Consider the following 112,137-nt stretch of genomic DNA (forward strand, 5'->3'; position numbering starts at 1 on the left):
GATGCATTCTTTATCGGCGCTTTGGTGGAAGGGGTGGGGCGATGTCTCCCACGGTCTGTACTGCTGTGAACAGTCAGAATCGGGCATTTAGTCCCACCCCCCCTTCAAGTCTAACCATACAAGCGGGTTTACCCGCGAAGAGGCCGGAGCAGGTTTACAAATCAACCACGGGCCTTGGCGATGATCTCGATGTAATCCGCCGCATTGCGCTGGTCGGCAATCTGCTCGACAAAAGTCTTGCCATGCTCGTCCTTGCCATCCAGGTCAAACCCGGCCTCGACGAAGAAACCGACAAAACGCTCGAAATCGTCAATGCGCAGGCCTCGGTAGGCCTTGACCAGCTTGTGCAGCGACGGCGAGGTCACGCCATCGGCCGGCTCGAACTGAAGGAACGTCTTGATGTAGTCGTCGCTGATCTCGTCACCGATTACCTGTTTCTTGTCTTTACGCATTGCCGACTCCAACTGGACCATCACGAAATTTCGAAGGCCGGCAGTGTACCCCCCGCAGGCCGGGCGCCTCAACGCGTACGTACGGTACCGGTGTGCAGGTCGGCCCAGATGTGGCCGTTGCCATAAGTGAGAAACTGTACATACAGCGTTTCATTGCGCAGCAGATCCATGATCACGCGGTAGTCGCTGACCGGATAATTCAGGCTCAGGGTGCGGGTTTTCTCGTCGTACACGGGTTTCTTCAGGCTCTTGGCTGCTTCACCATCGAAGGTCAGCAGTACCTGGGCGATGGTCGCGCCCTTGCTCAGCGGCTTGCCTTTGAGGCGCACCTGCAACGAAGAAGTGATCGGGATCGGCTGCTGGTCGGATTGGCGCTGGGCCCCCACTACCACCGAGTAGTCGGTCACTTGCAGCAATTGCTGGCCGGTCGGCGCTTCCTGGCGCAGGGACTGGTCGTCAGGCGGCAGGAACTGGCTGTGCAGCGGTGCGGCGGCGAGTGGCAGGCTGACTGCCAGTAGCAGGGGAAGAATCGCACGCATGTGAGGCTCCTTTTATGAAGGAGCACTCTAGCACGGCCTGCACAGCCTCTTGTAGGAACGCAGGCCTGACATCAATCGAACTGCGCGAGCATCCAGGCCTGGTATTCGGCCACACCGGCTTCACCTTCACGCGGCGCCCAATGCGCATGCTCACCCTCGCCCACCGGCCGGTAGGGCCCGGCCTTGCACTCGAACAGGATGCTGTCCCGCTCCAGCACCACCAGCCCATGGTAGATACCGGGAGCCAGGTCCACACCCAGGCAATCGCCGCCGGCCCGCAGTACCCGCCTGTCGGTCACCACACCGTGCTCGTCGAAGAGCAACAGGCCCAGACGGCCCTTGAGCACGATCAGCGTTTCGGCTTTGCCATCGCTGAGATGACGGTGCGGTGGGATGTAGGTGCTTGGCTGCAGCCCTACCGCCATGCGATGGCAAGGCTCTTCCATCTCATGGAAATTATGGTGCTGCCGCCCGCGCGGGTTGGCGGCAGCCTGTGCGGCCAGCTCGGCGAACAGCGATTGGTCGATGAACGCAGGCTGGCGCATGATCACAACCCCTTGACGGCAAAGATGCCGTTGGCGTTGCGCCAGTAGCCTTTGTAGTCCATGCCGTAACCGAAGATGTAGCGATCGACGCAGGGCAGGCCCACGTAGTTGGCTTTGAGCTCCGGGCTGGCCTTTCGGTCATGGTCCTTGTCGATCAGTACCGCCGTGTGCACCGAGCGCGCGCCGGCATGCTTGCAGAACTCGATGATCGCGCTGAGGGTGTGGCCTTCGTCGAGGATGTCGTCGACGATCAGCACGTCACGGTCGATGAACGACACTTCCGGCTTGGCCTTCCAGAACAGCTCGCCGCCACTGGTCTGGTTGCGGTAACGGGTGGCGTGCAGGTAGCTGGCTTCCAGCGGGAACTGCAGGTGGGTCAGCAGTTTGCCAGAGAAGATCAGGCCGCCATTCATCACGCAGAACACCACCGGGTTCTTGTCATGCAGGTCCTTGCAGATCTGCTCGCCGACTTTGGCAATGGCCGCTTCGACTTCGGCTTCGGTGTACAGGCAGTCAGCTTCACGCATGACTTGACGGATATGCTCGAGATCGGCGGACATGGCGCTCTCCGGGGGGCATTTTGGAAAAGCGGGCAAAGGTACGCATCCGCTCGTCACAGATCAAGCATTTATGGACTAACGTCCAAATGATCAGACGACAGCACAGGCTGAATAGATTAATCTAGCGCGGTTTTTTTGCCCGCCTTTCGGAGCCCCCTATGCCCACTCGTGAGATCCGCCATCCGCTGATCCGCCACAAGCTCGGCCTGATGCGCCGTGCCGATATCAGCACCAAGAATTTTCGCGAACTTGCCCAGGAAGTCGGCGCGCTCCTGACCTACGAAGCCACCCAGGACCTGCCGCTCGAAACCTACGAGATCGACGGCTGGTGCGGCAAGGTGCAAGTTGAAAAGATCGCCGGCAAGAAGATTACCGTGGTGCCGATCCTGCGTGCTGGCATCGGCATGCTCGACGGCGTGCTCAGCCTGATCCCGGGTGCCAAGGTCAGCGCAGTCGGCGTTGCCCGCAACGAGGAAACCCTCGAAGCCCACACCTACCTGGAAAAGCTCGCGCCGGACATCAACCAGCGCCTGGCCCTGATCATCGACCCGATGCTGGCCACCGGCGGTTCGATGGTCGCCACCATCGACCTGCTGAAGAAGGCCGGCTGCAAAGAGATCCGCGCCATGGTCCTGGTCGCCGCGCCAGAAGGCATTGAAGCGGTGGAAAAAGCCCACCCGGATGTGCAGATCTACACCGCCTCGGTCGATCAGCGCCTGAACGAACATGGTTATATCGTGCCGGGTCTGGGCGATGCCGGTGACAAGATCTTCGGCACCAAGCAAAAGGACGCCTGACCATGCAGGACGGCTTCAACGACCCGCTCTGGCGCCAGGTCGTTTCGGGCGCGCAGATGCTCTTCGTGGCATTCGGCGCGCTGGTGCTGATGCCGCTGATCACCGGCCTCGACCCGAACGTCGCGCTGTTCACCGCCGGCATCGGCACCCTGCTGTTCCAGTTGGTCACCGGCCGCCAGGTACCGGTGTTCCTGGCCTCAAGCTTTGCCTTTATCACCCCGATCATCCTCGCCAAGGGCCAGTTCGGCCTGGCCGAGACCATGGGCGGCGTGATGGCTGCAGGCTTCGTGTACACCTTCATGGGCCTGATGGTGAAAATCAAGGGTACCGGTTTCATCGACCGCATGCTGCCGCCGGTGGTGATCGGCCCGGTGATTATCTCCATCGGCCTGGCCATGGCGCCGATCGCAGCCAACATGGCGATGGGCAAGGCCGGTGACGGCAGCGTGCTGTTGCCGTACAAGACCGCCATGATGATCTCGATGCCGGCCCTGCTGACCACACTGATTGTCGCCGTGTTCGGCAAAGGCATATTCCGCCTGGTGCCGATCATTGCCGGCGTGCTGGTAGGCTTTGCCCTGTCGTTCGCCTTTGGGGTGGTCGACACTGCCAGGATCGCCGCCGCACCGTGGCTGGAGCTGCCCAACTTCACCGCACCAGCGTTCAACTGGCAGGCCATCCTGTTCATCGTTCCGGTCGCCCTGGCACCGGCGATCGAGCACATTGGCGGGGTGATCGCTGTCGGCAGTGTGACCGGCCGTGACTACCTGAAGAAGCCCGGCCTGCACCGCACCTTGCTGGGTGACGGCCTGGCCACAACTGCAGCCGGCCTGTTCGGCGGCCCGCCCAACACCACCTATGCCGAAGTGACCGGCGCGGTGATGCTGACCAAGAACTACAACCCGAAGATCATGACCTGGGCGGCGGTCTTCGCCATTACCCTGGCCTTCATCGGCAAGTTCGGCGCGCTGCTGCAGAGCATCCCGGTACCGGTGATGGGCGGCATCCTGTGCCTGCTGTTCGGTTCGATCGCGGCGGTTGGCATGAACACCATGATCCGCCACAAGATCGACCTGGCCGAAGCGCGCAACCTGGTGATCGTGTCGGTAACCCTGGTGTTCGGTATCGGCGGCGTGCTGATCGGCAGCGGTGACGGCCCGGATGACTGGGGCCTGAAGGGCATCGCCCTGTGCGCCATCGTGGCTATCGCCCTGAACCTGATCTTGCCTGGCAATGATGGCTGGAAGCACAAGAAGCTGGATGATCAGTTGCCTTGATCCGGCTTTAGCCTGACCCGGCCACTTCGCGGGTAAACCCGCTCCCACAGGTACCCCGCTGCCCTCAGGCCTTGTGCAAAACCTGTGGGAGCGGGTTTACCCGCGAAGAGGCCAGAACAAGCAACCTTGGACTCAGGCTTTTTCGCACATCCCCGCCAGCGCTTTCACCCACTGCGGGTGATCATTCAGGCACGGCACCAGCACCAGCTCCCGCCCGCCGGCCTCGACAAACTGCTCGCTCCCGCGCATGCCGATCTCTTCCAGCGTCTCGATGCAATCAGCCACGAACGCCGGGCACATTACCAGCAGCTTCTTCACCCCGGCCTTGGCAAGCTCGTCCAGCCGAGCCTCGGTATAGGGTTCGATCCACTTGGCTCGCCCCAGCCGCGACTGGAACGACACAGACCATTTGCCATCGGGTATGCCCATTTTCTGTGCAAAGGCCCTGGCCGTGGCCAGGCACTGCCCGCGGTAGCACACCGCACGCATGTCGGCACTGGCATCCTTGCAGCAATCGGCAGCCTGGAAGTCATGCTTGCCGGTAGGATCCAGCTTCTTCAGGTGCCGTTCCGGCAAGCCGTGGAAGCTCAGCAGCAGGTGATCGTAATCCTGCTCCAGGTACGGCCGGGCACTGGCGGCCAGTGCCTCGATATAGTCCGGGTGTTCGTAGAACGGCTGCAGCACGCGCATCTGCAACGGCAGCTTGCGTTCGTTGACCGTCTGCTTGGCCAGCTCCACAACAGTGGTCACCGTGCTGTCAGCAAACTGTGGATACAGCGGCGCCAGGGTCACCTTGCGCACACCCTGGGCCACCAGCCGCTCCAGCACCTCGGACAAGGCCGGCTGGCCATAGCGCATGGCAATCTCCACCGGGCCATGGGGCCAGTGCTCGACCATCGCCGCCTGCAGGCGGCGGGTCAGCACCACCAGCGGCGAGCCTTCCTCCCACCAGATGGAGCCATAGGCGTGCGCCGACTGCTCCGGGCGCTTGATCAGGATCAGCGACACCAGCAGACGCCGCACCGGCCAAGGCAGGTCGATCACGTACGGGTCCATGAGGAACTGGTTGAGGTAGCGGCGTACATCGGCCACCGAGGTGGAGGCCGGGGAACCCAAGTTGACCAGCAGCAGAGCGTGATCGGTCATGCAGCGTCCTATGTCAGAGGCGGCTGGACAGGTTGTCCAGGGCCGATTGCAAATCGTTGAAGCGGAAGGTGAAGCCTGCCGCCAGCAAGCGTACCGGGCGGGCGCGCTGGCCACCAAGCAGCAAGGTCGACAGCTCACCTAGCCCGGCCTTGAGCAGCAGTGCCGGCACCGGCAGCAACGCCGGCCGGTGCAGGGTGCGGCCCAGGCGCCTGGCGAACTCGCGGTTGCGCACCGGCTCAGGGGCGCAGGCATTATAGGGACCGCTGGCATCCTTGTGCTGCAACAGAAAATCAATCAGGGCGATCTGGTCGTCTATATGGATCCAGGGCATCCATTGCCGCCCGTCACCCAAAGGCCCGCCCAGTCCCAGTTTGAAGGGCACGCGCAGGCGCGACAAAAAGCCGCCATCACTGGCCAGCACCAACCCGGTACGCACCAACACCACACGAATACCCTGAGCCTGGGAACGCAGGGCCGTCTCTTCCCAGGCAATGCACAACTGACTGGCGAAATCTTCGCGCACCGGTGGTGAAGCCTCGGTCAGCTCGCGCTCGCCACCGTCTCCGTACCAGCCCACCGCTGAGCCGGAGATCAGCACTTCCGGACGCTGTTCACGGGCGCCCAGCCAGGCCAGCAACTGCTCGGTAAGGGTAATGCGACTGGCCCACAACAGGTTGCGCCGGGCAGCCGTCCAGGGCCGGTCGGCAATCGGTGCGCCGGCCAGGTTGATCACCGCGTCCAGCTGATCGTCCGCCTCCAGTTGCTCCAGGCGGGCGATGCCACGCACGCCGGCTCCGCAGATTCTCGGCACCTGCTCAGGTCGCCGGCTCCACACCGTCAGGCGATGACCCTGGCCGAGCCAGTACTGGCACAGGTGCTTGCCTATCAACCCGGTGCCGCCTGTCAGCAATATATGCATGGCTGTGTCCTCGCAGAATGCGGCGGTGGTCTATTTTTAACATCAAGGCACTTTTTTGACCCGACGCTCTCGGATAAACATAGGCCAACCTGCCCTCCAGTGCGGAATAACCTTATACAAAATTTGCGCATTGTACAGGTCTGCCTGACAGCGTAGTCTGCTTACAGCAAGGTTTGAAGAGGCCATCATGACAGTACCTATCGCCATCATTGGGGCCGGTATCGCCGGTCTGTCAGCCGCCCAGGCGTTGCAGAAGGCCGGGCAATCCGTGCATTTGTTCGACAAAGGCCACGGCAGTGGCGGACGCATGGCCAGCAAGCGCAGCGATGTCGGCGCGCTGGACCTTGGTGCACAGTACTTCACCGCCCGTGACCGGCGCTTCGTCGAGCAGGTACAGCAGTGGGTTGCCGCCGGTTGGGCCGAACAATGGAAGCCGCAGTTGTACAACTACCGCGATGGTGAACTCAGCCCCTCTCCCGACGAGCAGACGCGCTGGGTGGGCGTGCCACGCATGAGTGCAATCACCCGTGGCCTGCTCAAGGACATGACGGTCAACTTTGGCTGCCGCATCGCCGAGGTGTTCCGCGGCAAACAGTACTGGCACCTGCAGGACACCGAAGGCTGCAGCCACGGCCCCTACAGCCGCGTAGTGATCGCCGTGCCGGCACCGCAGGCCACACCACTGCTGGCTTCTACCCCCAAGCTCGCCGCCGTGGCCGCCGGCGTGCAGATGGAGCCCACCTGGGCCGTCGCCCTGGCCTTCGAGACCCCGTTGGACACCCCGATGCAAGGCTGTTTCGTGCAGGCCAACCCGCTCGACTGGCTGGCGCGCAACCGCAGCAAGCCCGGACGTGCCGAGAAATTCGACACATGGGTACTGCACGCCACCCCGGACTGGAGCCGGCAACACATCGACCTGCCCAAGGAAAAGGTAATCGAACAGCTGTGGGGCGAATTCGCCGAACTGGTCGGCTGCGTGGTGCCGGCACCTAATTTCGCGTTGGCCCACCGGTGGCTGTATGCACGCCCAAGCAGCAACCATGAGTGGGGCGCGCTGGCCGATGCAGACCAAGGCTTGTACGCCTGCGGCGACTGGTGCCTGTCAGGACGTGTCGAGGGCGCCTGGCTCAGTGGCCAGGAAGCCGCGCGGCGGCTGCTCGAACATCTCGAGTGATTTAGAGCTGTACAAAAAAACTGGTTTGCATAACTTCTGGGCTGTGCTGGAATAACCTGTACAAATTTTTTGTCACGTACAGGTTTAATGGAGGCAGCCCATGCACGACTCATCCGCCTACAGCAAGCCGCGTATCGCCATCAGCGCCTGCCTGACCGGGCACAGCGTGCGCTATAACGGCGGCCACAAGGCTTCCGACCTGTGCCGCAAGCAGCTCGAGGAACATTTCGACTGGTTGCCGGTGTGCCCAGAGGTGGCGATCGGCCTGGGCGTACCGCGCGACCCGATCCGCCTGGTCGGCAACCCCGAGCAACCGGAAGTGGTCGGTACCCGCAACCCCGGCATGGACCTGACCGGCCCGCTGCGCAGCTACGGGGAACAAATGGCTGTTGAACTCGACGATATCTGCGGCTACATCTTCATGCAGAAATCGCCTTCCTGTGGTCTGGAGCGGGTGAAGGTATATCAGGACAACGGCCACCCGGCCTTCCATGGCGGGCGGGGGGTGTATGCCCAGGCGTTCTGCGCACGGCGCCCGGACCTGCCGGTGGAAGAAGAAGGCCGCCTGCATGACCCAGTGCTGCGCGAGAACTTCATCAGCCGTGTGTACGCCTACGCCGACTGGCAGCAGCTGCTGGCCGAGGGCCTGAGCCGTGGCGCCCTGGTGCGTTTCCACTCGCGCTACAAGTACCTGCTGATGGCCAACAACCCGCAGGCCTACCGCAGCCTGGGGCGCCTGCTCGGCAGCATGAGCAAGGACGATGACCCGCAAAGCATCGGCCCACGCTACTTCAGCCAGCTGATGCAGGCTCTGCGCCGCTGTGCCAGCCGTGGCACTCATTGCAACGTGCTGCAACATCTGAGCGGCTACTTCAAGGACATCCTCACACGACAGGACAAAGCCGAGCTGCAGGCCATCATCGGCCAGTACCAGCAAGGCGTGGTGCCGCTGGTAGTGCCGCTGACCCTGCTCAAGCACCATTTGCGCAAGCATCCCGATCCGTATCTACAGCAGCAGGCCTACCTTCAGCCGCACCCCGAGAGCCTGGGCCTGCGCAATGCCGTCTGAGATCCTGTTGCCCATCGGCGAACTGGCTCGCCGCACGGGTGTCAATCCCGTCACCCTGCGAGCCTGGGAGCGCCGCTACGGCCTGCTCAAGCCCCAGCGTACTGCCAAGGGCCATCGCCTGTATCCGCTGGAGCAGGTCGAACGAGTAGAAGCGATCCTCGCCTGGCTGCAGCGCGGCGCCTCAGTCGGCCAGGTACGCGAGCTGCTCGACAAACCGACCAGCACGCCGCCGAAAAGTGACTGGCAAGCTCGGCAGTTCCAACTGATCGAGGCCATTGCCACGCTGTCGCAGCGCGCCCTCGACCAGCAGCTCAACCAAGCCATGGCCCTTTACCCGGCCGTCACCCTGTGCGAGCAATTGCTGTTACCGCTGCTCGACCTCCTCGACCTGCGCTGGCGCAATTACTTCAACGCACGGCTGGAACAGGTGTTTTTCCACAGCTGGCTGCGCAGCAAGCTGGGTGCCCGGGTGTACCACGACAACCAGTTGCTGCAAGGCCCTGCCATCTTGCTGGCCGAAGACAGCGAACACACCTTCAGCCCCGGTTTTTGGTTGTGCGCCTGGCTGTTCACCAGCAACGGCTTACCGGTAGAAGTGCTGGAGCACGCCATTGCCGGCCCGCACCTGCAACGCGCCGTCACCATGCTCAAGCCGCGCGCCGTGCTGCTGCACCTGGGGCCACGCATCGATGACAAGGCGCTGCAACGCACCCTGTCCAACCTGCCCGTACCGACCCTTGCCGGCGGGCCGATGCTGGCGCTGCACGAAGCCCGGCTGCGCGCCCTCAGGCTGCCCAACCTTGCCCTGTTCGATACCCCACAGGCGGCATTGCGTTTGCTGCAAGCCCATGACCGCCAGCCTGGAGAGATGACCGCACCATGCACCTGACCTGGCTGCGCAGCGACCTGCGCATCGATGACAACACCGCGCTGAGCGCCGCCAGCGAGCGCGGCCCGACCCTCGCCCTGTGGCTGGTCAGCCCCGGGCAATGGCTGGCCCACGACGATGCCGCCTGCAAAGTCGACTTCTGGCTGCGCAACCTGCACGACCTGCGCCAGTCGCTGGAACGCCTGAACATCCCCCTGCTGATCCGCAAGATCGACACCTGGGACCAGGCGCCACAAGCCGTGCTCGATGTCTGCCGCCAACATCAGGTGCAAAGCGTGCACTGGAACGAGGAGTACGGCATAAACGAGCAACGCCGCGATGACGCCACCTGGGCACTGCTGAAAAAGTCGGCCATCCCGGCCCACAGCCACCTCGACCAGCTGTTGTTCCGCCCGGGCACCATCCTTACCCGCAGCGGCAACTATTTCCAGGTGTTCAGCCAGTTCAAGAAGAGCTGCCTGGAGCACCTGCACCGCAGCCTTCCCGCCTTGGCCCACCGGGTAAAGCGCCAGGCACCGCTGCAGATCAGCAGCGACCCGATCCCCCAGCACGTGGACGGCTTCGAAAAACCCGCGCAGGCCCTGCGCGACCACTGGCCGGCCGGTGAAGCCGAGGCACAAGCGCGGCTGGCCCGCTTTCTCGACGAAACCATCGACGGCTACCAACAACTGCGCGACTTGCCAGCCGAGCCCGGCACCAGCCAGCTCTCCACCTACCTGGCCGCTGGCGTGATCTCGCCTCGCCAGTGCCTGCACGGTGCCCTGGCCAGCAACCGCGGTGAGTTCGACAGCGGCAGCATCGGCGTGCAAACCTGGATCAACGAGCTGCTGTGGCGCGAATTCTACAAACACATCCTGACCGGTTATCCACAGGTCTCGCGTCACCGCGCCTTCCGCGCCGAGACCGAAGCCCTGCCTTGGCGCGACGCGCCAGCAGACCTCGAAGCCTGGGAACAGGGCCGTACCGGCTTCCCGATCATCGACGCCGCCATGCGCCAACTGCTGCACACCGGATGGATGCATAACCGCCTGCGCATGATCGTGGCCATGTTCCTCAGCAAGAACCTGCTGATCGACTGGCGCAAGGGCGAGCGGCATTTCATGCGCCATCTGATAGACGGCGACCTGGCCGCCAACAACGGCGGTTGGCAGTGGAGCGCGTCCACTGGCACCGACGCCGTGCCCTATTTCCGCATCTTCAACCCGGTTTCGCAGTCGCAGCGTTTTGACCCGCAAGGGCGTTTCATTCGGCACTGGCTACCGGAATTGCAGGGGCTGGATGAAAAAAACATTCACCTCCCCGTAAAGTCAGCCGATCTTTTTGCTAGATATTTCTATCACAGTCCAATTGTCGATCTTGACAGCAGTCGCCAGCGCGCATTGGGAGCATTCAAGAACCTCCCGCGCCGGCAGGATCAGAGGGCAACATCGTGAACAACGCACGCAGTATCTGGGTGACGGGTGCAGCCAATGGACTGGGCCTTGCGTTAGTGGAAAAATTGCTCGGGCAAGGACACCAGGTAGCTGCAAGCGGCAAGCATGGCGAGGCACTGGAGGCCTTGCGCGCACGCTATGGCAGCCAGCTGTTGCGCTTGCCCTGGCAGTTGCACGAAGAACAGCAGGCGGCCCAGGCCAGCCAGCAGATCTGTCATGCCTGGTGCACGCTGGACGGCTTGATCATCAACGCAGGTACCAGCGATTACCTGGCGGATGATGTGGCGGACAACGAGCTGTTCGAGGCGATCGTCACAGGCAACCAGTTGGCCGCCGAGCATTGCCTGGCCAGTGCGCTGCCTTTGCTGGCGAAGGGTGACTCGCCGCAGGTGATGGCGGTTTTCAACCGGTATTCGGCCTTGCAGTTATATGCGCCGACGCAGGTGACTGCGGGCTGGAACAACCTGCCGCAATGGATGCGTGAGCAGCGTCAGGCGCTGAAGGGTCAGGGGATTGAACTGACGGTAGTGGGGCCACAGTCGTTGAAGACACCTGTGACACCGGCACAGGCGATACCGGAGGCGTGGACACCGCATAATGCTGCAGATGAGCTGCTGCGGCGGTGGCCGCAGAGGGAACCGGAGCTGGTGCTGGAGGCTTTGGACCTCAACGGCCTGTGGCCGTTGACGCGCTAGAGTCTGGCATCGGCACTGCCTTCTTCGCGGGTAAACCCGCTCCCACAGGTACACCACTGCACTCAAGATACAGTCCACCCTGTGGGAGCGGGTTTACCCGCGAAGAGGCCGGCACAGGAGCGCTCAGAGCGCCATGCGGTAATGCAGGCTGTAGCTCTCCACGCCATCGTTGGGCTGTTTGATGCCCGCGTTGGAATAGTGAATCGCCCGCACGCCAATCTCATGCCCACCGGCAAAGCGAAAGCCAAAGCCGATGCGGTCCTCGAACTGGAATGCCGAGCCTAGCTCGTTGTCTTCCAGCTCGGTGCTGGAGAACGCTGCCACACCAATCCCCGCCTCTATGTAAGGCTTCACCGACTCCCCGGCAAACTCATAGACGAATACCGGCGCGAACGACAGGCTGTGGTTGCTCGCGGTCTTGTCGCCATCCCAATAGGTGTAGGCCCCATCCCAGTACCCCGTCAGGCGCCCGGCGCTGGTCTGCCACCAGCTCGTCTGCCAATTCGACTGCAGCCCCAACCGGTAGACCATGGTCGAGTCACCGGTCTGTCCAACCGAAAACGAAACGTCGGCAGCCTGCGCCGACAGTGAGTGCCCCAAGGTAAAGGCGGCAGCCGCCGCCAAGCCGAGCAGCTTCTTCATGAGCAACATCCTTCTTTGCTGTTATCAGTGTCCGCCTCATGTAAGGCAAGGCGGTAGAAAGCGGCAGCGGTACGATAGTTCAGCTGCTTTTCACACTTTTTTCACAATGGAAAGCTTTGCACACTGCCAGATTTAAGCCACAGCAAAGGTAGGATTTTTCTGAGAGATTGCGGATCGGCGCTGGTCCAGAAGCGGGTCTCCTGGGCCGGCCCATCGGCCAGCAGGTCATCCGCGCCCAGCAACCGCTGCAGTTGGCGCGCCACCGCGGCACCGGTGTCAATGATGGCCACGTCGGCTGGCACCATGCCGGCCAGCAACGGGCGCAGGAAGGGGTAATGGGTGCAGCCGAGAATCAGCGTGTCGCAGCCAGCAGCCAGCAACGGCTGAACATAACCTTGCAGCAACTGGTGCAGCGCCGGGCTGGCCAGGTCGCCGGTCTCGATCAGCTCGACCAGCCCCGGGCAAGGTTGGGTGATGACCTGTACGTCGCTGGCAAAGCGGTCGAGCAAGGCGGCGAACTTGGCGCTCTGCAGGGTACCGGTGGTGGCCAGCACACCGACCACGCCCGAGCGCGTGGCGGCGGCCGCGGGCTTCACCGCTGGCTCCATGCCCACCAGCGGCCAGGCCGGATACAGCTCGCGCAGGTCGGCCACCGCCGCCACCGTGGCGGTATTGCAGGCCAGTACCATGGCCTTGGCGCCCTGTTCATGAAAGAACGCAGCAATGCGCCGGAGACGCTCACGGATATAGTCCGGCGACTTCTCGCCGTAGGGTATGTGGCCGCAATCGCCCACGTACAGCAGCGTCTCGTTGGGCAGCAGGCGCTGGATCTCGGCGAGTACCGACAAGCCGCCAACCCCGGAGTCCATCACGCCGACCGGCGCCGATCGCTCAGCCATCGCGCTTGCCACAGACCGCACAAGCCGGGTCGCGCTTGACCCGCAATTCGCGGATACGAGTGCCGAGCGCATCGATCAACAGCAGGCGACCGACCAGCGGCTCGCCGAACCCGGCCAGCAGCTTCATCGCCTCCAGCGCCTGCAGGCTGCCCACCAGGCCCACCAGCGGACCGATCACGCCAGCTTCGCTGCAGGTCAGTTCGGCCTCACTGCCATGGCCGTACAGGCAATGGTAGCAAGGGCTGTAGTCACGCCGTGGGTCGAACACCGACAACTGCCCTTCCAGGCGGATCGCCGCACCGCTGACCAGCGGCTTGCCAGCCGCGACGCAGGCAGCGTTGACCGCCTCGCGGGTACCGAAGTTGTCGGAGCAGTCCAGCACCAGGTCGACCGCCGCTACGGCGGCCGCCAGCGAGTCCTCGTCCAGAGCCTGGCGATGGGCAACCAGGCTGATTTCCGGGTTGATCGCCTGCAAGCGCTGCAGGGCGGAATCGACCTTGCTCATGCCGACGCTGGCACTGTCGTGGATCACCTGGCGTTGCAGGTTGGTCAGGTCGACAGTGTCGAAGTCCGCCAGGTGCAGTTCACCCACCCCGGCGGCGGCCAGGTACAGGGCGACTGGCGAGCCAAGACCACCGAGCCCGACAATCAACGCCTTGCTCTGCTTGAGCCGCAACTGGCCGTCAATGTCGATCTGGGCCAGCAATACCTGCCGGCTATAACGCAGCAGTTCCTGATCACTCAGCATGGCATACGCCCCAGGGTAATGCGTTCATGGCCGCCCAGGTCCGTGCGGCTGGCGACCTCGATGAAGCCTTGTTCAGCCAGCAAGGCGCGTACTGCCGCTGCCTGATCGTAGCCATGTTCCAGCAGCAACCAGCCACCCGGCACCAGGTGCGCGGGGGCCTGGGCGGCGATTACGCGCAGGTCGTCCAGGCCATCGGCGCCTGCCACCAGCGCGCTGCTGGGCTCGAAGCGCACATCACCGGCGACCAGGTGCGGGTCTGCTGCGGCAATGTAAGGCGGGTTGCTGACAATCAGATCGAAACATTCGCCGGCCAGGCTATCGAACCAGTGGCTGAGCCGTACCTGGGCGTTCGACAGGCCAAGCCGCTGGCGGTTGCGTTCGGCCAGGGCGGCGGCCTCCTCCACCCGATCCACAGCAGTTACCTGCCAGGCCGGGCGCTCGCTAGCCAGGGCCAAGGCAATCGCGCCGGTGCCGGTGCCCAGGTCAAGGACCTTGGCCGGTGTGGCAGGTTGCAGCTCAAGGGCGGCTTCGACCAGCAGCTCGGTATCCGGCCGCGGGATCAGGGTATGCGGCGCCACTTCCAGGTCGATCTTCCAGAAACCCTGCAGCCCGAGAATGTAGGCGACCGGTTCGCCGCCACGGCGGCGCTGCAGGTAACCGGCATAGGTCTCGGCGTCTTCGCTGCTGACGATTCGCTCGGGCCAGGTGTGCAGATAGCTGCGCGACTTGCCGATGGCCGCGGCCAACAGCAGCTCGGCATCCAGCCGCTCGGTGGGCGATTCTGGCAAGTGTGCGTTGCGCAGCAGGCTGGCGATGATGGTCATCAGTCCCCCAGGGCGGCCAGTTGATCGGCCTGGTATTCGGCCAGCAGCGGCTCGATCACCGCCTCCACGCCGCCGGCGAGGATGTCGTCCAGCGAGTACAAGGTCAGGTTGATACGGTGGTCGGTGACCCGGCCCTGTGGATAATTGTAGGTACGGATGCGTTCGGAACGGTCGCCAGAGCCGACCAGCAGCTTGCGCTCGGTGGCGATGGCGTTCTGCGCGGCGCTGGTCTGCATGTCGTTGAGCTTGGCCGACAGCCAGGACATGGCGCGGGCACGGTTCTTGTGCTGCGACCGCTCCTCCTGGCACTCGACGACGATACCGGTGGGCAAGTGGGTGATACGAATCGCCGAGTCGGTCTTGTTGACGTGCTGGCCACCGGCACCGGATGCACGATAGGTGTCCACGCGCAGGTCGGCCGGGTTGATCTCGATGGCCGCCTGTTCGTCCGGCTCGGGCAGTACCGCCACGGTGCATGCGGAGGTGTGGATACGGCCTTGGGATTCGGTCTCGGGCACGCGCTGTACGCGGTGCGCGCCGGACTCGAACTTGAGCTTGCCGTACACGCTCTCACCCTCGACGCGGGCGATGATTTCCTTGTAACCGCCGTGCTCGCCTTCGTTCTCGGAGAGGATTTCCAGGCGCCAGCCACGCTTTTCGGCATAACGCGAATACATGCGGAACAGGTCGCCCGAGAAAATCGCAGCCTCGTCACCGCCAGTGCCGGCGCGAATTTCGAGGAACACGTTGCGGCCGTCGTTGGGGTCCTTGGGCAACAGCATGCGTTGCAGCTGCGACTCCAGCGTCAGCAGTTGTTCCTTGGCTTCACGCACTTCTTCCACGGCCATTTCGCGCAGGTCCGGGTCACTGTCCTTGAGCAGCGCCTGGGCACCTTCGAGGTCGTCCTGGACTTTGCGCCACTCTTTATAAGCAGCGTAGACCGGCTCGACTTCGGCGTACTCGCGGGAATAGGCGCGAAAGCGCGTCTGGTCGGAAATGACCTCGGCATCACCGAGCAGTGCGGTGAGTTCTTCGAAGCGGTCCTGGAGGATTTCCAGTTTGTTCAGCAGCGACGCTTTCATTGCGGGGATTTGTCCGTCGAGCCCTCGTTGAGGGCAAAGAGTTCCTGGGCCATGGCCAGCGCATCGAGGCGGCCCTCGGCCGAGAGCCTTTTCAGTTGCACGCTGGGTGCGTGCAGGAGTTTGTTGGTCAGCCCCCGGGCCAGTTGGGCCAGTACGTCTTCGGGGTTGCCACCGTTGGCCAGCAAGCGCTGAGCCTTTTGCAGTTCTTCGTCGCGCAGGCGCTCGCTTTGCTGGCGATATGCCTTGAGCACGTCCACCGCGGCCAGCTCGCGCAGGCGCAGCATGAAGTCTTCAGCCCCCACCGACACCAGCTCTTCGGCGGCCTGGGCCGCTCCCTGGCGACTCTTGAGGTTCTCCGCCACCACGTCGTGCAGGTCATCGACAGTGTACAGGTAGACGTCGTCCAGTTCGCCGACTTCGGTTTCGATATCGCGCGGTACGGCGATGTCGACCATGAATATAGGCTTGTGCCGACGCTGCTTCAGCGCGCTCTCGACCGCCCCCTTACCGAGGATCGGCAACTGGCTGGCGGTGGAGCTGATGACGATGTCGCTGTTGGCCAGTTCCTGAGGGATGTCGGCCAGCAATACCGCGTGCGCACCGAACTGCTCGGCCAGGATGCTGGCCCGTTCCAGGGTACGGTTGGCCACGACGATGCGGCGCACGCCCTGCTCATGCAGGTGGCGAGCGACCAGGGTGATGGTTTCGCCGGCACCTATCAGCAGGGCCTGGCTGCGGCCCAGGTCGCTGAAGATCTGCTTGGCCAGGCTGACCGCGGCAAACGCCACAGACACCGGGTTTTCGCCAATGGCAGTGTCGGTGCGCACCTGCTTGGCGGCGCTGAAGGTGGCCTGGAACAGGCGGCCAAGCAACGGGCCAACCGTGCCGGCCTCACGCGCCACGGCGTAGGCGGACTTCATCTGGCCGAGGATCTGCGGCTCGCCGAGCACCAGCGAGTCCAGGCCCGAGGCCACCCGCATCATGTGCTTCACCGCCTCGTGCTCTTCGTGCACGTAGGCGCTGGCGCGCAGCTCGTCGAGGCTGAGGCGGTGGTAGTCGGCGAGCCATTGCAGCACGGCATCGGCGGACAGGTGGTCCTGCTCGATATAGAGCTCGCTACGGTTGCAGGTCGACAGAATCGCCGCTTCGCGGCTGGATGTCAGTCGGCAGAGCTGCTGCAGGGCGTCTACCAGCTGCTCTGGGGTAAACGCCACGCGCTCGCGTACGTCTACCGAGGCAGTCTTATGGTTGATACCAAGTGCAAGAAAGGCCATGCAAGGTCGCTGGTTGTGACGAGAAGCCGATAATTGTCCTCTTTCGCAGGTTTCAGGACAACCACCGTTGGTGTTCGCCTTGACACTTTCTGCGCCTGTAAAATCGAGCGCCGCCCGCGCGGCGCTTCGCGGGACAAGCCCGCTCCCACATTTGTTGCAACGTGCCGAACCTGTCAGGCCATGGTTGCCCGCCTTGTTGGCTCGACTCTATTTCGAGGTGGACACATCCGCAGCCCCACCTGTCTGAAGACATGCACCAAGGCTGACAACGCCTCTCCAACAGACATGGCCACGTTGCAACAAATGTGGGAGCGGGCTTGTCCCGCGAAGCGCCGCGCGGGCGGCGCTCGATCTCCGCACCACCATACCAATCAAGCCATACACCCGGCACAACCAACCTGTCCGGAACCCTTCCCCCCCCTCAAAGGTCGCAGTTAACCAGCCACAGCACAGGTGGGTTTGCCCCCGCGCTTGTGTCATCATGCTCCGACCGCCGGTGAGTCCTCTTAAAACCTTTTATGAACAAACCATACGCATTCCTGCTTGCCTTCGCCCTGCTCCAGGGTTGCCAGAGCCTGGCCCCGCAAAAGGCCGAGCCTCCCGTCGCCGAGGCCGGCAAACCCGAGGCGGAAAAGCCCGTGGTGTATGGCTCGTTCAAGCAGGACACTCTCTATAGCCTGCTGGTGGCGGAGCTGGCCGGCCAACGCAACCGGTTCGACATCGCCCTGGCCAACTACACCGACCAGGCCGCGAAAACCCAGGACCCGGGGGTTTCCGAGCGCGCCTACCGCATTGCCGAATACCTCGGCGCCGACGAACCGGCGCTGGACAACGCTCTGGTCTGGGCCCGCAACGACCCGCAGAACCTCGACGCCCAGCGCGCCGCAGCCATCCAGCTGGCCCGCGCCGGCCGCTATGACGACTCCATGGCCTACATGGAAAAGGTCCTGCAGGGCCAGGGCGATACCCATTTCGATTTCCTCGCCCTGTCCGCCGCCGAAACCGACCAAGGCACCCGCGACGGCCTGCTGCAAAGCTTCGAGCGCCTGCTGGTGAAGTACCCGGATAACAGCCAGCTGGTGTTCGGCAAGGCCCTGCTGCTGAACCAGGACGGCAAGGCCGAAGAAGCTTTGGAGCTGCTCGAAGCGCACCCGCCGCAAAACGGCGAAGTCGCCCCTATCCTGCTGCGCGCGCGCCTGCTGCAGGCCCTGGACCGTGGCCCGGAGGCCCTGCCACTGCTGCGCGGGGCGATTCGCGACAACCCGGACGACAAGCGCCTGCGCCTGACCTATGCCCGCACCCTGGTCGAACAGGACCGCATCGCCGATGCCAAGGGCGAGTTCCTCAGCCTGGTCCAGCAATACCCAGAGGACGACGAGCTGCGCTATTCGCTGGCCCTGGTGTGCCTGGAAAACAAGGACTGGGATGAAGCCGAGAGCTATCTGCAGGAGCTGATCGAACGCGACAGCAACGTCGACGCCGCACACCTGAACCTGGGCCGCATCCGTGAGGAACGCCACGACCCCGCAGGCGCCCTGCGTGAATACGCTCTGGTCGGCCCGGGCCCCGACTACCTGCCGGCGCAACTGCGCCAGGCCGATATCCTGATCGCCAACGGCCGTGGTACCGAGGCCTCACGCCTGCTCGCCGATGCCCGCGAAGCCCAGCCGGACTATGCCATCCAGCTGTTCCTGATCGAATCGGAAAGCTACAGCAACAACAACAAGGACGCCCAGGCCAGCCAGGTACTGCAACAAGCCATCCAGCGTTACCCGGACGACCTCAACCTGCTGTACACCCGCGCCATGCTGGCCGAAAAGCGTGACGACCTGACGCAGATGGAAAAAGACCTGCGCGCCATCATCGCCCGCGAGCCGGAAAACGCCATGGCCCTGAACGCCCTGGGCTACACCCTGGCCGACCGCACCACCCGCTACAGCGAAGCCAAGGCACTGATCGACAAGGCCCACCAGCTGACCCCGGACGACCCGGCGGTGCTCGATAGCCTGGGTTGGGTCAACTACCGCCTGGGCAACCTCGACGAGGCTGAAACCTACCTGCGCAAGGCCTTTGCCAGCTTCCCCGACCACGAAGTAGCTGCGCACCTGGGTGAAGTTCTATGGGCCAACGGCAAGCGCCGCGAGGCCCGTCAGGTCTGGGCCAAGGGCTTCGAAGCCCAGGCCGACAGCCCCATCCTGCGCAAGACCATCCTGCGCCTGACCGGATCCGAGACTCTTTAACGCCATGTTCCTGCGCCATTGCATTACCTTCACCCTGATCGCCCTGCTGGCCGGCTGTGCCGGCTTCGGTAGCCGCGAGGCCCTACAGGGCCACGGCGACCCGCAGCAGTGGCGCGCCCATAAAGAGCAGTTGAGCAGCCTCGATGGCTGGCAGATCAACGGCAAGGTCGGCATCCGTGCCCCGCGCGACTCCGGCAGCGGCACGCTGTTCTGGCTGCAACGCCAGGACTATTACGACATTCGCCTGGCCGGCCCACTGGGCCGTGGCGCCGCACGCCTGACCGGCCGCCCCGGCGGCGTGGTACTGGAAGTGGCCAACCAGGGCCGCTACGAGGCCCCCAGCCCGGAAGCCCTGCTCGAAGAACAACTGGGCTGGCAGTTGCCGGTCTCGCACCTGGTCTGGTGGGTACGCGGCCTGCCCGCCCCCGACAGCAAGAGCAAGCTGACCCTGGACGGCGACAGCCGCCTGGCCAGCCTCGACCAGGATGGCTGGCAGGTGCAGTACCTGAGCTACACGGAACAGAACGGCTACTGGCTGCCCGAGCGCCTGAAGCTGCACGGCAAGGACCTCGACGTGACCCTGGTGGTCAAGGACTGGCAGCCGCGCCAGCTGGGGCACTGATACATGCATACCCTCACTCTGCCCGCTCCGGCCAAGCTCAACCTGTGGCTGCACATCATCGGCCGCCGCGCCGACGGCTATCACGAGCTGGAAACCGTGTTCCAGTTTCTCGATCACGGCGACGAACTGAGCTTTGCCGTGCGTGACGACGGCGTGATCCGCCTGCATACCGAGATCGAGGCAGTGCCGCACGACAGCAACCTGATCGTGCGCGCCGCGCGCAAGCTGCAGGAACAATCCGGCACTACGTTGGGCGCCGACATCTGGCTGAGCAAGGTGCTGCCCATGGGCGGCGGCATCGGCGGCGGCAGCTCGGATGCCGCCACTACCCTGTTGGCCCTCGCCCACCTGTGGCAACTGGACTGGGACGAAGATCGCCTGGCCGCCCTTGGCCTGAGCCTGGGCGCCGACGTACCGGTATTCGTGCGCGGCCACGCGGCATTCGCCCAGGGTGTGGGTGAACAACTGACCCCGGTCGACCCGGAAGAGCCGTGGTATGTCGTGCTGGTGCCGCAAGTGTCTGTCAGCACAGTAGAAATTTTTTCACATCCACAGTTGACACGTGATTCTCTCCCCCTTAAGATGCGCCCCGTTCCCGAGGGAAACAGTCGAAATGACTGCCAACCGGTGGTAGAGCAGAGTTACCCGGAAGTTCGCAATGCGTTGAATTCACTGGGTAAATTCACTGAGGCTCGACTAACCGGTACTGGAAGTTGTGTGTTTGGGGCCTTCCCAAGCAAAGCCGAAGCTGATAAAGTTCTGGCCCTTCTTTCAGCGACCCAAACAGGGTTTGTGGCGAAAGGAAGCAACGTTTCGATGTTGCATCGCAAGCTGCAAAGTCTGATCAAGAAGTCGAGCGCATAAGCGTTCGCAGCAACAGATACAGGGGCGTCGCCAAGCGGTAAGGCAGCAGGTTTTGATCCTGCCATGCGTTGGTTCGAATCCAGCCGCCCCTGCCATTTTCCTTATACTCATCCAGGTTACCCTCAGCCTCCAGGTACTGCGCGTGTCCAAGATGATGGTCTTTACGGGGAATGCCAACCCCGATCTGGCTCGGCGTGTAGTACGTCAGCTGCATATCCCTCTCGGTGACGTCTCTGTCGGTAAGTTTTCCGACGGCGAGATCAGTGCCGAGATCAATGAAAACGTTCGCGGTAAAGACGTCTTCATTATTCAGCCGACCTGTGCCCCGACCAACGATAACCTGATGGAACTGGTAGTGATGGCCGACGCCTTCCGCCGCTCCTCAGCATCCCGAATCACCGCCGTGATTCCTTACTTCGGATACGCCCGCCAGGACCGCCGTCCGCGTTCGGCACGTGTAGCCATCAGCGCCAAAGTCGTCGCTGACATGCTCACTGTCGTTGGTATCGACCGTGTACTCACCGTCGACCTGCACGCTGACCAGATCCAGGGTTTCTTCGATATCCCGGTCGACAACATCTACGGCTCGCCCGTACTGGTCGACGATATCGAAGACCAGCGTTTCGAGAACCTGATGATCGTCTCCCCGGACATTGGTGGTGTCGTGCGCGCACGTGCCGTCGCCAAGTCCCTGGGCGTCGACCTGGGTATCATCGACAAGCGCCGCGAGAAGGCTAACCACTCCGAGGTCATGCACATCATCGGCGACGTCGAAGGGCGCACCTGCATCCTGGTAGACGACATGGTCGACACCGCCGGCACCCTGTGCCACGCGGCCAAAGCCCTGAAAGAACACGGCGCGGCCAAGGTTTACGCCTACTGCACGCACCCTGTCCTGTCGGGCCGCGCGATCGAGAACATCGAGAAGTCGGTACTGGACGAGCTGGTGGTGACCAACACCGTTCCGCTGTCCGCCGCTGCTCAAGCCTGTGACCGTATCCGCCAGCTGGATATCGCACCGGTTGTCGCTGAAGCGGTCCGCCGCATCAGCAACGAAGAATCGATCAGTGCGATGTTCCGCTAAGCGGAACACACGCTGACGAAAAGCGCCCCGCCCCAACACTGGTTGTTGGGGCGGGGCTTTTTTGCCATCCCCGTTGGCGCTGGTCGCAAACGCCCTCGGGGGGCTATTTTGGAGAAACAAAATGACCGAATTCACTCTGAACGCCCAAGCGCGTACTGACCTGGGGAAAGGTGCGAGCCGCCGCCTGCGTCACTCCGCCAACATCCCAGCCGTTGTCTACGGTGGTAACCAGGACGCCCAGTCCCTGACCATCCTGGCCAAGGAAATCACCAAGCTGTTCGAAAACGAGGCTGCCTTCAGCCACGTTCTGGAACTGAACGTCGACGGCGCCAAGCAAAACGTCGTGGTCAAGGCCCTGCAGCGTCACCCGGCCAAAGGCTTCATCATGCACGCCGACTTCGTTCGCGTCGTTGCTGGCCAGAAACTGACCGCCAAGGTACCGGTTCACTTCGTCAACGAAGAAGCCCCGGTCAAGAAAGGCGGCGAGATCTCCCACGTAGAAGCCGAGATCGAAGTTTCCTGCGAAGCCAAAGACCTGCCTGAGTTCATCGAAGTTGACCTGGCCAACGCTGAAATCGGCACCATCATCCACCTGTCGGACCTGAAAGCTCCTAAAGGCGTAGAGTTCGTAGCTCTGGCCCACGGTGATGACAAAGCTGTTGCCAACGTTCACGCTCCACGCGTTGCTCCAGAAGCAGAAGGCGCTGCCGAGTAATCCACTCGCGCGCCGGCGTTGATCGGGTTACAGTGCCGCGCGCCCTGTAACCCACCAACTCCAAGGAAGAGCCCCTGACGTGACCGCCATCCAGTTGATCGTCGGCCTGGGTAACCCCGGCCCCGAATACGAACAGACCCGGCATAACGCAGGGGCTCTTTTCGTTGAGCGCATTGCCAGCGCCCAGCGCGTCTCGTTGACCGCTGACCGCAAATATTTCGGCCTGACGGCTAAATTCAGCCATCAGGGCAACGACGTTCGTCTGCTCATCCCCACCACCTACATGAACCGTAGCGGCCAGTCCGTGGCGGCCTTGGCCAATTTCTTCCGCATCAAGCCGGAAGCGATCCTGGTGGCGCATGACGAACTCGACCTGCCCCCGGGCGTCGCCAAGCTCAAGCGCGGCGGTGGCCATGGTGGGCACAACGGCCTGCGCGACATCATCGCGCAGCTCGGCAACCAGAACGACTTCCACCGCCTGCGGCTTGGCATCGGCCACCCGGGCGACGCCAAACTGGTCTCCAACTTCGTCCTGGGCCGCGCGCCGCGCGCCGAGCAGGAGAAGCTCGACGCCAGCATCGATTTTGCCCTCGGCGTGCTGCCGGACGTGCTTGCCGGCGACTTCGCCAAGGCGATGCGCGAGCTGCACAGCCAGAAGGCCTGATTTCCTTTAGAGAGGGGAATACCCATGGGTTTCAATTGCGGCATCGTCGGCCTGCCCAACGTCGGCAAGTCCACCCTGTTCAACGCCCTGACCAAGTCTGGCATCGCGGCGGAGAACTTCCCCTTCTGCACCATCGAGCCAAACAGCGGCATCGTGCCGATGCCCGATGCGCGCCTGAATGCGCTGGCTGAAATCGTCAAGCCAAACCGCATCCTGCCGACCACCATGGAATTCGTCGACATTGCCGGCCTGGTGGCTGGTGCCTCGAAAGGCGAAGGCCTGGGCAACAAGTTCCTCGCCAACATCCGCGAGACCGACGCCATTGCCCACGTGGTGCGCTGCTTCGAAGACGAGAACGTGATCCACGTTTCCAACAGCGTCGACCCCAAGCGTGACATCGAGATCATCGATCTCGAGCTGATCTTCGCCGACCTCGACAGCTGCGAGAAGCAACTGCAGAAGGTTGCCCGCAACGCCAAGGGCGGCGACAAGGACGCCCTGGCGCAGAAGGCAATCCTCGAGCAACTGATCCCGCACTTCACCGAAGGCAAGCCAGCGCGCAGCCTGATGAAGAACATGAGCGCCGAAGACAAGGCGATCATTCGCGGCTTCCACCTGCTGACCAGCAAGCCGGTGATGTACATCGCCAACGTGGCCGAAGACGGTTTTGACAACAACCCGCACCTGGACGTGGTCAAGGCCATCGCCGAGGAAGAAGGCGCGGTAGTGGTGCCGGTGTGCAACAAGATCGAAGCGGAAATCGCCGAGCTTGAAGATGGCGAGGAGAAGGACATGTTCCTCGAGGCCCTGGGCCTGGAAGAGCCTGGCCTGAACCGCGTGATCCGTGCCGGCTACGAGCTGCTGAACCTGCAGACCTACTTCACTGCCGGCGTGCAGGAAGTACGTGCCTGGACCGTACGCGTCGGTGCCACCGCACCACAAGCCGCTGGCGTGATCCACACCGACTTTGAAAAAGGCTTCATTCGCGCTGAAGTGGTGGCCTATGACGATTTCATCCAGTTCAAGGGTGAGAGCGGTGCCAAGGAAGCCGGTAAATGGCGTTTGGAAGGCAAGGATTACATCGTCAAAGATGGCGATGTGATGCACTTCCGCTTCAACGTCTAAGCGCCAGCCTGCAGTACCCACAAACCCCTTGAGGCCAACGCCTCAAGGGGTTTTGTTTTTTCTGGCATTTGGCAATCGGCGCGTGCACCCTGTGGGAGCGGCCTGCCGTGCGGCTGATCAATCCAAGGAGGAACGATGAAAGAACACCAGTACGAGGTTCAGGTTACCTGGACCGGCAACAAGGGCGATGGTACCTCCAGCTACACCGCCTACAGCCGAGACTTCAGCGTAGAAGCACCAGGGAAAACGCCCTTCGCAGGCTCGGCAGACCCGGCCTTTCGCGGTAACCCGCAACGCTGGAACCCGGAAGACCTGCTGGTGGCATCGCTGTCGGCGTGTCACAAGCTCTGGTACCTGCACCTGTGCGCAGTGAACCAGGTGAAGGTGCTTGCATACGTCGACAAGCCCTTGGGGCGCATGGTGGAAGGCGACCCCCAGGGCAAAGGCCGCTTTACCCATGTGCAGCTTCGCCCGCAGGTGACTATCAGTGTCGATTCGGATCGCGAGGTTGCCCTGCGTTTGCATGAGGATGCACACCATGAGTGCTTCATTGCCAACTCGGTGAATTTCCCGGTTGAGTGCGCGGCGGTAGTGACGGTCGCGTAGATGGCTTGAGATTGTCGGGGCTGCTTTGCAGCCCATCGCGACACAAGGCCGCTCCCACAAGTACAGTGCCAATCCATCAGTGAGCGGTATTCCTGTGGGAGCGGCCTTGTGTCGCGATGGGCCGCAAAGCGGCCCCGAAATTCAGCATCTAAGCTGTGATTCAGCACCCTCCCCTGGACGCACGCCCCATGCCCGAAAAAACCCGCCTCGACTGGCAACGCTGGCTCCCCGGTCTGGTCACCCTGCTCCACTATCAACCCGCCTGGCTGCCCAGGGACATCGCCGCCGGCCTGGTGCTCACCACCATGCTGGTGCCGGTGGGCATCGCCTATGCCGAAGCGTCTGGTGTACCCGGCATCTACGGCCTGTACGCGACCATCATCCCGTTGCTGGCCTATGCCCTGTTCGGCCCCAGCCGCATCCTGGTGCTGGGCCCGGACTCGGCGCTGGCCGCACCGATCCTGGCGGTAGTGGTGCAGTACGCCGCCAGCGACCCGCAGCGGGCTATCGCCATCGCCAGCATGATGGCCCTGGTTGCCGGGGCGTTCTGCGTGATCGCCGGTTTGCTGCGCCTGGGTTTCATTACCGAATTGCTGTCCAAGCCGATCCGCTATGGCTACATGAACGGCATCGCCCTCACGGTGCTGATCAGCCAGTTGCCCAAGCTATTCGGTATCAAAGTCGATAGCCAGGGCCCCTTGCGCGACCTTTGGCAATTGGCCGAAGCACTGCTTGCCGGCCAAGGGCACTGGCCAAGCTTCGTGGTCGGCGGCGGCAGCCTGGCGCTGATCCTGCTGCTCAAGCCGTTCAAGCGCTTGCCGGGCATTCTCATTGCGGTGGTACTGGCCACGCTGGCGGTGAGCCTGCTAGGGCTCGACCAGCAGGGTGTGAAAGTGCTCGGCCAGCTGCCCCAAGGCCTGCCAACCTTCGTGTTTCCCTGGGTCACCGACATCGATCTGGTCGAGGTGGTACTGGGTGGTGTTGCCGTGGCGCTGGTGTCATTCGCCGATACCAGCGTGTTGTCGCGCTCCTATGCCGCGCGCATGAAGATGCCGGTCAACCCGAACCAGGAAATGTTCGGCCTGGGCGTGGCCAACCTGGCCTCCGGGTTGTTCCAGGGCATCCCCATCAGCAGCAGCTCGTCACGTACCCCCGTGGCCGAAGCGGCCGGCTCGCAGACCCAGCTCACCGGCATCATCGGTGCGCTGGCGGTAACCCTGTTGCTGCTGGTGGCGCCCAACCTGATGCAATACCTGCCCAACAGTGCCCTGGCGGCGGTGGTGATTGCCGCAGCGCTGGGCCTGTTCGAGTTCGCCGACCTCAAGCGGATCTTCCGCATGCAGCAATGGGAGTTCTGGCTGTCGTTCACCTGCTTCGTCGGTGTGGCGGTATTCGGGGCAATTCCCGGTATCGGCATTGCCGTGGCGATATCAGTGATCGAATTCCTGTGGGACGGCTGGCGGCCGCATCATGCGGTGCTGGGACGGGTGGATGGCACCCGCGGTTACCATGATGTGCAGCGTTATCCACAGGCCCGACGCATTCCGGGGCTGGTGCTGCTGCGTTGGGACGCGCCGCTGTTCTTTGCCAATGCCGAGCAGTTCCAGAGCACGGTGATGGCGGCGGTGGATGCATCGCCTACCCCGGTACAACGGCTGGTGATTGCGGCAGAGCCGGTGACCAGCATCGATATCACCTCGGCGGACATGCTGGCCGAGCTGGACCGGGCGTTGGAGGCGCGGGGGGTGGAGTTGCAGTTTGCCGAGATGAAGGACCCGGTAAAGGACAAGATGCGGCAGTTCGAGTTGTTCGAGCATATGGGAGAGACGGCGTTTCATCCCACTGTGGGTGCGGCGGTGGATGCCTACCTGGAAGAGAGTGGGGTTGACTGGAAGCCTTAGGTTTTCCTGGGCTGGCCTATTCGCGGGTAAACCCGCTCCCACAAGGATTGCGTGATCCCATGGGCAACGCCATACCTGTGGGAGCGGGTTCACCCGCGAAGAAGCCCACGCCGCATCCGCCGCCGGTCGATCCAGATCAGCATGGCGCTGGCGTACACCGACACCGCCAGAAACAGCGCCATGCGCACGGCAAAGGCGCGGTACACATCCTGCCCCCCGGCGCTGTCCTGCACCGACTGCCCCAGCAGGATCAACATGGTCGTCAGGCAACTCACCCAGTACGCCGGGCTTTGCCTGGTATCCACCGCACGGTAGAGCCTGCGCCCCTGCCAAAGCACGAATAGCAGCACCCACAGGAAAAACATCCACAGGTGCACGAACAGGCTCAACGCTCCCCACATCAACATCGCCAACAAACCGGCAAGCAAGGTCGAGCCGATCAGCTCGCGGCTGGCATGACGCGCACGGGTCTCGCCGGCCTGCTGCCCCAGGCTCACTGCCTTCATGATCAGCGGCATGTACTGGTCCGGGGCGATCAACGCCAGCAAAAAGGCCGGCATCACGATCAGCGTGGCACGCAAAGCGACCCAGCTCACCTGGTCACTGTCGAGCAATGGCGGCGCCGGTTGCGCCGGCGCATCGGCCGGTTCGGGAAACAGCACATGCGCCGCCGCCGTGCCCAGCACCGCCAGCAGCATGCCTTTGGCCAGCGCTTCGACCACCGACAGCGCCAGAGTGAAATCGCTGGTGCCAGCGGCAGCGATCATGGTCAGGCCGATCACCAGCAGGTTGGCCAGCAGGCCGTTGCCGCCCTTCAGCGCATAGCGCAAGGTCAGGAAAACCCCCATCCCCACCAGCAACACCCCACTCACCGGGGCATGGCGCAGCAGCGGAATCAGCAGCAGCCCGCTGCCGCAACTTATCAGCACCAGCACCGCCAGGGCCGGTGCCGCACGCAGGGGCAAGGGCTGGCTGCGCATGGCCAGCAACAGCACCGCGAACACTGGTGCCAGGATCGGTACCGGCAGGCCGGTGCCAAAACTCACCGCCAGGCACAGCGCCACACCCCAGGCCAAGCGCAGGGCACGCAGGCGACGCAGCTCAATAGGCATAAGACAGCCAGCTCATCAGCCACATGAACAACCGGCCCAGCAGGTTCAATGGGTTGCCCTCGCTGGGCAGCGCCATGACTTCGGCCTGGCCGCCGACCCGCAAACCGGTCTTGTCCTGCAACTGGTCACGCTCCAGTTCGACGATCACCGGGAAGCGCTGCGCCGAGCGCAGCCACTCGCGGCTGTTCTGCACGGTCGGCAACGTACCCGGCGGGGTACTCTGGCCCACGCTCACGCCGTAGCCGATGCTGCGAATGCGCCCCTTCAACACCGTGCCGGGCAGCGCATCGAGCACTACCAGCACCGGGGTTTCAGGGCGCAGCCGACCGAGGTTGTTCTCGGTCATGTCAGCGCTTATCCACACGTCATGGATGGCGATCAATGTCATCATCGGGCTGCCGGCACCGACATAGTGGCCAACGTCGGTACGCAGGTCGGTGATCAGCCCGTTCGCGTCGGCGCGTACCACGGTGCGCGCCAGGTCCAGGCGGGCTTTTTCCACATTGGCCGCCGCGCTGCGCAGTTGGGCGTTGTCGTCCTGCGCCCCGCCCTGCTGCTCACGGGCCCGCTCCACTTCGGCACGGGCTGCCGCCACCTGGCTGATGGCCTGGTCGCGAGTGGCCTGGGCACCCTCCAGGCGGCGCACCGAGACCGTGCCCGGGTCCTCATCGATCAGGCGCTTGAGCCGCTCGGCGTCCTGCCGCGCCTTGCGCTCGTTGGCCTGGGCCGCCACCAGCGCCGCCTGGGCCGAGTCGATGCCAGCGGTGTGGGCGCCGATCTGTCGGCGTACCGTGTCCAGATCGGCTTCGGCGCGGGCCAGCGCGATGCGGTACTGCTCCTGGTCCAGCTCGAACAGCACATCACCCTTGCTTACCTCCTGGTTGTTGCCCACCGCCACACGCTTTACCTGCCCGGCCACCTCGGCACTCACCGGCACCACGTAGGCCTGCAGGCGGGCCTGCTGGGTGTAGGGCGTGAAGCGGTCCGCCAGCAGGTACCACAGCAGGCTCACGGCAATCAGCAGCAGCACCCAGCGCATGCCGCGATCGGGGGCTGGCGGGGGTGGCGTTGGCGTGGCATCGCTCATTTCGTTTCACCTTGTGCATGTGCGCTGGGGGCTGGCTCGTCGAGCAGTTCGCCCCAGTCGGTGCGTTGCTGCATCTGCTGGCGGGTGGCCGGGTCGATCGGTGCGCGGCTGGCGTCCCAACCGCCACCCAGGGCCTTGTACAGCGTCACCAGGCTGCTGACGGCATTGCCGCGGCTGACCAGGTAACCGTCCTGTTGCTGCAGCAGCAGTTGCTGGGCGTCGAGCACGCGCTGGAAGTCGGCAAAGCCTTCGCGGTACTGCGAGCTGGCCAGGCTCAGCGAGCGCTGCGCGGCCTGCGAGGCCTGGTCGCGGATACTTGCACTCTGCAGCGAGCGCACCAGCCCGCTGGCGGCATCGTCGGCCTCGCGCGCGGCTTCGCGCACGTCCTGGTGATACAGCTCGATCAGTTGCTGCAAGCGGGCATCTTCCACGCGCACGGCGTTCTTGCGCCGGCCATAGTCGAACGGGTTCCAGATCAGGCTGGGCCCGGCGGCGATGTCGAAGGTATCGGGCAGGTGATTGGCCGTGACGAAGCTCCAGCCAATGCTGCCCAGCAGGCTCAGCTGTGGATAAAGATCGGCCTCGGCCACCCCGACCAGCGCCGACTGTGCCGCCACCGCCTGTTCGGCGGCGCGGATGTCCGGGCGGCGCTGCAGCAGGCTGGCAGGCACGTCCTGCAGCACGGCACGGTCCGGCAACGGCAGCTGGCCGTGGCCTGCATCCAGCTGCGGCAGCGGCCCGGGCGGCCTGCCGAGCAGCGAGCACAGCACGTTGCGCAGGGCATTGAGCTGGTTCTGGAACTCGGGGATGGTGGCCTGGGTAGCCAGGTACTGGGTGCGCGCCTGTTGCCAGTCGAGTTCGTCGTTTTCGCCATGCCGGAACAGCCGCTCGGTTATCTCCAGGCTGCGCGCCTGACGGCGGGCGTTTTCCTCGGCGATATCCAGCCGCGCTTCGGCGGTGCGCAGGGCAAAGTAGGTGTCGGCCACCTGCGCACGCAACAGCAGCATGACATCGGCGTAATTGGCCTGGGAGGCAAAGTAGACGGCATCGGCGCTTTCGATGGCGCGGCTGAAACGCCCCCAAAAGTCGATTTCCCAGCCAATGTCGAAGCCCGCGCTGGATTGCCAGAACACCGAGTCGCGAGCGGTAGCGGTGCCAGACTGGTCCTGTTTCAGGTACAGGCTCTGGGCGCGCAGTTGCTGCAGCTGTGGATAACGCCCGCTCTGCACGATGGCCAGCTGGGCGCGGGCTTCGGCAATACGCAGGCCAGCCACGCGCAGGTTGCTGTTATTGGCATCGGCCTCGGTGATCAAGGCATCCAGGGCCGGGTCGGCGAACACGGCCCACCACTGGCGCAGGTCGGGCGCCGCGGCCTGCTGCCCGGCCTGCTCCAGCAGCGGGGTGTTCCAGGTGCTCAGCCACGGGTCCTGCGGCGGCTGGTAATCCGGGCCGACCTGGGTACAGCCCACCAACATGGCAGCCAGGCTGAGTGCACAACTAGAGAAGCGTCCGGGCATGGCGGGCCTTGGCTTACGCCGACGGCTCGACGGGGTTTTCCGGCACCTGCAGCGCCACCCACTGCCAGAACAGTACATAGGTGACGCCAAGGATCACCGGGCCGATGAACAGGCCGATGATGCCTTTGACCACCATGCCGCCCAGTGCCCCGATCAGCACCACCGGCATCGGCACGTCCACCCCGCGCCCCAGCAGCAGCGGCTTGAGCACGTTGTCGGCAAGCCCCGCGACGAAGGAGTAGATGGCGAAGATGATGGTCGCCACGGTAAAGCCTTCGACGTTGAATACGTAGATGATCACCGGCACCGTGATCAACGTGGCCGGTGCCTGGGCAATCCCCAGCATGAGGATGACGATAGCCAGCATCCCGGCTCCCGGTACCCCTTTGATGACAAAGCCGACACCGATCAGCAGCATCTGGATGAAGGCAATGCCGATCACGCCCTGGGCCACCGCGCGAATGGTGGCAGTGCACAGCTTGGCCAGTGGCTTGCCGCGCTCCTCGCCCGACACCCGCATGGCGATGCGCTGCGCCGCGATTTCGCCGCGGTCACCGAACGCCATGATGATGCCCGAGACGATGATCGCCGCGATGAACAACAGGAACGCTCCCCCTGCGCTGGCTGCTGCCCCCAGCACCGTGCGCCCGGCGCCCTTGAGCTGGGGCATCCACTGGTTCAGCACACTGGCCAGGTTTTCCGAAGCGGCCAGCCACAGGGCATGTACCTTCGGCCCGATCAGCGGCCAGGCCGCAACCGAATCAGGCGGCACCGGCACGCTCCAGGCGCCGCTCTTGAGCAATGTCACCAGGCTGTCCACCGATTCGCCGATGGACATCACCACCAGGTAGATCGGCACCAGTAACACGACCAGTACCAGCAGAACGACCAGCGTCGCCGAAAGCCCGTCCTTGAGCCCTGTGCGACGCTGGATGCGGCAATGCAACGGGTACAAGGTCACCGCCAGGATCACCGACCACAGCATCAGCTCCAGGAACGGCTGGAATGTCTGGAAGGCGAATATCACCAGCGCAGCCACCAGGCCGGCCTTGATGAGCACATCGAGCAAGCCCCGCGAGAGGCGGCTGTCCAGCTTGGTACCCGGTTGCATGCTTCACCTCCGAACGTCAGGTGCGCCGTGTGGCGCGATTCAGTGGCCCGTTTCAGCGCTTTCCTGGGCTGGGCTGTCGTCACGCAACTGCCGCGCCAGGGCCATCATTACCAAGGGCACCACCGCCATCGACAAGGTGATGGCAAGCACCAGCAGGTCATGCACCTGCTGCGCCAGCACCTGATGATCGAGCGCCAGCTTGAACACGACAAAGGCAAACTCGCCGCCAGACGCCAGCACCACGCCCAGGCACAGCGCCTGGGCCTGGTTTAGCCCACCGGCCGCGCGTCCCAGGCCATACAGCAGCGGCAGCTTGATGACCACCAACAGCAGGGTCAGCCCCAGCACCAGCAACGGCATGCCGAACAGCAAGCGCAGGTCGGCACTCATCCCCACGCCCACGAAGAACAGCCCCAGCAGCAAACCCTTGATGGGCTCGATCTGGGTTTCCAGTTCATGGCGGAAAGGCGACTCAGCCATCAAGACACCCGCCAGAAATGCCCCCAGCGCCATGGACACACCCACGTGCTCCATCACCCAGGCGGTGCCCAGCACTACCAGCAAGGCAGTAGCGGTCGACAGTTCGAGCAGGCCTGAACCGACTGTCCATCTGAAGACAGGGGTCAGCAGGTAGCGGCCAAAGATGATCAGCACACCTATACCAGCCACCACGGCCAGCACCGGCCAGGCACCTTCGTCGGCGGTACTGACGTCCCCACCGAGCAACGGCACCACGGCAATCAACGGGATCGCGGCAATGTCCTGGAACAACAGGATCGCCACCGCCAGACGGCCATGCGGCTTGCCCAAGTCCTTGCGCTCGGCCAGTACCTGCAGACCAAACGCGGTGGACGACAGTGCCAGGCCCAGGCCCAGCACGATGGCAGCCTGCTTCGATTGGCCGAACAGCCAGTACGCCAGCAAGCCCAGCACTACGGCGCTCAGGCCCACTTGTAGCGAGCCGACGCCAAACAGCGCCCGGCGCATGCTCCACAAACGCCTCGGCGAAAGCTCCAGGCCGATGACGAACAGCAGCATCACCACCCCCATCTCCGACAGGCGTGCCACGTTATCCGGGTTTTTCAGCAGGCCAAGCACCGATGGCCCGATCAGGATGCCCGCCAGCAGATAGCCGGGCACCGCCCCCATTTTCAAGCGCTGCGCCAGCGGTACCAGAAGTACCACGGCCAGCAGGAACACCACCGTCGCCTGCAACAGGCTGCCGTCATGTGGCATAGGCTCGCACCCTCGCTGCTCCCCGCAGGGAAGGATCAGAAACGCTCTTCGACGACTTTGAACGGGTAGTTCACGGCCTTGTATTTGCCGATCTTGCCGCGCTTGGGCAACTTCACCACCTCGTCGCGGGTGATGTCCTTGTAGGGAATGCGCGTCAGCAGATGGCTGATGATGTTCAACCGGGCACGGCGCTTGTCGTTGGAATGGGCCATGAACCACGGTGCCCAGGATGAATCGGAGGCGGCGAACATCTCGTCGCGGGCCCGGGTGTACTCATCCCAGCGGGTGTACGACTTGAGGTCCATCGGCGACAGCTTCCACAGCTTGCGACCATCGTTGATACGATCCTGCAGGCGCCGGGTCTGCTCTTCGGCGCTGACCTCCAGCCAGTACTTGATGAGGATGATCCCCGACTCGACCATCATCTTTTCGAACAGAGGCACCAAGGTGAGAAACTTGCTGCTCTGCTCCTCACTGCAGAAGCCCATCACCCGCTCGACACCGGCGCGGTTGTACCAGCTGCGGTCGAAGATCACTACCTCGCCGGCGGCAGGCAGGTGGCCCAGGTAGCGTTGCACGTACATCTGGGTCTTTTCCCGCTCGGTCGGTGCCGGTAGCGCCACCACACGGAATACTCGCGGGCTGACACGCTCGGTAATGGCCTTGATGGTGCCGCCCTTGCCGGCACCATCGCGGCCTTCGAAGACGATGCACACTTTCAGGCCCTTGGCGACCACCCACTCCTGCAGCTTCACCAGTTCCACATGCAGCTGCTTGAGTTCCTTCTCATAGGCCTTGCCGCCCAGTTTTTCCGGCTGGTCCTTGGGGGCTTTCTTCCTGGACGACTTCGACATGGCACTCTCCTGAGGGCGAATGAAGAGTCAGTATGGTCGATCCATGGCAGTTTGCCGCTTCGCTTGTGGATCTCGCAGGCTTGCTTCTATCTCATTGATTCTGCGGGTGCTGATGGGTATTCCGGGGAGGGTGTGGCGGGTTTACCCGCGAAGACGTCGGTAGCTTCGATGACGCATTCGCGGGTGAACCCGCTACCCCAAGGTACTCGGTGCCTTCGAGGCCGGATTACTTGGCCAGCTTGTTGTAGCTGGTCATCAGGTTGCGGTAGTCCGGAATATGGTTGGAGAACAGGGTCCCCAGCCCTTCGATGTCATTGCGCCAGTCCCGGTGCAGCTCGCAGGCCACGCCGAACCAGGTCATCAACTGCGCCCCGGCCGCCTCCATGCGCCGCCAGGCCGAATCACGGGTCAGTTCGTTGAAGGTGCCGGAGGCATCGGTGACGACGAATACCTCGAAGCCCTCTTCCAGCGCCGACAGTGCCGGGAAGGCCACGCACACTTCTGTCACCACACCGGCGATCAGCAGCTGCTTCTTGCCGGTGGCTTTGACGGCCTTGACGAAATCCTCGTTGTCCCAGGCGTTGATGTTGCCAGGGCGGGCTATGTAGGGGGCGTCGGGGAACTGCTCTTTCAGTTCGGGCACCAGAGGGCCGTTGGGGCCGGTTTCGAAACTGGTGGTGAGAATGGTCGGCAGCTTGAAGTACTTGGCCAGGTCCGACAGGGCCAGAACGTTGTTCTTGAAGCGGTCGGGGTCGATGTCCCTTACCAGCGAAAGCAGGCCGGTCTGGTGGTCGACCAGCAGCACGGCAGCGTTGTTCTTGTCCAGACGCTTGTATTGGAAGGCCATGATGGTTCTCCTTGCTTCAGCAGGTTGGGAGTATCAGCGTAGGCAAGGATGAGGGCTGGGGGGGACCGTCAGTCGGTTAGCTCGTTGTTGGCTGTAGCGGTCCGCTCCCACAGTAAGGAAAGCGCAGCCATCACTTCACAAATTCCTGAACTGATTATTTGCCCGCAGCGATTTTTCCCCTCGGCAACCGCCACCAGAATCGCTTCACCACAATCACAAAAAACGTGAGGCCACTCCCGTGGACCAGACACTCCAGGTTCGGCAAGCCGCCGCCGACCTCGTTGCCGCATTCGCCAGCAACGATACCGCCCGCTATTTCGCCTGTTTCAGCGAAGACGCCACCTTCCTTTTCCACACCCTGCCGCAACCACTGCTGTCGCGCCGTGCCTACGAGCAACTCTGGGCCCAGTGGCAGGCCGAGGGTTTTGCCGTGCTCGCCTGCGAATCGGGAAATGCCCAGGTGAGCCTGCAAGGTGATGTGGCGATCTTCATGCACGATGTAGCCACGCACATCCGCATAGCCGGCGAAGAACACCAGTTGAGCGAGCGCGAGACCATCGTGTTCCGCCGCCACGGCGAACAGTGGCTGGCTTGCCACGAGCACCTGTCGGTCGTATCGCAGGCCTGATCTCTTTTTTGCGGCCCTGCCGCACTGCCATCGCACCCACAAGAAGGCCCGCGCACTGCGTCGGCCCACAACAACCGCGCTGGAGCATCACCATGAGCCACTCGACCGGTATCGAGACCAACGGCGTCGAACAGATCCCCGACGATCAACGCGACGCCTCCCCGCTGGACCTGTTCCGCCTGATCTTCGGCGGCGCCAATACCTTCGCCACGGCCGTGCTGGGCAGCTTCCCGGTGCTGTTCGGGCTGTCGTTCCAGGCCGGCGTGTGGGCGATCCTGCTCGGCGTCGGTGTGGGCGCGCTGATCCTCGCGCCCATGGGCCTGTTCGGTGCGCTCAATGGCACCAACAACGCGGTGTCGTCGGGCGCGCACTTTGGCGTGCACGGGCGCATCGTCGGTTCGTTCCTGTCGCTGCTCACCGCGGTGGCGTTCTTCTCGCTGTCGGTGTGGAGCTCGGGCGACGCCCTGGTCGGCGGCGCCAAGCGCCTGGCCGGCCTGCCGGAAACCGACCTGACCCTGGGCCTGGCCTACGGCCTGTTCGCGGTGCTGGTGCTGGTGGTATGCATCTTCGGCTTCCGCTTCATGCTTTGGGTCAACAAGATTGCGGTGTGGGCCTCGAGCCTGCTGTTCCTGCTGGGCATCGCCGCCTTTTCCGGGCCGTTCGATGCCGGTTACGCAGGCAGCGTCAACCTTGGCCAGGCAGGCTTCTGGGCGGCCTTCGTCGGCGCGGCGATCCTGGCCATGAGCAACCCGGTATCGTTCGGTGCATTCCTCGGCGACTGGTCGCGCTACATCCCGCGCGAAACATCCAAGGCGCGCATCATGCTGGCGGTGATCGCGGCCCAGGGCGCAACCCTGATCCCGTTCCTGTTCGGCCTGTGCACCGCCACGCTTGTGGCCACCCAGGCACCGGACTACATCGCCGCCAACAATTACGTCGGGGGCCTGCTGGCGGTGGCGCCAAGCTGGTTCTTCCTGCCGGTGTGCCTGATTGCAGTGATCGGCGGCATGTCCACCGGCACCACCGCGCTGTATGGCACCGGCCTGGACATGTCCAGCGTGTTCCCACACCTGCTCAGCCGCGCCGGCGCCACACTGCTGATCGGCGTGCTGGCAATCGGCTTCATCTTCATTGGCCGATTCACCTTCAACCTGGTGCAAAGCGTGTCGACCTTCGCCGTGCTGATCATCACCTGCACCAGCCCATGGATGGTGATCATGATCCTCGGCCTGATCACCCGCCGCGGCTTCTACCATGCCGACGACCTGCAGGTGTTCACCCGCGGCCAGCGTGGCGGCCACTACTGGTTCCTGCATGGCTGGAACTGGCGCGGCATGGGGGCGTGGATCCCCAGCGCGGCGGTCGGCCTGTGCTTCGTCAACCTGCCAGGGCAGTTCGTCGGCCCGCTGGGCGACCTGGCCGGCGGCATCGACCTGAGCCTGCCGGTAACCCTGGGACTGGCCGGCGTGCTGTACCTGCTGCTGCTCAACCTGTTCCCCGAACCTGCTGGCGTGTATGGCCCCCAAGGCCCGCGTTGGGTGCCTTGCAAAAGCGCCGCGCACACGCCGGTATCCACTGCCGAAATGGCCTGACTGGAAACCGACCATGACCACTTCCCACTACATTGCCGGCCGCTGGGTCGAAGGCCAGGGCAGCGACTGCATCAGCGTCAATGACCCGGCTCTTGGGCAACCGTTTGCCGAACTGATGGCTGCCAGCGTCGCCCAGGTAGACCAGGCGGTGACCGCTGCCCGTGGCGCCCTGCCAGCCTGGAAAAACACCAGCGCCAGCGAACGCGCCAACTACCTGCATGGCTTTGCCGAACAGCTCGGGCAGCGCCGTGAAGCGCTGATCACCTTGCAGATGCGCAACAACGGCAAGCCACGTCACGAGGCACAAATCGACCTGGACGACGCCATCGCCACCTTCAGCTACTACGCCGAACTGGCCGAGCAACTGCCCTCGAAAAACCGCGATGTGCCGTTGGCTGCGCCGGGTTTCAGCGCTCGCACCCGCCTGGAACCGGTGGGCGTGGTCGGCCTGATCGTGCCGTGGAACTTCCCGCTGGTGACCAGCGCCTGGAAGCTCGCCCCGGCCCTGGCCGCCGGTTGCACCGTGGTGCTCAAACCATCGGAAGTCACCCCGCTGATCGAACAGGCCTACGGCCAGATCGCCGATGCCCTGGGGCTGCCGGCCGGGGTGTTGAACATCGTCAACGGCAAGGCCGAGACCGGCGCCGCACTGAGCAACCACAATGGCCTGGACAAGCTGTCGTTCACCGGCAGCAATAGTGTTGGCAGCCAGGTAATGCGCAGCGCTTCGGCGCAGTGCCGGCCGGTCACGCTGGAGCTGGGTGGCAAGTCGGCGATCGTGGTGTTCGATGATTGCGATGTCGACCAAGCGGTGGAGTGGATCGTTGCCGGTATCACCTGGAACGCCGGGCAAATGTGCTCGGCCACTTCACGGTTGCTGGTGCAGGACGGCATTGCCGATGCGCTGCTGCCGCGCTTGCAGGCAGCATTGGAAAACCTGCGGGTCGGTAATCCGTTGACCGAAGAGGTCGACATGGGGCCGCTGACCAGCCAGGCGCAGTGGCTGAAGGTGGCCGGCTACTTTGCCACAGCGCGGGAAGAAGGCCTGCAGTGCCTGGCCGGTGGCAAGGCGTTGGACCGGGATGGCTGGTTCGTCAGCCCGACGCTGTATGCCGATGTGCCGAAAGACAGCCGCCTGTGGACCGAGGAAATATTTGGCCCGGTGCTGTGCGCGCGTCGCTTTGCGACCGAGGAACAGGCGATTGCCGAGGCCAACGATAGCCGCTTCGGGCTGGTGGCTACGGTGTGCTCCGCCGATCTGGAGCGCGCCGAGCGGGTGGCCGATGCGCTGGAGGTTGGCCATGTGTGGATCAACTCGGTGCAGGCGGTGTTCGTCGAGACCTCGTGGGGTGGCACCAAGGGTAGCGGGATCGGACGTGAGCTGGGGCCTTGGGGGTTGTCGGCCTACCAGTCGGTCAAGCATGTGACGCGGTGTTTGGGCTAGGGGTTCGTCGAGATGCTTTCAGCGTCTGTTAGACCGAGCGCCGCCCGCGCGGCGCTTCGCGGGACAAGCCCGCTCCCACATCTGTTTCGGGCCAGTCAATCCTGTGAGGTCACCTCTGTCCGCCTTGTTGGCCTAGCTTGGATCTGAGGTGGACGCTGCCGCCGCACCACTAGTCTCCAGCCTTGCATCAAGGCTGCAACCCACCTCTCACAGGATTCATTGGCCCGAAACAGATGTGGGAGCGGGCTTGTCCCGCGAAGCGCCGCGCGGGCGGCGCTCGATTTGTGCACCACCACAGAATTCAAGCCAGGCCCCCCGACATTCGTAAGACTTTTCCCAACCTGAAACCAAATGCTTCAGCTGGAAGTAGCTTGGGAATTATCCTACCCGCGCCGCAGCCGTTTCTCTGTTGTTGAACATGAGCATCAGGGCTAATTTCCCAGAGTCGTCACAAATGGCGATTTGGGTGTGAGAGCCCAGCTTCATGTAGGGGATCAGCGCTGCAATGGCAGCTGTGCGTGGGCAGGCCTTTGGCCTGGCCGGTTTTTGCTGACTCCCTACCGGACTCTCACCCCGCGTACGGCTGCCACCCTTGTTCTGTGAGAGGAATGTCGGCGGTGGCTCTTTTCCACTCAAGAGAGTCAGCCCATGAAAAAAGTCTTTCCAGATCCACCTGTCAAAGCCCCTTCGTTCTACACCATCAACAACGACTTGCCCTCACCCGAGGCACTGCGATACGTCTCGCAGTTGCTGCTCGGCATCGAGGACACCCTCGACGAATACATCTGCGCCAACGCTGGCGAACCGGGCATCGGGTTGTTGGTCAATACCGTGCATAACGTGCAAATGACCCGGGCGCTCAACCAGTTGCTGTTGAACCGCGAGTAAGGCCTGGAATTGATGCCGGGCTCACCGGCCTCTTCGCGGGTAAACCCGCTCCCACAGGGATAGCGCAGACCTGAAGGGCAGCACCGTACCTGTGGGAGCGGGCTTGCCCGCGAAGAGGCCGGTACAGGCGACACAAAACTCTGCGCCCGCGTGACTTTCCCCGCCCCCCGCAAAGTCCCACTTCCTGGTACCCCCACAATCACAACACCAGGCCGGACCACCCATGCACCCTCAACGCACCGCCTTGCACAACGAACTGCACGCCCGCCCGTCGCTGTATTTCGACGGCCCGGCGCATGTCTTCCACCTGGCCTTGCTCGGCGGCGACGCTGCCTGTGCGGCACTGCTGCAACGCTGCTGCCCGGATGCCCTGGACACCGCAGCCACCCAAGGCATCACCCGCCTGGATGGCCATCCGTTCAAGTGGGAACGGCACACCGAGTTCTTCACCCTGACCCTGGTGGTGCCCTGCACTGCCGCCGACACCGAGTGGCAAACGCTGCCGCCGGTGCTGGCCGAGGCTATCGCCCCGCAAGCGGTGCAGGTGATCAACGCTGTACAGGTGCTGGTCCGTGACGAACAGGAACTGGACCTGCCCCACTACGGTTTCAAGGACCCGTGCGGCTCCTGCGTCGGCGGTGGCGATGCGGTGGTGTGGAGCGATTTTCGCCTGACCGAGGACGGCACCAACCGCTTCCTGTTCATCAACCGTCGCCTCAACGCCTACCGCCAGGGCCGCATGATCCGCCGTCTGCTGGAGATCGAGACCTACCGCATGATGGCCTCGCTGACCCTGACCACGGCCAAGGACCTCAGCCAGGAACTGGATGCCTTCGACAAGACCCTGGTCAGCCTCTCGGAGCGCAGTGCCGGGGTCGATGGCCATGATTCCAAAGGGTTGCTGGAAGCCATTGCCCACCTGTCACGCCAGGTGGTCAGCCGCACGGTGAAAACCCGCCACCGCTTCGGCGCCACGCAAGCCTATGCGCAACTGGTATTCGAGCGCCTGGGCGAGCTGCGGGAAAGCCATGTGGGCGACTGCCAGCGCCTGGGGGTGTTCATCGAACGCAGGTTCAAGCCGACCGTGCGCTATTGCGCGGCCACCGAGCAGCGTCTGGAGCAGTTGGCGAAGAATGTGGCCAACCTGGGCGACCTGTTGCAGGCGCGGGTACAGGTGGAGATGGAAGAACAGAACGCCGAGATCCTGCGCAGCCTCAATGCCCGGGCCGATGCCCAGGTGAAGATTCAGCGGGCGGTGGAGGGGCTGTCGATCATTGCCATCACCTACTACCTGCTGAATTTGTTCAAGCTGCTGTATGGCGGGCTGAATGTGCTGGGGTTGGGGATGACGGCGCGGGATGGGCTATTGGCCATGGCGCCGCCAGTGTTGTTGGTGTTGCTGGTGATTCTGCTGCGGATTCGGCAGGCCAAGCAGCATTGAGGCTGGGGGCGCTTTGTGCCCCCGGCATTCAAACCGATTCGCCAGCGGGGCGAGCGCCCTCTTGCACCAGCACCATGCTCTGCGGCGACGACAGGGCAATACCTTCATCACGCAGGCGCCCAAGAATGGTGAACAGCAGGTCGCTGCGGGTTCCAGACACCTGCCGCGGCCCCGCCACATAACCACTCACACCAATCACCATCCCGCTGCTGGTCAGGTCCTTGAACGACACAGACGTGGCCGGCGCATCCAGAATCGCCTCGTGCTCCTGGTAAGCCGCCAGCAGCAGTTCACGCACGCGGTTGGCATCGGTTTCCAGCGGCAAGGTCAGGGTAATGCCGACTACGCCCAGCGCATTGCCCATGGTCACGTTGCGCACGTTCTGGGAAATGAACTGCGAGTTGGGCACGATCACCGTCGAACGGTCGGTCATCTGGATCTCGGTGGCGCGCACGTTGATACGGCGAATATCGCCCTCCACACCCGCCAGGCTGACCCAGTCGCCCACCTTAACCGGGCGCTCGGTCAGCAGGATCAGGCCGGAGATGAAGTTCTGCACGATCTGCTGCAAGCCGAAACCGATACCCACCGACAGGGCACTGACCACCCAGGTCAGGCTGGTGAGGTTGATGCGCAGGGTCGACATCACCAGCATGGCCAGGAAGATGAAGCCCAGGTAACCCACCAGGGTCACCAGCGAGGCACGCATCCCTGCATCCATGTCGGTTTCCGGCAGCAGGCGATCGCTCAGCCAGCGCTTGACCACGCGGATGGCGAACAGGCCACCGAGGAACATCACCACTGCCAACAGGATGTCCTGGGGGACAATGTTCATGTTGCCGAGCAGCTTGCCGCCGGTTCCGTCCCAGTCACCCAGGCTCAGCAGCAGCTCGCTGGGGCTGGTGCCCGACGGCATCAGTGCCAGCAACAGCGCCAGGAACAGCACCACGGTGCGGCCGATGCCGGCCAGGATGGTGCTGGCCTGCGCCTGGTGACGTGGCGCCAGGCCCAGGGTCGAGGCCAGCGCCAGGCCGCCGGGTTGGCGGGGCGACAGCAGGGTTTCGCACAGGTCGCCAAAGAAGGTGGTCAGCAGGTAGGCACAGGTGACCACCAGGCTGACCCACAGCAGCTTGGCAGTGAGGAAGTAGGCGAGTGTAAGGTAACCGGTGAGCAGGGCCAGCAGGATCAGCGTCAGCCAGATCACCATCACGAACGGGATCAACCCCGCCAGGCCCGTGGGCCGCTCCAGGTCATGCTTGCGCAGGGTGCGGCGGTATCGCAGCAACGCAAAGGCGAAGGTGACCGCCACTACCAGCGCGGTCAGGCCGTTGACCGCCACGGTCAACGCCAGGCTGGCACCGATCACGCTGTTGATCCGCTCCATGGTCATCATGACCATCAACGCCAACGCCAGCACCTTGGGGAACCAGCCCAGCGCGCTGGCCACTTCGTCATGGATCGGCGGCAGGCGCCAGGACGGGCGTTGCAGCATCAGCATGGCGCGGCCCAGGCCAGTGATGAAGGCGCTGAACACCACCAGGGCGAGCACATGGTTGGCCAGGCTGGCGATATCGGAGCCCAGCTCGGCGCTGCTCTCCAGCCCCCAACGCAGCAGCGAGACCGAGCCGGCGATGGTACCCAGGGTTGCCAGGCTCACGCCCAGCGCCAACGCACTGCGGCGCAGGCGGCCTTCGGGCAGCCAGCTGACCATGGCGTTGGCCAGCAAGCGCTCGAGCACGCGGCGCACCAAGGTCCAGACCAGGATTGCCGCCACCAGGCTGGTAATGAACAGCCAGCGATGCTCGGCGCTAAAGGCACTGCCGATGGCATCGGCCGTCTCGCCACGCAGGTCACGCAGGCGTGCTACGTCGTCCTGGGTGGGGCGAATGATGCTCTGCCAAAACGCCGGGCTCAACGGTGAGGCCGCACGGCTGGTGATCTGCGAGTTGAACTGGCTGCGGCGCAGGTTGACGATTTGCGTGGACAGGTCTCGGGCCGACTGGGTCAGCTTGGAGGCTTGGTCCTGCTGGGCTACCAAGGCCTTCTTCTCGGCCTCCAGCGCTTTACGCTGATGGGTCAGGGTAGCGGCCTCGTCCGGCTGGACCGGGCCGATGACCTTGAGCTTGTCGTCGACTTTTTCCACGTCCGTGGTGCGCAGGGCAGTCAATGCATCGGCCTGACGCTGTACCTGCATGGCGCCCAGGCGCAACTGCGAAAGCAGGTCGTCGTTGGCGTCGCTGGTGACACCTTGGCGTATCTGGTCCAGCCGCTCGCTCAACTGCTCGATGCTGGCGTTTTCATCCAGCACGTTCGCTTCGGCAACCGCCAGATTGGACAAGGGCGTGGCCGGGGCCGACCGGGCCGGGCTGGCGAGCGCCAGCATCAGGGCCATCAAGACCATCAGGCCAGGACAATAACGGGCAAGGCTGACACGCCTCATCGAATATTCCTCTTTACAATTCGATTTGGCGGGGGATTCTACGCGGCTTCAGGCGATCAGGAGAGTGCCGTTTCTCGTTTGAGCAGTTGCTGTTTGCGCTCGACGCCCCAGCGGTAGCCGCTGATGTCGCCGTCCCGGCGCACCACCCGATGGCAGGGGATGGCCACGGCGATGTGGTTGGCCGCGCAGGCCATGGCCACTGCGCGCACCGCCTTGGGTGCGCCGATGCGCTCGGCGATGTCCGTGTAGCTGACCCGGCTGCCGGCCGGCACCTCGCGCAGGGCCTGCCACACCCGTTCCTGGAAGGCCGTGCCTTGCACATCCAGCGGCAGGGCCAGGCCCAGTGCCGGGGCTTCGACGAAGCCCACCACTTCGGCAACCAGCCGTTCGTAGGCGCTGTCGCCGCCGATCAGCCGGGCCTTGGGGAACTGGTCCTGCAGGTCGTGCAGCAGGGCCTCAGGGTCGTCGCCCAGCAGGATCGCGCAAATGCCCTTCTCGCTCTGGGCCACCAGGATCGCGCCCAGAGAGCACTGGCCAAGGGCGAAGTGGATGGTTGCCCCGGCGCCGCCGGCGCGGTATTGCCGCGGGCGCATGCCCAGGCGCTGGTCAGCGCTTTCATAGAAACGGCTGTTGGAGTTGTAGCCGGCGTCGTAGATAGCATCGGTGACCGAGCGCTGGCCATCTTCCAGGTGCGCGCGCAGGCGCCGAGCGCGGAAGGCGGTGGCGTAGGCTTTGGGGGTAAGGCCGGTTTCGGCCTTGAACAGGCGGTGCAGGTGGAAGGCGCTGACAGCCAGCTGGGCGCTGAGCTGGTCGAGGCTGGGTGCGGGGTCGCTGGTTTCAATCAGGCGGCAGGCGCGAGTGACCAGCTGGCTGTGGCGGGTGGCGCTGGTTTTGGTAGTGGCAGTGCAACGTTTGCAGGCCCGGTAGCCGGCGGCTTCGGCCGCGGCGGGGGTGTCGTAGAACGCGACGTTGCAGCGCTTGGCCAAGCGTGATTTGCAGCCGGGGTGACAGTAGATGCCGGTGGTGCGCACGGCGTAGACGAAGTGGCCGGTGGCCGCGGTGTCGCGGGCTTCTACGGCTTGCCAGCGTTGGTCGGGGGTGGTGTAGGGGTTCATTGGTAAGTGTCCAGATTGGTTGTTGCCTGTGCTGGCCCTTTCGCGGGCAAACCCGCTCCCACAGGTACTGCATAGCCTTTCGAGGCCGTGGAAATCCCTGTGGGAGCGGGTTTACCCGCGAAGAGGCCGGCACAGGCAGTGCAAAACCTCAGGCCCGCCACAGGTACCAGGCCGCCACGGTGCGGTATGGCCGCCAGCCGCCGCCCAGCGAACGCATCTGCGCCGGCGTCGGCGCCTTGTCCAGCCCCTTCAGCCGCCGATACCCCTCGCGCACGCCAAAATCGTCCACCGGCAGCACGTCCGAACGCGCCAGGCTATAGATCAGCAACATCTCCACCGTCCAGCGCCCTACCCCGCGCAACGCCACCAGCCGTTCGATCAACGCCTCGTCAGTCATGGCCAGTGCCTCTTCCCGAGTCGGCACCCAACCCTCCAGACGGCCCTGGGCAATGCCCTGGATCGTCGCCATCTTGCTCGCGGAAAACCCACAGGCGCGCATGCTTTCCGGTGTAACCGCCAATAATTGCTCGGGGCTTGGGAACGCAGCCTCCGGGAACAGCGCCAGCAACCGCCCAAGAATTGCCTCGGCGGCACGGGCATGCAGTTGCTGGTAGGCAATCGCCCGTACCAACACCTCGTAAGGCTCACGCCCCGGCGTGGCCTGGTGCAGGCAAGGCCCGGTAGCCGCGATATGCCGAGACCAGTCCGGGTCGAGCGCCGCCAGGTATTCGCTGGCCTCGCGGTATGCATCAGGCGAAAGGTTGGCCAGGATCATGGCACCTCCATCAAGTCGATTGCAGGTCCAGCTTAGCGCAGCCGCTCATCGGGAAAACGCCGGTTCTTGCGCGGCTAATTCCTGGCAGTCAGTCGGCTATCACCCGCAACCGCCCCGCGCGCCGGTACGACTGCCGGGCAAAGCACACGAACAGCCCGGCCATCAGCGCCAGTGCGATGGGCAGGCCATGCGGCGCCACATCCATCGCCGCACCGCTCACCAGCGGCCCGACCAGGCTACCCACGCCCCACAGCAAGCCCACGCTGGCATTGGCTGTAACCAGGTCCTGCCCCTTGAAGCGCTGCCCGATCAGCACCAGCGCCAGGGTATAGATGCCCCCTGCCACTGCACCCAACAGCACCAGCAGCGGCCACAGCAGCCAGGTCATGCTCAGCAGCCAGGGCAGGCCGATACCGATCGCCATCGCCAGCAGCCCGCATACCAGGTGCAGCCCGGTGCGCTCCACCCGGTCGGCCAACCAGCCGAGCGGCAACTGAAACAGCATGTCACCGGCAAACACCACGGTTACCATCAGCGCCGCCACGCCCACGGCAAAGCCATGGCTGGTGGCATACACCGGTAACAGCGACAGCACCACGGCATCGAAGAACGAGAAAAACAGCACCGCCACACACAATGCCGGCGCCACGCGGAAGAAACCGGCCAGGCCGAAGCTCTTTTCACCCTCTTCATGTTCGACATGGTCGTTAGGCACGGTCAATACGATGCACAGCAGAGCCAGGCCATAACAGGCGGTGACCACGCCGGTGATCCACGGGCTGCCGGCGCCCAGCAGCGCCAGCATGGCCGGGCCGAGCACCTGGAAGCCGGTGAAGCTGGTGGCGTACAGGGCCATGATCTTGCCGCGGTTGTGCTCTGGGCACAGCTCGTTGACCCACGACTCGCCGAGGATGATGGCGATCCCCATGCCCAGCCCCAGGCCCAGGCGCAACAGCGCCAAGAACCACAAAGAGCCGAACGCCGACTCGAGCAAGGCGATGCTGAGCGTGCACAGGCTGAAGCACAGCAGATAGATGGTGCGCCGGGTGAGGTGGCGACAGCAGGCGTCGACCAGGAACGCCGAGAGCATCATGCCCGCGGCGGGGATGGCAGAGATGATGCCGATTTCCAGGGTGCTCGCACCAGCTTCATGCAGGCGCAACGACACCAGCGGCAGGCTGGCCCCCAAACTGAAACCCACGACCGAAACGGCGAACAACAAGCCCGCCAGCAAACGCATGTTCATGTACCACTCCTTGCAAACCGAAAAGACGTGCAGACACAGGCGCGCACGCCAAGACGGCGAGCGACGCGAAAGCGCAGATCAGTTCAGGCGCGGTGTGGCGAGAAGGTGAAGGCAAACAGCACGCTGCGGCGACGCTTGAGCACCGTGTCGCTCGGCCACCCACGACGCAGGGCCTGGAAGGCAGGCTGGCGGGCGTTTGGCAGGGACTGGGTACGGCACATTGCTTTGACTACTACGCAGGTGGTTGGGGAAAGGCGGACTCTAGGCCACCGCAGGTTGGGGCGTCAATTGCCCAGGGGGCCTCTACGAGGCCCTTTCGCGACACAAGGCCGCTCCTACAACAGTACGCGGTCCCCTGTAGGAGCGGCCTTGTGTCGCGATGGGCTGCAAAGCAGCCCCGGCAACATCAGCGCTTGCCGGTACTTGGCAAGAACACCGCCAACAACCCGAACAACGGCAGGAACGAACACACCTCGTACACGTACTCGATGCCACGCAGGTCCGCCACATACCCCAGCAAGGCCGCACCGATGCCACCAAAACCGAACATCAGCCCGAAGAAGATCCCGGCAATCATGCCCACGCTACCCGGCACCAGCTCCTGCGCATACACCACGATCGCGGAAAAAGCCGAGGCCAGGATAAAGCCGATCACCACGCTCAACACCGTGGTCCAGAACAGGTCGGCATACGGCAACACCAAGGTGAACGGCGCCACGCCGAGGATCGAGAACCAGATCACCGCCTTGCGTCCGATGCGGTCACCGATCGGTCCGCCAAAGAAGGTACCCGCCGCCACCGCACCGAGGAACAGGAACAGGTGCAGCTGCGAACTGGCTACCGACACATCGAACTTCTCGATCAGGTAGAAGGTGAAGTAGCTGGTGAAGCTGGCCATGTAGAAGTACTTGGAGAACACCAGCAGGCCCAGCACGATCAGCGCCGCGATCACCCGCCCACGGGAAATGCCGTGGGTCGCCTGTACTGCCTTGCGCGCCTTGGCCTGGTTGAGGTGCTCCTTGTACCAGCTACGCAGCATCAGGGTGACGCCGAGGAAGAACAGCGCGGCCAGGCCGAACCAGGCCACATAGGTCTGGCCGAACGGAATGACAACGGCAGCCGCCAGCAGCGGGCCCAGAGCGGAGCCGGTGTTGCCGCCGACCTGGAAGGTCGACTGGGCCAGGCCGAAGCGCCCGCCCGAGGCCAGGCGCGCGATACGCGAGGTCTCCGGGTGGAAGGTCGACGAGCCAATACCCACCAGCGCCGAGGCCAGCAGAATCATCGGGAAGCTGCCGACGAAGGCCAGCATCACGATACCCACCAGTGTGCACAGGGTGCCCAGCGGCAGCAGGTTCGGTGCCGGTCGGCGATCGGTGAAGAAGCCGACCCAAGGCTGCAGCAGCGAGGCGGTGATCTGGAACGTCAGGGTGATCATGCCGATCTGGGCGAAACTCAGGTCGTAGTTGGCCTTGAGCATCGGGTAGATCGCCGGCAGCACCGACTGGATCAGGTCATTGATCAGGTGCGCCAGGGCGCAGAAACCGATGATGCGCATCACCAGCGGCGTGGCTTGGCTCGCTGCCGCACTGGTGGGCGCCGTGGAGGCGCTACTGATAGCCATGTGCCTGACTCTCCATCCGTTGTTTGGGATCCGATTATCGGGAAACGAATAGATACTTAGCTACCTTTTTTATTTCTCGGGCGCGCAAAGCCGCCAGCAGCTGGCGCAACGGGCACCTGAAAGCCAGCGACATGCCGTTGGGCCACGCAGAAACCGGGCCTGGCCGCTAAGTTTTTGAAAGCGTGCAAATTTTTTTTGAAATGAGTGTTGACAGGGGGGCCGTTCAAGAGAATAATGCGCGCCATCGGCTACATAGCTCAGTTGGTTAGAGCATAGCATTCATAATGCTGGGGTCCGGGGTTCAAGTCCCTGTGTAGCCACCAAACAAGACGAAGGGCTTACCGCAAGGTAAGCCCTTTTTCTTTGTCTGCGAAAAATGCCACAGGCCTGCCCCTCCTTCTCCCGCCTCAACGCATGCCGGTAACAGCCACGGCCAGGCCAAGCCCTATCAGCGCCACACCGATCACCCGATCCACCAGCATCTGCCGCTCGATCATCGCCTTGCGCAATGCCGTGCTGGAGAAGAACACCGCCACCAGGCTGAACCACAGCCAGTGAGCAACAGACATGAAAGCGCCGTAGGCAAAATTCATTGCCAGCGGGCTGCCAGGTTGCACCACCTGAGTGAAGGCGCTGATGACGAACAGCATGGTCTTGGGGTTGAGGGCATTGGTCAGAAAGCCCGTACGCAGGGCCTGCGTTACGTTGGCAGCGCATGCAGTGCCCCCGTCAAGGCTGATGCGCCGGGTGTTGGTCACGGATTGGTAGCCCAGGTAAACCAGATAACCCGCGCCCAGCACTTTCATGCCCAGGAACAGGGTTGGGCTCTGGCTGATGATCACCGCGATGCCCAGCACCGTATACAGGACGTGCACCTGCACCCCCAGGGCAATACCCACGGCGGCAGCCAGCCCGGCCTTGCGGCCCTGTGCATAACTGCTGCGGGTGACCATGGCGAAGTCGGCACCGGGGCTGATGACGGCAAGGAGGGTGAACAGGGCGACGGCGATGAGTTCGGTCATGCTGGTGGCTCTCGATAGGCGATGGAAATGCACAGACCATGCAATTATCGAGAGCTTATAGCCCGGCAAAAATCGATTTATAGTGAAGCAAATCTGATAGCTTTTTTCACAGTTATTTAGACCTGTGCCGGCCTCTTCGCGGGTAAACCCGCTCCCACAGGGACTGCTCCGAACCTGAGGGCAGCGCATCACCTGTGGGAGCGGGTTTACCCGCGAAGAGGCCGACACAGGCAACCAGGGATGCCATGAAACTGCCCCCACTCAACGCCTTCCGCTACTTCGACATCGCTGCCGAAACCGAGAGCTTCGTGCGCGCCGCCGAGCACCTGCACGTCACCCACGGCGCGGTCAGCCGCCAGGTGCGCCTGCTTGAAGAAAGCCTTGGTGTGGAGCTGTTCGAGCGCCGCAACCGGGCCATTTTTCTCACCCCTGCCGGCCGTGCCTTGCAAGGCACTACCCAGGCGATCTTCGAGCAGCTCGAAGGCGCCATACAGCGCTTGCAGCAACAGGCCCGTGACAATGTGCTGGTGCTGTCATGCGAACCGACCATCGCCATGCGCTGGCTGATCCCACGCCTGCCCCGCTTCCATGCCGCCCACCCCGACCTGCAGTTGCACCTGGTGGCCGCAGGCGGGCCACTGGACTTCGCCCGCAGCGGTGTCGACCTGGCAATACGCCGCGACGACTTCCACTGGGACAAGCAGCTGTACAACCAGAAAATCTGCGACGAATGGATCGGCCCGGTGTGCCCTCCCACCGCTCCTACCCACCTCGACGGCCAACGCCTGCTGCACAGCACCACCCGTCCCGGCGCCTGGCCCACCTGGCTGCGCCTGAGCTGCCAGCTGGCCCGGCATACCGAGCGCAGCGACTACGAGCATTTCTACCTGTCGATACAAGCCGCCAGCGCCGGCCTGGGCCTGGCCATCGCCTCAGCTCTCATGGTGCGTGACGAACTCGACAGCGGGCAGCTGCAGGCGCCATTCGGCTTCTTGCGCGATGGCTCGGCCTACCACCTGCTCAGCCCGCAGCCGCTGGAGGACGGCGGCAAGCGCCAGCGCTTTGCCGCGTGGGTAATGGGCGAATGCCAGAGTTGCCTGGCTCATCTGGGCTTGATACAGAACGACGACCCCGAACGGCCGTCACCTCCCCAGGTGCGATAGCCTGCGGTATCCACATGAATACGCCCGGACGGATAGCGCCCCAGGCCCATGTTCCAGGCCTGGCCGTACTGCTGCCAGAAATGGCACAACGGGTTGGGGTCCGCCCAGGCAGGTAGCAGGATATCGACGGCGAAGGCCCGGGTATGGGCGCTGTTGACTGCGCCGCCGGCGCAGACGTTCAGGCGTGGGTCGCGGTAGGCCGAAACCACCTCGAACTGGCGCAGGATGCCTTGGTCGTCGAGTGTCTTGATCAGCGATAGCGTGGAACGCACGGCCGGCCAGTTGCGCGCTGGCGGTACCGCGAAAGGCGAAGCCCGACACAGCTGCCAGTCCGAAGCCGAACGCAGCAACTGATGGATCGGCACCACGCCATACAGGCGGGCATCCACCAGCATCTCGCGAAACGGCCGGGTCTGGTGGTCCCCGGCCCATTGCGCGAACAACCAGAGATCACGCTCATCGGCCTGCGCTGCAGCACCCAGCATGCCCAGTGCCAGCGACAGCCATCCAGCCCTTTTCATCCCTGCTCTCCCTGCCACAGTATGTGCAACACTGCCGAACACGGCAGCGCCCAACAAGGAGTTAAGCATGCACAAGATTGCCTTATCGAGCCTCGCCGCCCTGGCCTTCAGCGGCCTTGCCGCCGCCGACGCGCGCATCGACCTGGGCGACGCCCAGCGCGTGACCCGCCTCTTCGCCTTCCCCAACAACTGCCAAGTGATCTGTTATCGCGACTGGACCCTGGAGCAGACCGTCGAACACTACCTGACCCAGAGCGTACGCCGCGACGGGCATGCGGCCGCCCAGGTGCATGTAAGCCGCGACAATGACCGCCTGCACGCAACCATCAGTGGCGTACCCGCCAGCTATGCCAAGCCCCTGCGCAAGCTGCTCGACAGCGGCGAACTGGCCTATCAAGGGGCCACCCGGCTGAACGAGGACGGCAAATGGTCCTACGACTGGTACCTGTTCCTGCCGCTGGGCATGGCCCTGCAGAACCGCCGCAGCATCGAACTGCTGCACTTCCCGCCGGACTACTCGCTGACCCAGGCCCAGGACTACCTGCGCTCCAACACCACCGACCGCTGGGCCGAGCTGCTGACCTTCAACGGCGTCGACGCCAGCCAGACCCCGGCCTACCAGACCATCATCGACATCGCCCCTATCGCCGCACCGGCCAGCGCGGGTGAGGCGCTGAAGGACACCTACAGCTACTTCAAGGACTACCAGGTGCGCATGGTCAGCGAGATGACCCTGCAGAACCCCGCCAGGCCCTTGCCGATGGTGGCCTTCGGAGCGCCGGTGCGCAGCTGGATCCAGCAACAGTACGGGCCACAGGTGAATGTGCTGGGCCTGGTCAGCATCAGCCCGCAGGCAGGTGCCAAGGTGCCGGTACTGGGTGCCAACCACCCCAGCGCCATCTGGTATGCGGCGAACAAGGACAGCCACGGCGGCGACGAGGATGCAGCCAATGCCGCCGGCTTGAAAATGATGGGGCAGGACCTGACCGCAGCCTGCTGGCAGGCGGGGATGGGGCGCAATCAACGGGCCGATGCCAAGCTGACGCTGGATGCCTGCTCGACCAAGTGGCAGGTGACGCAGAAGAAGCAGACCTGCGAGCTGTTCTTCCGCACCGTGCGCAAGTACACGCCAGAGCAGGCGGCAGCAAAATGCAATACCGGCAGCGTGACCAGAAGCCTGCGCGATCTGGCCAAGCCAATGGAAGCTCAGCCACAGGACCTGTGATTGAAGGCCGCCCTGCTCAGTCTTCGAGCAGGGTACAGGCCATCACCAGAGCGTCTTCACGGCCGCCGGCAACCGGATAATAGTCGCGGCGGCGGCCGATTTCGTTGAAACCGTAGCGCTCGTACAAGCGATAGGCCGACTGGTTGCTGGCGCGCACTTCCAGGAAGCACTCGCGGCCATTGAGCTGGTAGGCCCGGGCCATCAGGTGCTCGAGCAGACGCAGGCCCAGGCCGCGGCCCTGGTTTTCCGGCTTGACAGTGATGTTGAGCAGGTGCGCCTCGTCGATGATAACGTTGATCACGCCATGGCCCACTTGCTGCTGACCATCGAACATCAGCCAGACTTCGTACGACTTGAGCGCATCCTGAAAAATCCCTCGGGTCCAGGGATGACTGAACGCGGCATATTCGATCTTAAGTACGGCATCCAGATCCGCCTCGGTCATCGGGCGGAAACTGATCGAGTCACTCATTCAACGCTCTTCCAGCGCGCCATCAGCTGGCGCATGGCTTTCCAGACGTCCGCCTTGCGCTGCGGCTCGTCCATCAACAGTTCAAGGCCCGGCAAGGCCCAGGCTTCGCCCAGGCCCTCGATCTTCAGGGTTTGGTAATAGGCTTCGCCGTCGGCATTGGCGGCAAAGCGCAGCGCCGGCAGGCCAATCAGCCACAGGCAGGTGCACGGGGCGTCTTCCAGGCGCGCCTGGACAAAGCCCTGGACGAAATCGCGCGCGGCTTCCGGGCCCTGGTCCATGTTGCCGCGCACCAGCAGCGGCCAGCGCACCGGCTCGCCGATGATCTGCGGAGCGTCAGGCAGGCCGGCGGCGCGCAGCATGTCCTTGAGCAGCAGGTAGGACGGGTCGCGGCTCTGGAACGGCTGGCCGGTGGCCAGTTCCACCAGCAGCAGGCAACTGCCGGCGCGCAGCAACTGCAGCGAAAAGCGCGGGGGTGGCACCGGGGCCGTGCGCGGTGGCGCGGCCTGCTCCTCGGCCTCGACGGGCTTGGCGGCCGGCTTGGGCGCACTGCCCGGGCGCGGAATCTCGATTTTCGGCCGCTCGCCGGAGCGGGCCTGCGGGGTGGCGGGCGTCTCGTTGGCTGCCGGTGCCGGCTTTACTTCGAAATCGAGGGCCTCGACCGGCGCCACCGGCAGCAGCAGCTCGGGCCGCGACGGTGCAGCGAACGGCAGTTCGGCGCGCGGCAGCCAGTGCACCACTTGCATGGCGGAAAGGTAGGCGCGGCGACGGGGTTCGGTGAGCAAGGAGCGGGTTTCCGAGGGGTGGAGACAATTGGCCATTCTAACGTGTACGCCTTGGTTTTTGCAGCGCCTATCAGACCGAGCGCCGCCCGCGCGGCGCTTCGCAGGGCAAGCCCGCTCCCACATTTGTTGCAACGTGCCGAACCTGACAGGCCATGGTTGCCAGCCTTGATGGGCCGGCTGGACTTCAGGGCTGGCGCTGCTGCCGCCCCACTTGCCTCAAGCCGTGCACCAAGGCTGACAACACCTCTTTCACAGGCATGGCCACGTTGCAACAAATGTGGGAGCGGGCTCGCCCCGCGAAGCGCCGCGCGGGCGGCGCTCGATCTCACCGGCGCCACAAAAACCAAGACGTACTCCACCATTACAGACCAAGGGGTGAAAACCTCCCCCTCGGATGCAGTACAATCGCCCCCTTTTTCTTGGCAACGAGTCGAAGCCAATGATCGAACCCAAGCGCGTCCTGCGCGCCCTAGCCGAACACTGGGCCCTGATCGAGCCGCTGTGCGAGCGTTTCGACCAGGGCACCCTGAGCCTGGTCGAGTTGCGCCAGCATGTGGCTCGCCAGCAGGTCGAGAGCACCCCGCAGGACATCACCCAGTTGCTCGACGTGTGGATCCGTCTGGATATCCTGGTCCCGGTGGCCAAGAGCCCGAACCGTTTCGAGCTCAACGCGCAGATCCACGACTTCCTCGCCTACCTGCGCCGTGAACACCGGCTGGGCCTGTGCCTGGAGATCGAAGCCTACCTGCGCCACCTGGAACGCCTGGCCGGGCATATCCAGGACGCCTTCGACAATCGCGACAGCGACGACCTGGCGCGCCAGCTGCGCCTGCTCGACATGCGCGTGCGCGATGTACTGAAAAAGCTCGACAACGACGAGCAGGCACTGGTGGCCGTGGCCGAGCGGGCCAAGACCAGCAACCGCCAGATCCCACTGCGCCAGCGGTATGCCGAAGTGCTGGCGACCTGGGACGAGTACGTCGAGCCCATGATCCAGCTGGTCAACGCCGACGGCGCCTTCGAACAGGGCGTACGCAAGGTCGAGACCGTATTGCTGAAGCTGCTGGGTGAACAGGCGCGCCTGGGCCACCTGGTCGACGACGACATGCTGCTACGCACCCACGCGCGCATCCTGGAAATGCAGACCAGCGCCCAGCTGACCCTGCGCCACGCCCGGGAACTGCTACTGCCGCTGCGTGAAGAGGCCCGCCGGCACAACGCCGTGACCCGTGGCGCCGCACTGGCCCTGTCGGTGATCCGGCGCAAGGGCATCGACGCCGTACCGCAAGCGGCCATGCCGATGTTCACCCGCCCGCAAAGCACCTTCCTCGGCAGCGCCAGCCAGGTCGAGGCCTACGTCTACGCCCTGGCCCGCTTCGAGCCCAAGCCGGCGCGTTTCCCCAAGGCGCACAAGACCCAGTCCGGCGCCCTGCCGCGCGCACCGCGCACGGTCAAGGAAATGGCCGAGCGCTGTGAACAGGCCCTGCCGCTGCCCGACCTGATGGTCTGGCTGCTGGAGCAGGAACCCGAAGGCGCCACCGACGAGTTGCTGTACTGGTTCTCGCGCCTGTCGCGGGAAAAGCGCTTCAAGCGCGAACGCCTCGACCGCCGCGAGTACATCACCCAGGAACACCTGGTCAGCCTGCGCTCGTTCGCCCTGACCTCCAGCCGCGAAGACGCCGCCAGCGCGCCTACCGAATCCAACGCGAGCCCAGCCCATGCATCTTGATCTTTCCGAACTGTCCCAGCTCGCGCCGATCTTCCGCGAGCTGTTCAAAGGCTTCCACGTCAGCCGTCGCGACCCCGAGCTGTACGCCCAGCTGTCGAACTTCCAGGACCAGTACCGCACCCTGTTCAAGGCCTTGGGCTTCGAACTGGTGTGCGACACCCGTGGCTTCTACTACTTCGTGCCGGACATGACCGCCGCACAGGTCAACAAGACCGCGCAGCGCCTGTCGCTGTTCACCTTCATCCTGGTCGAGCACTTGGCCGACCAGGGCCGCGACCCGATGGCCGTGCTCGATGGCGGCAGCATCGGCCGTGACGAACTGCCCTCGCTGCTGGACAAGTACCGCGACCTGTTCCTGCAGGCCGAAGTGCAGACCGTGGACGAGCTGGAAGAAAAAATCCTGCGCCGCATGACCCAGCTCGGCTTCGCCTTCGAGGAAGGCGGCATCTACCGCTTCCTGCCGCCGATGCACCGCTTCCTCGATGTGTGCCTGGCCGTGCAACAGGACCGCGACTTGGCGGCCACCCTGCACAGCGACCTGCCGCTGCCGACCCCGGTGCTGGTCGAGGAAGAAAGCCCCGAAGAACTCAACCGCACCGACGACCCGCTCGACCTCAGCCCCTTCGAGGGCGAGGAAAGCGAAGAGGAAGCCCTGGCCCGGGCAATCCGCGAAGAGCAACAGGAGATTGACGCATGAGCCAGGAACGCTACGGCATCCGCCGCTTCGCACTGCTCAACACCGCCGGCTACAGCCTTGGCCTGTTCCCGCTGGAACAGCCGCTGTCGGTCTACGGTGCCAACAACCTGGGTAAATCGGCGTCGATCAACGCCCTGCAGTTCCCGATCCTGGCGCGCATGTCGGACATGAGTTTCGGCAAGTACAGCCTCGAGCAGTCGCGTCGTTTCTACTTCGCCAGCGACACTTCGTACATTCTCTGCGAACTGGCCCTGCCCCACGGCCCGCACGTGATCGGCGTGGTCGGCCGTGGCCCCGGCGGCGGTTTCGGCCACCAGTTCTTCGCCTACAAGGGCGAGCTGGACCTGGACCACTACCAGAAGAACGACACCTGCCTGCGCCAGAAAGAGCTGTTCACCAACCTCGAGCGCCTGGGGATAAAGGCCTACGAGCTGAAGCCGGACGAACTGCGCCGCCTGCTGGTCGGCGGCCACACCTCGGTGCCGCTGGACCTGACCATGATCCCGCTGCGCTCGACCAGCGAGCAAAGCCTGAAAACCTTCCGCGCACTGTTCATCAACCTGCTGCACATGCGCGAAATTACAGCCGCCAAGCTCAAGCAGCTGTTCCTCGATGCCTTCGAGCACAGCCTGCGCTCGGGCAGCGTCGACTATATTGCCGCCTGCGAAGAAGCCTTCCGCGACGTGCGCCGCATGGAACAGGACTACAACGCCCTGGTCGCCGCCGGCCCGCTGGTCGAGGCCCTGGCCGGCGGTGTGGCCCAGCGCGACATTCTACGCGGCAAGCTGCACCGCATTTCGCCAGTGCTCGACACCCTGCTGGGCACCTGGCAGGAATACGCCATGGCGCGCAAGGAAGAGCTGGTAATCCAGGCCGAGCACTACCGTGGCGAGCAGGACCGCCTGCAGAACGACCAGCGCGGCGGCACCCAGGAACTGATGCGCCTGGAGCGTGAAATCACCGGTATCCAGCGCTGGCTGGGCGAGCTGTCGGTGCTCAAGCACCGCTTCGCCCTGGTCGATGACGTCAAGGTGCTGGAGCAGCAACTGCTGGCTGCCAAGGACGCCCACGATGAACTGGCCGGCGCCCTGGCCCAGTCGCGGCAGTTCAGCGCCGAAGACCTGGACGAACGCGTCCGCGACCTGGAAAAGCGCCTGAAGCAGGTCAAGCAGCAGCTCGACCACGCCGACAACAACAGCTACGCCCGCCTGCGCGAAGAGTTCTCGCAGCAGGATGTCGACCGCCTGATGCGCCTGTTCAACGGCGCCCTGTTCAGCCTTCCGCTGGGTGACCGCGGTATCGAACTGGACGACAGCGACCTGTGGGTAAAATCGCTGGAAGCGGTGCTCGACGGCTTCAAAGGCGAACGCTTCGAAGCCCCAGGCCTGTCCATCGACCTGTCGCACATCGACCCACCTGCACTGCAGGCCCTGGCCGACCGTGCCGCCCTGCGCGACCAGAAAGAGCGCCTGGAAAAAGAGCTGAAACAGCTCAAGACCCAGCAAGCCGTGGCCGCCGACCGCTCCGCCTCCAAGGCGCAGACCGAAGCCCTGTACCAGGAAGTGCTGGACGCGCAGAAAGCACTGGAAGACTTCCGCCGCAGCGAAACCCTCGCCGCCGAAGAACCCGAGAAGCTGGAACAGCTGTCGCAACTGGAAGCCGCCCAGGACGAACTCAAGCGCTCCAGCGACGCCTTCACTGAGCGCGTCCAGCAACTGTCGGCCAAGCTGCAACTGGTCGGCCGGCAAATCGGCGACCTCGAGGCCAAGCAGCGCACTCTTGAAGACGCCCTGCGCCGTCGCCAGTTGCTGCCGGCCGACCTGCCCTATGGCACGCCATACATGGAAGCCATCGACGACTCGATGGACAACCTGCTGCCGCTGCTCAACGATTACCAGGACAGCTGGCAGAGCCTGCAGCGGGTGGACAACCAGATCGAAGCGCTGTACGCCCAGGTGCGCCTGAAAGGTGTGGCCAAGTTCGACAGCGAAGACGACATGGAACGCCGCCTGCAGCTGCTGGTGAACGCCTATGCGCACCGCACCGACGAAGCCCTGACCTTGGCCAAGGCCCGCCGCGCCGCGGTCACCGACATCGCCCGGACCTTGCGCAACATCCGCAGCGACTACGACAGCCTCGAGCACCAGTTGGCCCTGTTCAACCGCGAGATCAACAGGCGCCAGGTATCCAACCTGGAGAGCTTCCGCGTGGTGCTGGCGCCGAACAAGGAAGCGCTCAAGCACATCGACCAGATCATCCACAGCGCCGGTCAGTACGAAGAAGGCGAAACCCTGTCGGTGTTCGACCTGACCCAGAGCGCCGAGCAGGACAACAAGAACGAAGAGGCCAAGGAATACCTGGCACGGCTGGTGGCTGCCAACCACAACCAGCTGGGCCTGAAGGACCTGTTCGAGCTGGCGTTCGAGATCACCAAGGTCAACGGCCAGCCGGTGATCCACGCCGACATCGACGGCGCGGCATCCAACGGCACCACCATGACCATCAAGGCGCTGACCAACATGTACCTGTTGCTGCACCTGATGGACCGCGACCTGGCCGGGCGCATCCGCCTGCCGTACTACCTGGACGAAGCAGCGGACATCGACGAACGCAACCAGGCTGCGCTGCTGGAGACCAGCCTGCAGCTGGGCTTCGTACCGATTCTGGCGAGCGTGAAGCCGCAGGTGTCGGCGCGGGTGGCGATCGACCTGGAAGGTGGCAGCGGGCCGAATGGCATCTACATCGACGAGGCGGACTGGAAGTTCATCAGCCGTCGGGATGAGGTGAAGGCGGTTGTGCGTGAGGATCATCAGGCCGAAGAGTTGGCCTGATGTAGCTGGGGCCGCGTTGTGGCCCATTCGCAGCACAAGGCTGCTCCTACAAAGGCCTGCGTACGCCGATCAATGTAGGAGCAGCCTTGTGCTGCGAATGGAGGCCAAAGGCCTCCCGGCAATCTGTCAGGCTATCAATGAGCCCAAGGCAGAATCGGAATCGCGGTCACCGCATTCTGCGGGCTGCCTTCGATCATGCGGTCGCTGTACACCAGGTACACCAGCGTATTGCGCTTCTTGTCCAGGAAGCGCACCACCTGCATGGTCTTGAACACCAGCGAGGTACGTTCCTTGAACACTTCCTCGCCATCCTTCAGCTCACCCTTGAAACTGATCGGCCCAACCTGACGACAGGCAATCGATGCCTCCGCCCGGTCCTCCGCCAGCCCCAGCCCACCCTTCACGCCGCCGGTCTTGGCCCGCGACAGGTAGCAGGTCACGCCCTCGACCTTGGGGTCGTCGAACGCCTCGACCACAATACGGTCATTCGGCCCGAGGAACTTGAACACGGTGGACACCTGGCCGATTTCCTCGGCCCCGGCCAGCATTGGCAGCACCAATGCTGCCACGCCGATTACCCGCTTCAACAGGCTCATACCAGCACCAGGTTGTCGCGGTGCACCAACTCCGGCTCTGCGCTGTAGCCCAGCAGACTTTCGATAGCATCGGATGGCTGGCCAATGATCTTCTGCGCCTCCAGGGCGCTGTAGTTGGCCAGGCCGCGCGCCACCTCATGGCCGTCCGGGCCGACGCACACCACCATCTCGCCACGACGGAAACTGCCCTGCACGGTCTTCACGCCAACCGGCAGCAGGCTCTTGTTGGCCTGGCGCAGCGCCTGCACGGCACCGGCATCCAGCACCAGGGTGCCACGGGTCTGCAGGTGGCCGGCCAGCCACTGCTTGCGCGCGGCAAGCATGCCGCGCTCGGGCGACAGCAAGGTACCCAGGCGTTCACCGGCCTTGAGACGATCCAGCACGCGCTCGATGCGGCCACCGATGATGATGGTGTGAGCACCGGAACGGGCCGCGAGGCGTGCGGCACGCAGCTTGGTCTGCATGCCGCCACGGCCCAGAGCGCCACCGGTACCGCCGGCCACGGCATCCAGTGCCGGGTCGTCGGCGCGGGCCTCGTAGATCAGCTGAGCTTCCGGATTGTTGCGTGGGTCGGCGTCGAACATGCCATCGCGGTCGGTGAGGATCACCAGCAGGTCAGCCTCGACCAGGTTGGCCACCAACGCCGCCAGGGTGTCGTTGTCACCGAAGCGGATCTCGTCAGTGACCACGGTATCGTTTTCGTTGATCACCGGCACCACGCCCAGGTCTACCAGTGTGCGCAGGGTGCTACGGGCGTTCAGGTAACGCTTGCGGTCGGACAGGTCGTCATGTGTAAGCAGGATCTGCGCGGTGTGCTTGCCGTGCTCGCCGAAGCTCGACTCCCAGGCCTGCACCAGACGCATCTGGCCGATCGAGGCAGCGGCCTGCAACTCGTTCATCGCACTCGGTCGCGAGGTCCAGCCCAGCTGGCTCATGCCGGCAGCCACGGCTCCGGAGGAGACCAGTACCAACTCCACGCCTGCCTCACGCAGCGCGACCATCTGCTCGACCCAAACGGCCATGGCACCGCGGTCGAGGCCCTTGCCATCGGCGGTCAGCAGAGCACTGCCAATCTTCACGACCCAGCGCTTGGCGCCCGTCACCTTGCTTCGCATCTTCTTCCAACCTATGTCGAATCTGTAGATACCGTGGATACAAAAACGCCGCTCCAAAGAGCGGCGTTTAGTGTACTGCAACCGGTCAGTCGCGCACGTAAATGATTTCCGGGCCGTCTTCGTCGTCCTCGAAATCATCGTCCCAATCGTCATCATCGCCGATGTCGTGCACGCTCTTGACGCCGGTACGGCGCAAGGTACGGGCGTCGTCCAGGGCCTGCAGCTGGGCACGGGCTTCGTCTTCGATGCGCTGGTCGAGGTCGGCCAGCTCTTCGGCATAGGCCGGGTCGTTGGCCAGGCGGTCGGCGCGGTCTTCGAGGTAGCGCATCAGGTCGTGGCTGAGCTTTTCGGTGCCCTGCTTGGAGATGGCCGAAATCACGTAGACCGGGCCCTCCCACTGCAGGCGCTCGACCACTTCCTTGACCCGCTCGTCACGCTCGTCGTCCATGACCATGTCGGCCTTGTTCAGCACCAGCCAGCGCTCACGCTCGGCCAGCGACGGGCTGAAGCGGGTCAGCTCGTTGATGATGACTTCGGCGGCATCGGCCGGGTTGCTTCCGTCCAGCGGCGCCATGTCGACCAGATGCAGCAGCACGCGGGTACGCGCCAGGTGCTTGAGGAAGCGGATACCCAGGCCGGCACCTTCGGAAGCGCCTTCGATCAGGCCGGGGATGTCGGCGATGACGAAGCTCTTCCAGCGGTCGACGCTGACCACGCCCAGGTTCGGCACCAAAGTGGTGAATGGGTAGTCGGCCACTTTCGGCTTGGCGGCCGAAACCGAGCGGATGAAGGTGCTCTTGCCAGCGTTCGGCAGGCCCAGCAGGCCGACGTCGGCCAGCACTTTCATTTCCATCTTCAGGTCACGCTGCTCACCCGGCTTGCCAGGGGTGGTCTGACGTGGCGCACGGTTGGTACTGGACTTGAAACGGGTGTTACCCAGGCCGTGCCAGCCGCCCTGGGCGACCATCAGCTTCTGGCCAGGGGTGACCAGGTCACCGATCACTTCCTGGGTGGAAGCGTCGATCACGGTGGTGCCAACCGGCACGCGCAGGAACAGGTCGTCGCCCTTCTTGCCGGTGCAGTCGGTGCTGCCACCGTTGGCGCCGCGCTGGGCCTCGTGGTGACGGGTATAGCGATAGTCGACCAGGGTGTTGAGGTTTTCGTCGGCAACCATGTACACCGAACCGCCGTCGCCCCCATCACCACCGTTGGGGCCACCGTTTTCGATGAACTTCTCGCGACGGAAGCTCATGCAACCGTTGCCACCGTCACCGGCCTTGACCCGAATGGATACTTCGTCAACAAACTTCATTCAAAACCGCCTCTCGCCTTCCGACGAGCTGAATACTGATAAACCTGAGGCTCTTGCAAAAATGAGCGCGGCGGCCCCGTACGACCGTAGAAACCCACGCCGGCAGCCCATACAAACAGCTTTGCAAGAGGCTCACCACAAACGAAAAAGCCCCGTCGCATGACGGGGCTTCTGGAGCGACGTCGCGATTAAGCTGCGACGATGCTCACGTAACGGCGGTTGAACTCGCCTTTTTTCTCGAACTTGATCACGCCTTCGATCTTGGCGAACAGGGTGTGATCCTTGCCCATGCCAACACCGTAACCAGCGTGGAATTCGGTGCCGCGCTGGCGGACGATGATGTTGCCTGGCTTGATAACCTGGCCACCATACATCTTCACGCCAAGGCGTTTCGATTCTGAGTCGCGACCGTTACGAGTACTACCACCAGCCTTCTTGTGAGCCATGGTTCAATTCTCCAAATAAATTCAGGGGATCTAGGGGATTAAGCCTGGATGCCGGTGATTTTGATCTCGGTGAACCACTGGCGGTGGCCCATGCGCTTCATGTGGTGCTTACGACGACGGAACTTGATGATGCGAACCTTGTCGTGGCGGCCTTGCGAAACGACTTCGGCCACTACTTTAGCGCCAGCAACAACTGGAGCACCGATGGTGACTTCTTCACCGTTGGCGACCAGCAGAACGCGATCGAAAGTCACGGATTCGCCAGTGGCGACTTCCAGTTTTTCGATCTTGAGGAATTCACCTTCAGCGACTTTGTACTGCTTGCCGCCGGTAACGATTACTGCGTAAGACATGGTATTTCTCCGATAATCCTGCTCACCCAGCGCTTTATATGATGAGTATTGGCTGGCATGGCTGCACAGGGCTGGAAAGGCCCGGCGCAATTGCGTAAGGCAGGTGCTGCCCAGGAAGTTAGGGTGCGCGATTGTACGCAACCCCGGTTTTGCTTGCAAGTACCGCCCCCGGGCAGCTGGCACCGCGCCTTGACACACCGGTACCCGCGACCTAGCATGCCGCGCAACCTCACTGGAGCAGCCGATGCAACCCCAATCCTTCTACCGCGCGGTGGCTGATGATTTCAGCGCCGTCGACGAGATCATCAAGAAGCAGCTGACCTCGCGCGTGCCGCTGGTATCGAAGATCGGCGACTATATCACGTCCGCCGGTGGCAAGCGCCTGCGTCCCCTGCTGGTGCTGCTATGTGGCAAGGCCCTGGGCCGCGAAGGCGACGACCTGCGCCTGCTGGCTGCCACCATCGAATTCCTGCACACCGCCACCCTGCTGCACGACGACGTGGTCGACATGTCCGGCATGCGCCGTGGCCGCTCAACCGCCAATGCCCTGTGGGGCAACGCGCCGAGCGTGCTGGTGGGCGACTTCCTCTATTCGCGCTCGTTCGAGATGATGGTCGAACTGGGTTCGATGCCGGTCATGCAGATTTTGTCCAAGGCCACCCGCGTGATTGCCGAGGGTGAAGTGCTGCAACTGTCGCGGGTGCGCGACGCCAGCACCACCGAGGAAATCTACATGGAGGTCATCCGCGGCAAGACCGCGATGCTGTTCGAAGCTTCGACCCACAGCGCCGCTGCGCTGGCCGAAGCCACCGACGAACAGCGCGAGGCCCTGCGCACCTTCGGTGACCACCTGGGCGTGGCGTTCCAGCTGGTCGACGACCTGCTGGACTACAAGGGCGACTCCCAGACCCTGGGCAAGAACGTCGGTGACGACCTGGCCGAAGGCAAGCCTACCCTGCCGCTGATCTACACCATGCGCGAAGGCACCGCCGAACAGGCTGCACTGGTGCGCCAGGCGATCCAGAAGGGTGGCCTGGAAGACCTGGAGCAGATTCGCGTGGCAGTCGAGGAATCGGGTGCGCTGAAGTACACGGCGGAGCTGGCGCGTGACTATGTGAAGCGTGCCATCCAGTGCCTGGAAGTGCTGCCGGCCAGCGAATACCGTGATGCGCTGGTCGAGCTGAGCGAGTTTGCTGTCGCGCGTACTCACTGATAGACCGAGTCGTATTCTTCGCGGGCTTGCCCGCTCCCACAGGGACCGCGCAAGCCTCGAAGGTAGCGCAGATCCTGTGGGAGCGGGCAAGCCCGCGAATGCTTTTGTCCGGACATAATCACTTCCGCAGAAATACCTTTTACAATGTGGGCTTTCAACCGCCTGTCTGTTTGAGGAACCGAAGTGAGCACTCTGCCACCCTGCCCAAAATGCAACTCCGAATACACCTATGAGGATGGCACTCAGCTGATCTGCCCTGAATGCGCCCACGAGTGGTCGGCCAGCGGCGACGCCGAAGCAGCCAGCGACGAGGTGGTGAAGAAGGACTCGGTCGGCAACATCCTGCAGGACGGCGACACCGTCACCGTGATCAAGGACCTCAAGGTCAAGGGCTCTTCCCTGGTGGTCAAGGTCGGCACCAAGGTCAAGAACATCCGCCTGTGCGACGGCGACCACGACATCGACTGCAAGATCGACGGCATCGGCGCCATGAAGCTGAAGTCCGAGTTCGTCCGCAAGGTCTGATTTTCCAAAAACCGCCAATTGGCGCTTGCCATCAAGATAATAAGAATTATTCTCATCGGAACTGCTATCCAAGGAGAATAGCCATGACTTATCTGATCGACGCCTGGCTGGACCGCCCTCACCCCTACCTGCGCATTCTTCATCGGGAAACCGGCGAAGTGTGCGCGGTGCTTGAAGAAGAAGCGCTCGACGAGCTGCGTGACCAGGGCGACCTGGACATGAGCGGGCTGAATTCGAGTGAGCCGGGGGTGCTCAAGGAACTGGTGCGGAATCTGTTTCTGTTCTGCTATGCGCGGGCGTTGCGCCCCGGGGGAACAGACTGGAACTGACGGACCTGGCGAGGGCTTCGCCCTCGATCGCGACACAAGGCCGCTCCTACAGGTGTATGCGTTCCCCTGTAGGAGCGGCCTTGTGTCGCGAATGGGCCGCAAAGCGGCCCCAGCGGTATTACAGAACGTCGAGCAGCTCGACGTCGAACACCAGCACGCTGTGCGGCGGGATGCTGCCAACGCCTTGGGCGCCGTAGGCCAGCTCGCTCGGCACGTACAGGCGCCATTTGCTGCCAGCGTTCATCAGCTGCAGGGCTTCGGTCCAGCCAGCGATCACACCACCCACCGGGAATTCAGCCGGCTGACCACGGTCGTAGGAGCTGTCGAACACAGTGCCGTCGATCAGGGTGCCGTGGTAGTGCGTGCGCACGCTGTCTTCGCGGGTCGGCTTGGCGCCTTCGCCAGCAGTCAACACTTCGAACTGCAGGCCCGAGGCCAGGGTGGTGATGCCGTCACGCTTGGCGTTCTCGGCCAGGAATGCCTTGCCAGCAGCAGCAGCGGCTTCAGCCTTGGCAGCCGCTTCGGCTTGCATCACGTCGCGGATGACCTTGAAGCTGGCCGACAGGTCGGCTTCGCTGACGCGGCTGTCGGCGCCGTTGAAGGCATCGGTCAGACCAGCCAGGATGGCTTCCAGGCTGACGCCTGGTGGCGGGTTGTCGCGCAGTTGGCCGCCCAACTGACGGCCGATGCCGTAGCTGACGCGAGTTTCGTCGGTGGACAGGTTGAGTTCGGACATTGTCGTGCTCCACTGCAGGGCGCAGTGAAGCCGCGCCCTTGATGAAAAGGGCGAGCAGCCTAGCACACTGGGGCGCTGCGAGCAGCTACCAGGCCGAGCGCTGGGAAATCGGCACCTTCAAGTCTTCTTCCGGGTGCGTGCCCATGCCGCACATTTCGTCCTGCACCGACCAATGCACCAGGTTCATCGAAACCATGGGGATGGTTTGCAGCAACTTGCGCGCATCCTCCACCGAATGCACGCGCAAGCGTTCACCACGGGTGTCTGACAGGGGGTGGGGGTGGCCTTTGATCCGGGCCTCGAGCAGGTAGTCACCGCCTTCGATGGCGATCAGGTTCAGTTCGTCGACATGGCCAGCCCTGGCTTCGGTATTGAGCTGATGCAGGTTCATGAGAGCACCTCGCGATGGGAACCACGCATGAGAGCTCATTTTTTGTACAGAAAGGGCGAATGCACAAGGCATGACTGACGCCGCTCGTCAGTTGGTCTGTGCCGGCCTCTTCGCGGGCTTGCCCGCTCCCACAGGGATTGCGAAGAGGCCTGAAAGGCTCAGTGCTTGGTCAGCTTGTCCAGGTAGCCCATGCAGAATGCCGAGACCACGAAGGTCATGTGGATGATCACATACCACATCAGGTAATCGGTGGAGATGTTCTGCGCGTCCATGAACACCCGCAGCAGGTGGATGGACGAAATGGCTACAATCGACGCAGCAACCTTCATCTTCAGCGACGAAGAGTCCATCTTGCCCAGCCAGTTGAGCTTTTCCTTGCTCTCGTCGATGTCCAGTTGGGAGACGAAGTTCTCGTAGCCGGAGATCATCACCATCACCAGCAGGCCACCCACCAGCGACATGTCGATCAGCGACAGGATCACCAGGATCAGATCGGCTTCGCTAAGGGCAAAGACGTTGGGCAGGACGTGGACCACTTCCTGGAAGAATTTCAGCGCCAGGGCCAGCAGGCCGAGGGACAGGCCAAAGTAGATAGGGGCGAGCAGCCAGCGCGAGGCATACATCGCGTTTTCGAGGATACGTTCCATGGAGTGTCGGGACTCATCAGGTGACTAAAAAAGCGACGGCGAGTATAGCCAGCCACCTGTTACAGCAAAAGCCCGGGGCTGCCATGCAGCCCATTCGCTTGTAGGAGCAGCCTTGTGCTGCGAATGGGCCGCGAAGCGGCCCCCTGCATCAATCAGGTCTCAGGATGAAACTGGTAATCCCCCAGATTCCGACACCGCTCACCATTGATCCGCCGCAACTGTGCCTGCAAATGCAAACACCAGATCTGCGGATCCTCGGCCACCTGATACCCATGCAAGGTCAGGCTGTCGACAATGGCATTGAGCACCGATTCGGCCACCAGCGGCCCATGGAACGGTCCTTGGGCCTTGATCGCGGACGGTTGCTCACCGGCCATGCCGGCGGCGAACAGCAGTGTCCACATGCCGTTGTCCCCGGCCAGCGGGCGGATGCTGCATTCGATGCGGGTCACCAGGCCCAGGCACTGGCGTGTGAGGCTGAGATTGCGCATGGCCGCGCCCCCTCCAATGAGCCTTGTTCAGCCTGAACCTCAGGCTGTTTCCATCCTGAACGCTGATACCGTCCTAAGTTCCAGCATAGAAGAACAGTCCAGAAAGATGGAAAACCGGCGCTGAACGGTAGCACATCGCCGCTAGCGCCGGATTCTTGACTCAGGCCGGCTTGGCCTGGGCAATCACCTCTTCCAGACGCTCCTTCTCCGCCTTCTCGATTTCTTCCTCGCCGATCATCTCGGCAATCTCACGCAGGCGCTCCACCACCCGGGCGTTGACGCTGCCTTCGGTGAACTGGCCCTTGTCATCCAGTATCCCGGCCTCCTCACCCACCAGCAGGCTCAACGCCTCGTCGGCCTGGCTGACCGCGTACACGTGGAACATGCCGTTTTCCACAGCCTGCAGCACGCGCTCGTCGAGCATCAGCGTGGCGACGTTGGCACGCGGGATGATCACCCCCTGCTCGCCGGTCAGGCCACGCGCCTCGCACAGGCGGAAAAAGCCCTCGATCTTCTCGTTGACCCCGCCCACCGCCTGTACTTCACCAAACTGGTTGATCGAACCGGTAATGGCGAAGCACTGCTTGAGCGGCGTGCGCGACAAGGCCGAGATCAGCGTGCAGGCTTCGCCCAGCGAGGCGCTGTCACCGTCCACATAGCCGTAGGATTGCTCCAGAGCGATGCTCGCCGAGATCGCCAGCGGGAACTCCTGGGCATAGCGGCTGCCCAGGTAGCCGGTGAGGATCATCACACCCTTGGAGTGGATCGGCTGGCCGAGGTTGACCTCTCGCTCGATGTCGACGATACCGCTGCCGCCAGGGTACACGGTAGCGGAGATACGCGCCGGCATGCCGAACGCCGAATCCCCCACTTCCAGCACGGTCAGGCCGTTGCACTTGCCGATGGCCGCGCCTTCAGTGTCGATCAGGATGATGCCGGCGAGCATGTCGTCCAGCACCCGCTGCGAAACACGCCCGGTGCGGGTGGCCTTGGCCCTGAGCGCGCGCTCGATGTGCCCGGCGTCGGTCATTTCGTCACTGGCCAGCTGGCGGATGAAATCGGCTTCGCTGACCAGCTGGAACAGGTCGCCGATACGCGCCGACAGGCGCGACTGGTTTTCTGCCAGACGAGCACTGTAGGTGGCCAGGCGCGCTACCGCGTCACTGGTCAGTGGCGCCATGCCCTCTTCGTTGGTACGGGTGCGCAACAGCTGGGCGAACTGCTCCAGGTTCTCGTCGACCATGGGCATGTCTTCGTCGAAATCCACCAGCACCCGGAACATCTCCTGGAAGTCCGGGTCGTGGTCCTGCAGCGCGTAGTACAGCTGGCGCGAACCGATGATGACCAGCTTGATGTTCAGCGGGATCATCTGCGGCGTCAGGCTGACGGTAGCAACCCGGCCCAGCTCGCCCAGTGGCGACTCCATCTTCAACTTGCGCGACTGCAGCGCACGCTTGAGCGCATCCCAGACGAACGGCTCGCCCAGCATCTTCTCGGCTTCCAGAATCAGGAAGCCGCCGTTGGCCCGATGCAGCGCGCCCGGACGCAACTGGCGGTACGAGGTGTACAGCGCCCCCTGGTCGGTGCTGTATTCGATACGGCCAAACAGGTTGTCGTAGGTCGGGTGCGGCTCGAACACCACCGGCGCACCGCCGTCGGCATGGTGGCCGACCACCAGGCTGGGGGCATACTGCTCTTCCAGCAGCTTGCGCGCGGCCGCGTCGGTTTTGCTGTCATCGACCAGTTGCTCGACCACGGTACGCAGCAGGTTCAGCTGTACCGACTGCAGGTAGGCGCAGACCGCAGCGTTCTCGGCGTATTTTTCCGACAGCGGCGCCAGCAATGGCTGCAGGGCCAGGGTGATGGTTTCTTCGTTGAGTTGGCGCAGCTGGTTGTTCGACTCGCGTTTCCACTGCGGCAGGCTGGCCAGCTCTTCGTTCAGGCGCTCCTCGAGCAGGGCGATATCCTCGTGAAACTGCTCACGCACCTCTTCCGGCAACTGGGCGAACTCGGCTTCATCCAGCGCCTTGCCGTCAGCCATCGGGGTGAAAGCGACGTTGCTGGCGTCGCGGTACAGGGCCACGTCCTTTTCCAGCGAGGCGCGCTCGATCACATCCAGGGCGCGGTCGTAACGCTGGTTGAAGGCGCGGTCGATGGCGCCCTTCTTCTGTTGGTAGGACGGGTGCTCGAACACCGCCGGGAAGGTCGACAACAGGTTGTCGATCAGCCCGTTCATGTCGGCGATGAAGGCCCCGGCGCTGCCGGACGGCAATTCCAGTGCGCGAGGTTCGCGAGTGTCATCGAAGTGATTGACGTAGACCCAGTCGGCCGGGGTCTGCTGGCGCTTACCCTCGGCCTTGAGGTAGCGCTTGACGAACGAGAAACGGCCGGTGCCGGGCTCGCCCATCACGTACACGTTGTAACCGGGGCGCGGCATGGCCACGCCGAACTGCAGGGCCTCGACAGCGCGCTCCTGGCCCAGGACTCCGCGAAACGGCTCCAGATCGTCGGTATGGGTAAAGGCAAACTGCTCGGGGGAGAAACGCCGGGTCAGGGCTTCAGGCGCGAGACGCAGGCGCGCAGCGACAGGATCGGGCATTGGGTTTCCTTACTTCGGCGGGGCAGATACGCAGCATTCTGGCGCTGCCCGCGCGCGCGTTGCAAGGCTCCACGGGACTTTATGTCGCAGCCTGGGCGGGTCATGTAACAGCAAATTTTTCGCAATCAGCAACGCAACCATTAGATCGTGCCTAAACTCCAAGCTGCGCGGGTGGGTGAAATGCTTCCCCGACCTGGCAACCGAGTTGCCAGAAACCCTGACCCTTGGTTAAGACAAATAGAGAACAAATGCTATGAAACGGATTCTTCTGGGTACTCTGTTCACCGTGGTCTCAGTCAGTGCCATGGCCGAAGCGCCAGGCGGCCCGAACTGCGGCTGGGGCAACATGCTGTTCGAAGGCCAGCGCGGCACTCCGGCACACTTCCTGGCTTCCACCACCAATGGCACCTCCGGTAACGCCACCTTCGGCATGACCTCCGGCACCAACGGCTGCTCGACCAAGGCTTCGCTGACCTACGGTGGCAAGTCCTGGTTCGCCATGAACGGCATGATGAACGAGCTGTCCGAAGACATGGCCATGGGCCAGGGCGAAGCACTGACCACCTATGCCGTGGTCCTCGGCGTAGCCCCGGAAGACCGTGGCTACTTCGCATCGGTCACCCACCAGCACTTCAATCAGATCTTCAGCAGCGCCGACGTCACTGCCGAAACCGTCCACAGCAACACCCTGGCCGTCCTGAAGAACGACCCACGCCTGGCCAAGTACGCTACCGAGGCCTAAGCCCAGCTGCTCCCGCCCCGACCTGGGGCGGGTTTCGCCTTTTTTCGGCATCGTTGAGAAGTAGTTGCCCGACATGCTCAAACGCTTCGTTTCCCTGGCGCTGTGTGCCTGCGCCCCTGTTCATGCCGCGCCCGTGCTGGACCAAGGCCGTGTCCAGCAACTGGCCAACACCCCTTACTGGATTGCCCTGGGCCATTACGAAACCGCCAAGCTCGGTGGCTGGCGCAGCTATGTGGACGATGATGCGTTCTTCCTCGCAGAAGACGGCGCGCACCACCCCGACCACGAACTGCAAGCCACGGTCGAAGCGCTATACGCCCCGGCCAACCTCGGCGACAGGCACGCCCAGTGCGTGTTCCCGGCGCGCACCCGCTGGCTGCGCGAACAGCTCGACCTGCAAGATTTACCGCAACCGGACTGCCAGGAATTCACCACCTGGTACCAATCGATCGACCCGCACAGCGCGGCGCTGATCTTCCCGGCGGCCTACCTGAACAGCCCGTCATCGATGTTCGGCCACACCTTGCTGCGCATCGACCAGTCCAACACCCGCAGCGACGACACCACGCTGCTGAGCTACGCGATCAACTTTGGTGCCTATATCGAAGGCAACGACAACAGCATCCTGTACGCCTGGAAGGGCCTGATGGGTGGCTATCCGGGCCTGTTCGCGCTGATGCCCTACCAGGAAAAACTGTCCGAATACCGCAGCCTGGAAAACCGCGACCTGTGGGAGTACCAGCTGGACCTGACCCCGGAAGAAACCGGGCGCATGGTCGAGCATGTGTGGGAGCTGAAGCAGATCCAGTTCGACTACTTCTTCTTCGATGAAAACTGCTCGTACCGCCTGCTGGAGCTGCTGCAGGTGGCCCGCCCGAGCCTGAACCTGACCTCGCAGTTCCCGCTCACCGCCATCCCGACCGACACGGTGAAGGCCGTGAAGCAGTCCGGCATGGTTGCCAGCGAGACGTACCGCCCCTCTCGCGAACGTGAACTGCTGGCCCGGGCCGAGCCGCTCGATCACGGCGAAAAGCGCCAGGTGCTGGCTGTAAGCGCCGACACCGCACAACTGCAGAGCCCAGAATTCAAGGCCCTCCCCCGCGAGCGCCAGGCGCTGGTGCAGGATGCCGCGTACCGCCTGGAGCGTTACCGCGCCAATGGCCAGGCGCGCGACCCAGGGCAGGCAAAACGCAGCTTCGAACTGCTGCGGGCGATCAACAGCAACCCACCACCGCCCCTGCAGATCGAGCGCCCAGGCCTGCCCGAAGACGGTCACGACTCACGCACCTGGCAGCTGGGCGTGGGCACCCGCGAAGACCGAGCCTACGCAGAGTACGGCCTGCGCATGGCCTATCACGACCTGAATGACAACGCCTATGGCTTCCCGCTGGGGGCGCAGATCGAGATCCTGCAACTGAAGCTGCGCCAGTACGAAGGCAACGACTGGCAGGTGCAGCGCCTGGACCTGGCCACCATCCGCTCGCTGACGCCGCGCAACGAGCTGCTCAAGCCCTGGTCGTGGCAGGTGGCCGGCGGGCTGGAGCGGGTGCCAGGCAAGCATGACGACGAGGTGCTGGTGAGCCATGTGAACGGCGGAGCCGGCGGCACTTGGCAACTGGCCGACGGGTTGCTGGGCTTTGCCCTGGGCACGGTTCGGGTCGAGCACCACAATGATTTTGCCCAGTTCATCGCCCCGGCGGCGGGCTTCAATGGCGGGCTGCTGTGGCGCAACGGGCTGGGCAACATGACGCTGGAGGCCAAAGGCGATTATTTCACCAATGGCGAGGTGCGGCGCAGTGTGAGCCTGAACCAGCAGTGGGAGATCAGCCAGAACCTGGGGATACGGTTGAGTGCTTCGCGGGAGTTCAGCCACCTGGCTACAGCGCAGAACGAGGTGATGCTGGAGTTGAAGTGGTATCACTACTGAAGCGGACTTTGTGGGAGCGGCCTTGCGTCGCGAAAGGGGTGCGAAGCGCCCCCGGATTGTTGCACTCATGCAGAATTGCCGGGGCCGCTTTGCAGCCCTTTCGCGACGCAAGGCCGCTCCCACAAATGACCGCATCAAGGCTGACCTGTGTGAACCAACCGACTCTTTGACACTGTTTTGACGGCTCCCCGACAAATCGCCACCTAGACTTTCCAGTATCAACCGGAGGGCGTTGTGGTTATGTCGCGGTACTGGTTTGGGGTGTGCATGGCGTTGTTGCTGTCAGGTTGCGAAACCACCCACGAGCAGATGGTCAACCAGGGGTATCCCCCCGCCTATGCCGATGGTTTCCAGGACGGCTGCAGCAGCGGCCGCCAGGCGGCTGGGCTGATGGTTGGCGGCTTTCGCAAGAACGTGCCGCGCTACCTGCACGAGCGCCAGTACGAAAACGGCTGGGACGACGGCTTTCGCCAGTGCCACGCCATGCAGAACAGCGAAGAACAGCGCCAGTACCACGAGCGCTTCTGGGACCAGCGCGAGCGCGACTGGGAGCAGGAAAAGGACCGCGACGCCGCCCGCGCCTATCGCCACAACTGAGTCGCAAACGGACATCCCTTGAAACCGGCGACCTGCGATGATGGTCTCCTGCACAAGGAGGCCACGCATGAGCCGAGCATTCGTCAACGAAGACCAGGCCGCCGCCCAGGCTGACCAGCCGGTTGAGCGACGGGTCAGCGAACAACCCAATTATGTCACCGCCAGTGGCCTGCGCCAGCTGCAGGAGCGCGTGGCCGAGCTGAATACCCTGCGCAGCGAACTGCAGGCACTGGGCGAGCGTGGCGACAAGCAGCGGCTGGCGGATACCGAACGGGACCTGCGCTACTTCAATGCGCGGGTGCAGAGCGCCCAGGTGGTGCCGGCAGCGACGTCGCGGAGCAAGGTGCAGATTGGCAGCCGGGTGCGGTTTGTCGATGCGCAGGAGCAGGAACATGTGGTGCGGCTGGTGGGTGAGGATGAAGCCGATGCCGGGCGCGGGCTGATCAACTGGGGGTCGCCGTTAGGGCGGGCCTTGCTCGGGGCGGAGCCTGGGGATGAAGTGCTGTGGCGTAGACCGGCGGGGGATCAGGTGATCGAAGTGATTGAGGTTATGGGTGAAGATTGAGGGCCCTGGGGCTGCTTTGCAGCCCATCGCGACGCAAGGCCGCTCCCACAGGAATACGCAATTCCCTGTGGGAGCGGCCTTGTGTCGCGAAAGGGCCGCAAAGCGGCCCCAGCGATCTCGAATCAGACCACGCCCTGCGCCAGCATCGCATCGGCCACTTTCACGAAGCCCGCAATGTTCGCACCTTTGACGTAGTTGATGCTGCCATCCGCCTCTTCACCGTAGTGCACGCAAGCATGGTGAATCGACTGCATGATGTTGTGCAGCTTGCTGTCCACCTCACCGGCAGTCCACAGCAGGCGCATGGCGTTCTGCGACATCTCCAGCCCCGACACGGCTACGCCGCCAGCGTTGGAGGCCTTACCCGGGGCGTACAGGATGCCGGCTTCCAGGAAGATGTCCACCGCCTCCAGGGTGGTCGGCATGTTGGCGCCTTCGGCCACGCAGATGCAGCCATTACGCAGCAAAGTGCGGGCATCTTCGGCGTCCAGTTCGTTCTGCGTGGCACATGGCAGGGCGATGTCGCACGGCAGGCTCCATGGGGTCTGGCCCTTGCGGAACTCCAGGCCGAACTGCGCGGCCAGCTCGCTGATGCGGCCACGCTTGACGTTCTTCAACTCCATGACCGCATCCCACTGGGCATCGGTCAGGCCAGCTTCAGCGTACAGGGTGCCTTCAGAGTCGGACAACGAAATAACCTTGCCGCCCAGGTCCATGACTTTGCGCGCGGCATACTGGGCCACGTTACCCGAACCGGAAATCGCCACGCGGCAGCCATCGATACGCTTGTCCTGGCGCTTGAGCATTTCTTCGGCGAAGTACACGCAGCCGTAGCCGGTGGCTTCCGGGCGGATCAGGCTGCCGCCGTAGGTCATGCCCTTGCCGGTCAGCACCGAAGTGAACTGGTTGGCCAGGCGCTTGTACTGGCCGAACATGAAGCCGATTTCGCGGGCACCCACGCCGATGTCGCCTGCAGGGACGTCCAGGTCAGCGCCAATGTGGCGGTACAACTCGCTCATGAACGCCTGGCAGAAGCGCATGACTTCGGCGTCGCTCTTGCCTTTGGGGTCGAAGTCCGAGCCACCTTTACCGCCGCCCATGGGCAGCGAGGTGAGGGAGTTCTTGAAAACCTGCTCGAAGGCCAGGAACTTGAGTACCCCCAGGTTGACCGACGGGTGGAAGCGCAGTCCGCCCTTGTACGGACCGATGGCGCTGCTCATCTGGATGCGGTAGCCGCGGTTGACCTGCACCTTGCCCTGGTCATCAACCCAGGACACGCGGAACAGTACGGCGCGCTCGGGCTCGACCATGCGCTCCAGAATGCCGGCCTGCAGGTAATGCGGGTTGGCCTCGAGGAACGGCCACAGGCTGCGCAGCACTTCTTCCACCGCCTGGTGGAACTCAGGTTGGCCCGGGTCACGTTGCTGCAGGCGCGCGAGGAAACTGTCGACAGATTCGATCATGGTAGACATCTCACCAAGAGGATTGGACTTATTGGTTTTTTTCAGGAATGTACCAAGAAGCAAACGCACTGGAACAGGGCGAAATGTCGTTTTTTTGAAATTATTTGGTGCGTTTTCTATAACTGTATACAAATTCGCAATCAGTGTTGGCTTCTTCGCGGGTAAACCCGCTCCCACAGGAATGTCCATAGCTCTCGGGGTTTGCGCAGCTCCTCTGTGGGAGCGGGTTTACCCGCGAAGAAGCCAACGCCGCTTTCCAGCAGGCACAAAAATGGGGCCGCATAGGGCCCCATTCTTGTGCTTCGGAAAACCGGCTTACTGGGCCAGCTTCTTGTGCCGTACACGGTGCGGCTGGGCAGCAGCATCGCCCAGGCGCTTCTTGCGGTCGGCTTCGTACTCGGTGTAGTTACCCTCGAAGAACACCACGTTCGAGTCGTCTTCGTACGCCAGGATGTGGGTAGCCACACGGTCCAGGAACCAACGGTCGTGGGAGATCACGATTGCCGCGCCCGGGAAGTCCAGCAGAGCTTCCTCCAGCGAACGCAGGGTTTCGACGTCGAGGTCGTTGGACGGTTCGTCGAGCAGCAGGACGTTACCGCCCTCCTTCAGGGTCAGGGCCAGGTGCAGGCGGCCACGCTCACCACCGGACAGGTCCTTGACGAACTTCTGCTGGTCGCCACCCTTGAAGTTGAAGCGGCCTACGTAGGTACGCGACGGGATTTCGTAGTTGCCGATGCGGATAACATCGGAACCGTCGGAAACCTGCTGGAACACCGTCTTGCCGCCATCCAGGTCCTCGCGGCTCTGGTCGACGCAGGCCAGCTGCACGGTTTCACCGATCTCGATGCTGCCCGAGTCCGGCTGTTCCTTGCCCATCAGCATGCGGAACAGGGTCGACTTACCGGCGCCGTTACCACCGATCACGCCGACAATGGCGCCTTTAGGCATGGAGAACGACAGGTTGTCGATCAGCACGCGGTCGCCGTAGCCCTTGGTGACGTTCTTGAACTCGATGACCTTGTCGCCCAGGCGCGGACCGGCCGGGATGTAGATCTCGTTGGTTTCGCTGCGCTTCTGGAATTCCTGCGACTGCATTTCCTCAAAGCGCTGCAGACGGGCCTTGGACTTGGACTGGCGGGCCTTGGCGCCTTTGCGCACCCACTCCAGTTCCTCTTTCATGGCCTTCTCGTGGGCGCTCTGCTGCTTGGATTCCTGCGCCAGACGCTCGGACTTGGCTTCCAGCCAGCCCGAGTAGTTGCCTTCGTACGGGATGCCGGCGCCACGGTCCAGTTCCAGGATCCAGCCGGCGACGTTGTCGAGGAAGTAACGGTCGTGGGTAATCGCTACCACGGTGCCCGGGAAGTCGTGCAGGAAGCGCTCCAGCCAGGCCACCGAGTCGGCATCCAGGTGGTTGGTCGGTTCGTCCAGCAGCAGCATGTCGGGTGCCGACAGCAGCAGGCGGCACAGGGCCACGCGGCGCTTCTCACCACCGGACAGGTGCTCGATGCGCGCGTCCCAGGCCGGCAGGCGCAGGGCGTCGGCGGCAACGTCCAGCTGGCGCTCCAGGTTGTGGCCGTCGGCAGCCTGCAGGATGGCTTCCAGTTTGGCCTGCTCGGCGGCCAGCTTGTCGAAGTCGGCATCCGGTTCGGCGTAGGCCGCGTAGACCTCGTCCAGGCGCGCCTGGGCGTCCTTGATCACGCTGACCGCTTCCTCGACCACTTCGCGCACCGACTTGTTCGGGTCCAGTTGCGGTTCCTGTGGCAGGTAGCCAACGTTGATGTCGGGCATCGGACGGGCTTCGCCGTCGAATTCCTTGTCGACGCCCGCCATGATCCGCAGCAGGGTCGACTTACCGGCGCCGTTCAGGCCGAGCACGCCAATCTTGGCGCCCGGGAAGAACGACAGGGAAATGTTCTTGAGAATTTCCCGCTTCGGCGGCACGACCTTGCTCAGCCGATGCATGGTGTAGACGTATTGAGCCAAAACCAAGCCCTCTAATCAGATAGGTAAAGACATCGACGATCGCCCCGGCACGCTGGCCAGGGGGATGTATTTACGGGGTGTCATTGAACAAAGTCGACCATTCTACGCCAACGCGCGGCGTTGCATAGGAGGGGCGGATGGTGGGGATGGGATCGGGGGGAATCTATTGCCTGGACCGGCCTCTTCGCGGCTGAAGCCGCTCCCACAGGTACTGCACAGTTCTCGAAGGCTGTGAGAATGCCTGTGGGAGCGGCTTTAGCCGCGAAAGTGCCGGCACAGCAGCCGAAGATGGCTCAGACGTGACGCTGCTTGGCCTTGCCCCGCGGCAAGCGGCAACGGTCGCCCTGCTCGGCCAGGCGCGCGGCCCAGGCCGCTTTCACACTGAAACCGCCAACGCGGGCAGGCTGCTGCTCGGCAGCTTTGGCCGGTTTGGCGGCCGCAGGCGCTCTGCTGACGACCTTGGCAGCCGGCTTGACCTCGGCCACGGTAACTGCCGGCTCTGCTGCCGCCTTGGCGGTCTTGCGCAGTTCAGCCAGCGATGGGCTCTTGCTCTTGGCGACAGCTGCCGCCTCTGGTTTGCTCAGCGAACGCTGGCAAGACTTGCAGGATACATCCTCGGTCACGGCAGTGCTGACAAGGGTCTGACTGCTGCGCCCGCAGGCGGAATCGAGGCCATTGGTGGAAAAGTGAGTAACCAAAACCGAACATCTCCGATGCGTTGTCATTTGAAGCAGGCGCTATTCTCGCACAGGTTGCAGGGGCTTGCCGAACCACCGGGCAGGCACCACCGGTCACACTGACTGGCACTTTGCCATAATCCTAGGCATGCTAGCCCGTTTCGGGTGTCCGGCCTTATAGTGCGCCACCGCGGTCCGGCAACCAGACACCGGTACACACCGTGCATGATTCATCCCTGCCATCGCCAGCCCAATCGCAGGATCAACGCTTGACCAATCTTACTCATCCGTCGTCATTGCGTTCCGCGCCACAGGCGCCCGTCGCCTCGCTGCGCGGGTCGGTCAAGGGTGCGCTGGCGCTGCTTGCCCTGATCCTGCTGGGCTTGCTGCTGTGGCAACTGTTCGCCCAGTTCAACCATACCCAGGCAGACCTGCGCAAACAGAGCCTGGACGCCACCGCCGAACTGGCAGACCACCTGAGCCTGAACATGGCGTTCAAGGCCCAGCAGGCCGTGAATGTGATGCAACCCTACGTCAAGGCACCGACGCCCATGGCCTTGCCCAGCCTGCTGGGCACCCTGCGCGAGCGCCTGCCGACCCTGCAGAGCATGGCCTGGCTGGACACAACCGGGCAGGTGCAGGCCGACAGCCTGGCCGGCAGCCCCGACCGCCAGTTGCTTGACGAGCTACTGAGGTTGAACCAGGGTCGCCCGTACTTCTTCACCAATTCGGCCGACAAGCGCACCCTCTACCTGTTGCTACGTCAGGCCACCGAACAGGACAGCGGCTACTGGCTACTGCGCCTGTCGCAGGACTACTACCGCATTCTCACCTCCCACCTGAGCGCTGCCGGCCACCCGCTGTGGCTGCTGGAAAACAGCCGCAACGGCGAGATACTGCAAAGCCATGCGCCGACCAATACCAGCAACGAACCCCTGCAAAGCGTGATGCTGGCCTTCATCGACAACAGTACCTGGCAGCTGCGCGGCCTGTTCGACGCCAAACAGGCCCAACAGAAACTGCTACCGGCGCTGCTCGGCAAATGCTTGCTGGTGCTGTTCTGCGCCCTGCTTCCGGTGCTGGCCCTGATCAACATGCGCCGCCGCCAACGGGCGCTGCAGGAAGACCGCCGGCGCTACCAGGAAATCTTCGAAGGTACAGGCGTGGCCTTGTGCGTGCTCGACCTCTCCAGCCTGCCCGGCCAACTCGACCGCTATCACCTGCGCAACCGTGCCGCGCTCAAGCACAGCCTGGCCCTGGACCCGAACCTGCGCCGCTCGCTGCTGCTGGAGCTGAAGATCACCGAGATCAACCAGGTGGCCCGCCAGTTGTTGAACATCAACTGCCACGAAGGTGCCTGGCGACGCCTGATCGACGGCACTGGCGATGGCCGCGACAGCGTCGGCATGCAACTGATCGACGCGCTGATCGAGCAACGCCCGCTGCTGGAGCTGGAAGTACGCCTGCCAGCGCCGCTGGGTGGCGAGTTGCACCTGTGGCTGATGGCCCGCCTGCCGCAGCAGCGCCGTGATTATCAGGCGGTCATCCTCAGCATCAGCGACATTACCAGCCGCAAGCAGGTGGAGCTGTCGCTGCTGGAACGCGAAAGCTTCTGGTCGGATGTGGTACGCACCGTACCCGACCAGCTGTACGTGCAGGACGTGCTCAACCAGCGGATGATCTTCAGCAACCGCCACCTCGGCCAGACCCTGGGCTACGACCGTACCGAGCTGGCGCAGATGGGCGACCGCTTCTGGGAACTGCTGCTGCACCCCGAGGACGCGGCGCACTACCAGGCATTGCGCCAGCAGCAGCGCGACAGCGGCCATGACCAGCCGCTGCACTGCCAACTGCGCTTCCGCCACCGTGATGGCGGCTGGCGCTGCTACGACATCCGCGAACAGGTACTGACCCGTGACGCCGATGGCCTGGTGACGCGCATCATCGGCGTGGGCAAGGACGTGACGGTGCAGATCGAGGCCAGCCAGTCGCTGCGCGACAGCGAACAGCGCTACCGCATGCTCGCCGAAAGCATCAGCGACGTGATTTTCTCCACCGACAGCCTGCTCAAGCTCAACTACGTCAGCCCCTCGGTGCAGGGCGTGCTGGGCTACCAGGCCGACTGGATCTTCACCAACGGCTGGCAGTCGATCATCGCCAACCCGTCCCAGCTCACCGGCATCTACAGCCTGATGGAGCGCGTCAGCAAGGCCATGGGCGACCCGGCCCAACTGGCTCAGCTGCGCACCCAGCTGCCGACGCAGTTATTCCTGTTCGACTGCCTGCGCGCCGATGGTCGCAAGATCCCCATCGAACTGCGCCTGGTGCTGGTGTGGGACGACGAAGAACGCTTTGAAGGCGTGCTCGGGGTGGGCCGCGACATCAGCCAGCAACGCCGCGCCGAGAAAGACCTGCGCATGGCTGCGACGGTATTCGAGCACTCCACCTCGGCGATCCTCATCACCGACCCGGCCGGCTATATCGTCCAGGCCAACGAAGCGTTCAGCCGCGTCAGTGGTTACGCCGTCAGCGAGGTGCTCGACCAGTTGCCGGGCCTGCTCACCGTCGACGATCAGCAGGAAGGCCACCTGCGCTACGTGGTCAAGCAGCTGCACCAGCGCGGCAGCTGGGAGGGCGAGGTATGGCTCAAGCGCCGCGACGGCGACCACTACCCGGCCTGGGTCGGCATCACCGCGGTGCTGGACGATGAAGGCGACCTGGCCAGCTACGTGTGCTTCTTCACCGACATCAGCGAGCGCAAGGCCAGCGAACAGCGTATCCACCGCCTGGCCTACTACGATGCCCTCACCCACCTGCCCAACCGCACGTTGTTCCAGGACCGGCTGTACAACGCCCTGCAGCAGGCCGAGCGGCAAAAGGCCTGGGTGGTGCTGATGTTCCTCGACCTGGACCGTTTCAAGCCGATCAACGACTCCCTCGGCCACGCCGCCGGCGACCGCATGCTCAAGGACATGGCCCAGCGCCTGCTGGCCTGTGTGGATAACGACGACACCGTGGCGCGCATGGGCGGCGACGAGTTCACCCTGCTGCTGCAACCGCGCGCTACCCGCGAGATGGCACTCAACCGCGCCATCCACGTGGCCGAGAACATCCTCGGCAGCCTGGTGCGGCCGTTCGTGCTGGAAAACCGCGAGTTCTTCGTTACCGCCAGTATCGGCATCGCCCTCAGCCCGCAGGATGGCAGCGAGCTGAGCCAGTTGATGAAAAACGCCGACACCGCCATGTACCACGCCAAGGAGCGCGGCAAGAACAACTTCCAGTTCTACCAGGCGGAGATGAACGCCAGTGCCCTGGAACGCCTGGAGCTGGAGAGCGACCTGCGCCATGCCATGGAGCAGAACGAGTTCATTCTCTACTACCAACCGCAGTTCAGCGGCGACGGCAAGCGCCTTACCGGCGCCGAAGCCCTGCTGCGCTGGCGCCACCCGACCCGCGGCCTGGTGCCGCCGGGCGATTTCATACCGGTGATCGAGGAACTTGGCCTGGTGGTGGACGTGGGAGACTGGGTACTGCGCGAGGCCAGCCGCCAGCTCAAGGCCTGGCACAAGGCCAAGGTGCGCGTGCCGAAGGTGTCGGTGAACATCTCGGCGCGGCAGTTCTCCGACGGCCAACTGGGTACACGCATCGCCAACATCCTGGAGGAAAGCGGCCTGCCGCCAGCGTGCCTGGAGCTGGAGCTGACCGAAAGCATCCTGATGCGCGAGGTGAACGAAGCGCTGCAGATTCTCGTCAGCCTGAAAAACCTTGGCCTGAGCATCGCGGTGGATGACTTCGGTACCGGCTACTCATCGCTGAACTACCTCAAGCAGTTCCCCATCGACGTGCTGAAGATCGACCGCACCTTCGTCGACGGCCTGCCCGAAGGCGAGCAGGATGCGCAGATTGCCCGGGCGATCATTGCCATGGCCCACAGCCTCAACCTGGCGGTGATCGCCGAAGGGGTGGAAACCCACGAGCAACTGGAATTCCTGCGCGAGCATGGTTGCGACGAGGTGCAGGGCTACCTGTTCGGGCGGCCGATGCCGGCGAATCAGTTCGAGGCGCAGTTCGCCAACGAGACGCTGTTCATGTTCCATTGACCCCGACGCCTGCGCGGACTCTTGTAGGAGCGGCCTTGCGTCGCGAAAGGACCGCAACGCGGTCCCGACGATTTCGGCGGCAACGCTGCAATCGTGGGGCCGCTGCGCGCCCCTTTCGCGACACAAGGCCGCTCCTACAGGGACCGCGCCCGGCCTGACACGCGCGCCTGTAAAAACGGACCTGCGAGTCAACTCCGATCCCCGCCCAGCCCAGACACGGCGCGGGATGCAATATGAAGCCCATTGGTCCGCGACTTGATGCCACTTCATATGCCAGTCGCGAATCAATCGGTTAGAATGCCCCCCCAATTCACCCCGATCCTTGAGGACCGCCATGTTCAGCCGTGATTTGACCATTGCCAAGTACGACGCCGAGCTGTTCGAAGCCATGCAGCAAGAAGCTCTGCGCCAGGAAGAGCATATCGAGCTGATCGCTTCGGAAAACTACACCAGCCCGGCAGTCATGGAAGCCCAGGGCTCGGTCCTGACCAACAAGTACGCCGAAGGCTACCCGGGCAAGCGCTACTACGGTGGTTGCGAGTACGTCGACGTCGTCGAGCAACTGGCCATCGACCGTGCCAAGGAGCTGTTCGGCGCTGACTACGCCAACGTCCAGCCGCACGCCGGCTCCCAAGCCAACGCTGCCGTCTACCTGGCCCTGCTGTCGGCCGGTGACACCATCCTGGGCATGAGCCTGGCCCACGGTGGCCACCTGACCCACGGTGCTTCCGTCAGCTCTTCGGGCAAGCTGTACAACGCCATCCAGTACGGCATCGACAGCAACGGCCTGATCGACTACGACGAAGTCGAGCGCCTGGCTGTCGAGCACAAGCCGAAGATGATCGTTGCCGGCTTCTCGGCCTACTCGCAGGTTCTGGACTTCGCCCGCTTCCGCGCCATCGCCGACAAGGTCGGTGCCTACCTGTTCGTCGACATGGCCCACGTTGCCGGCCTGGTTGCCGCTGGCGTGTACCCGAACCCTGTTCCGTTCGCCGATGTGGTCACCACCACCACCCACAAGACCCTGCGCGGCCCGCGTGGCGGCCTGATCCTCGCTCGCAAGAACGAAGAGATCGAGAAGAAGCTGAACTCCGCCGTCTTCCCGGGCGCCCAGGGTGGCCCGCTGGAGCACGTCATCGCCGCCAAGGCCATCTGCTTCAAGGAAGCCCTGCAGCCTGAGTTCAAGGCTTACCAGCAGCAAGTGGTGAAGAACACCCAGGCCATGGCCAGCGTGTTCATCGAGCGTGGTTTCGATGTGGTTTCCGGTGGCACCCAGAACCACCTGTTCCTGCTGTCGCTGATCAAGCAGGAAATCTCCGGCAAAGACGCTGACGCCGCCCTGGGCAAAGCCTTCATCACCGTCAACAAGAACTCGGTACCGAACGACCCACGTTCTCCGTTCGTCACCTCGGGCCTGCGTTTCGGTACCCCAGCCGTTACCACCCGTGGTTTCAAGGAAGCCGAGTGCCGCGAGCTGGCTGGCTGGATCTGCGACATCCTGGCTGACCTGAACAACGAAGCGGTGATCGACGCCGTACGTGAGAAGGTCAAGGCCATCTGCAAGAAGCTGCCGGTTTACGGCAACTGATTGGCGATTGCCTGACAGGAAAAAGCCCGGCCTCGTGCCGGGCTTTTTCGTTTGACGCAGGCTGCAAGACTTGAAGTCGATACGGTCAATGTGGGAGCGGCCTTGTGTCGCAAAAGGGGCGCGCAGCGGCCCCACGATTGCAACTTCGCCATCGAGATTGCCGGGACCGCTTTGCGGTCCTTTCGCGACACAAGGCCGCTCCCACAAAAACCGCGACACCGTGCTGCTATCTCGTATTACCCTGTGCCCCCTCCACAGCACCGAGCACAGGCCGGACCTTGACCAGAGAGCAACTCGAAACCCACCAGATCCCGATCTACTTCGCCGCCGTGCTGGCCGCCGTCGCCTTCGGAGTGCTGACCAGCGACACTGCGCGCCACCTGGAAGCCCTGGTCACCCCCGCCATCGCCGTGCTGATGTACGCAATGTTCCTGCAAATCCCTTTCCTTGACCTGCGCCAGGGCCTGGGCAACCGCCGCTTCATCGCCGCTCTGCTGCTGGCCAACTTCATCCTCGTGCCGCTGCTGGTCTGGCCTATCACCCGCAGCCTGATCGAACACCCGGCGATTCTCATCGGCGCGCTGCTGGTGCTGCTTACACCCTGTATCGATTACGTAGTGGTGTTCACCCACATCGGCAAAGGCGACTCCCGCCTGACCCTGGCCGCCACCCCCGTGCTGCTGTTGGTGCAACTGGCACTGCTGCCGCTCTACCTGGCCCTGATGCTGGGTGACAGCAGCAATGTGGCCATCTCCATCACCCCATTCGTGGAAGCCTTCGTGCTGTTGATCGTGCTGCCGATGGTCCTCGCCGTGCTCTCCAGCGCCGGCGCCCGTCGCTCGCGCACAGTCTCGGCCTGGAACGACGCTTGGGCGTGGATGCCGGTACCGGCCATGGCCTTGGTGCTGGTGGTAGTGATCGCCTCGCAGATTGCCGTGGTGCTGCGTGATTTCGACCGCTTGCTGCCGGTGATTCCGGTGTACATCGGCTTCATGCTGCTGGCGCCCGCGCTGGGCTTTTTATCGGCGAGGCTGCTGCGCTTGCCGGCCACCGAAGCACGCTCGGTAACCTTCAGCGCCGCCACGCGCAACTCACTGGTAGTGCTGCCGCTGGCGCTGGCGTTGCCGCAAGACATGCGCGGATTGGCGGCGGCAGCCGTGATTACACAGACATTGGTGGAGCTGGTAAGTGAACTGGTCTATATAAGAGCGGTGCCCCGAGTCGTGCGCTGACCCGGGGCATCGGTCACTCACGGTCAGGAGCGCTCAGGGCACACGGCAAACACCTGCACCTCGACCAGGTAACCCTCTCCCAAGTCTGCGCCTACGCAGGCCCGTACTGGTTTCGGACAACCCTGCAACCAGGCGTCGTACACCTCATTGACCAGGTCGAAGTGGCTGTAGTCGGCAATCCATAACTGAACCCGGGTCAAATGTTCCTTGCCGACGTTGGCCTCAGCCATCAGCCCATCGATCGTACTCAACGCCTGGCGCAACTGCCCCTGCACATCCTGCCGCAGGTCGTCCGCGACCACGCCTGCCGTTTCGAACAGGCCCCTGTAGCTCACCGCCAGCGACATCCGTTCGCCTTGTCCATACCGTTCGATCATCAAGATTCCTCCTCTTAGCCCATCTGGTTGAGACAGACGACTTTGGGCTGGGTCATGTCCTCATAGGCGAACCGCACCCCCTCGCGCCCAAGGCTCCCATATTTGGAGCCACCGAATGGCATGGCATCGAAGCGGTAGTCGGACGAGTCGTTGATCATCACGCCGCCCGCCTCGATACGCCGCGCCAGGCTCAATGCCAAGGACAGATCGCGGGTAAACACACCGGCGTGCAAGCTGTACTCCGGGGCGTTGGCCAATGCAATCGCCTGCTCGATATCCTCGAAAGGCGCCAGCATCACCACCGGTGCGAATACCTCTTCACGCCACAGCCGGCTGGCGTGGTCAACGCCTTCCAGCACCGTCGGCGCATAGGTAGCCCCTTGACGTCGATGACCGCAGAGCAAGCGAGCACCGCCCTGAAGGGCCTGGTTCACGCGCTCTTCAATCTGCCGGGCCGAGCCTTCGGTGATCATCGGTCCCATGTCGGTTGCGCGCAGGCCAGGATCACCCACCACCATCGCCTGGGTCAAGGCAACGAAGCGCTGGCGGAACGCCTCATAGATCGAAGCGTCCACCAGGATGCGCTGAGTGCCGATGCAGTTCTGCCCGGCGGCCCAGAACGCGCCAGACACACAAGACTCGACAGTAGCCTCGAGGTCGCAGTCCTTCAGCACCAGCACCGGGGCGTTGCCGCCCAGGTCCATGGCGAGTTTTTTCAGGCCTGCCCCCCGGGCAATCTGTTCGCCCGTGGCGAAGCCGCCTGTAAAGGAAATCATCCGCACTTCACGCACGGCCACCAGGGCCTTGCCCAGTTCGGCACCACCAGTGGCCACGGTGACAACGGCCTCCGGCAGCCCTGCATCGACCAGGTACTGCACCAGTTTCAAGGCAGACAGCGGGGCCAGTTCCGAGGGTTTCAGAATGACCGCATTGCCTCCAGCAATCGCTGGCCCCAGCTTGTGCGCCACCAGGTTGAGCGGGTCGTTGTAGGGGGTGATGGCCAGGATCAGCCCCAACGGCTCACGGGTGAACCAGCCCTGGCGTGACTCGGAGCCTTCATAGGCATCGAAAGGCACCACCTCGCCGGCATTGCGCCGCGCTTCCTCGGCAGACAGCTTGAGCGTGTTGATGCAGCGTTTCACCTCCTTCTCGGCCTGACGCAGGGTCTTGCCCGCTTCGTCGACAATCAGGCCGGCAAAATCTGCTGCGTCGCGTTCGATGAGCCGGGCGGCCTGCTCCAGAATGCTGGCGCGACGGTGCCGGGGCAGCGCGGCACTTTCGCGCACGCCCTGGCGGGCACGGACGAGCAGACCCGGCACGGCATCGGCCGCAAGGTTGGCGACACTGCCGACCAGGCTACCGTCGAAGGGGCTGTATACATCGATCAAGGTGGGTTGCTGGACGGCTACCCGGGACACGGAAGTCAGGCTCATGAAGGTTGCTCCTCAGGCCGAGCGGCCAGCGGTGTGGATGGCGACGATATCCGACAGCAGGGCGAATGCCGTTTCCACACGTCCCGCCCCCGGGCCGGACACGGTCACAGCGCCCAGCAATTCGGTGTTGAACGCAACCGCATTGGTGGCACCGGAAATACCCGCCAGAGGGTGGTTGCCAGGTAACAGGCGCGCCTCGACGCTGGCACGCACCGAGCCATCGGTTTCACGGCTGGCACTGCCGATCAGTTTCCAACGCTGGCCCGCCGCCTGCGCTTGCTGGATAGCGGCGCTATCGAGACTGCTGATGCCGCTGCAGGTAACGTCGCTCACCTGCAAGCAAGCGCCAAGCAGCTCGTTGGCGAGAATCACCACTTTCAGGCGCACGTCATACCCCTCCACATCGGCGGTCGGGTCTGCCTCGGCGTAGCCAAGTGCTTGTGCCTGGGCCACCGCATCGGCAAAGCCAAGCCCCTCTTCCATACGCGTCAACACATAGTTCGAGGTGCCGTTGAGGATGCCCTCGAACCCCACCAGGCCTGCGCCGGCCAACGTCTGGCGCGCCATGCGCAGCACCGGAGTACCGCTCATCACAGCGCCTTCGTATTCGAACGACACGCCATTGGCCTTGGCCAAAGCCTTCAGCGCCTGGGCATGCAAGGCAATCGGCCCCTTGTTGGTAGTGACCACATGCTTGCCCGCTTCCAGCGCCCAGCGGCAGAAGGTTGCCGCCGGTTCACCGTCCTTGGGGTTGGTGAAGGTGGCTTCGGCGATGATGTCGGCACCGGACTGCTTGATCACCGACTCGTTGAACGCCTCTGCCGAACCCTGAGGGATCTGCGCCAGCGCCCCCTTCTGAGCGGGCAGAGCAGCCAGCGTGGCCGCATCCAGGCCGTCGCGGTCGATTGCCGAACCCAGGAACAGGTCGGTGACGCCAACGATCTTCAGGCCAAAGCCCAGCTCTTGCTGCCAGCGCGCATTACGCTCGGCGATCAGTTGGGCCAGGGCACGGTTCACGCCGCCAAAGCCAACGAGTGCGATCTTGTATTCGGTCATGGTTTGCTGTCCTTTCCAGGCGATTGGTCGATGAGGACAAGCGTAAGAGCCGTGCAATGCCAGTTGAATATGGCAATCCGCTGTATTTACTGGCCAATCTGACCAGTGCCCGATGCACGCCTGAGCGCTGCCGGAATGCACAACGCCGCCAGGGCGCAGGCCCGGGCGGCGTTGTTGTAGCGAGGGTTACCAAACGGCAAGCGCGCGGCTCAGATCACCGTGGCCAGGACGAACGATGTCACGGTGTTCTCGACCCCCGGCATGGCGGCAATCTCCTTCCATACATGGTGCACCCGTTCCGGGCTGGAAGCCTCCACGCGCAGCAGCAGGTCAAATTCACCGCTGAGCACTTCACACTGGATCACCTCGGGGATCTGGCGCAACGCATCGAGCACAGCTTCTCCGCGCATGCGGTCGTAGCGGTAGACGAAGATGACCGCGTTGATCAACGAGGTCGGTCGTCGTCCCTCACCGATGCGCAGGGTATAGCCCTGGATGGCCCCGTCACGCTCCAGGCGCTCGATGCGCTGGCGTACCGCATTACGCGACAGGTTCACCTTGAGCCCCAGCTCGGCATGGGCAATGCGTGCATTGGCGGTGAGTTCGGCGAGAATACGCTCGTCCAGGGGGTCGAGGATGCGCTTCATCGGCCTGCCTGCAACCGGGCCAATATCTCATGAACCCCCGCCAGGTCCTCTGGCGCCAGCAGCGGCCCAGCGCCTGCGGTGCCAACGCCGCTGGCCGGCACCTCGCCGTGCCAGGCCCCCAGCTCCGCCAGCAGCCCGGCGGATTTTTCCGGGGCAAACTGCCCCAGCGTGACGATAGGCGCACCAATGTTGCGCCGGTGCAGACGCCCGGCGAATGCTCCGGTGGCAGCGTGTGGGTCTACTGCGCAGCCGGTTTCGTGGAACAGCGTGACGATTTCTTCGCGGATCAGCGCGTCATCCACGGCATAGGAGTCGAACAGCATGCGCGCATGCAACCACTGGCGGTTGCCGATGCTCAACTCGCCACAATCCTCGAAGTGCTCCATCAGCGCCCGGGTCGCCCCACCATCGCGGTCATACAGCTCCCAGACGAAACGCTCCAGGTTGGAGAACAGCGAGAAGTCCATGACCGGCGACAAGGTCTGGCTGGTTGAGCCACGGCTGTAGCGATTGCAGTGGATGAAACGGTGCAAGGCATCGTTGCGGTTGGTGGAGACGATGATCTGGTTGATCGGCAGGCCCATTTTCTGGGCAATGAACCCTGCGTAGATCTCGGCAAAACTGGCCGTGGGGATGCTGAAACCCACCGGCCGAATCCCCCCACCCAGCTGAAGCGCCGCGTGGAAATAGAACACGATCTGCGCCAGCACGCCGACCCAGTTGGTCGAGTTGAAGCTCACGGGAATCACCCCGGGGCATGGCCACGCACGCAGCAGCGCCGACACCAGCGACTGGCAGTCGTCAAAGCTGCCGTCCACGACCACGCAGCTTACGCTTTCGGAAGCGGCACTGCGCATCACCGCCGCCCGATCGGCCGGAGTTCCTGCATTGGGGTACAGCGCCAGCAAGCGTGCCGTAGGGCAATGCCGCAAGGCTTCGATAGCGGCCACCGCCGTATCGCCGTTGCTGGCACCGACCAGCATGACCCGGTCGCAATCGGGCCCCAGGAAATGACGGATGAGCCGCGCCTGCAACTGCGCGGCAAAATCCTTGGAGGACCGGGTAGGCCCGTGAAACAACTGCAGGATCCATTCGTTATGGCCAATCTGCTGCAACGGCGCGATGCCACGGTGCTTGAACCCACGGTAGCTGTCGCTGACCAGCGCCCTGAGGGTCGGCTCATCGAGGGTATCGCCGACAAACGGTGCCATCACCCGCCAGGCCAGTTCGTCGAACGGCAACCACGACCAGCTGGCAATTTCCTGCTGGCTGAACGTCGGCACCGCGGTCGGCACGTATAGCCCGCCATCGTCGGCCAGCCCGGAAAGCAGCGCCGTGCGAAAATCAACCCGTATCTCGTTGCCGCGCGTGGATGTGTACTGCATCGGTGCTCCAGGTAACTATTTGATTAACGGTGGGCCATCGCCACCAACCAGTGGCTGAAGGCCTGGGCATCCGTGGACAAGGCCTCACCCAGGCCACGTACCAGGTAAAACGACTCGCTCGCCTCGATGCGCTGGGCAAAAGGCGCCACCAGCCGCCCCTCCTGCAGCAAGTCCTCGACCAGCGACGAGCGCGCCAGCGCCACCCCAAGCCCCAGTTCCGCCATGCGCAAGGTCGCCACCAGGGTGTCGAACTGCAGGCCGCTGGAGGAGTCGACCTGGTCGGCGCCAACCCGCTCCAGCCAATAACCCCACCCCTCCTCGTAACCCAGCACATGCAGCAACGGGACGCGGGCCAGGTCGCGCGGCTCGCGCAGCGGGGAGCCGGCGATCAGCGCAGGCGAGCAGACTGGCACCAGCAGGTCGCGGGTCAGGCGCTGCGCCTCCACACCAGGCCACTGGCCGCTGCCCCAGCGGATCTCAAGGTCATCCTCGGCATCCAGTTCCTTGACCCACAGGTTGCTGATGTAGCGGATGTCCACCTGCGGGTGCGAACGGCGAAAACCGGCCAGTCGGGGCGCCAGCCAGAAGTGCAGGAACGACAGGCTGCCGCGCACTTTCAGGGGCCGACGCTGGCGTTGCCCGAAAATTTCATTGGTGCCTACCGCCAGTCGACTTATCGCATCCTGCACCACCGGCAGGTAGGACTGACCTTCTTCAGTCAACCCCAGCCCCCGGGGCAGGCGCTTGAACAGCGCTACCCCCAACTGGCTCTCCAGATGGCGGATCTGCTGGCTCACGGCCCCTTGGGTGAGGTGCAGTTCCTCGGCTGCATGGGTGAAGTTCAGGTAACGCGCCGACACTTCGAAGGCTCTGAGCCAGTTCAAGGGGGGCAAGGTTTTCTGGGTCATCGGCGGTTTCTCGTGGCAACGTTCCGGTGGCCTAGTATCACCCTGCTCTGGCGGCCTCGGAACCTGGCGCGACGACGTCCAGCGAGCCTGCTCGGTGGCTGCGGAACTTGCACGTCAACCAATAGGCCAGGTAGCACCAGGCAATGAAGGGCAAGCCGAAGTACAGGGCAACGCGCTGGGCAGGGTCGAAGGCAATACCAACGCAGGCCAACACGCAGCAGACGATGGCTGCCAGCGGGACGAACGGGTAGCCGCGTACCCGGAACTTGAGGTCTTCAAGCTTGCCGCCATTGGCAATGTAATGGCGACGGAAAGCCATCTGGCTGGCGGCGATGCTGATCCACACCACGACCACCGCCAACCCGGAAATGGACACCAACGCCAGGTAGATGGTGTCGGGGGCAAACACACTGCTCAGTAGTGAAGCCATGCCACCCGCCATGCTCAGGACGATGGCATTGAACGGCGTGCCACGACGCGACAGTGCCGCATACCGGCGGGGCATGTTGCCTTGGTCGCTGAGGGTCCACAGCATGCGCGCCGCAGCATAAAGCCCGGAATTGGCCGCCGACAGCAGCGCAGTGATGATGACGAAGTTCATGATGTCCGCCGCATAGGGGATACCTATCATGGCAAAGACCATCACGAACGGGCTTTCAACCACTCCGGCCTGTTCACGCGGCAACAAGGTAGCCAATACAAAGATGGTGCCGACGAAGAACAGCGCCAGGCGCAGAACCGTGGTACGGATGGCCTTGGGTACGTTCTTTTCCGGGTTGCGGGTTTCGCCGGCGGCGATGCCGATCAGCTCGGTGCCCGAGAACGCGAAGGCCACTGCCAGCAGGGTCATGGCGATCGACCAGAAGCCCGTCGGGAACAGCCCTTCGCGGGTGAAGTTGCCCAGCCCGACACTGTGCGCCTGGGTAATTTCGAAAACACCCAGAATCGCGCCGCCGCCCACCACCAGGAAGGCAATCACCGCCAGCACCTTGATCAATGACAACCAGAATTCGGTTTCGGCGAACGACCGCACCGAAATGATATTGCTGATGAACACCGCAAACCCGAACAGCGCACTCCATATCCACACCGGCGTATCGGGGAACCAGCGCACCATCAGGATACCGGCGGCGGTGAACTCCGAGCCGATGGCCACGGTCCAGGTCAGCCAGTACATCCAGGCCACCATGTAGCCTGTACCGGGCCCGAGGTAACGCGTGGCGTAGCTGCTGAACGAACCGACTTCCGGCATCTGTACCGCCAGTTCGCCAAGGCACATCATCACCAGGTAGACCATGATCGCGCCGAGGATATAGGCGATGACCGCCCCCAGCGGCCCCGCCTGGTTGACGGTGTAGCCCGACGTCAGGAACAGGCCGGTACCGATGACACCGCCCAGCGCCAGCATGACGATATGGCGGGTTTGCATATCCTGCTTGAAGCTATGCGTCGAAGCATTTCTCGTTGTCGTTGTCTGCAGGGACATTGTGGTTTACTCATGAAAGTTGGCGGGCAAGGACGTTGCAACGACCTCGTCTTGGCAGAGCGAAGCGAATTGCCTTGCATATTGTTTTTGTTCGACTTCATGAAGTGGCACCCACCGCAAGGAGCGGGTGCTACGCGCCTGTCTCAGGCCTGTGCTTCGGCCAGGCAGGCGTCTTCGTCACCGTGCAATTCCTTTGCTGCGGCCAACTCCTGGCGTACCGATGCACAGGCCTGTGCCAGGTCTGCCAGCAGGTCCTCGGTGTCTTCAATGCCTACCGAAATGCGCACTAGCCCTTCGGAAATGCCCAGGGCCAGCCGTTCTTCGAGGGTGTTTTCCACATGGCTGGTGGTACGCGCCGGGCCATAGATGGTCTCGACCGCGCCCAGGTTGCCCGCCCGATGGGCGTACTTCAGGCGCGGCAGCAAACGCGCCACGGTTGGCATGCCGCCCTTGAGCACGAAGCTGACGATGGCGCCGAAGCCACGCATCTGCGCCTTGGCGATCGCATGGCCCGCGTGCTGGGGCAACCCGGGGTAGTTGACCGCTTCAACCAGCGGCTCGGTGGTCAGGTAATGCGCCAGTGCCTGGGCACTGGCCTGTTGCTGACGCACGCGCAGGGCCAGGGTCTTGATACCACGGATAATCAGGTAGGCAGAAAACGGGTCCAGCGCCGCACCGTTGATCTCGCGGTAATGGCGTACCTGCGCCATCAACGACTCGGCACCGCACACCACCCCGCCCAACACGTCACCGTGCCCGGACAGGAACTTGGTCGCGCTGTGCACCACCACATCCACGCCCAGGGCCAACGGGTTCTGGTTCAACGGCGTGGCGAAGGTATTATCGGCTACCACCACGGCACCGGCCTGCCGGGCAGCAGCGCTCAGGCGCTGGATGTCCAGTACTTTCAGGGTGGGGTTGGTAGGGGTTTCCAGATACAGCAGGTCACAGCCTGCGGCGATCTCGCGTTCCAGCGCCTCGGTGTCGAGGGTGTCGCACAGGCAGACTTGCACGCCCATGCGAGGCAGGAATTCTTCAAAAATCTTGTTGGTGCCGCCGTAACTGTCGCGGGTCGACACCACACGCTTGCCGCTGCTGAGGAAGGTATGCAGCACGGCACTGATGGCAGCCATGCCGCTGCTGAACGCCACCGCCGACTCTGACTGTTCCAGTTCGCACAGCTTCGCTTCCAGCGTGGCGACCGTAGGGTTGCTCATACGGCTGTAGATGTAGCCCGGCAATTTGCCCAGGGCCACGTCGTACCAGGCATCGATATCGTTATAGCCGTAGGCGGCGCTGACCACGATCGGGGTCTGGGTGGCGTTATACGGGTGCTGGACCTGCTCCCCGCTCCACACCACACGCGTTCCGATGCCGATCGCTGCATTGCCCTCGACTTTTTCGTTGTTGTTCATATCCGGTTCCCGCACGACTGAGTTATGTACACCGATCCAGAATCGGCCTTCAGTGGACTATAGGGACATGGCGAGGGACTGAAAAACGATGGAATCCGGGTCTGAGTGGCGTTTTTTTTAATGGCTGGAGACCGGGCGCTCGCAGAAGCCGCCCAGTCTCCCTTCGGGTCTCACGCCAAATTGCGTTTCAGCTCAGCGATGTGCTCAGGGCCGATGCCACAGCAACCGCCGACCATGCTGGCCCCACGCTTGCGCCAGTCATTGGCCCATACCAGGTAACCAGGCGGGTCGAGGTCTTCACGCAGCTCGTCAAGGCCATCATTGGCGGTGGCTTCCTTCGGCTGCGGCGGGAAAGCGTTGGCATAGGCACCGATGGCAATGTCGGCGTTGTGTCGCGCAATCACCGAGCGCGCCACATCGATTGCAGCGCCAATGACTTCGGGCTGACTGCAGTTGAACATTACAGCGGCCACACCCAGGCCAACCACGGCCTCGATGGCATCGGCCACCGTCTCGCCGGAGCGCAGGCGAGGTACGACATCGACCTCTTCGTCCTGCAAGGTGAACGAGACCCAGAACGGCTTGCCGTCTGCCGGCAAGTGGGCGTGGATGGCCCGCACCTCGGCAACCGAGCTCTGGGTTTCTGCCAGCCACAAATCGACATGGGGAGCCAGGCCTTCCAGCAGTGGGGACAGCACCTCCTCGACCCGCTCGGGCTGGAACAGGTCCGGGCGATAGGAGCCGAACAGCGGCGGCAACGAACCGGCCACCCTGACCGGGTGCGCACCGGTATCGGCGGCATGACGCGCCAACTGGCCTGCGATATTGGCCAGTTGTCGCCCCTCCTTGGCAAAACGTTCCTCGCCGATGTGGAACGGCACCACCGCATAGCTGTTGCTGGTGATCACCTGCGCACCGGCGGCAATGAACGCTGCGTGCACGCCTACCACCGCCTCGGGCGCCTCGCTCAGCGCCAACGCCGACCACTCGGGCTGGCGAAACGGCGCCCCACTGCGCTGCAACTCACGGCCCATGCCACCGTCAAGAATCACCATCGCTCGTTGTTTCATATAACTTCTCTAAAGGTTCTTATGAATAAAATTCATTATGTCCAGGGCATATATAACTATTAAATACCCTACCACTCAATTTGCCCAATAAATCAGGTATGTACATGCGATTTTCTACTGTGCTCAGTGCGGGCCTCGTGTTTCTAGCAACTGCTTCCCAGGCCTTTGCCGGCGCCACGCTGGAGCGGGTTGAATCGCGAAAGGAACTGGTCAACGTGTTGATGGAAAGCTACCCACCGTTTTCTTTCCTCAATGACCAGAACCAACTGGACGGTTTCGACGTGGATGTCGCCAAGGCAGTTGCGGATAAACTGGGCGTCAAGCTGCGCCTGGAAACGCCATCGTGGGACGTGATCGCCGCTGGCCGCTGGAGCGGCCGCTACGACATCTGCATCTGCTCGATGACCCCCAGCAAGGCCCGCGCCGAAGTGTTCGACTTCCCGGTGAAGTACTACGCATCGCCTGCGGTGATCGTGGTCAATGCCAAGGATGAGCGTATCCATGGTGCCAAGGACCTGGAAGGCCGCAAGGTGGGTTTGACCAGTGCATCGAGCTATGAAAGCTACCTGAACAAGAACCTGGTCATCGAAGGCGACGAAGACAAGAAGATCGAATACCCCTTCGACTTCGTGCAGATTGCGCCTTACGACACCGACAACGTCGCCTTCCAGGACCTTGGCCTGGGCGCCGGCGTACGCCTGGACGCAATCCTCACCAACCTGGTGACCGCGCAGCCGCGCCTGGACCAGGACAAGCGCTTCAAGCTGGCCGGCGCCCCGCTGTATGAAGAGCCGAACTCGGTGGCCATCGAGAAAGGTGACCCCGAGTGGGATGCCAAGGTGCGCCAGGTGTTTGCCGAATTGAAGGCCGATGGCACCCTGGCCAAGCTGTCGCAGAAATGGATTGGCGCCGATATCAGCAAATGAGCACCTTCCCCCCATCCCCCAAGCCCGTGATCAAGCCCACGGGCGCCGGCCTGTTCGGCTTTCGCACCCGGTTACTGCTGACCTGGCTGGCGCTGTTCGGCCTGTTCGTCGCGTTTTTCCTCAGCTTCGACCTGAAGTTCTCGATCATCCTGGAGAAATTTCCGAACCTCGCCGGCTTCAAGCTGGGGCCCAACGGCTTTCTGCAAGGCGCAGCGCTGACCCTGTTCCTGTGCCTGTGTTCGATGGTGGTATCGGTGCTGTTCGGCTTTGCCGCCGCGCTGGCGCGGTTGTCGAACAGCGCGGTGCTGGTGGGTGTCGCCAGCTTCTATACCTCGTTCTTCCGCGGCACACCGCTGCTGATCCAGATTCTGCTGATCTACCTGGGGCTGCCGCAGCTGGGCCTGGTGCCGGGCGCCATCAGCGCCGGCATCATCGCCTTGTCACTGAACTACGGGGCCTACCTGAGCGAAATCTTCCGCGCCGGCATCCTCGGCGTCGCGCGCGGGCAACGTGAAGCGGCACTGGCCCTGGGCATGCGCACGCCGCAGATCTTCTGGCATATCGTCCTGCCCCAGGCCATGCGGGTAATCATTCCGCCTACGGCCAACCAGTTCATCTCGATGCTGAAAGATTCATCGCTGATATCGGTAATGGGGGTGTGGGAAGTGATGTTCCTGGCGCAGTCGTACGGGCGGTCGAGCTATCGGTACCTGGAGATGCTGACCACGGCGGCGGTGATCTACTGGGTGCTGTCGATCCTGCTGGAGCTGGTGCAGGCGCGGCTGGAGCGGCATTTTGGCAAGGCCTATCAACGCTAGGGGCCAGGCTGAGTTGGCAAGGACACTGTGGGAGCGGCTTTAGCCGCGAACACCGGCACAGCCGGTGCCAGGCACCGCGTTGGATTCTTCGCGGCTAAAGCTGCTCCCACAGCGTCACAGCGCCTTCATTTCAGCAATGTCCCGCGCCACCTGATCAGCCGATTGATCGAACATCGCCTGCTCCTGCGCATCCAGCGGCAATTCGATTACCCGCGCCAGCCCCTCTTCTGCCAGTACGCAGGGCACCCCCATGGCGATATCCGTGCGCCCGTACTCGCCCTCCAGAATCGCCACCGCCGGCAAGATGCGGTTTCGCCCGTTGGCGATCGCATCGACCATCTGCGCAATCGCCACGCCCGGCGCATCGCAGGCGCTGCCCAGCTTCTTCAACCCCAGAATCTCACCGCCACCCTTGCGCGTGCGCTCCACGATCTGCTCGATCTGCTCACTGGACAGGAAGTGCGACAGCGGCACCGAGCCGATCTGGCAGTAGCGCATCAGCGGCACCATGCTGTCGCCATGCCCGCCCAGTACCAGCGCCGTGATATCCCGGGCGGAAAACCCGGTTTGCTCGGCGATGAAGCACTTCATACGTGCGGTATCCAGCACACCCGCCTGGCCGAACACCTTGTTGCGCCCCTGCCCGCTGAGGCTCCAGGCACGATAGGTGAGCACATCGACCGGGTTCGACACCACCAGCACCGTCGCGGTTGGTGCATGCTGCTTGATGTCGGCCATGATGCCGTCGAGGATTGGCAGGTTGATACTCAATACATCCTGACGCGACTGCCCAGGCTTGCGCGGCACGCCTGCGGTGATGACCACCAGTTCAGAGCCGTCCAGCATTTCAGCCTTGGCCCCGCCGTGAACCCGGGTATCGGAACCCGACTCGACTGCCGCTTGCCACACATCCAGCGCCTTTCCTTGCGCCATCTCGCCCTGCACATCCATCAACACCAGCTCACGGCACAGCTCTTCCCGAGCGATGATCTGCGCCGCCGCCTCGCCGACCATGCCGGCACCCACGATTGTTAGTTTGTTCACCAGACACCTCCCAGCGGCGCGCGCCACCAGGAACACGCCTGCAATACACAGAAGTATTGACCGCTGAGGGGAAAAGGCCACTCGAAGGCAAATGTATGCGTCCCCTGGAGCCGCGAGCTATCGGAAACACGGGCGAAGCTCGTGCCATCCGCCGCAGGGTCCGCGCCTCCAATTCCCAAAAAATTCATTTCACTGCTTGCACTGCAGCAGTCAGCGTGTTCTCTTTGTCCCATGTCCCGGGACTAGGGACAAATAGGTGAAACATTATATGAAAGGTCAAGACATAGGCTTATTACTCAAGCTAGTTTGCCTCCACCGGCATGAGTCGCATGGAAAGGCTGTGAGGGCGTGGCCGCACGACTGGAAAGACTGGGAGGAGGAAAGCGATGACCACATCCCGCGCTACCAGGGGCAGCCAGATTTTTTTGAGGAGGGCACCCCACATTTCTCTTCCTACACCGCCCGAGCACTGGAGCTACAAACGGGCATCAGCAAGACCCAGATCAACATCTCCTTGAAGCATTGCACGCAACTTGGCTTGGTCAAAGCTGACCGCAAATCGGGCGTGCCTAGAGCGAACACCAAGGCCCTTTTTGAGTTCATCGTTTACGGTCTGAAGTATGTTTTTCCGGCTCGAGCCGGAGAGCTGACTCGTGGCATTGCAACCGGCTTTGCAGCGCCAGTTCTGGACAAGAGCTTGATTAGCGCTGGTGAGCATGTGCCGGTCTGGTCATATGCCCGTGGCAATACCATGGGAATGAAGATCGATCCGCTGTTCAAGACCGCAGCAGATGCCGCTCGAAGAGATCCGGAAATGTACGCCCTGCTAGCACTGGTCGATGCCATACGGCTGGGACAGCCCCGCGAACGAAACCTTGCGGCAGAACTGCTGCAGGATCGCCTGGAGTTGCCATGAGCGTTTTCAGTACCCTTCGAAGCATGCTATGCGAGGTTGCCAAAGCATTAGGGCCCGAACTTCGCCAGCAGATGACCTTTGTTGGTGGCTGCACCACGGGCTTGCTACTGACGGACGCTTTCACCCGGGAGCAAGTACGCAGTACCGACGATGTTGACCTGATCGTGCATGTCATGGGCCCCATAGGCTTCGCCCGTCTGCAGGAGACGCTCAGCGCGCGCGGTTTCCGGGTCAGCCCACAAGAAGATGTCGATGACTTCCCCATCTGCGCGATGAAACTTGGCGATCTTCGCGTCGATTTCATGCCGGACGACGATTCCCTTGGATTCAGCAACCGCTGGTACAAAGACGCAATGGCCTCTTCTACGGCCTATGACCTAGAGGAGGAAGTTACTATCAACCTGGTCAACCCCGTGTACTTCATGGCCACCAAACTGGAAGCCTGGAAAGGGCGCGGACAGGGGGATGCCCTGTCCAGCCGTGACATAGAAGATATCCTCAACTTGATTGACGGGCGCCCGGAGCTAGCAGACGAAATCGAATCTGCCTCTATCGAAGTACGCGACTACATCAGCCAGGAGATTGGTCAGCTACTGACTGACAGGAACTTTGAATATGCAGTCAACGCCCAGGCCAGAGGCGATGCGGATCGCGAAGGTCTGCTGTTCGAACGGTTAGAAACCCTGGCAGGAGTGAACCGCTGATGCAGATTGGCTGGCTCAGTCGCCAGGGCAAGGCACGGCTCAGCAACAACGATGCAGCAGCTTTCGGGCGCAATGGTGACTACGTGTTGGCCATTCTCGTGGATGCTGCCGAAAGAGGCGACGGACAAGGCCTCGCCCGACACTGGTCCCGTACCGTGGTCGACGTTGCAGTTGGAGAGGCCCAGCAACTGAGCCCCGAAGGGCTGGTCAGCATCATGCGTGCCGAACAGCAACGCTTGCGACAAGATTACCTACACGCCATCGCCAGCTATTGCTGCGTACTCATCGACCTTCAGCAGCAATTGATCCATGTTGGGCATGTTGGCGATTGCCTGGTGGGACTCCAGCGACCCGGCATGCCCATCAACTGGGTGAACAGGCCGCACAATCTGCAGGAACAGGCGATCTGGCCGGGGGAGATCTCGGGGATTAACGAATCACGGCATCTGCTGACCCGCTCACTGAACGCAAGGCGCTTTTGCATTCCGGACTGGCAGATGACACAACTCCCATGGGATGGACGGCTGCTGCTATGCAGTGACGGGTACTGGCATGAACATCTACATTCGGGTATCGAACTGCAGAGCGTCAACGATGACGCTAGCATGCTAAGCCTGAAATATGGTGAGCCAGCCATTGAACTACAGGCGGACTGCGACAATTTCCGGGAATGCATTCAGGGCGCAGTGACTACTACTTCGGCCTGACCCTATATGCTGGCCTGCGGTAGAACGGGGGCCCCCTCACAAGCACAACGCATACCTGAAAACTGCGCCATCCCTCCACATTGCTCACTGGCCAAACGGCTGATGATCCGGATCGCCTGATGGATACCGGCAGTGTTGCGAAAGCTCAGTCGCAGGTTGCGTTCGCATTCCAGCAGTTCGTCGTGCTGGACCAGGGCTTCGCCTAGCTATTCGAGGGTCCAGGCGTAGCTTTGGATGGTGGATAGGCATTCATCGCCAGTCATGGGGCACCTCCATTGGCACGGAGACGGTTCCAAGAGTACGAAAGGACTGCGCGTTTCGTAGGAAGATGGCTACACACCGATTGGCAGCCATACGGAACCAAAGGGCTCACAAAGCGAACACGGGGTGTTACCGCGCCGGGCCATTTATTCCTTGAACAAACGCTCAGCGATGAAGTCGACGAACACACGGATCTTCGGCGACAGGTGGCGGCTCGATTGCCACAGTGCCCAGAACTGGCCTTGGTCGGACGTATGCGCATCAAGCAGGCTTTCCAGTGCGCCAGTCCTCACCGATTCACGTACCAGAAAGTCCGGCATGTAGGCGATGCCATGGCCGTCCACCGCAGCCATCAGCATCGCCTCCATGTTGTTAAGCGTCAGCACCGTGGGTAAGCGCAACTGGGTAATCTCGGGATCGGCGCCGAGGCTCCAGTCCATGATCTTGCCGGTCGTGACGAAGCGATAGCGCAGGCAGTCGTGTCGCTCCAGGTCGGCTAGCGTCTGGGGTCGCCCCTTGCGTGCCAGGTAGGTAGGCGCTGCGCACAGGACAAAGCGGAACGGCCCGAGCTTGCGCGACATCAATTTTGAATCGGCCAGCCCACCACTGCGGATCACTACATCGAAGCCATCGTCGATCAGGTCGACCAGGTGGTCGTTGAAGTCCATTTCCAGTTCGATTTCAGGGTATGCCTTGCGAAAAGCCGGCATCAGCGGCAGCAGAAAACGGTAGCCGATGGTCGGGAGGCTGACCCGCAAGCGACCACGCGGGGCCTGTATCGCATGGGACAGCATGGCCTCCGCATCCTGGAGGTCGTCGAGAATACGCCGGCAGCGCTCGTAGAACAGCTGGCCTTCCGCCGTCAGGCTGACCTTGCGCGTACTGCGCTGGAACAGCCGCACCTTCAACGAACTCTCCAGGCGGGCAACGTTCTTGCCGACCGCCGATGCGGAAATACCCATCGCCCGCGCCGCGCTGACGAAGCTCAACGACTCGGCGGTTTTCACGAAGGCGAGGATGCCGTTCAGGCTTTCCATGGCATTACTTCCTTTTTGTCCATTATGAGTGGAGTTTCAGCCTGTTTATCCAGCATTGCGGCCACTATAGATTTAACGCACACGGAGCTACAACAGGAGGGATAGCGCAATGGATCAGGCTACTGATCACACCCCGCACGCGGGCCGTTACCATGTTCTGGCAGCCATCTGCCTGGCCGCCCTGGTGCTGCCGCTGAGTTTCACCGGTGGCGCCGTGGCCACGCCTGCCATCGGCAAGGCCTTCGATGCCGAGCCGTCCTCGCTTACCTGGATCACCAACGCCTTCATGCTCAGTTTCGGCAGCCTGTTGATGGCAGCCGGAACCCTGTCGGACATTTACGGGCGAAAGCGCCTGTTCACGCTGGGCCTGGCCCTGTTCGTCATCGTCAGCATCCTGCTGGCGAGCGTCCACAGCATCGTCTGGCTTGATGCCCTGCGGGCGGTGCAGGGCGTTGCCGCCGCCGCTGCCCTGGCCAGCGGTTCCGCCGCCTTGGCCCAAGAGTTCGAGGACCAGGCCCGCACGCGCGCGTTCAGCCTGCTTGGTACCACCTTCGGCCTGGGCCTGGCGTTCGGGCCGATGGTCAGCGGCCTGTTGATCGAACAGTTCGGCTGGCGCTCGATCTTCGTCAGCACCGCGGCCCTTGCTGCGATCTCGCTGCTGGTGGCGTTGTCACGGATGCGCGAAAGTTTTAACCCCGAAGCGCCCAAGCTGGACTTGCCCGGTGTGCTTGCCTTCTCGGCCATGCTCGCATTGTTTACCACTGCGATCATCCTGGGGCCCCAGGCAGGCTGGCGCTCCCCGCTGATACTGGGCCTGTTCGGCGGCGCGGCACTGAGCTTGCTGGCGTTCGTGACCATCGAGCTGCGCGCCAGGCAGCCGATGCTCGAACTGAGCCTGCTGAAATACCCGCGCTTCGTCGGGGTGCAGATTCTGCCGATCGGTACCTGTTATTGCTACATCGTGCTGATCGTACTGCTTCCGTTCCGCTTGATCGGCGTAGAAGGCATCGCCCCGATGCACAGCGGCCTGATCATGCTGGCACTGTCGGCGCCGATGCTGGTGGTCCCGCTGCTGGCCGCCTGGTTGACCCGCTGGGTAAGTGCTGGCGTGCTGTCGGCTGCAGGCTTCCTGGTGGCGGCCGCTGGGTTGTACCTGTTGGCCCATGCCGCTATTGGCGATTACCAGCAACTGGTGCTGGCAATGCTGGTGATTGGTATCGGCACCGGTTTCCCTTGGGGCCTGATGGACGGGCTGGCGGTTAGCGTGATCCCCAAAGAGCAGGCAGGCATGGCCGCCGGCATCTTCAACACCACCCGCGTGGCGGGCGAAGGTGTCGCCCTGGCGATCACCATCGCCCTGCTCACCGCGTTGGTAGGTAACAGTCTTGGGCGCGTACTACCTGCCGGCGATTACAGCGAACTGGCGCAGCGCCTGGTGATGGGCAACCTGGGCCAGGTTCAGGGCGTCGATCCGTTGCTGCTGCAGGCCGCGTATCTGGACGGCTTCGGCACCCTGGTGCTGGTGCTGATCGGGTTCACCGTGTTATCGGCTGGTGCGGCGTTCTTCTTGCTTGGTCAAGACGAGCAGGCAAGGCGTGCCAAAGCGCCTCACAGTAGCCTGCCAGCCTCCGATTCGGTGCGGGGCTGACGACGGCATGGCGATTACACGCAACAACGGGATCTTGCCTAATGCTCAGGGGCCTGGACGTTTCGCTCCATCACCTTCCCACACTGCTCACTGGCCAGACGGCTGATGATCCGGATCGCCTGATGGATACCGGCCGTGTTACGAAAACTCAGGTGGGGGTTGTGTTCGCATTCCAGCATTTCGTCGTGCTGGACCAGGGCTTCGCCTAGCAGTTCGAGGGTCCAGGCGTAGCTTTGGATGGTGGATAGGCGTTCTTGGTCAGTCATGGCGTGCCTCCCTTGTTGCAGAGACAGAGCGAGATTGACTGGAGGTGAGATTGCCGAGGGTTGTCGAGGAACGACGGTGGAGAACGGATGCGAGGATCTGTAACGGATTTTCGGTGGTCATGCATGAGTTCCTTTCGTGATGGAACTGCCACCGCTCGCGGCCAAGCAAGTTAAGGTGGCAGCAGTACGCGGGTTGGCCGACCGGGACGAAAGGAGCCCGGCACACCCGAAGGTGTCCCGCGCACCACCGCCATAACGCGACATCGCGGGCACAAAAAAGCGCCTGCGATGAAGACTGGGCGCTGATGCGCCTTTCGATTCCGACCGGCCAAGGTCGCATCACCGATGCTTCGGCGACGAGAGGACTTTATTCCCGAGAGACTGTTTTCGCAAGTTTCCAAGAGTAGGAAAGGACTATGCGTTTCGTAGGAAGATGGCCATCAGGGGGCCTTTAGCAGAGGGCCAGCCGCAATGATGATGTCTGGCCCGCCGTTCATGCATTTGCGAGTTAGGATTAGCGTTGATGCCATGGCTAACGGCGACGCTGGAAATAGGTCTTGGAATGTATGGTATCCACCCAGATCTCGGCGCGATGTCCGCGTAGAATCGGAATCAATCATGGTTGCTTTCATATCGTAGCCATCCAGCAGTCACTGAGCCTCCGCCTGCGCGGTCTTTTGGATGGGTCCGCCCTTCACTGACAGGCACTTCCGGGAAGTCAAATGGGCTCATGCCTTCAATACAGGCAACGTTGACCCCGTATTGATCCGGTGAGGAGCGGCGTTGGTGGAAGGTGTAGATGCCGCATTTCGAGCAGAAGTAGTGCTTTGCAACACGTGTGTTGAACTGATAAAGGGTGAGCGCCTCATGCCCTTGGGTGACAGTGATGTCGCCTAAGTTGGCTGATACCGCCACTGCTCCCCGCATACGGCAGAGCGAGCAGTTGCACCGGCGCGCTGTACGCAAACCATCGGTCAAGCGAAGTGAAAAACGCACCGTTCCACAATGGCAGGCTGCATGGTAAACAGGACGATCATCGTGTTTTTCATCAGTCATACCGTTTCTCTTGTCGTGTCAGAGGAAACAAAGCAGTTGCTCTGCGGCGAAAGCCAAATGCCAGTCACCCATTATCTTGAAACCCGTACAATCGGAAGTGAAAAAACGCTGACTATTCACTCGGCCGGGAAGCTGGGCTGAAGGTGGCCTGATCGGCCGAAAGCAGAAAACGGAAGAAACAAAAATGCCTACACAAGAAAGGCATTTTTGGAGGGGCCGAACGCAGGAAATGATTGAAATAGGCCAGTTAGGACGAGGCTATCTATCTGGCCATTGTGCCGATAAAGCTCATGTCAGTCAGTTAAATTTCAACGATATACATAATGGAAAATAGTTAGCGCAATGAGCAGCACGATGTGGATGCCTAACATGCTCACCAATAATCGTCTCATGTTAGGTGGAAAACGTTTAACTTCATTAAGGTCAATTAACCCCCTGCGCAAAAAGATCGTCGGCATGGCCAGCATCATAGAGATCAACCCCGTACGCATGACTTTGCCCAGCAACCCTGCATGTTGGAATGTTTTTTTATTGCCGGTAACGAACGTACAATTCGTAAGAAACGACTCAAAGCGCTCAGTGTATCTATGTGCGATGTAACACTGCACGATCATGGCCAGAATTATGGGCGCAAGGATCAACAGCGCAATCAATCCAGGGTCAACTGCATTCACTCCGTTACCTCACGATATAAAAAATCACCCACCATCTCGCCTCCCCCGCTCCCGATGTCACCGAAGATTTTACCGCCTACTGCACCGCCTACGACAGCACAAGCCAGCGCTCCTGGACCGCCTGTACTAACCCCCAGAACGACTGCGCAAGCACCAGTCCCTGCCATACCTCCCACATACCCCCCGAGACTGCCGCCTCCCAGGCTACCTATCAAAGCCGAGCTTTCAACATATTTGGCGCGGCGGCACTGCTCCTCCCGGCCCATCGTGCAAGCTTTATGAATCGACAAGCCTGTGGCCGCTACATCCAGCGCAGTACCGATATACGTGCCTTTCTTGACCAGACTGGAGGCTCTGGCAACGCCAGACACCTTATCGGCATAGCCGGCGATCTCAACTGTGTGGAGATAGCTGCGGGTCGAGATATTCAATGCCTGTTTGATCTTACCCTGATTACGTAACCCTGATCCGTACGCGGCCACGCTCCCCAACTGAGTTTCGAGCTTCATGAATAAAGTGGTGCGCTTGGCGTAAAACGCGTCTCGAGCATTAAGGGTGCCAGAGCCTAAGTAATCACGGTGTAGTTGCTCAATATCCTCAAGCGTGGCCTTGATATTCTCAAGATGCCTGCTCCAGCCGTCACCGACTGTCCCAACCCCCATTGAAGCGTTGGCGAGTACACTTTGCAGCAAGTCAAAGTGTTCCAAGAAGAAATCATCCGCATCCACCCCACTGGTCAGCAGTCCGGCATGCACCTGTGCAGCCTTGGCCATCAGGAACGCTTCGTGGCTGGTACAAGAGGGTGTGCCGGAGTCTCCGACGATCACCAGCTCCCCGCCTAGGACAACGCTATTGGCAATATGCGCATTCAGGACATCGAATTTGCCTCGGGCGTGTCCAGATACCGGAGTGCTGGCTTTCAAAGATTGGTAGGACTGGGTTCTGGGATTAACGAAGGTTCGCGCCTCACTCATCGACTTACCTCACGCATACTTCTTATTGTTGATCCGGTCCCAGCCCCCCGTCACATTTCCTCCAGCGCTACCGTCGGCTCGCTTCTGTCGTGTATAGGTCGTCTTGATGCGTCCGTAGTTCAACTGAACGACCTCGATAGGAACGCCTGAACCGGCATTCTGCGAGTAGTCGGCAATGATCACTTCTTCCAGGACAATTTCGTAGTACTTGAGCTTGTCTGTGCCTGCCCGGCAAAGCGCGAGCTTCACTTCTTTGAGATGTTCACCCGCACAGCTTGCCTCCAGCAGCTTGCAGCTGGCGGAGTCGAGAAACTTGGTGAAGGTGAAATTAGACAGGGTTGTACGTCCTGAAGTCGCACCGCCAGCTGAGCTGGCGGTGGCAGATGTGCTTTGGTTGACGGCGAAGTTGTAGCTGTTGATCTCGATCCAATTGGTGTAATGCTCATCCAGCGCTTCGCCAGCAATACCATCAATTTGAATGTAGGCGTCAAAAGCCATACTTACCTCTCCTTGGTAATGGTGGGGTGAATCCTGATGGGAGCATATGACACCTGTAGCAGCGAAATGTTCCTAGGCTCTGTACGAAAAGAGATGTCGCAAACACCGCATGGAACAAGCCAGAGAGACCATGGCGGCATAGCTTTTCGCGAGCTTGTCGAAGCGTGTCACGATGCGACGGTTCTCTTTCAGCCAGCCAAACATGCGCTCGATGATATTGCGCTGTCGGTATTTGGGCCGATCAAACAGTCTGGGTAAGCCTGGCTTGGGCCCTGCACCAGAAGAGGCTCGGGTTGCGCGTACAGCGGTTGAGTCGATCATCCAGGTTTGCAAGTCGATCAAGCCTTGCTCATTCAATCTCAGATGCAAGCGTTTGAGCATCTGATCGAACGTGCCCTGGTTTCGCCAACCCCGGAACCGCTGATAGACCGTTGACCATGGACCGAAGCGTTCCGGCATGTCTCGCCACGCAGCGCCTGAACAGAGCACCCAGAGCACGCCATCGAGCATCAGCCGGTCGTTCAGGCGTGGCCTCCCTCGGCCATGAGTTTCGATGAAGAGATCGGAGACCACATCCCAGGCCTCGTCCGAGAGTTCGTAACGCTTTGCCATCACAGAATTCCTTTCCGTCGATGGCGTGGGACTCTACAAAAACTCAGCGTTCGAGGGGCGGCGATTGGGTTTCTCGGGATTTCGTACAGAGCCTAAGGAAGCACTCAGGGTAATCCCGTCACGCAAGGTGACTTGGGCGTACCCTTACGTTTGGCGGCACTGGGCTTACGGTTGGTACTCGGCATCACATAGCCGAGGTGAGTGCGCGCCCCTGGCTGCGTACAGCGGCTGAAGCGGGGTAGGTCGCATAAACCTTCGTAGTATCGTAAAGCAGCTTTTTCTATATGGGCATCAATGCTTTCAATTTCCTGCGCCATTAAGGCAATAATTAAGCCTTGGCGACACTACTGCTCCATTGCAGAATTCAAAGCACTTGCATTGTTTTTTTGTGTGCTCAAGCTTGGCCAGCTTCGTAGTGAATGGCACCGGCTTCGCCGGTGTTCGCGGGTGAACCCGCTCCCACAGGGTATTGCAGTGTGTCTGCCGGCTATGTGATGACCAGGCTGGGCCAGCAGCTGGAGATCGTGATGGAAAGCTTGGCCATCTGAAAATATCTCTAACCGTTGAAAGCACTATCTTAAAAAATTTCGCCAAACACCCCGAAAACACTGGGCGAAAGCCAAATGCCAGCCACCCATTATCTAGAAACCCGTGCAATCGTAAGTGAAAATCCGCGGCCCATTCACTCAGGCGAAGCGGTGGGCTGAAGGTAGCCTGATCGGCCAAAAGCAGAATGAGGCAGAAACAAAAATGCCCGCACAAGGCGGGCATTTCTGGAGGGGCCGAAACCAGGAAAACCTGCATCGTGCCAACAAGATCTGGTGCCGGAGACAGGAATCGAACCTGCGACCTTCGCGTTACGAGTGCGCTGCTCTACCGACTGAGCTACACCGGCGTGTAGCGCAACGTACCACTGCTCGCACCCGTTACGCAAACCCCTGTTTCCCCTGACTTATTGCCCTACCCTCAAGGCGCCTTGCACCCCTTCGGCGCCAGGTCTTCCTCGATGTCGGTCGTACACGCCCACCCGGTAGCCGAACGCGTCAGGGTCAGTGCCTTGCCCAGCACAGTGGCCGGCGCATCTACCAGCGTGCAAACGATGCTCCCAGTGCCATCCGCCGCCTTGCCGCTAGCCGTGATCGCACAGTGCGCCGTCGCCGGCTGGCCACCCAGCGCGGCCACATCCGGCACATCCTTCCCGTCATTCAACCGCAGGTCCATCGCCGTCTTCAGCGCGCTGATCTCCAGCAACCCGGCAGCAGCCTTGGAGCGTGACTGGTGGTTGGTGTACATCGGTAAGGCGATGGTCGCCAGAATGCCGATGATCGCGACGACGATCATCAGTTCGATCAGGGTGATACCGCGTTGCCCTTTCATGAACGTTTTCCTTTTTGATACGCGTACTCGTTGAGGTCAGGCTCGACCCCGGCTGGCAGCGGCGCAGTAGGCCTGAACAGACACCTTTTGTCACCCCTGCCCGCTTGGGCGTCGGCTTCGCTGAACTACTCTAGTGAGCATCACGGACGCGCGCCCTTGCATGGACGCGGCAAGCTGTTTCCAGGCTTGTCGCATGGGCAGAAAAAGGACCTTTGCATGACTTCATCCACACTCCTCTACACCTGGCACGGCACCGACGCCAACGGTATGCCGGTCAGCGGCCAAACACCCGGGCGCAGCCCGGCCTATGTGCGCGCCGGGCTGATCCGTCAGGGCATCACGGTGGCCAGTCTGCGGCCTGCCGGCGGGCTTGCATTCAGTTTGCCGAAACGGCGGGAAAAGGCCGATCCGGCGGGGTTCAGTCGGCAGCTGGCGACCTTGCTCAAGGCCGGGGTGCCGCTGCTGCAGGCATTCGAGGTGATGGGGCGCAGTGGCTGCAATACGGCGCAGGCGGCATTGCTGGATAGATTGAAACAGGATGTGGCCTCAGGCCTGGGGCTGGCGGATGCGTTGCAGCGCCACTCGGGCTGGTTCGATGCCTTGTACTGCAACCTGGTGCGGGTGGGTGAGCAGTCCGGCACGCTCGACCGGCAGCTTGAACAGTTGGCAAGCATGCTGGAGCAGCGTCGGGTGCTGCACAAGAAAGTGCGCAAGGCGATGATCTACCCGTTGCTGCTGTTGCTGACGGGGTTGGGGGTGTCGGCGATCCTGTTGCTGGAGGTGATTCCGAAATTCGAGGGCATGTTCTCTGGCATGGGCGTGGCGTTGCCGGCATTTACCCAATGGGTGATCGACTTGTCCACAGGGCTGAGCCGGTTCGCGCCGCTGTTGCTGATGATGGGCTTGGTACTGGGTTTTGCCATGCGCCAGCTCTATCGGCAGCACGCGCCAGCGCGCCTGTGGATATCTCGCCGGGTGCTGGGCTTGCCGGTGTTCGGCAAGCTGCTGGGGCAGGCAGCGCTGGCGCGGTTTGCACGCAGCCTGGCAACCTCCTACGCCGCCGGGGTGCCGTTGCTGGATGCGCTGGGCACGGTGGCCAGGGTCAGTGGTGGCGACCTGCATGAGCAGGCGGTGTTGCGGCTGCGCCAGGGCATGGCCAATGGGCAGGGGCTGCACCAGGCGATGGCCGCTGAGCCGCTGTTTCCGCCGTTGCTGGTGCAACTGACAGCTATCGGTGAATCCAGCGGCACGCTGGACCAGATGCTGAAAAAAGCCGCCAGCCATTACGAGGAACAGGTCAGCCAGGCGCTGGACCAGTTGACCAGCCTGCTGGAGCCGGCCATCGTGCTGGTCCTGGGCCTGCTGGTGGGTGGCCTGGTGGTGGCGATGTACCTACCGATCTTCCAGTTGGGTAGCTTGATCTGAACATGACTTTATGGACTTTACTGGCTGAGCAGCCGGCGTACTTCCTCACCTTGGCCACGGTGCTCGGCCTGCTGGTGGGCAGTTTTCTCAACGTGCTGGTGTACCGCCTGCCAATCATGCTGGAGCAGCAGTGGCAGCGTGAAGCGCAGGAAATACTGGAGTTGCCGATCACGCCGCACGAGCGTTTCAACCTGTGGCTACCTGCCTCGCGCTGCCCGCATTGCGCGCATCGGATTCGCGCGTGGGAAAACATTCCGGTCATCAGCTACCTGGCCTTGCGTGGGCGTTGCTCAGCCTGCAAAACCCGCATCAGCCCGCGCTATCCGTTGGTGGAAGTAGCCAGCGCGTTGCTGTCGCTGGTGGTGGCCTGGCGCTTTGGCGCTTCGCTCGAGGCCTTGCTGGCACTGCCGCTGACCTGGTGCCTGCTGGCCCTGAGCCTGATCGATGCCGAGCACCAGTTGCTGCCGGATGTACTGGTGCTGCCGATGCTGTGGCTGGGGCTGATCGTCAACGCCTTCGGCCTCTATATCCCGCTGACCAGTGCGCTGTGGGGCGCGGTGGCCGGATACCTCAGCCTGTGGACGGTGTACTGGCTGTTCAAGCTGGTTACCGGTAAGGAAGGCATGGGCTATGGCGACTTCAAGCTGATGGCGCTGATCGGGGCCTGGGGTGGCTGGCAGGTGTTGCCGTTGACTCTGCTGCTGTCGTCGGTGGTGGGGGCGCTGGCTGGGCTGTGCCTGCTGCGTCTGCGCCGGCATGCCATGGGCACGGCGATCCCGTTCGGCCCTTATCTGGCGATTGCGGGGTGGATTGCCGTGCTCTGGGGTGATGAAATATACGCCTCATACACACAACTGCTTGGATTCTGATGACCACTGCGGCCTTTACCCCCTGGATTCTCGGCCTTACCGGCGGCATTGGTAGCGGCAAGAGCGCCGCTGCCGAGCGTTTCGTCGAGCTTGGCGTGCACCTGGTCGATGCCGACCAGGCGGCGCGCTGGGTGGTCGAGCCTGGCCGCCCGGCCCTGGCCAGCATCGTCGAGCGCTTCGGCGCTAGCGTGCTGCAGGCGGATGGCCAACTCGATCGTGCCGCCCTGCGCCAGCTGATCTTCGCCGACCCAGCGCAGCGCAAATGGCTGGAACAATTGCTGCACCCGCTGATCGGGCAGGAAATTTTCAGCTACCTGGCCAAGGCGCAGTCGCCCTATGCGGTGTATGTGTCGCCGCTGCTGATCGAGTCGGGGCAGTACCAGAAAACCCAGCGGGTGCTGGTGATCGATGCGCCGCAGGAACTGCAGGTGGCGCGTACCCTGGCGCGTGACAACACCAGTGCCGAGCAGGTGCAGGCCATTCTCAAGGCCCAGCTGGCCCGCGAGGAGCGCCTGCGCCATGCCGATGATGTGGTGGTCAATGACGGCGACCTGGCCGCGCTGCATGAGCAGATTGACCGCCTGCACCACTTTTACCTGACCTTACGAGGAGGCCAGCCATGAGCCAGCCATTGACCGTCGATTGCCCGACCTGTGGCGCACCTGTGGAATGGCACGAGAAAAGCCCGTTCCGGCCGTTCTGTTCGGACCGTTGCAAGCTGATCGACCTGGGGGCCTGGGCGGCGGAGGAGCACAAGATTCCGGGGGCGGAAGACTCCGAGGATGAACTGTATTCGGGTGACCTGGAGCCGCGGCATTGAGCCGATAGCCAGGTGTTCTTCAGGGCCCTTTCGCGGGTGAACCCGCTCCCACAGAGACCTCACGGCTTTCAAGGCTGGTGCAGCACCTGTGGGAGCGGGTTTACCCGCGAAAGGGCCAGTACAGCCGCCACAAAATCACCGCTCATCCTCCTTCCACGGCGCCTGCAGATACCGCGTGCGGTTGAAGGTTTCCAGCCACTCCGGGCAAAACACTACCAGCGCACTGATCACCGTGCCGTTGATGAATGCTTCGGGGAACATCATCAGCCACAGGTAGCCGACAAAATCGCTGAGCCACTCCGGCATGGCGAAGCGCCCGTCCAGCCACAACAGCCCCAGCCCGACCGACAGGCAGGCCAGCACCGTCAAGGCTGCCGGAAAGAACCCTGAACAGAAGATATACACAAACAGGTTCCGCGGCTGGGCGCGCTCGACCGCTATCGCGCACACCTCGGCAATCAGCACCGGCAGGCCAACCAGCAACAAACCATTCAACCCCAGCGCCGCGAGGTCCTGGCGCCCCAGCACCAGCAAGCCAAGCTGGGCCATGAACCCACCCAGCACCGCCAGTGGCCAGTCCAGCAACAGCGTGACCGCCGTCATGCCAATGAAGTGGTACGACACCCCGGTATCGAAATCGCGCCTCACCAGCCACAGCGCAAACAGGCAAAACACCGTGCCAAACAGCAGATGCTGGCGGCGCCGGTCAGTGAACAGCTCAACCCAGCGCACCCGGCTGACCGCCCAGATCAGCAACGGCACATAACCCAGCCAGCCAAGCGTAAGGGTGGTGCCGGACAACACCTGCGCGCTGATCACCTGATGAATACCCCTTGCTACCTTGTGGATAAAAACGAGTCTACACCCATTCTCCCTTCCCTTCGGCTGCGGTAGGCTGGCACCCCCACTCGATGCAGGAAGCATTGCTCATGCCGGAAGGAATCAACCTCGCCCTGCTGCTGGCAGCAGCACTCAACGCCATCATCGGCGTGCTTCACCTGGCCATTATCGCTGTCGGGCCGCGCTGGTACCGTTTGTTCGGGGCCGGCGAGCGCATGGCCGTCGCCGCCGAAAAGGGCCACTGGTACCCGGGGCTGATCACTGCAGCCATCGCCTGCGTGCTGCTGGCCTGGTCGGCCTATGCGCTGTCGGCTGCCGGGGTCATCGGGCGGCTGCCCTTGCTGCTGCCGGCCATCTGCCTGATCACCTTGGTGTATCTGGTGCGTGGCCTGCTGGGGCCTATATTGCTGGCGGGCACCGGGCGCTCGCGGCGTTTCATCGTGGTCAGTTCGCTGATCTGCCTGGGGTTTGGCCTGGTGCATCTGCTTGGGGTGGTGGAGCAGTGGCCGGTACTGGGCTGATTTCTGCGCACAAACAGCATCTTATCGTCATCGATTAGCGGCTAAGCTTGTCTGCATGGATGACTCCGACTACCTGCGCCTGCTTACCATCCAGGCCGAACAAGCCAATGCCTTTCTCTCCAATGCCCGCAAGTGGGAGCGGGAGCGTTGGGTGTGCCAACGCCTGTTGCAGGGGCTGAACATCCCCTACCGCAGCGAGGACTTCACCCCGGCCGGGCAAGAACCGCCGGACGTGCTTTTCCGCGACGCGGCCTTCGAGGTGTTTTTCGTGCTCGACGAGGGCCGGCGCCTCAATGATGAATGGCGTGAAGAACTGCAGCGCCGGCGCAGTGCGTTTTCCCTGGCGCAACTGGTGCGCCGCGAAGCACGCCCGCGACGCATCAGTGCCACCGAGCTGCTGGGGCGCCTGGCGCCGACCTTGCGCAAGAAGGCGCACAACTACCGGGAACGCGGGCTGGAGCTGAACGAACTGGACATCATTGCCTTCGCCAGCCTCAAGCGCGAAGTGCTCGACCTCAACACCCACTTCCCACCGCCCACCGAATACCTGCGCCAGGGC

At 62.8% G+C, this 112,137-nt stretch carries 109 protein-coding genes, 3 tRNA genes and 1 pseudogene (1 of these 113 only partly in view); 50 read left to right on the top strand and 63 right to left on the bottom strand.

The features are described from left to right. Positions 1 to 161: 161 nt before the first annotated feature. From CAY82_RS20895 to CAY82_RS20910, 4 genes are all read right to left on the bottom strand, one after another. Positions 162 to 452, bottom strand: a complete 291-nt coding sequence (locus CAY82_RS20895) for a PA4642 family protein (protein WP_087502879.1) — start codon at positions 450 to 452, stop codon at positions 162 to 164. A gap of 68 nt (positions 453 to 520) precedes the next feature. Then, positions 521 to 991: a hypothetical protein gene (locus CAY82_RS20900; protein ID WP_087502880.1), complete on the bottom strand. Its 471-nt coding sequence runs from the start codon at positions 989 to 991 to the stop codon at positions 521 to 523. A gap of 71 nt (positions 992 to 1,062) precedes the next feature. Beyond that, positions 1,063 to 1,536 (bottom strand): WbuC family cupin fold metalloprotein, encoded by a 474-nt coding sequence (locus CAY82_RS20905; RefSeq protein ID WP_087502881.1) that lies wholly within the window; start codon positions 1,534 to 1,536, stop codon positions 1,063 to 1,065. A gap of 2 nt (positions 1,537 to 1,538) precedes the next feature. Then, a complete protein-coding gene (locus tag CAY82_RS20910; protein WP_003256346.1) occupies positions 1,539 to 2,096 on the bottom strand; it encodes a hypoxanthine-guanine phosphoribosyltransferase in 558 nt (185 codons plus the stop codon). Positions 2,097 to 2,254: 158 nt separating this feature from the next. Between CAY82_RS20910 and upp the strand changes: the two genes are divergently transcribed. Together upp and CAY82_RS20920 are read left to right on the top strand one after the other, a co-directional pair. Next, positions 2,255 to 2,893, top strand: coding sequence for a uracil phosphoribosyltransferase (gene upp, locus CAY82_RS20915; RefSeq protein WP_087502882.1), 639 nt, complete (start codon positions 2,255 to 2,257; stop codon positions 2,891 to 2,893). A 2-nt stretch (positions 2,894 to 2,895) separates the two neighbouring features. Next, the gene (locus CAY82_RS20920; RefSeq protein WP_046616023.1) at positions 2,896 to 4,170 is read left to right on the top strand and encodes a uracil-xanthine permease family protein; all 1,275 of its coding nucleotides are present in this window, start codon (positions 2,896 to 2,898) and stop codon (positions 4,168 to 4,170) included. Between the two features lie 132 nt (positions 4,171 to 4,302). On the opposite strand, the gene hemH is transcribed toward CAY82_RS20920, so the two are convergent. Both hemH and CAY82_RS20930 read right to left on the bottom strand, forming a co-directional pair. Beyond that, a complete protein-coding gene (gene hemH, locus CAY82_RS20925) occupies positions 4,303 to 5,316 on the bottom strand; it encodes a ferrochelatase (RefSeq protein ID WP_087502883.1) in 1,014 nt (337 codons plus the stop codon). A gap of 13 nt (positions 5,317 to 5,329) precedes the next feature. Then, complete coding sequence (locus tag CAY82_RS20930; protein ID WP_087502884.1) at positions 5,330 to 6,235, bottom strand: TIGR01777 family oxidoreductase; 906 nt, start codon at positions 6,233 to 6,235, stop codon at positions 5,330 to 5,332. 187 nt (positions 6,236 to 6,422) lie between these two features. Here CAY82_RS20930 and CAY82_RS20935 point away from each other — a divergent pair, with 187 nt between their 5' ends. From CAY82_RS20935 to CAY82_RS20955, 5 genes are all read left to right on the top strand, one after another. After that, entirely contained in the window at positions 6,423 to 7,409 is a 987-nt protein-coding gene (locus tag CAY82_RS20935; RefSeq protein ID WP_087502885.1) for an NAD(P)/FAD-dependent oxidoreductase, read from the top strand. 100 nt (positions 7,410 to 7,509) lie between these two features. Further along, positions 7,510 to 8,478 carry a DUF523 and DUF1722 domain-containing protein gene (locus CAY82_RS20940; RefSeq protein WP_087502886.1) on the top strand — a complete coding sequence of 323 codons (969 nt, stop codon included), beginning with the start codon at positions 7,510 to 7,512 and terminating at the stop codon, positions 8,476 to 8,478. Beyond that, entirely contained in the window at positions 8,468 to 9,367 is a 900-nt protein-coding gene (locus CAY82_RS20945) for a MerR family transcriptional regulator (protein ID WP_087502887.1), read from the top strand. Before CAY82_RS20940 ends, CAY82_RS20945 begins: the two co-directional genes overlap by 11 nt. Beyond that, positions 9,358 to 10,800 carry a deoxyribodipyrimidine photo-lyase gene (phrB, locus tag CAY82_RS20950; RefSeq protein ID WP_087502888.1) on the top strand — a complete coding sequence of 481 codons (1,443 nt, stop codon included), beginning with the start codon at positions 9,358 to 9,360 and terminating at the stop codon, positions 10,798 to 10,800. Before CAY82_RS20945 ends, phrB begins: the two co-directional genes overlap by 10 nt. Further along, positions 10,797 to 11,495, top strand: a complete 699-nt coding sequence (locus CAY82_RS20955; protein ID WP_087502889.1) for an SDR family oxidoreductase — start codon at positions 10,797 to 10,799, stop codon at positions 11,493 to 11,495. The genes phrB and CAY82_RS20955 overlap by 4 nt, the downstream gene beginning before the upstream one ends. A gap of 123 nt (positions 11,496 to 11,618) precedes the next feature. Here CAY82_RS20955 and CAY82_RS20960 read toward each other — a convergent pair whose 3' ends face one another. The 6 genes from CAY82_RS20960 to hemA all read right to left on the bottom strand — a co-directional run bounded on the left by CAY82_RS20960 (position 11,619) and on the right by hemA (position 16,964). After that, entirely contained in the window at positions 11,619 to 12,137 is a 519-nt protein-coding gene (locus CAY82_RS20960) for an acyloxyacyl hydrolase (RefSeq protein ID WP_087502890.1), read from the bottom strand. A gap of 101 nt (positions 12,138 to 12,238) precedes the next feature. Beyond that, on the bottom strand, positions 12,239 to 13,036 hold the full coding sequence (murI, locus tag CAY82_RS20965; protein ID WP_087502891.1) for a glutamate racemase: 798 nt from the start codon (positions 13,034 to 13,036) through the stop codon (positions 12,239 to 12,241). After that, on the bottom strand, positions 13,029 to 13,784 hold the full coding sequence (locus CAY82_RS20970; RefSeq protein ID WP_013970911.1) for a molybdopterin-synthase adenylyltransferase MoeB: 756 nt from the start codon (positions 13,782 to 13,784) through the stop codon (positions 13,029 to 13,031). Before CAY82_RS20970 ends, murI begins: the two co-directional genes overlap by 8 nt. Then, positions 13,778 to 14,608 (bottom strand): peptide chain release factor N(5)-glutamine methyltransferase, encoded by an 831-nt coding sequence (gene prmC, locus CAY82_RS20975; RefSeq protein WP_087502892.1) that lies wholly within the window; start codon positions 14,606 to 14,608, stop codon positions 13,778 to 13,780. The genes CAY82_RS20970 and prmC overlap by 7 nt, the downstream gene beginning before the upstream one ends. Continuing rightward, on the bottom strand, positions 14,608 to 15,690 hold the full coding sequence (gene prfA, locus CAY82_RS20980; protein ID WP_013970909.1) for a peptide chain release factor 1: 1,083 nt from the start codon (positions 15,688 to 15,690) through the stop codon (positions 14,608 to 14,610). The genes prmC and prfA overlap by 1 nt, the downstream gene beginning before the upstream one ends. Then, positions 15,687 to 16,964 (bottom strand): glutamyl-tRNA reductase, encoded by a 1,278-nt coding sequence (gene hemA, locus CAY82_RS20985; RefSeq protein ID WP_063911223.1) that lies wholly within the window; start codon positions 16,962 to 16,964, stop codon positions 15,687 to 15,689. Before hemA ends, prfA begins: the two co-directional genes overlap by 4 nt. Positions 16,965 to 17,482: 518 nt before the next feature. Here hemA and CAY82_RS20990 point away from each other — a divergent pair. The 10 genes from CAY82_RS20990 to CAY82_RS21035 all read left to right on the top strand — a co-directional run bounded on the left by CAY82_RS20990 (position 17,483) and on the right by CAY82_RS21035 (position 26,785). Then, the gene (locus CAY82_RS20990; protein WP_087502893.1) at positions 17,483 to 19,204 is read left to right on the top strand and encodes a tetratricopeptide repeat protein; all 1,722 of its coding nucleotides are present in this window, start codon (positions 17,483 to 17,485) and stop codon (positions 19,202 to 19,204) included. A 4-nt stretch (positions 19,205 to 19,208) separates the two neighbouring features. Next, positions 19,209 to 19,826, top strand: a complete 618-nt coding sequence (gene lolB / locus CAY82_RS20995) for a lipoprotein insertase outer membrane protein LolB (RefSeq protein WP_046616010.1) — start codon at positions 19,209 to 19,211, stop codon at positions 19,824 to 19,826. Positions 19,827 to 19,829: 3 nt separating this feature from the next. Continuing rightward, the gene (gene ispE / locus CAY82_RS21000) at positions 19,830 to 20,690 is read left to right on the top strand and encodes a 4-(cytidine 5'-diphospho)-2-C-methyl-D-erythritol kinase (protein WP_087502894.1); all 861 of its coding nucleotides are present in this window, start codon (positions 19,830 to 19,832) and stop codon (positions 20,688 to 20,690) included. A gap of 20 nt (positions 20,691 to 20,710) precedes the next feature. Next, positions 20,711 to 20,785: transfer RNA gene (locus CAY82_RS21005), tRNA-Gln, on the top strand. Positions 20,786 to 20,832: 47 nt separating this feature from the next. Beyond that, complete coding sequence (locus CAY82_RS21010; RefSeq protein WP_016391678.1) at positions 20,833 to 21,774, top strand: ribose-phosphate pyrophosphokinase; 942 nt, start codon at positions 20,833 to 20,835, stop codon at positions 21,772 to 21,774. A gap of 121 nt (positions 21,775 to 21,895) precedes the next feature. Beyond that, on the top strand, positions 21,896 to 22,489 hold the full coding sequence (locus tag CAY82_RS21015; RefSeq protein ID WP_087502895.1) for a 50S ribosomal protein L25/general stress protein Ctc: 594 nt from the start codon (positions 21,896 to 21,898) through the stop codon (positions 22,487 to 22,489). Positions 22,490 to 22,568: 79 nt separating this feature from the next. Beyond that, on the top strand, positions 22,569 to 23,153 hold the full coding sequence (gene pth / locus CAY82_RS21020) for an aminoacyl-tRNA hydrolase (RefSeq protein WP_008099045.1): 585 nt from the start codon (positions 22,569 to 22,571) through the stop codon (positions 23,151 to 23,153). A 24-nt stretch (positions 23,154 to 23,177) separates the two neighbouring features. After that, complete coding sequence (ychF, locus tag CAY82_RS21025) at positions 23,178 to 24,278, top strand: redox-regulated ATPase YchF (RefSeq protein WP_087502896.1); 1,101 nt, start codon at positions 23,178 to 23,180, stop codon at positions 24,276 to 24,278. A 135-nt stretch (positions 24,279 to 24,413) separates the two neighbouring features. Then, positions 24,414 to 24,884 carry an OsmC family protein gene (locus CAY82_RS21030; RefSeq protein WP_087502897.1) on the top strand — a complete coding sequence of 157 codons (471 nt, stop codon included), beginning with the start codon at positions 24,414 to 24,416 and terminating at the stop codon, positions 24,882 to 24,884. A gap of 188 nt (positions 24,885 to 25,072) precedes the next feature. Then, complete coding sequence (locus CAY82_RS21035) at positions 25,073 to 26,785, top strand: SulP family inorganic anion transporter (RefSeq protein WP_087502898.1); 1,713 nt, start codon at positions 25,073 to 25,075, stop codon at positions 26,783 to 26,785. A gap of 89 nt (positions 26,786 to 26,874) precedes the next feature. On the opposite strand, the gene CAY82_RS21040 is transcribed toward CAY82_RS21035, so the two are convergent. The 7 genes from CAY82_RS21040 to ycaC all read right to left on the bottom strand — a co-directional run bounded on the left by CAY82_RS21040 (position 26,875) and on the right by ycaC (position 34,549). After that, positions 26,875 to 27,897, bottom strand: a complete 1,023-nt coding sequence (locus CAY82_RS21040; RefSeq protein ID WP_087502899.1) for a DUF2955 domain-containing protein — start codon at positions 27,895 to 27,897, stop codon at positions 26,875 to 26,877. After that, positions 27,887 to 28,984 (bottom strand): HlyD family secretion protein, encoded by a 1,098-nt coding sequence (locus tag CAY82_RS21045; protein WP_087502900.1) that lies wholly within the window; start codon positions 28,982 to 28,984, stop codon positions 27,887 to 27,889. Before CAY82_RS21045 ends, CAY82_RS21040 begins: the two co-directional genes overlap by 11 nt. Next, positions 28,981 to 30,501 carry an efflux transporter outer membrane subunit gene (locus tag CAY82_RS21050; protein ID WP_087502901.1) on the bottom strand — a complete coding sequence of 507 codons (1,521 nt, stop codon included), beginning with the start codon at positions 30,499 to 30,501 and terminating at the stop codon, positions 28,981 to 28,983. Before CAY82_RS21050 ends, CAY82_RS21045 begins: the two co-directional genes overlap by 4 nt. A 13-nt stretch (positions 30,502 to 30,514) precedes the next feature. Beyond that, entirely contained in the window at positions 30,515 to 31,612 is a 1,098-nt protein-coding gene (locus CAY82_RS21055) for an AI-2E family transporter (RefSeq protein WP_087502902.1), read from the bottom strand. A 39-nt stretch (positions 31,613 to 31,651) separates the two neighbouring features. Continuing rightward, complete coding sequence (locus tag CAY82_RS21060; protein WP_087502903.1) at positions 31,652 to 32,848, bottom strand: monovalent cation:proton antiporter-2 (CPA2) family protein; 1,197 nt, start codon at positions 32,846 to 32,848, stop codon at positions 31,652 to 31,654. Between the two features lie 35 nt (positions 32,849 to 32,883). Next, positions 32,884 to 33,702, bottom strand: coding sequence for a polyphosphate kinase 2 (gene ppk2, locus CAY82_RS21065; protein ID WP_087502904.1), 819 nt, complete (start codon positions 33,700 to 33,702; stop codon positions 32,884 to 32,886). Between the two features lie 226 nt (positions 33,703 to 33,928). After that, a complete protein-coding gene (gene ycaC, locus CAY82_RS21070) occupies positions 33,929 to 34,549 on the bottom strand; it encodes an isochorismate family cysteine hydrolase YcaC (RefSeq protein ID WP_010951959.1) in 621 nt (206 codons plus the stop codon). A gap of 238 nt (positions 34,550 to 34,787) precedes the next feature. Between ycaC and CAY82_RS21075 the strand changes: the two genes are divergently transcribed. The 5 genes from CAY82_RS21075 (at position 34,788) to CAY82_RS21095 (ending at position 40,542) form a co-directional block, all read left to right on the top strand. Further along, positions 34,788 to 35,177, top strand: a complete 390-nt coding sequence (locus CAY82_RS21075; protein WP_087502905.1) for a nuclear transport factor 2 family protein — start codon at positions 34,788 to 34,790, stop codon at positions 35,175 to 35,177. Between the two features lie 92 nt (positions 35,178 to 35,269). Continuing rightward, entirely contained in the window at positions 35,270 to 36,769 is a 1,500-nt protein-coding gene (locus CAY82_RS21080) for a cytosine permease (protein ID WP_087502906.1), read from the top strand. Between the two features lie 13 nt (positions 36,770 to 36,782). Continuing rightward, on the top strand, positions 36,783 to 38,213 hold the full coding sequence (locus CAY82_RS21085; protein ID WP_087502907.1) for an aldehyde dehydrogenase family protein: 1,431 nt from the start codon (positions 36,783 to 36,785) through the stop codon (positions 38,211 to 38,213). A 648-nt stretch (positions 38,214 to 38,861) separates the two neighbouring features. After that, positions 38,862 to 39,101 carry a hypothetical protein gene (locus tag CAY82_RS21090; RefSeq protein ID WP_087502908.1) on the top strand — a complete coding sequence of 80 codons (240 nt, stop codon included), beginning with the start codon at positions 38,862 to 38,864 and terminating at the stop codon, positions 39,099 to 39,101. 223 nt (positions 39,102 to 39,324) lie between these two features. After that, the gene (locus CAY82_RS21095; protein ID WP_087502909.1) at positions 39,325 to 40,542 is read left to right on the top strand and encodes a DUF3422 domain-containing protein; all 1,218 of its coding nucleotides are present in this window, start codon (positions 39,325 to 39,327) and stop codon (positions 40,540 to 40,542) included. 28 nt (positions 40,543 to 40,570) lie between these two features. Here CAY82_RS21095 and CAY82_RS21100 read toward each other — a convergent pair whose 3' ends face one another. The 6 genes from CAY82_RS21100 to CAY82_RS21120 all read right to left on the bottom strand — a co-directional run bounded on the left by CAY82_RS21100 (position 40,571) and on the right by CAY82_RS21120 (position 47,739). Then, positions 40,571 to 42,982 carry a DUF3772 domain-containing protein gene (locus CAY82_RS21100; protein WP_087502910.1) on the bottom strand — a complete coding sequence of 804 codons (2,412 nt, stop codon included), beginning with the start codon at positions 42,980 to 42,982 and terminating at the stop codon, positions 40,571 to 40,573. Positions 42,983 to 43,038: 56 nt separating this feature from the next. After that, positions 43,039 to 44,097 (bottom strand): bifunctional DNA-binding transcriptional regulator/O6-methylguanine-DNA methyltransferase Ada, encoded by a 1,059-nt coding sequence (gene ada / locus CAY82_RS21105; RefSeq protein WP_087502911.1) that lies wholly within the window; start codon positions 44,095 to 44,097, stop codon positions 43,039 to 43,041. Between the two features lie 148 nt (positions 44,098 to 44,245). Beyond that, positions 44,246 to 44,872: a DNA-3-methyladenine glycosylase gene (locus CAY82_RS21110; protein WP_087502912.1), complete on the bottom strand. Its 627-nt coding sequence runs from the start codon at positions 44,870 to 44,872 to the stop codon at positions 44,246 to 44,248. Positions 44,873 to 44,960: 88 nt separating this feature from the next. After that, positions 44,961 to 46,118, bottom strand: coding sequence for an MFS transporter (locus CAY82_RS21115; RefSeq protein WP_087502913.1), 1,158 nt, complete (start codon positions 46,116 to 46,118; stop codon positions 44,961 to 44,963). 83 nt (positions 46,119 to 46,201) lie between these two features. Further along, positions 46,202 to 46,339 (bottom strand): hypothetical protein, encoded by a 138-nt coding sequence (locus CAY82_RS26755; protein ID WP_170931112.1) that lies wholly within the window; start codon positions 46,337 to 46,339, stop codon positions 46,202 to 46,204. A gap of 185 nt (positions 46,340 to 46,524) precedes the next feature. Further along, the gene (locus CAY82_RS21120; RefSeq protein ID WP_087502914.1) at positions 46,525 to 47,739 is read right to left on the bottom strand and encodes an MFS transporter; all 1,215 of its coding nucleotides are present in this window, start codon (positions 47,737 to 47,739) and stop codon (positions 46,525 to 46,527) included. 246 nt (positions 47,740 to 47,985) lie between these two features. Between CAY82_RS21120 and CAY82_RS21125 the strand changes: the two genes are divergently transcribed. After that, positions 47,986 to 48,062 (top strand) — tRNA-Met (locus CAY82_RS21125). An 84-nt stretch (positions 48,063 to 48,146) separates the two neighbouring features. Here CAY82_RS21125 and CAY82_RS21130 read toward each other — a convergent pair. Further along, the gene (locus CAY82_RS21130; RefSeq protein WP_087502915.1) at positions 48,147 to 48,761 is read right to left on the bottom strand and encodes a LysE family translocator; all 615 of its coding nucleotides are present in this window, start codon (positions 48,759 to 48,761) and stop codon (positions 48,147 to 48,149) included. 245 nt (positions 48,762 to 49,006) lie between these two features. Here CAY82_RS21130 and CAY82_RS21135 point away from each other — a divergent pair, with 245 nt between their 5' ends. Further along, the gene (locus tag CAY82_RS21135) at positions 49,007 to 49,924 is read left to right on the top strand and encodes a LysR substrate-binding domain-containing protein (protein WP_087502916.1); all 918 of its coding nucleotides are present in this window, start codon (positions 49,007 to 49,009) and stop codon (positions 49,922 to 49,924) included. Here the strand turns inward: CAY82_RS21135 and CAY82_RS21140 are convergent. Then, positions 49,864 to 50,445: a D-Ala-D-Ala carboxypeptidase family metallohydrolase gene (locus tag CAY82_RS21140; protein WP_170931113.1), complete on the bottom strand. Its 582-nt coding sequence runs from the start codon at positions 50,443 to 50,445 to the stop codon at positions 49,864 to 49,866. The genes CAY82_RS21135 and CAY82_RS21140 overlap by 61 nt on opposite strands. Positions 50,446 to 50,512: 67 nt before the next feature. Here CAY82_RS21140 and CAY82_RS21145 point away from each other — a divergent pair, with 67 nt between their 5' ends. Beyond that, positions 50,513 to 51,670, top strand: coding sequence for a hypothetical protein (locus CAY82_RS21145; RefSeq protein ID WP_087502917.1), 1,158 nt, complete (start codon positions 50,513 to 50,515; stop codon positions 51,668 to 51,670). Between the two features lie 16 nt (positions 51,671 to 51,686). Here CAY82_RS21145 and rimI read toward each other — a convergent pair whose 3' ends face one another. Both rimI and CAY82_RS21155 read right to left on the bottom strand, forming a co-directional pair. Further along, positions 51,687 to 52,142 carry a ribosomal protein S18-alanine N-acetyltransferase gene (gene rimI / locus CAY82_RS21150; protein WP_046616794.1) on the bottom strand — a complete coding sequence of 152 codons (456 nt, stop codon included), beginning with the start codon at positions 52,140 to 52,142 and terminating at the stop codon, positions 51,687 to 51,689. Beyond that, positions 52,139 to 52,924 (bottom strand): energy transducer TonB, encoded by a 786-nt coding sequence (locus CAY82_RS21155; RefSeq protein ID WP_087502963.1) that lies wholly within the window; start codon positions 52,922 to 52,924, stop codon positions 52,139 to 52,141. The genes rimI and CAY82_RS21155 overlap by 4 nt, the downstream gene beginning before the upstream one ends. Before the next feature lie 439 nt (positions 52,925 to 53,363). Here CAY82_RS21155 and mksB point away from each other — a divergent pair, with 439 nt between their 5' ends. From mksB to mksF, 3 genes are read left to right on the top strand one after another with little or no spacing between them, the layout of a single operon-like run. Then, positions 53,364 to 54,653: an Mks condensin complex protein MksB gene (gene mksB, locus CAY82_RS21160; RefSeq protein ID WP_024086237.1), complete on the top strand. Its 1,290-nt coding sequence runs from the start codon at positions 53,364 to 53,366 to the stop codon at positions 54,651 to 54,653. Further along, positions 54,643 to 55,350, top strand: a complete 708-nt coding sequence (mksE, locus tag CAY82_RS21165; protein ID WP_013970824.1) for an Mks condensin complex protein MksE — start codon at positions 54,643 to 54,645, stop codon at positions 55,348 to 55,350. Before mksB ends, mksE begins: the two co-directional genes overlap by 11 nt. Continuing rightward, positions 55,347 to 58,181, top strand: a complete 2,835-nt coding sequence (mksF, locus tag CAY82_RS21170; RefSeq protein WP_087502918.1) for an Mks condensin complex protein MksF — start codon at positions 55,347 to 55,349, stop codon at positions 58,179 to 58,181. Before mksE ends, mksF begins: the two co-directional genes overlap by 4 nt. A gap of 134 nt (positions 58,182 to 58,315) precedes the next feature. On the opposite strand, the gene CAY82_RS21175 is transcribed toward mksF, so the two are convergent. The 5 genes from CAY82_RS21175 to rplU all read right to left on the bottom strand — a co-directional run bounded on the left by CAY82_RS21175 (position 58,316) and on the right by rplU (position 62,003). Beyond that, positions 58,316 to 58,768 carry a CreA family protein gene (locus CAY82_RS21175; RefSeq protein WP_161551501.1) on the bottom strand — a complete coding sequence of 151 codons (453 nt, stop codon included), beginning with the start codon at positions 58,766 to 58,768 and terminating at the stop codon, positions 58,316 to 58,318. A 5-nt stretch (positions 58,769 to 58,773) separates the two neighbouring features. Further along, the gene (gene proB, locus CAY82_RS21180) at positions 58,774 to 59,892 is read right to left on the bottom strand and encodes a glutamate 5-kinase (protein ID WP_087502920.1); all 1,119 of its coding nucleotides are present in this window, start codon (positions 59,890 to 59,892) and stop codon (positions 58,774 to 58,776) included. Between the two features lie 85 nt (positions 59,893 to 59,977). Continuing rightward, positions 59,978 to 61,204, bottom strand: coding sequence for an Obg family GTPase CgtA (gene cgtA, locus CAY82_RS21185; protein ID WP_087502921.1), 1,227 nt, complete (start codon positions 61,202 to 61,204; stop codon positions 59,978 to 59,980). Positions 61,205 to 61,392: 188 nt separating this feature from the next. Continuing rightward, positions 61,393 to 61,650, bottom strand: a complete 258-nt coding sequence (rpmA, locus tag CAY82_RS21190; RefSeq protein WP_070092741.1) for a 50S ribosomal protein L27 — start codon at positions 61,648 to 61,650, stop codon at positions 61,393 to 61,395. Positions 61,651 to 61,688: 38 nt separating this feature from the next. Further along, positions 61,689 to 62,003 (bottom strand): 50S ribosomal protein L21, encoded by a 315-nt coding sequence (gene rplU / locus CAY82_RS21195; protein WP_003247466.1) that lies wholly within the window; start codon positions 62,001 to 62,003, stop codon positions 61,689 to 61,691. 244 nt (positions 62,004 to 62,247) lie between these two features. Here rplU and CAY82_RS21200 point away from each other — a divergent pair, with 244 nt between their 5' ends. The 3 genes from CAY82_RS21200 (at position 62,248) to CAY82_RS21210 (ending at position 64,070) form a co-directional block, all read left to right on the top strand. Continuing rightward, positions 62,248 to 63,216, top strand: a complete 969-nt coding sequence (locus tag CAY82_RS21200) for a polyprenyl synthetase family protein (RefSeq protein WP_087502922.1) — start codon at positions 62,248 to 62,250, stop codon at positions 63,214 to 63,216. A gap of 183 nt (positions 63,217 to 63,399) precedes the next feature. Beyond that, entirely contained in the window at positions 63,400 to 63,741 is a 342-nt protein-coding gene (locus CAY82_RS21205) for a zinc ribbon domain-containing protein YjdM (RefSeq protein ID WP_009686103.1), read from the top strand. An 83-nt stretch (positions 63,742 to 63,824) separates the two neighbouring features. Beyond that, on the top strand, positions 63,825 to 64,070 hold the full coding sequence (locus CAY82_RS21210) for a hypothetical protein (protein ID WP_003256316.1): 246 nt from the start codon (positions 63,825 to 63,827) through the stop codon (positions 64,068 to 64,070). Positions 64,071 to 64,188: 118 nt separating this feature from the next. Here CAY82_RS21210 and CAY82_RS21215 read toward each other — a convergent pair whose 3' ends face one another. From CAY82_RS21215 to CAY82_RS21235, 5 genes are all read right to left on the bottom strand, one after another. After that, complete coding sequence (locus tag CAY82_RS21215; protein WP_087502923.1) at positions 64,189 to 64,806, bottom strand: FKBP-type peptidyl-prolyl cis-trans isomerase; 618 nt, start codon at positions 64,804 to 64,806, stop codon at positions 64,189 to 64,191. Positions 64,807 to 64,891: 85 nt separating this feature from the next. After that, complete coding sequence (locus CAY82_RS21220) at positions 64,892 to 65,197, bottom strand: DUF6482 family protein (protein ID WP_013970818.1); 306 nt, start codon at positions 65,195 to 65,197, stop codon at positions 64,892 to 64,894. A 158-nt stretch (positions 65,198 to 65,355) separates the two neighbouring features. Next, entirely contained in the window at positions 65,356 to 65,844 is a 489-nt protein-coding gene (locus CAY82_RS21225; RefSeq protein ID WP_003247486.1) for a TIGR00645 family protein, read from the bottom strand. 152 nt (positions 65,845 to 65,996) lie between these two features. Beyond that, positions 65,997 to 66,335, bottom strand: coding sequence for a hypothetical protein (locus tag CAY82_RS21230; protein ID WP_003247487.1), 339 nt, complete (start codon positions 66,333 to 66,335; stop codon positions 65,997 to 65,999). Positions 66,336 to 66,495: 160 nt separating this feature from the next. Then, positions 66,496 to 68,934, bottom strand: coding sequence for a Lon protease family protein (locus CAY82_RS21235; RefSeq protein WP_087502924.1), 2,439 nt, complete (start codon positions 68,932 to 68,934; stop codon positions 66,496 to 66,498). Between the two features lie 253 nt (positions 68,935 to 69,187). Between CAY82_RS21235 and CAY82_RS21240 the strand changes: the two genes are divergently transcribed. The 4 genes from CAY82_RS21240 (at position 69,188) to CAY82_RS21255 (ending at position 72,765) form a co-directional block, all read left to right on the top strand. Then, positions 69,188 to 69,676, top strand: a complete 489-nt coding sequence (locus CAY82_RS21240) for a DUF3015 domain-containing protein (protein ID WP_087502925.1) — start codon at positions 69,188 to 69,190, stop codon at positions 69,674 to 69,676. Between the two features lie 73 nt (positions 69,677 to 69,749). Next, positions 69,750 to 71,603, top strand: coding sequence for a DUF4105 domain-containing protein (locus tag CAY82_RS21245; protein ID WP_087502926.1), 1,854 nt, complete (start codon positions 69,750 to 69,752; stop codon positions 71,601 to 71,603). Between the two features lie 240 nt (positions 71,604 to 71,843). After that, positions 71,844 to 72,200, top strand: a complete 357-nt coding sequence (locus CAY82_RS21250) for a hypothetical protein (RefSeq protein ID WP_087502927.1) — start codon at positions 71,844 to 71,846, stop codon at positions 72,198 to 72,200. Between the two features lie 67 nt (positions 72,201 to 72,267). Then, on the top strand, positions 72,268 to 72,765 hold the full coding sequence (locus CAY82_RS21255; protein WP_087502928.1) for a GreA/GreB family elongation factor: 498 nt from the start codon (positions 72,268 to 72,270) through the stop codon (positions 72,763 to 72,765). Positions 72,766 to 72,887: 122 nt separating this feature from the next. Here CAY82_RS21255 and gdhA read toward each other — a convergent pair whose 3' ends face one another. The 3 genes from gdhA to CAY82_RS21270 form a co-directional block, all read right to left on the bottom strand. Further along, on the bottom strand, positions 72,888 to 74,228 hold the full coding sequence (gene gdhA / locus CAY82_RS21260; protein ID WP_087502929.1) for an NADP-specific glutamate dehydrogenase: 1,341 nt from the start codon (positions 74,226 to 74,228) through the stop codon (positions 72,888 to 72,890). Positions 74,229 to 74,543: 315 nt separating this feature from the next. Beyond that, complete coding sequence (ettA, locus tag CAY82_RS21265; protein ID WP_087502930.1) at positions 74,544 to 76,211, bottom strand: energy-dependent translational throttle protein EttA; 1,668 nt, start codon at positions 76,209 to 76,211, stop codon at positions 74,544 to 74,546. Between the two features lie 293 nt (positions 76,212 to 76,504). Continuing rightward, the gene (locus tag CAY82_RS21270) at positions 76,505 to 76,909 is read right to left on the bottom strand and encodes a hypothetical protein (RefSeq protein WP_087502931.1); all 405 of its coding nucleotides are present in this window, start codon (positions 76,907 to 76,909) and stop codon (positions 76,505 to 76,507) included. A 248-nt stretch (positions 76,910 to 77,157) separates the two neighbouring features. Between CAY82_RS21270 and CAY82_RS21275 the strand changes: the two genes are divergently transcribed. The 3 genes from CAY82_RS21275 (at position 77,158) to CAY82_RS21290 (ending at position 83,808) form a co-directional block, all read left to right on the top strand. Further along, positions 77,158 to 80,988: a bifunctional diguanylate cyclase/phosphodiesterase gene (locus tag CAY82_RS21275; protein WP_087502932.1), complete on the top strand. Its 3,831-nt coding sequence runs from the start codon at positions 77,158 to 77,160 to the stop codon at positions 80,986 to 80,988. Positions 80,989 to 81,322: 334 nt separating this feature from the next. Beyond that, a complete protein-coding gene (glyA, locus tag CAY82_RS21285) occupies positions 81,323 to 82,576 on the top strand; it encodes a serine hydroxymethyltransferase (RefSeq protein ID WP_087502934.1) in 1,254 nt (417 codons plus the stop codon). A 278-nt stretch (positions 82,577 to 82,854) separates the two neighbouring features. Continuing rightward, positions 82,855 to 83,808 carry an arsenic resistance protein gene (locus CAY82_RS21290; RefSeq protein WP_087502935.1) on the top strand — a complete coding sequence of 318 codons (954 nt, stop codon included), beginning with the start codon at positions 82,855 to 82,857 and terminating at the stop codon, positions 83,806 to 83,808. Positions 83,809 to 83,831: 23 nt separating this feature from the next. On the opposite strand, the gene CAY82_RS21295 is transcribed toward CAY82_RS21290, so the two are convergent. The 9 genes from CAY82_RS21295 to CAY82_RS21335 form a co-directional block, all read right to left on the bottom strand. Next, complete coding sequence (locus CAY82_RS21295; RefSeq protein ID WP_052970534.1) at positions 83,832 to 84,155, bottom strand: RidA family protein; 324 nt, start codon at positions 84,153 to 84,155, stop codon at positions 83,832 to 83,834. 44 nt (positions 84,156 to 84,199) lie between these two features. Further along, entirely contained in the window at positions 84,200 to 85,618 is a 1,419-nt protein-coding gene (locus tag CAY82_RS21300; RefSeq protein ID WP_087502936.1) for an aldehyde dehydrogenase family protein, read from the bottom strand. A gap of 12 nt (positions 85,619 to 85,630) precedes the next feature. Then, complete coding sequence (locus tag CAY82_RS21305) at positions 85,631 to 86,674, bottom strand: homoserine dehydrogenase (protein ID WP_087502937.1); 1,044 nt, start codon at positions 86,672 to 86,674, stop codon at positions 85,631 to 85,633. Between the two features lie 209 nt (positions 86,675 to 86,883). After that, positions 86,884 to 87,321: an Lrp/AsnC family transcriptional regulator gene (locus CAY82_RS21310; RefSeq protein WP_015268886.1), complete on the bottom strand. Its 438-nt coding sequence runs from the start codon at positions 87,319 to 87,321 to the stop codon at positions 86,884 to 86,886. Then, positions 87,318 to 88,706, bottom strand: coding sequence for a threonine synthase (locus CAY82_RS21315; RefSeq protein WP_087502938.1), 1,389 nt, complete (start codon positions 88,704 to 88,706; stop codon positions 87,318 to 87,320). The genes CAY82_RS21310 and CAY82_RS21315 overlap by 4 nt, the downstream gene beginning before the upstream one ends. 23 nt (positions 88,707 to 88,729) lie before the next feature. Then, positions 88,730 to 89,614, bottom strand: coding sequence for a LysR substrate-binding domain-containing protein (locus CAY82_RS21320; RefSeq protein WP_087502939.1), 885 nt, complete (start codon positions 89,612 to 89,614; stop codon positions 88,730 to 88,732). A gap of 37 nt (positions 89,615 to 89,651) precedes the next feature. Continuing rightward, positions 89,652 to 91,100 carry an amino acid permease gene (locus CAY82_RS21325; protein WP_170931114.1) on the bottom strand — a complete coding sequence of 483 codons (1,449 nt, stop codon included), beginning with the start codon at positions 91,098 to 91,100 and terminating at the stop codon, positions 89,652 to 89,654. A gap of 143 nt (positions 91,101 to 91,243) precedes the next feature. Next, positions 91,244 to 92,515, bottom strand: coding sequence for a cystathionine gamma-synthase family protein (locus CAY82_RS21330; protein ID WP_087502941.1), 1,272 nt, complete (start codon positions 92,513 to 92,515; stop codon positions 91,244 to 91,246). A 170-nt stretch (positions 92,516 to 92,685) separates the two neighbouring features. Further along, positions 92,686 to 93,570: a homocysteine S-methyltransferase family protein gene (locus CAY82_RS21335; protein WP_170931115.1), complete on the bottom strand. Its 885-nt coding sequence runs from the start codon at positions 93,568 to 93,570 to the stop codon at positions 92,686 to 92,688. Positions 93,571 to 93,689: 119 nt separating this feature from the next. On the opposite strand from CAY82_RS21335, the gene CAY82_RS21340 reads away from it, so the two are divergent. After that, a complete protein-coding gene (locus CAY82_RS21340) occupies positions 93,690 to 94,511 on the top strand; it encodes an ABC transporter substrate-binding protein (RefSeq protein ID WP_087502964.1) in 822 nt (273 codons plus the stop codon). Next, complete coding sequence (locus tag CAY82_RS21345) at positions 94,508 to 95,329, top strand: amino acid ABC transporter permease (protein WP_087502943.1); 822 nt, start codon at positions 94,508 to 94,510, stop codon at positions 95,327 to 95,329. Before CAY82_RS21340 ends, CAY82_RS21345 begins: the two co-directional genes overlap by 4 nt. A 114-nt stretch (positions 95,330 to 95,443) precedes the next feature. Here CAY82_RS21345 and CAY82_RS21350 read toward each other — a convergent pair whose 3' ends face one another. Next, positions 95,444 to 96,373: a malate dehydrogenase gene (locus tag CAY82_RS21350; protein ID WP_087502944.1), complete on the bottom strand. Its 930-nt coding sequence runs from the start codon at positions 96,371 to 96,373 to the stop codon at positions 95,444 to 95,446. Positions 96,374 to 96,641: 268 nt separating this feature from the next. Here CAY82_RS21350 and CAY82_RS21355 point away from each other — a divergent pair, with 268 nt between their 5' ends. Genes CAY82_RS21355 through CAY82_RS21365 form a run of 3 tightly spaced genes read left to right on the top strand, consistent with a single transcriptional unit; the run spans position 96,642 to position 98,700 of the window. After that, positions 96,642 to 97,289 (top strand): hypothetical protein, encoded by a 648-nt coding sequence (locus CAY82_RS21355; RefSeq protein ID WP_087502945.1) that lies wholly within the window; start codon positions 96,642 to 96,644, stop codon positions 97,287 to 97,289. After that, positions 97,286 to 97,993: a hypothetical protein gene (locus tag CAY82_RS21360; protein ID WP_087502946.1), complete on the top strand. Its 708-nt coding sequence runs from the start codon at positions 97,286 to 97,288 to the stop codon at positions 97,991 to 97,993. The genes CAY82_RS21355 and CAY82_RS21360 overlap by 4 nt, the downstream gene beginning before the upstream one ends. Next, positions 97,993 to 98,700, top strand: coding sequence for a PP2C family serine/threonine-protein phosphatase (locus CAY82_RS21365; protein ID WP_087502947.1), 708 nt, complete (start codon positions 97,993 to 97,995; stop codon positions 98,698 to 98,700). The genes CAY82_RS21360 and CAY82_RS21365 overlap by 1 nt, the downstream gene beginning before the upstream one ends. Positions 98,701 to 98,702: 2 nt before the next feature. Here the strand turns inward: CAY82_RS21365 and CAY82_RS27140 are convergent. Next, positions 98,703 to 98,963: pseudogene (locus CAY82_RS27140) on the bottom strand (hypothetical protein). A 144-nt stretch (positions 98,964 to 99,107) separates the two neighbouring features. Next, on the bottom strand, positions 99,108 to 99,998 hold the full coding sequence (locus CAY82_RS21375) for a LysR substrate-binding domain-containing protein (protein ID WP_087502948.1): 891 nt from the start codon (positions 99,996 to 99,998) through the stop codon (positions 99,108 to 99,110). A gap of 109 nt (positions 99,999 to 100,107) precedes the next feature. Between CAY82_RS21375 and CAY82_RS21380 the strand changes: the two genes are divergently transcribed. Further along, the gene (locus CAY82_RS21380; protein WP_087502949.1) at positions 100,108 to 101,646 is read left to right on the top strand and encodes an MFS transporter; all 1,539 of its coding nucleotides are present in this window, start codon (positions 100,108 to 100,110) and stop codon (positions 101,644 to 101,646) included. Positions 101,647 to 101,684: 38 nt separating this feature from the next. On the opposite strand, the gene CAY82_RS21385 is transcribed toward CAY82_RS21380, so the two are convergent. The 8 genes from CAY82_RS21385 to CAY82_RS21420 all read right to left on the bottom strand — a co-directional run bounded on the left by CAY82_RS21385 (position 101,685) and on the right by CAY82_RS21420 (position 107,103). Further along, positions 101,685 to 101,912 (bottom strand): hypothetical protein, encoded by a 228-nt coding sequence (locus CAY82_RS21385; protein WP_087502950.1) that lies wholly within the window; start codon positions 101,910 to 101,912, stop codon positions 101,685 to 101,687. 612 nt (positions 101,913 to 102,524) lie between these two features. Next, positions 102,525 to 102,968, bottom strand: coding sequence for a GFA family protein (locus CAY82_RS21390; protein ID WP_087502951.1), 444 nt, complete (start codon positions 102,966 to 102,968; stop codon positions 102,525 to 102,527). A gap of 308 nt (positions 102,969 to 103,276) precedes the next feature. Further along, complete coding sequence (locus CAY82_RS21395) at positions 103,277 to 103,642, bottom strand: hypothetical protein (protein ID WP_087502952.1); 366 nt, start codon at positions 103,640 to 103,642, stop codon at positions 103,277 to 103,279. Next, entirely contained in the window at positions 103,639 to 104,616 is a 978-nt protein-coding gene (locus CAY82_RS21400) for a hypothetical protein (RefSeq protein ID WP_087502953.1), read from the bottom strand. Before CAY82_RS21400 ends, CAY82_RS21395 begins: the two co-directional genes overlap by 4 nt. Positions 104,617 to 104,625: 9 nt before the next feature. Next, positions 104,626 to 105,114, bottom strand: coding sequence for a type VI secretion system tube protein Hcp (locus CAY82_RS21405; protein WP_087502954.1), 489 nt, complete (start codon positions 105,112 to 105,114; stop codon positions 104,626 to 104,628). 72 nt (positions 105,115 to 105,186) lie between these two features. Beyond that, positions 105,187 to 105,726: an IS5 family transposase gene (locus CAY82_RS21410; protein WP_087502955.1), complete on the bottom strand. Its 540-nt coding sequence runs from the start codon at positions 105,724 to 105,726 to the stop codon at positions 105,187 to 105,189. 819 nt (positions 105,727 to 106,545) lie between these two features. Beyond that, positions 106,546 to 106,621, bottom strand: a tRNA-Thr gene (locus tag CAY82_RS21415). A gap of 71 nt (positions 106,622 to 106,692) precedes the next feature. After that, a complete protein-coding gene (locus CAY82_RS21420) occupies positions 106,693 to 107,103 on the bottom strand; it encodes a pilin (RefSeq protein ID WP_087502956.1) in 411 nt (136 codons plus the stop codon). A 216-nt stretch (positions 107,104 to 107,319) separates the two neighbouring features. On the opposite strand from CAY82_RS21420, the gene CAY82_RS21425 reads away from it, so the two are divergent. The 4 genes from CAY82_RS21425 to yacG are packed head-to-tail and all read left to right on the top strand — an operon-like array spanning position 107,320 to position 110,217. Continuing rightward, entirely contained in the window at positions 107,320 to 108,528 is a 1,209-nt protein-coding gene (locus tag CAY82_RS21425; protein WP_087502957.1) for a type II secretion system F family protein, read from the top strand. A 2-nt stretch (positions 108,529 to 108,530) separates the two neighbouring features. Continuing rightward, positions 108,531 to 109,397, top strand: coding sequence for an A24 family peptidase (locus CAY82_RS21430; RefSeq protein WP_087502958.1), 867 nt, complete (start codon positions 108,531 to 108,533; stop codon positions 109,395 to 109,397). Further along, positions 109,397 to 110,020 (top strand): dephospho-CoA kinase, encoded by a 624-nt coding sequence (coaE, locus tag CAY82_RS21435; RefSeq protein WP_087502959.1) that lies wholly within the window; start codon positions 109,397 to 109,399, stop codon positions 110,018 to 110,020. The genes CAY82_RS21430 and coaE overlap by 1 nt, the downstream gene beginning before the upstream one ends. Next, complete coding sequence (gene yacG, locus CAY82_RS21440) at positions 110,017 to 110,217, top strand: DNA gyrase inhibitor YacG (protein ID WP_063911152.1); 201 nt, start codon at positions 110,017 to 110,019, stop codon at positions 110,215 to 110,217. The genes coaE and yacG overlap by 4 nt, the downstream gene beginning before the upstream one ends. 135 nt (positions 110,218 to 110,352) lie before the next feature. Here yacG and CAY82_RS21445 read toward each other — a convergent pair whose 3' ends face one another. Further along, a complete protein-coding gene (locus tag CAY82_RS21445; protein WP_087502960.1) occupies positions 110,353 to 111,036 on the bottom strand; it encodes an energy-coupling factor ABC transporter permease in 684 nt (227 codons plus the stop codon). 110 nt (positions 111,037 to 111,146) lie between these two features. Here CAY82_RS21445 and CAY82_RS21450 point away from each other — a divergent pair, with 110 nt between their 5' ends. Together CAY82_RS21450 and CAY82_RS21455 are read left to right on the top strand one after the other, a co-directional pair. After that, entirely contained in the window at positions 111,147 to 111,578 is a 432-nt protein-coding gene (locus CAY82_RS21450; protein WP_087502961.1) for a hypothetical protein, read from the top strand. A gap of 55 nt (positions 111,579 to 111,633) precedes the next feature. Next, positions 111,634 to 112,137, top strand: the 5' portion of a protein-coding gene (locus tag CAY82_RS21455; protein ID WP_013970766.1) for a DUF1780 domain-containing protein. Its footprint extends 126 nt past the window's final position; 504 of the gene's 630 nt are visible here — the first part of the coding sequence; it begins with the start codon at positions 111,634 to 111,636; its stop codon lies beyond the right edge, outside the window.

It is taken from the genome of Pseudomonas sp. SID14000, from assembly GCF_002165135.1.
Classification (GTDB): Bacteria; Pseudomonadota; Gammaproteobacteria; order Pseudomonadales; family Pseudomonadaceae; genus Aquipseudomonas.

Excerpts from the sequence above, each read along its gene's own strand:
- CAY82_RS20895 (WP_087502879.1), bottom strand. The coding sequence starts at position 452 with ATGCGTAAAGACAAGAAACAGGTAATCGGTGACGAGATCAGCGACGAC.
- CAY82_RS20900 (WP_087502880.1), bottom strand. The coding sequence starts at position 991 with ATGCGTGCGATTCTTCCCCTGCTACTGGCAGTCAGCCTGCCACTCGCC.
- CAY82_RS20905 (WP_087502881.1), bottom strand. The coding sequence starts at position 1,536 with ATGCGCCAGCCTGCGTTCATCGACCAATCGCTGTTCGCCGAGCTGGCC.
- CAY82_RS20910 (WP_003256346.1), bottom strand. The coding sequence starts at position 2,096 with ATGTCCGCCGATCTCGAGCATATCCGTCAAGTCATGCGTGAAGCTGAC.
- upp (WP_087502882.1), top strand. The coding sequence starts at position 2,255 with ATGCCCACTCGTGAGATCCGCCATCCGCTGATCCGCCACAAGCTCGGC.
- CAY82_RS20920 (WP_046616023.1), top strand. The coding sequence starts at position 2,896 with ATGCAGGACGGCTTCAACGACCCGCTCTGGCGCCAGGTCGTTTCGGGC.
- hemH (WP_087502883.1), bottom strand. The coding sequence starts at position 5,316 with ATGACCGATCACGCTCTGCTGCTGGTCAACTTGGGTTCCCCGGCCTCC.
- CAY82_RS20930 (WP_087502884.1), bottom strand. The coding sequence starts at position 6,235 with ATGCATATATTGCTGACAGGCGGCACCGGGTTGATAGGCAAGCACCTG.
- CAY82_RS20935 (WP_087502885.1), top strand. The coding sequence starts at position 6,423 with ATGACAGTACCTATCGCCATCATTGGGGCCGGTATCGCCGGTCTGTCA.
- CAY82_RS20940 (WP_087502886.1), top strand. The coding sequence starts at position 7,510 with ATGCACGACTCATCCGCCTACAGCAAGCCGCGTATCGCCATCAGCGCC.
- CAY82_RS20945 (WP_087502887.1), top strand. The coding sequence starts at position 8,468 with ATGCCGTCTGAGATCCTGTTGCCCATCGGCGAACTGGCTCGCCGCACG.
- phrB (WP_087502888.1), top strand. The coding sequence starts at position 9,358 with ATGCACCTGACCTGGCTGCGCAGCGACCTGCGCATCGATGACAACACC.
- CAY82_RS20960 (WP_087502890.1), bottom strand. The coding sequence starts at position 12,137 with ATGAAGAAGCTGCTCGGCTTGGCGGCGGCTGCCGCCTTTACCTTGGGG.
- murI (WP_087502891.1), bottom strand. The coding sequence starts at position 13,036 with ATGGCTGAGCGATCGGCGCCGGTCGGCGTGATGGACTCCGGGGTTGGC.
- CAY82_RS20970 (WP_013970911.1), bottom strand. The coding sequence starts at position 13,784 with ATGCTGAGTGATCAGGAACTGCTGCGTTATAGCCGGCAGGTATTGCTG.
- prmC (WP_087502892.1), bottom strand. The coding sequence starts at position 14,608 with ATGACCATCATCGCCAGCCTGCTGCGCAACGCACACTTGCCAGAATCG.
- prfA (WP_013970909.1), bottom strand. The coding sequence starts at position 15,690 with ATGAAAGCGTCGCTGCTGAACAAACTGGAAATCCTCCAGGACCGCTTC.
- hemA (WP_063911223.1), bottom strand. The coding sequence starts at position 16,964 with ATGGCCTTTCTTGCACTTGGTATCAACCATAAGACTGCCTCGGTAGAC.
- CAY82_RS20990 (WP_087502893.1), top strand. The coding sequence starts at position 17,483 with ATGAACAAACCATACGCATTCCTGCTTGCCTTCGCCCTGCTCCAGGGT.
- lolB (WP_046616010.1), top strand. The coding sequence starts at position 19,209 with ATGTTCCTGCGCCATTGCATTACCTTCACCCTGATCGCCCTGCTGGCC.
- ispE (WP_087502894.1), top strand. The coding sequence starts at position 19,830 with ATGCATACCCTCACTCTGCCCGCTCCGGCCAAGCTCAACCTGTGGCTG.
- CAY82_RS21015 (WP_087502895.1), top strand. The coding sequence starts at position 21,896 with ATGACCGAATTCACTCTGAACGCCCAAGCGCGTACTGACCTGGGGAAA.
- ychF (WP_087502896.1), top strand. The coding sequence starts at position 23,178 with ATGGGTTTCAATTGCGGCATCGTCGGCCTGCCCAACGTCGGCAAGTCC.
- CAY82_RS21030 (WP_087502897.1), top strand. The coding sequence starts at position 24,414 with ATGAAAGAACACCAGTACGAGGTTCAGGTTACCTGGACCGGCAACAAG.
- CAY82_RS21035 (WP_087502898.1), top strand. The coding sequence starts at position 25,073 with ATGCCCGAAAAAACCCGCCTCGACTGGCAACGCTGGCTCCCCGGTCTG.
- CAY82_RS21040 (WP_087502899.1), bottom strand. The coding sequence starts at position 27,897 with ATGCCTATTGAGCTGCGTCGCCTGCGTGCCCTGCGCTTGGCCTGGGGT.
- CAY82_RS21045 (WP_087502900.1), bottom strand. The coding sequence starts at position 28,984 with ATGAGCGATGCCACGCCAACGCCACCCCCGCCAGCCCCCGATCGCGGC.
- CAY82_RS21050 (WP_087502901.1), bottom strand. The coding sequence starts at position 30,501 with ATGCCCGGACGCTTCTCTAGTTGTGCACTCAGCCTGGCTGCCATGTTG.
- CAY82_RS21055 (WP_087502902.1), bottom strand. The coding sequence starts at position 31,612 with ATGCAACCGGGTACCAAGCTGGACAGCCGCCTCTCGCGGGGCTTGCTC.
- CAY82_RS21060 (WP_087502903.1), bottom strand. The coding sequence starts at position 32,848 with ATGCCACATGACGGCAGCCTGTTGCAGGCGACGGTGGTGTTCCTGCTG.
- ppk2 (WP_087502904.1), bottom strand. The coding sequence starts at position 33,702 with ATGTCGAAGTCGTCCAGGAAGAAAGCCCCCAAGGACCAGCCGGAAAAA.
- ycaC (WP_010951959.1), bottom strand. The coding sequence starts at position 34,549 with ATGGCCTTCCAATACAAGCGTCTGGACAAGAACAACGCTGCCGTGCTG.
- CAY82_RS21080 (WP_087502906.1), top strand. The coding sequence starts at position 35,270 with ATGAGCCACTCGACCGGTATCGAGACCAACGGCGTCGAACAGATCCCC.
- CAY82_RS21085 (WP_087502907.1), top strand. The coding sequence starts at position 36,783 with ATGACCACTTCCCACTACATTGCCGGCCGCTGGGTCGAAGGCCAGGGC.
- CAY82_RS21090 (WP_087502908.1), top strand. The coding sequence starts at position 38,862 with ATGAAAAAAGTCTTTCCAGATCCACCTGTCAAAGCCCCTTCGTTCTAC.
- CAY82_RS21095 (WP_087502909.1), top strand. The coding sequence starts at position 39,325 with ATGCACCCTCAACGCACCGCCTTGCACAACGAACTGCACGCCCGCCCG.
- CAY82_RS21100 (WP_087502910.1), bottom strand. The coding sequence starts at position 42,982 with ATGAGGCGTGTCAGCCTTGCCCGTTATTGTCCTGGCCTGATGGTCTTG.
- ada (WP_087502911.1), bottom strand. The coding sequence starts at position 44,097 with ATGAACCCCTACACCACCCCCGACCAACGCTGGCAAGCCGTAGAAGCC.
- CAY82_RS21110 (WP_087502912.1), bottom strand. The coding sequence starts at position 44,872 with ATGATCCTGGCCAACCTTTCGCCTGATGCATACCGCGAGGCCAGCGAA.
- CAY82_RS21115 (WP_087502913.1), bottom strand. The coding sequence starts at position 46,118 with ATGAACATGCGTTTGCTGGCGGGCTTGTTGTTCGCCGTTTCGGTCGTG.
- CAY82_RS26755 (WP_170931112.1), bottom strand. The coding sequence starts at position 46,339 with ATGTGCCGTACCCAGTCCCTGCCAAACGCCCGCCAGCCTGCCTTCCAG.
- CAY82_RS21120 (WP_087502914.1), bottom strand. The coding sequence starts at position 47,739 with ATGGCTATCAGTAGCGCCTCCACGGCGCCCACCAGTGCGGCAGCGAGC.
- CAY82_RS21130 (WP_087502915.1), bottom strand. The coding sequence starts at position 48,761 with ATGACCGAACTCATCGCCGTCGCCCTGTTCACCCTCCTTGCCGTCATC.
- CAY82_RS21135 (WP_087502916.1), top strand. The coding sequence starts at position 49,007 with ATGAAACTGCCCCCACTCAACGCCTTCCGCTACTTCGACATCGCTGCC.
- CAY82_RS21140 (WP_170931113.1), bottom strand. The coding sequence starts at position 50,445 with ATGAAAAGGGCTGGATGGCTGTCGCTGGCACTGGGCATGCTGGGTGCT.
- CAY82_RS21145 (WP_087502917.1), top strand. The coding sequence starts at position 50,513 with ATGCACAAGATTGCCTTATCGAGCCTCGCCGCCCTGGCCTTCAGCGGC.
- rimI (WP_046616794.1), bottom strand. The coding sequence starts at position 52,142 with ATGAGTGACTCGATCAGTTTCCGCCCGATGACCGAGGCGGATCTGGAT.
- mksB (WP_024086237.1), top strand. The coding sequence starts at position 53,364 with ATGATCGAACCCAAGCGCGTCCTGCGCGCCCTAGCCGAACACTGGGCC.
- mksE (WP_013970824.1), top strand. The coding sequence starts at position 54,643 with ATGCATCTTGATCTTTCCGAACTGTCCCAGCTCGCGCCGATCTTCCGC.
- mksF (WP_087502918.1), top strand. The coding sequence starts at position 55,347 with ATGAGCCAGGAACGCTACGGCATCCGCCGCTTCGCACTGCTCAACACC.
- proB (WP_087502920.1), bottom strand. The coding sequence starts at position 59,892 with ATGCGAAGCAAGGTGACGGGCGCCAAGCGCTGGGTCGTGAAGATTGGC.
- cgtA (WP_087502921.1), bottom strand. The coding sequence starts at position 61,204 with ATGAAGTTTGTTGACGAAGTATCCATTCGGGTCAAGGCCGGTGACGGT.
- rpmA (WP_070092741.1), bottom strand. The coding sequence starts at position 61,650 with ATGGCTCACAAGAAGGCTGGTGGTAGTACTCGTAACGGTCGCGACTCA.
- rplU (WP_003247466.1), bottom strand. The coding sequence starts at position 62,003 with ATGTCTTACGCAGTAATCGTTACCGGCGGCAAGCAGTACAAAGTCGCT.
- CAY82_RS21200 (WP_087502922.1), top strand. The coding sequence starts at position 62,248 with ATGCAACCCCAATCCTTCTACCGCGCGGTGGCTGATGATTTCAGCGCC.
- CAY82_RS21210 (WP_003256316.1), top strand. The coding sequence starts at position 63,825 with ATGACTTATCTGATCGACGCCTGGCTGGACCGCCCTCACCCCTACCTG.
- CAY82_RS21215 (WP_087502923.1), bottom strand. The coding sequence starts at position 64,806 with ATGTCCGAACTCAACCTGTCCACCGACGAAACTCGCGTCAGCTACGGC.
- CAY82_RS21220 (WP_013970818.1), bottom strand. The coding sequence starts at position 65,197 with ATGAACCTGCATCAGCTCAATACCGAAGCCAGGGCTGGCCATGTCGAC.
- CAY82_RS21225 (WP_003247486.1), bottom strand. The coding sequence starts at position 65,844 with ATGGAACGTATCCTCGAAAACGCGATGTATGCCTCGCGCTGGCTGCTC.
- CAY82_RS21230 (WP_003247487.1), bottom strand. The coding sequence starts at position 66,335 with ATGCGCAATCTCAGCCTCACACGCCAGTGCCTGGGCCTGGTGACCCGC.
- CAY82_RS21235 (WP_087502924.1), bottom strand. The coding sequence starts at position 68,934 with ATGCCCGATCCTGTCGCTGCGCGCCTGCGTCTCGCGCCTGAAGCCCTG.
- CAY82_RS21240 (WP_087502925.1), top strand. The coding sequence starts at position 69,188 with ATGAAACGGATTCTTCTGGGTACTCTGTTCACCGTGGTCTCAGTCAGT.
- CAY82_RS21245 (WP_087502926.1), top strand. The coding sequence starts at position 69,750 with ATGCTCAAACGCTTCGTTTCCCTGGCGCTGTGTGCCTGCGCCCCTGTT.
- CAY82_RS21250 (WP_087502927.1), top strand. The coding sequence starts at position 71,844 with ATGTCGCGGTACTGGTTTGGGGTGTGCATGGCGTTGTTGCTGTCAGGT.
- CAY82_RS21255 (WP_087502928.1), top strand. The coding sequence starts at position 72,268 with ATGAGCCGAGCATTCGTCAACGAAGACCAGGCCGCCGCCCAGGCTGAC.
- gdhA (WP_087502929.1), bottom strand. The coding sequence starts at position 74,228 with ATGATCGAATCTGTCGACAGTTTCCTCGCGCGCCTGCAGCAACGTGAC.
- glyA (WP_087502934.1), top strand. The coding sequence starts at position 81,323 with ATGTTCAGCCGTGATTTGACCATTGCCAAGTACGACGCCGAGCTGTTC.
- CAY82_RS21295 (WP_052970534.1), bottom strand. The coding sequence starts at position 84,155 with ATGTCGCTGGCGGTGAGCTACAGGGGCCTGTTCGAAACGGCAGGCGTG.
- CAY82_RS21300 (WP_087502936.1), bottom strand. The coding sequence starts at position 85,618 with ATGAGCCTGACTTCCGTGTCCCGGGTAGCCGTCCAGCAACCCACCTTG.
- CAY82_RS21305 (WP_087502937.1), bottom strand. The coding sequence starts at position 86,674 with ATGACCGAATACAAGATCGCACTCGTTGGCTTTGGCGGCGTGAACCGT.
- CAY82_RS21310 (WP_015268886.1), bottom strand. The coding sequence starts at position 87,321 with ATGAAGCGCATCCTCGACCCCCTGGACGAGCGTATTCTCGCCGAACTC.
- CAY82_RS21315 (WP_087502938.1), bottom strand. The coding sequence starts at position 88,706 with ATGCAGTACACATCCACGCGCGGCAACGAGATACGGGTTGATTTTCGC.
- CAY82_RS21320 (WP_087502939.1), bottom strand. The coding sequence starts at position 89,614 with ATGACCCAGAAAACCTTGCCCCCCTTGAACTGGCTCAGAGCCTTCGAA.
- CAY82_RS21325 (WP_170931114.1), bottom strand. The coding sequence starts at position 91,100 with ATGTCCCTGCAGACAACGACAACGAGAAATGCTTCGACGCATAGCTTC.
- CAY82_RS21330 (WP_087502941.1), bottom strand. The coding sequence starts at position 92,515 with ATGAACAACAACGAAAAAGTCGAGGGCAATGCAGCGATCGGCATCGGA.
- CAY82_RS21335 (WP_170931115.1), bottom strand. The coding sequence starts at position 93,570 with ATGGTGATTCTTGACGGTGGCATGGGCCGTGAGTTGCAGCGCAGTGGG.
- CAY82_RS21340 (WP_087502964.1), top strand. The coding sequence starts at position 93,690 with ATGCGATTTTCTACTGTGCTCAGTGCGGGCCTCGTGTTTCTAGCAACT.
- CAY82_RS21345 (WP_087502943.1), top strand. The coding sequence starts at position 94,508 with ATGAGCACCTTCCCCCCATCCCCCAAGCCCGTGATCAAGCCCACGGGC.
- CAY82_RS21355 (WP_087502945.1), top strand. The coding sequence starts at position 96,642 with ATGAAAGGTCAAGACATAGGCTTATTACTCAAGCTAGTTTGCCTCCAC.
- CAY82_RS21360 (WP_087502946.1), top strand. The coding sequence starts at position 97,286 with ATGAGCGTTTTCAGTACCCTTCGAAGCATGCTATGCGAGGTTGCCAAA.
- CAY82_RS21365 (WP_087502947.1), top strand. The coding sequence starts at position 97,993 with ATGCAGATTGGCTGGCTCAGTCGCCAGGGCAAGGCACGGCTCAGCAAC.
- CAY82_RS21375 (WP_087502948.1), bottom strand. The coding sequence starts at position 99,998 with ATGGAAAGCCTGAACGGCATCCTCGCCTTCGTGAAAACCGCCGAGTCG.
- CAY82_RS21380 (WP_087502949.1), top strand. The coding sequence starts at position 100,108 with ATGGATCAGGCTACTGATCACACCCCGCACGCGGGCCGTTACCATGTT.
- CAY82_RS21385 (WP_087502950.1), bottom strand. The coding sequence starts at position 101,912 with ATGACTGACCAAGAACGCCTATCCACCATCCAAAGCTACGCCTGGACC.
- CAY82_RS21390 (WP_087502951.1), bottom strand. The coding sequence starts at position 102,968 with ATGACTGATGAAAAACACGATGATCGTCCTGTTTACCATGCAGCCTGC.
- CAY82_RS21400 (WP_087502953.1), bottom strand. The coding sequence starts at position 104,616 with ATGAGTGAGGCGCGAACCTTCGTTAATCCCAGAACCCAGTCCTACCAA.
- CAY82_RS21405 (WP_087502954.1), bottom strand. The coding sequence starts at position 105,114 with ATGGCTTTTGACGCCTACATTCAAATTGATGGTATTGCTGGCGAAGCG.
- CAY82_RS21410 (WP_087502955.1), bottom strand. The coding sequence starts at position 105,726 with ATGGCAAAGCGTTACGAACTCTCGGACGAGGCCTGGGATGTGGTCTCC.
- CAY82_RS21420 (WP_087502956.1), bottom strand. The coding sequence starts at position 107,103 with ATGAAAGGGCAACGCGGTATCACCCTGATCGAACTGATGATCGTCGTC.
- CAY82_RS21425 (WP_087502957.1), top strand. The coding sequence starts at position 107,320 with ATGACTTCATCCACACTCCTCTACACCTGGCACGGCACCGACGCCAAC.
- CAY82_RS21430 (WP_087502958.1), top strand. The coding sequence starts at position 108,531 with ATGACTTTATGGACTTTACTGGCTGAGCAGCCGGCGTACTTCCTCACC.
- coaE (WP_087502959.1), top strand. The coding sequence starts at position 109,397 with ATGACCACTGCGGCCTTTACCCCCTGGATTCTCGGCCTTACCGGCGGC.
- yacG (WP_063911152.1), top strand. The coding sequence starts at position 110,017 with ATGAGCCAGCCATTGACCGTCGATTGCCCGACCTGTGGCGCACCTGTG.
- CAY82_RS21450 (WP_087502961.1), top strand. The coding sequence starts at position 111,147 with ATGCCGGAAGGAATCAACCTCGCCCTGCTGCTGGCAGCAGCACTCAAC.